General features: G+C 42.6%; 96 protein-coding genes, 3 tRNA genes, 1 rRNA gene and 1 pseudogene (1 of these 101 running past the window's edge). 61 read left to right on the top strand and 40 right to left on the bottom strand.

Annotated features, from left to right (window positions below; genetic code table 11):
- Positions 1-153 precede the first annotated feature (153 nt).
- A 5S ribosomal RNA gene (gene rrf / locus ACQKCG_RS06080) occupies positions 154-267 on the top strand.
- Between the two features lie 573 nt (positions 268-840).
- Here the strand turns inward: rrf and ACQKCG_RS06085 are convergent.
- The gene (locus tag ACQKCG_RS06085) at positions 841-1,101 is read right to left on the bottom strand and encodes a DUF1289 domain-containing protein (protein WP_101206003.1); all 261 of its coding nucleotides are present in this window, start codon (positions 1,099-1,101) and stop codon (positions 841-843) included.
- A gap of 187 nt (positions 1,102-1,288) precedes the next feature.
- Between ACQKCG_RS06085 and ACQKCG_RS06090 the strand changes: the two genes are divergently transcribed.
- The 3 genes from ACQKCG_RS06090 (at position 1,289) to ACQKCG_RS06100 (ending at position 4,815) form a co-directional block, all read left to right on the top strand.
- Positions 1,289-1,957, top strand: coding sequence for a YqiA/YcfP family alpha/beta fold hydrolase (locus tag ACQKCG_RS06090; RefSeq protein ID WP_134292537.1), 669 nt, complete (start codon positions 1,289-1,291; stop codon positions 1,955-1,957).
- A 110-nt stretch (positions 1,958-2,067) separates the two neighbouring features.
- Positions 2,068-3,954 carry a DNA topoisomerase IV subunit B gene (gene parE / locus ACQKCG_RS06095; protein WP_134292538.1) on the top strand — a complete coding sequence of 629 codons (1,887 nt, stop codon included), beginning with the start codon at positions 2,068-2,070 and terminating at the stop codon, positions 3,952-3,954.
- A gap of 165 nt (positions 3,955-4,119) precedes the next feature.
- A complete protein-coding gene (locus ACQKCG_RS06100; RefSeq protein WP_227543684.1) occupies positions 4,120-4,815 on the top strand; it encodes a lysophospholipid acyltransferase family protein in 696 nt (231 codons plus the stop codon).
- Positions 4,816-4,994: 179 nt separating this feature from the next.
- Here the strand turns inward: ACQKCG_RS06100 and ACQKCG_RS06105 are convergent, their stop codons facing one another.
- Positions 4,995-5,777 carry an SDR family NAD(P)-dependent oxidoreductase gene (locus tag ACQKCG_RS06105; RefSeq protein ID WP_134292540.1) on the bottom strand — a complete coding sequence of 261 codons (783 nt, stop codon included), beginning with the start codon at positions 5,775-5,777 and terminating at the stop codon, positions 4,995-4,997.
- Positions 5,778-6,075: 298 nt separating this feature from the next.
- On the opposite strand from ACQKCG_RS06105, the gene ACQKCG_RS06110 reads away from it, so the two are divergent.
- The gene (locus tag ACQKCG_RS06110) at positions 6,076-7,524 is read left to right on the top strand and encodes a hypothetical protein (protein WP_134292541.1); all 1,449 of its coding nucleotides are present in this window, start codon (positions 6,076-6,078) and stop codon (positions 7,522-7,524) included.
- A 127-nt stretch (positions 7,525-7,651) separates the two neighbouring features.
- Here the strand turns inward: ACQKCG_RS06110 and ACQKCG_RS06115 are convergent, their stop codons facing one another.
- A complete protein-coding gene (locus ACQKCG_RS06115) occupies positions 7,652-9,316 on the bottom strand; it encodes a mechanosensitive ion channel (RefSeq protein ID WP_134292542.1) in 1,665 nt (554 codons plus the stop codon).
- A gap of 456 nt (positions 9,317-9,772) precedes the next feature.
- Here ACQKCG_RS06115 and ACQKCG_RS06120 point away from each other — a divergent pair, with 456 nt between their 5' ends.
- The gene (locus ACQKCG_RS06120; protein WP_057762133.1) at positions 9,773-10,504 is read left to right on the top strand and encodes an FKBP-type peptidyl-prolyl cis-trans isomerase; all 732 of its coding nucleotides are present in this window, start codon (positions 9,773-9,775) and stop codon (positions 10,502-10,504) included.
- Positions 10,505-10,642: 138 nt separating this feature from the next.
- Here the strand turns inward: ACQKCG_RS06120 and argA are convergent, their stop codons facing one another.
- Positions 10,643-11,965, bottom strand: a complete 1,323-nt coding sequence (argA, locus tag ACQKCG_RS06125; RefSeq protein ID WP_114701915.1) for an amino-acid N-acetyltransferase — start codon at positions 11,963-11,965, stop codon at positions 10,643-10,645.
- Positions 11,966-12,363: 398 nt separating this feature from the next.
- Between argA and ACQKCG_RS06130 the strand changes: the two genes are divergently transcribed.
- Complete coding sequence (locus ACQKCG_RS06130) at positions 12,364-12,951, top strand: hypothetical protein (RefSeq protein ID WP_101205996.1); 588 nt, start codon at positions 12,364-12,366, stop codon at positions 12,949-12,951.
- Between the two features lie 174 nt (positions 12,952-13,125).
- Here the strand turns inward: ACQKCG_RS06130 and ACQKCG_RS06135 are convergent, their stop codons facing one another.
- Positions 13,126-14,013 carry a patatin-like phospholipase family protein gene (locus ACQKCG_RS06135; RefSeq protein ID WP_227543685.1) on the bottom strand — a complete coding sequence of 296 codons (888 nt, stop codon included), beginning with the start codon at positions 14,011-14,013 and terminating at the stop codon, positions 13,126-13,128.
- A gap of 396 nt (positions 14,014-14,409) precedes the next feature.
- Between ACQKCG_RS06135 and recG the strand changes: the two genes are divergently transcribed.
- From recG to ACQKCG_RS06170, 7 genes and pseudogenes are all read left to right on the top strand, one after another.
- The gene (gene recG / locus ACQKCG_RS06140; protein ID WP_101205994.1) at positions 14,410-16,773 is read left to right on the top strand and encodes an ATP-dependent DNA helicase RecG; all 2,364 of its coding nucleotides are present in this window, start codon (positions 14,410-14,412) and stop codon (positions 16,771-16,773) included.
- 531 nt (positions 16,774-17,304) lie between these two features.
- On the top strand, positions 17,305-18,612 hold the full coding sequence (locus ACQKCG_RS06145; RefSeq protein ID WP_427585274.1) for an efflux RND transporter periplasmic adaptor subunit: 1,308 nt from the start codon (positions 17,305-17,307) through the stop codon (positions 18,610-18,612).
- The gene (locus tag ACQKCG_RS06150) at positions 18,609-21,698 is read left to right on the top strand and encodes an efflux RND transporter permease subunit (RefSeq protein WP_427585276.1); all 3,090 of its coding nucleotides are present in this window, start codon (positions 18,609-18,611) and stop codon (positions 21,696-21,698) included. Before ACQKCG_RS06145 ends, ACQKCG_RS06150 begins: the two co-directional genes overlap by 4 nt.
- A 97-nt stretch (positions 21,699-21,795) precedes the next feature.
- Positions 21,796-22,506: an AraC family transcriptional regulator gene (locus ACQKCG_RS06155; protein WP_101205991.1), complete on the top strand. Its 711-nt coding sequence runs from the start codon at positions 21,796-21,798 to the stop codon at positions 22,504-22,506.
- A gap of 89 nt (positions 22,507-22,595) precedes the next feature.
- A complete protein-coding gene (locus ACQKCG_RS06160; RefSeq protein ID WP_101205990.1) occupies positions 22,596-23,531 on the top strand; it encodes a DMT family transporter in 936 nt (311 codons plus the stop codon).
- A gap of 559 nt (positions 23,532-24,090) precedes the next feature.
- Positions 24,091-24,312 (top strand): annotated as a pseudogene (locus ACQKCG_RS06165) (alcohol dehydrogenase catalytic domain-containing protein); the annotation flags it as partial.
- A gap of 39 nt (positions 24,313-24,351) precedes the next feature.
- Positions 24,352-24,918, top strand: coding sequence for an NAD(P)-dependent alcohol dehydrogenase (locus ACQKCG_RS06170; protein ID WP_404944632.1), 567 nt, complete (start codon positions 24,352-24,354; stop codon positions 24,916-24,918).
- 301 nt (positions 24,919-25,219) lie between these two features.
- Here ACQKCG_RS06170 and glmS read toward each other — a convergent pair whose 3' ends face one another.
- From glmS to hisF, 7 genes are all read right to left on the bottom strand, one after another.
- Positions 25,220-27,064: a glutamine--fructose-6-phosphate transaminase (isomerizing) gene (gene glmS, locus ACQKCG_RS06175; protein ID WP_101205989.1), complete on the bottom strand. Its 1,845-nt coding sequence runs from the start codon at positions 27,062-27,064 to the stop codon at positions 25,220-25,222.
- Positions 27,065-27,246: 182 nt separating this feature from the next.
- Positions 27,247-28,623 (bottom strand): bifunctional UDP-N-acetylglucosamine diphosphorylase/glucosamine-1-phosphate N-acetyltransferase GlmU, encoded by a 1,377-nt coding sequence (glmU, locus tag ACQKCG_RS06180; protein WP_101205988.1) that lies wholly within the window; start codon positions 28,621-28,623, stop codon positions 27,247-27,249.
- A gap of 206 nt (positions 28,624-28,829) precedes the next feature.
- The gene (locus ACQKCG_RS06185) at positions 28,830-29,411 is read right to left on the bottom strand and encodes a phosphatidylglycerophosphatase A family protein (RefSeq protein ID WP_101205987.1); all 582 of its coding nucleotides are present in this window, start codon (positions 29,409-29,411) and stop codon (positions 28,830-28,832) included.
- 3 nt (positions 29,412-29,414) lie between these two features.
- Positions 29,415-30,446: a thiamine-phosphate kinase gene (gene thiL, locus ACQKCG_RS06190; RefSeq protein ID WP_101205986.1), complete on the bottom strand. Its 1,032-nt coding sequence runs from the start codon at positions 30,444-30,446 to the stop codon at positions 29,415-29,417.
- 14 nt (positions 30,447-30,460) lie between these two features.
- A complete protein-coding gene (gene nusB / locus ACQKCG_RS06195; RefSeq protein WP_227522961.1) occupies positions 30,461-31,303 on the bottom strand; it encodes a transcription antitermination factor NusB in 843 nt (280 codons plus the stop codon).
- Between the two features lie 216 nt (positions 31,304-31,519).
- Positions 31,520-32,038, bottom strand: a complete 519-nt coding sequence (gene ribH, locus ACQKCG_RS06200; RefSeq protein WP_057762077.1) for a 6,7-dimethyl-8-ribityllumazine synthase — start codon at positions 32,036-32,038, stop codon at positions 31,520-31,522.
- Between the two features lie 185 nt (positions 32,039-32,223).
- Positions 32,224-33,006, bottom strand: coding sequence for an imidazole glycerol phosphate synthase subunit HisF (gene hisF / locus ACQKCG_RS06205; RefSeq protein WP_101205985.1), 783 nt, complete (start codon positions 33,004-33,006; stop codon positions 32,224-32,226).
- Between the two features lie 185 nt (positions 33,007-33,191).
- Between hisF and ACQKCG_RS06210 the strand changes: the two genes are divergently transcribed.
- The 3 genes from ACQKCG_RS06210 (at position 33,192) to ACQKCG_RS06220 (ending at position 35,678) form a co-directional block, all read left to right on the top strand.
- Complete coding sequence (locus ACQKCG_RS06210) at positions 33,192-34,355, top strand: homoserine kinase (RefSeq protein WP_101205984.1); 1,164 nt, start codon at positions 33,192-33,194, stop codon at positions 34,353-34,355.
- 72 nt (positions 34,356-34,427) lie between these two features.
- Positions 34,428-34,757 (top strand): hypothetical protein, encoded by a 330-nt coding sequence (locus ACQKCG_RS06215; RefSeq protein ID WP_227522960.1) that lies wholly within the window; start codon positions 34,428-34,430, stop codon positions 34,755-34,757.
- The gene (locus ACQKCG_RS06220; RefSeq protein WP_101205983.1) at positions 34,758-35,678 is read left to right on the top strand and encodes a class II glutamine amidotransferase; all 921 of its coding nucleotides are present in this window, start codon (positions 34,758-34,760) and stop codon (positions 35,676-35,678) included.
- A gap of 24 nt (positions 35,679-35,702) precedes the next feature.
- Here the strand turns inward: ACQKCG_RS06220 and ACQKCG_RS06225 are convergent, their stop codons facing one another.
- On the bottom strand, positions 35,703-36,290 hold the full coding sequence (locus tag ACQKCG_RS06225; protein ID WP_101205982.1) for a YchJ family protein: 588 nt from the start codon (positions 36,288-36,290) through the stop codon (positions 35,703-35,705).
- A 59-nt stretch (positions 36,291-36,349) separates the two neighbouring features.
- A complete protein-coding gene (locus tag ACQKCG_RS06230) occupies positions 36,350-37,066 on the bottom strand; it encodes a metal-dependent hydrolase (protein WP_101205981.1) in 717 nt (238 codons plus the stop codon).
- A 126-nt stretch (positions 37,067-37,192) separates the two neighbouring features.
- Here ACQKCG_RS06230 and ACQKCG_RS06235 point away from each other — a divergent pair, with 126 nt between their 5' ends.
- A complete protein-coding gene (locus ACQKCG_RS06235; RefSeq protein WP_101205980.1) occupies positions 37,193-38,272 on the top strand; it encodes a DUF3025 domain-containing protein in 1,080 nt (359 codons plus the stop codon).
- A 296-nt stretch (positions 38,273-38,568) separates the two neighbouring features.
- Entirely contained in the window at positions 38,569-41,406 is a 2,838-nt protein-coding gene (locus ACQKCG_RS06240) for an aconitate hydratase (RefSeq protein ID WP_101205979.1), read from the top strand.
- Positions 41,407-41,504: 98 nt separating this feature from the next.
- On the opposite strand, the gene ACQKCG_RS06245 is transcribed toward ACQKCG_RS06240, so the two are convergent.
- The 6 genes from ACQKCG_RS06245 to gltX form a co-directional block, all read right to left on the bottom strand.
- Complete coding sequence (locus tag ACQKCG_RS06245; protein WP_101205978.1) at positions 41,505-42,158, bottom strand: LysE family translocator; 654 nt, start codon at positions 42,156-42,158, stop codon at positions 41,505-41,507.
- 292 nt (positions 42,159-42,450) lie between these two features.
- Positions 42,451-42,526: transfer RNA gene (locus ACQKCG_RS06250), tRNA-Glu, on the bottom strand.
- A 148-nt stretch (positions 42,527-42,674) separates the two neighbouring features.
- Positions 42,675-42,750, bottom strand: a tRNA-Ala gene (locus tag ACQKCG_RS06255).
- Between the two features lie 122 nt (positions 42,751-42,872).
- Positions 42,873-43,238, bottom strand: coding sequence for a hypothetical protein (locus tag ACQKCG_RS06260; RefSeq protein WP_101205977.1), 366 nt, complete (start codon positions 43,236-43,238; stop codon positions 42,873-42,875).
- Positions 43,239-43,354: 116 nt separating this feature from the next.
- A complete protein-coding gene (locus tag ACQKCG_RS06265) occupies positions 43,355-43,873 on the bottom strand; it encodes a hypothetical protein (RefSeq protein ID WP_101205976.1) in 519 nt (172 codons plus the stop codon).
- Positions 43,874-44,084: 211 nt separating this feature from the next.
- Entirely contained in the window at positions 44,085-45,608 is a 1,524-nt protein-coding gene (gltX, locus tag ACQKCG_RS06270; protein WP_101205975.1) for a glutamate--tRNA ligase, read from the bottom strand.
- A gap of 367 nt (positions 45,609-45,975) precedes the next feature.
- Between gltX and rsmH the strand changes: the two genes are divergently transcribed.
- The 8 genes from rsmH to ACQKCG_RS06310 all read left to right on the top strand — a co-directional run bounded on the left by rsmH (position 45,976) and on the right by ACQKCG_RS06310 (position 56,281).
- A complete protein-coding gene (gene rsmH, locus ACQKCG_RS06275; protein WP_259358639.1) occupies positions 45,976-47,010 on the top strand; it encodes a 16S rRNA (cytosine(1402)-N(4))-methyltransferase RsmH in 1,035 nt (344 codons plus the stop codon).
- Between the two features lie 437 nt (positions 47,011-47,447).
- Positions 47,448-47,930, top strand: a complete 483-nt coding sequence (ftsL, locus tag ACQKCG_RS06280) for a cell division protein FtsL (RefSeq protein ID WP_101205973.1) — start codon at positions 47,448-47,450, stop codon at positions 47,928-47,930.
- A complete protein-coding gene (locus ACQKCG_RS06285; RefSeq protein ID WP_057762051.1) occupies positions 47,927-50,017 on the top strand; it encodes a peptidoglycan D,D-transpeptidase FtsI family protein in 2,091 nt (696 codons plus the stop codon). Before ftsL ends, ACQKCG_RS06285 begins: the two co-directional genes overlap by 4 nt.
- A 66-nt stretch (positions 50,018-50,083) precedes the next feature.
- Positions 50,084-51,799 carry a UDP-N-acetylmuramoyl-L-alanyl-D-glutamate--2,6-diaminopimelate ligase gene (locus ACQKCG_RS06290; protein ID WP_101205972.1) on the top strand — a complete coding sequence of 572 codons (1,716 nt, stop codon included), beginning with the start codon at positions 50,084-50,086 and terminating at the stop codon, positions 51,797-51,799.
- 82 nt (positions 51,800-51,881) lie between these two features.
- Complete coding sequence (locus ACQKCG_RS06295; protein ID WP_101205971.1) at positions 51,882-53,327, top strand: UDP-N-acetylmuramoyl-tripeptide--D-alanyl-D-alanine ligase; 1,446 nt, start codon at positions 51,882-51,884, stop codon at positions 53,325-53,327.
- A gap of 3 nt (positions 53,328-53,330) precedes the next feature.
- Positions 53,331-54,449, top strand: coding sequence for a phospho-N-acetylmuramoyl-pentapeptide-transferase (mraY, locus tag ACQKCG_RS06300; RefSeq protein WP_101205970.1), 1,119 nt, complete (start codon positions 53,331-53,333; stop codon positions 54,447-54,449).
- Between the two features lie 139 nt (positions 54,450-54,588).
- Positions 54,589-55,536 carry a putative RNA methyltransferase gene (locus tag ACQKCG_RS06305; RefSeq protein ID WP_101205969.1) on the top strand — a complete coding sequence of 316 codons (948 nt, stop codon included), beginning with the start codon at positions 54,589-54,591 and terminating at the stop codon, positions 55,534-55,536.
- Positions 55,537-55,969: 433 nt separating this feature from the next.
- Complete coding sequence (locus tag ACQKCG_RS06310; protein ID WP_101205968.1) at positions 55,970-56,281, top strand: hypothetical protein; 312 nt, start codon at positions 55,970-55,972, stop codon at positions 56,279-56,281.
- Between the two features lie 94 nt (positions 56,282-56,375).
- On the opposite strand, the gene ACQKCG_RS06315 is transcribed toward ACQKCG_RS06310, so the two are convergent.
- Positions 56,376-57,095, bottom strand: coding sequence for a hypothetical protein (locus ACQKCG_RS06315; RefSeq protein ID WP_101205967.1), 720 nt, complete (start codon positions 57,093-57,095; stop codon positions 56,376-56,378).
- A 918-nt stretch (positions 57,096-58,013) separates the two neighbouring features.
- On the opposite strand from ACQKCG_RS06315, the gene ACQKCG_RS06320 reads away from it, so the two are divergent.
- The 11 genes from ACQKCG_RS06320 (at position 58,014) to ACQKCG_RS06370 (ending at position 73,121) form a co-directional block, all read left to right on the top strand.
- Positions 58,014-59,363 carry an MBL fold metallo-hydrolase gene (locus ACQKCG_RS06320; RefSeq protein ID WP_427585279.1) on the top strand — a complete coding sequence of 450 codons (1,350 nt, stop codon included), beginning with the start codon at positions 58,014-58,016 and terminating at the stop codon, positions 59,361-59,363.
- A gap of 291 nt (positions 59,364-59,654) precedes the next feature.
- Entirely contained in the window at positions 59,655-61,190 is a 1,536-nt protein-coding gene (locus ACQKCG_RS06325; protein ID WP_427585280.1) for a type I restriction-modification system subunit M, read from the top strand.
- On the top strand, positions 61,180-62,412 hold the full coding sequence (locus ACQKCG_RS06330) for a restriction endonuclease subunit S (protein WP_427585282.1): 1,233 nt from the start codon (positions 61,180-61,182) through the stop codon (positions 62,410-62,412). The genes ACQKCG_RS06325 and ACQKCG_RS06330 overlap by 11 nt, the downstream gene beginning before the upstream one ends.
- A 103-nt stretch (positions 62,413-62,515) precedes the next feature.
- Positions 62,516-63,724: a nucleoid-associated protein gene (locus ACQKCG_RS06335; RefSeq protein ID WP_201582792.1), complete on the top strand. Its 1,209-nt coding sequence runs from the start codon at positions 62,516-62,518 to the stop codon at positions 63,722-63,724.
- On the top strand, positions 63,717-65,036 hold the full coding sequence (locus tag ACQKCG_RS06340; RefSeq protein WP_427585283.1) for a hypothetical protein: 1,320 nt from the start codon (positions 63,717-63,719) through the stop codon (positions 65,034-65,036). The genes ACQKCG_RS06335 and ACQKCG_RS06340 overlap by 8 nt, the downstream gene beginning before the upstream one ends.
- Positions 65,037-65,249: 213 nt before the next feature.
- Complete coding sequence (locus ACQKCG_RS06345; protein ID WP_427585284.1) at positions 65,250-65,387, top strand: hypothetical protein; 138 nt, start codon at positions 65,250-65,252, stop codon at positions 65,385-65,387.
- Entirely contained in the window at positions 65,380-66,498 is a 1,119-nt protein-coding gene (locus ACQKCG_RS06350; protein WP_427585285.1) for an MBL fold metallo-hydrolase, read from the top strand. Before ACQKCG_RS06345 ends, ACQKCG_RS06350 begins: the two co-directional genes overlap by 8 nt.
- Positions 66,499-66,520: 22 nt before the next feature.
- Complete coding sequence (locus ACQKCG_RS06355; RefSeq protein ID WP_427585286.1) at positions 66,521-69,865, top strand: type I restriction endonuclease subunit R; 3,345 nt, start codon at positions 66,521-66,523, stop codon at positions 69,863-69,865.
- 6 nt (positions 69,866-69,871) lie between these two features.
- Positions 69,872-70,696, top strand: a complete 825-nt coding sequence (locus ACQKCG_RS06360) for a M48 family metallopeptidase (RefSeq protein WP_427585287.1) — start codon at positions 69,872-69,874, stop codon at positions 70,694-70,696.
- 335 nt (positions 70,697-71,031) lie between these two features.
- Positions 71,032-71,706, top strand: a complete 675-nt coding sequence (locus ACQKCG_RS06365; protein WP_075106475.1) for a flavin reductase family protein — start codon at positions 71,032-71,034, stop codon at positions 71,704-71,706.
- A gap of 95 nt (positions 71,707-71,801) precedes the next feature.
- Positions 71,802-73,121 (top strand): YjiH family protein, encoded by a 1,320-nt coding sequence (locus ACQKCG_RS06370; protein WP_427585297.1) that lies wholly within the window; start codon positions 71,802-71,804, stop codon positions 73,119-73,121.
- Positions 73,122-73,186: 65 nt separating this feature from the next.
- On the opposite strand, the gene ACQKCG_RS06375 is transcribed toward ACQKCG_RS06370, so the two are convergent.
- From ACQKCG_RS06375 to ACQKCG_RS06400, 6 genes are all read right to left on the bottom strand, one after another.
- The gene (locus ACQKCG_RS06375; protein ID WP_075106473.1) at positions 73,187-73,447 is read right to left on the bottom strand and encodes a helix-turn-helix transcriptional regulator; all 261 of its coding nucleotides are present in this window, start codon (positions 73,445-73,447) and stop codon (positions 73,187-73,189) included.
- A gap of 165 nt (positions 73,448-73,612) precedes the next feature.
- Positions 73,613-74,524: a hydrolase or metal-binding protein gene (locus ACQKCG_RS06380; protein ID WP_427585299.1), complete on the bottom strand. Its 912-nt coding sequence runs from the start codon at positions 74,522-74,524 to the stop codon at positions 73,613-73,615.
- Positions 74,525-74,656: 132 nt separating this feature from the next.
- Positions 74,657-75,811 (bottom strand): YqaJ viral recombinase family protein, encoded by a 1,155-nt coding sequence (locus tag ACQKCG_RS06385; RefSeq protein ID WP_427585288.1) that lies wholly within the window; start codon positions 75,809-75,811, stop codon positions 74,657-74,659.
- A gap of 117 nt (positions 75,812-75,928) precedes the next feature.
- On the bottom strand, positions 75,929-76,924 hold the full coding sequence (locus ACQKCG_RS06390) for a DUF932 domain-containing protein (RefSeq protein WP_427585289.1): 996 nt from the start codon (positions 76,922-76,924) through the stop codon (positions 75,929-75,931).
- Positions 76,925-76,992: 68 nt separating this feature from the next.
- Positions 76,993-77,280 carry a hypothetical protein gene (locus ACQKCG_RS06395; protein ID WP_427585291.1) on the bottom strand — a complete coding sequence of 96 codons (288 nt, stop codon included), beginning with the start codon at positions 77,278-77,280 and terminating at the stop codon, positions 76,993-76,995.
- Between the two features lie 166 nt (positions 77,281-77,446).
- Positions 77,447-78,358, bottom strand: coding sequence for a YagK/YfjJ domain-containing protein (locus ACQKCG_RS06400; RefSeq protein WP_427585292.1), 912 nt, complete (start codon positions 78,356-78,358; stop codon positions 77,447-77,449).
- Between the two features lie 456 nt (positions 78,359-78,814).
- On the opposite strand from ACQKCG_RS06400, the gene ACQKCG_RS06405 reads away from it, so the two are divergent.
- The gene (locus ACQKCG_RS06405) at positions 78,815-79,741 is read left to right on the top strand and encodes a hypothetical protein (RefSeq protein WP_427585293.1); all 927 of its coding nucleotides are present in this window, start codon (positions 78,815-78,817) and stop codon (positions 79,739-79,741) included.
- Here ACQKCG_RS06405 and ACQKCG_RS06410 read toward each other — a convergent pair.
- Together ACQKCG_RS06410 and ACQKCG_RS06415 are read right to left on the bottom strand one after the other, a co-directional pair.
- Positions 79,738-81,099 carry a tyrosine-type recombinase/integrase gene (locus ACQKCG_RS06410; RefSeq protein ID WP_427585294.1) on the bottom strand — a complete coding sequence of 454 codons (1,362 nt, stop codon included), beginning with the start codon at positions 81,097-81,099 and terminating at the stop codon, positions 79,738-79,740. The genes ACQKCG_RS06405 and ACQKCG_RS06410 overlap by 4 nt on opposite strands.
- Before the next feature lie 283 nt (positions 81,100-81,382).
- Positions 81,383-81,473 (bottom strand) — tRNA-Ser (locus tag ACQKCG_RS06415).
- 177 nt (positions 81,474-81,650) lie between these two features.
- On the opposite strand from ACQKCG_RS06415, the gene ACQKCG_RS06420 reads away from it, so the two are divergent.
- The 3 genes from ACQKCG_RS06420 (at position 81,651) to ACQKCG_RS06430 (ending at position 83,475) form a co-directional block, all read left to right on the top strand.
- Positions 81,651-82,496: a DNA/RNA non-specific endonuclease gene (locus ACQKCG_RS06420; protein ID WP_198551546.1), complete on the top strand. Its 846-nt coding sequence runs from the start codon at positions 81,651-81,653 to the stop codon at positions 82,494-82,496.
- A gap of 70 nt (positions 82,497-82,566) precedes the next feature.
- Positions 82,567-82,830 (top strand): hypothetical protein, encoded by a 264-nt coding sequence (locus ACQKCG_RS06425; RefSeq protein WP_101205966.1) that lies wholly within the window; start codon positions 82,567-82,569, stop codon positions 82,828-82,830.
- A gap of 261 nt (positions 82,831-83,091) precedes the next feature.
- On the top strand, positions 83,092-83,475 hold the full coding sequence (locus tag ACQKCG_RS06430) for a DUF2147 domain-containing protein (protein WP_101205965.1): 384 nt from the start codon (positions 83,092-83,094) through the stop codon (positions 83,473-83,475).
- Positions 83,476-83,669: 194 nt separating this feature from the next.
- On the opposite strand, the gene ACQKCG_RS06435 is transcribed toward ACQKCG_RS06430, so the two are convergent.
- The 4 genes from ACQKCG_RS06435 to ACQKCG_RS06450 all read right to left on the bottom strand — a co-directional run bounded on the left by ACQKCG_RS06435 (position 83,670) and on the right by ACQKCG_RS06450 (position 88,386).
- A complete protein-coding gene (locus ACQKCG_RS06435) occupies positions 83,670-84,932 on the bottom strand; it encodes an ammonium transporter (RefSeq protein ID WP_102078333.1) in 1,263 nt (420 codons plus the stop codon).
- A gap of 107 nt (positions 84,933-85,039) precedes the next feature.
- Entirely contained in the window at positions 85,040-85,378 is a 339-nt protein-coding gene (locus ACQKCG_RS06440; RefSeq protein ID WP_010197981.1) for a P-II family nitrogen regulator, read from the bottom strand.
- A gap of 479 nt (positions 85,379-85,857) precedes the next feature.
- The gene (locus tag ACQKCG_RS06445; protein ID WP_102078332.1) at positions 85,858-86,712 is read right to left on the bottom strand and encodes a universal stress protein; all 855 of its coding nucleotides are present in this window, start codon (positions 86,710-86,712) and stop codon (positions 85,858-85,860) included.
- 174 nt (positions 86,713-86,886) lie between these two features.
- Positions 86,887-88,386 carry a SulP family inorganic anion transporter gene (locus ACQKCG_RS06450; RefSeq protein ID WP_102078331.1) on the bottom strand — a complete coding sequence of 500 codons (1,500 nt, stop codon included), beginning with the start codon at positions 88,384-88,386 and terminating at the stop codon, positions 86,887-86,889.
- 708 nt (positions 88,387-89,094) lie between these two features.
- On the opposite strand from ACQKCG_RS06450, the gene murD reads away from it, so the two are divergent.
- Together murD and ACQKCG_RS06460 are read left to right on the top strand one after the other, a co-directional pair.
- Complete coding sequence (gene murD / locus ACQKCG_RS06455; protein WP_134292544.1) at positions 89,095-90,519, top strand: UDP-N-acetylmuramoyl-L-alanine--D-glutamate ligase; 1,425 nt, start codon at positions 89,095-89,097, stop codon at positions 90,517-90,519.
- 280 nt (positions 90,520-90,799) lie between these two features.
- Complete coding sequence (locus ACQKCG_RS06460; RefSeq protein WP_201556092.1) at positions 90,800-91,996, top strand: FtsW/RodA/SpoVE family cell cycle protein; 1,197 nt, start codon at positions 90,800-90,802, stop codon at positions 91,994-91,996.
- A gap of 132 nt (positions 91,997-92,128) precedes the next feature.
- Here the strand turns inward: ACQKCG_RS06460 and gluQRS are convergent, their stop codons facing one another.
- From gluQRS to ACQKCG_RS06490, 6 genes are all read right to left on the bottom strand, one after another.
- Positions 92,129-93,124 (bottom strand): tRNA glutamyl-Q(34) synthetase GluQRS, encoded by a 996-nt coding sequence (gluQRS, locus tag ACQKCG_RS06465; protein ID WP_134292545.1) that lies wholly within the window; start codon positions 93,122-93,124, stop codon positions 92,129-92,131.
- 242 nt (positions 93,125-93,366) lie between these two features.
- Positions 93,367-93,804: an RNA polymerase-binding protein DksA gene (gene dksA, locus ACQKCG_RS06470; protein WP_057762021.1), complete on the bottom strand. Its 438-nt coding sequence runs from the start codon at positions 93,802-93,804 to the stop codon at positions 93,367-93,369.
- Positions 93,805-94,296: 492 nt separating this feature from the next.
- Complete coding sequence (locus ACQKCG_RS06475; protein WP_134292546.1) at positions 94,297-95,151, bottom strand: metallophosphoesterase; 855 nt, start codon at positions 95,149-95,151, stop codon at positions 94,297-94,299.
- 316 nt (positions 95,152-95,467) lie between these two features.
- Positions 95,468-96,271 carry a metal ABC transporter permease gene (locus ACQKCG_RS06480; RefSeq protein WP_134292547.1) on the bottom strand — a complete coding sequence of 268 codons (804 nt, stop codon included), beginning with the start codon at positions 96,269-96,271 and terminating at the stop codon, positions 95,468-95,470.
- Between the two features lie 104 nt (positions 96,272-96,375).
- Entirely contained in the window at positions 96,376-97,173 is a 798-nt protein-coding gene (locus ACQKCG_RS06485; RefSeq protein WP_101205960.1) for a metal ABC transporter ATP-binding protein, read from the bottom strand.
- A gap of 72 nt (positions 97,174-97,245) precedes the next feature.
- Positions 97,246-97,824, bottom strand: a complete 579-nt coding sequence (locus tag ACQKCG_RS06490; RefSeq protein ID WP_101206006.1) for a Fur family transcriptional regulator — start codon at positions 97,822-97,824, stop codon at positions 97,246-97,248.
- 210 nt (positions 97,825-98,034) lie between these two features.
- Between ACQKCG_RS06490 and ACQKCG_RS06495 the strand changes: the two genes are divergently transcribed.
- The 13 genes from ACQKCG_RS06495 to ACQKCG_RS06555 all read left to right on the top strand — a co-directional run bounded on the left by ACQKCG_RS06495 (position 98,035) and on the right by ACQKCG_RS06555 (position 111,109).
- Positions 98,035-98,928, top strand: a complete 894-nt coding sequence (locus ACQKCG_RS06495) for a metal ABC transporter substrate-binding protein (RefSeq protein ID WP_227522959.1) — start codon at positions 98,035-98,037, stop codon at positions 98,926-98,928.
- Positions 98,929-99,205: 277 nt separating this feature from the next.
- Positions 99,206-99,604 (top strand): ATP synthase subunit I, encoded by a 399-nt coding sequence (locus ACQKCG_RS06500; protein WP_101205958.1) that lies wholly within the window; start codon positions 99,206-99,208, stop codon positions 99,602-99,604.
- A 676-nt stretch (positions 99,605-100,280) separates the two neighbouring features.
- Entirely contained in the window at positions 100,281-101,147 is an 867-nt protein-coding gene (gene atpB / locus ACQKCG_RS06505) for a F0F1 ATP synthase subunit A (RefSeq protein WP_101205957.1), read from the top strand.
- A 33-nt stretch (positions 101,148-101,180) separates the two neighbouring features.
- A complete protein-coding gene (gene atpE, locus ACQKCG_RS06510; RefSeq protein WP_010197960.1) occupies positions 101,181-101,429 on the top strand; it encodes a F0F1 ATP synthase subunit C in 249 nt (82 codons plus the stop codon).
- A gap of 117 nt (positions 101,430-101,546) precedes the next feature.
- Complete coding sequence (locus tag ACQKCG_RS06515; protein ID WP_101205956.1) at positions 101,547-102,017, top strand: F0F1 ATP synthase subunit B; 471 nt, start codon at positions 101,547-101,549, stop codon at positions 102,015-102,017.
- A gap of 13 nt (positions 102,018-102,030) precedes the next feature.
- Positions 102,031-102,654, top strand: a complete 624-nt coding sequence (locus tag ACQKCG_RS06520; RefSeq protein ID WP_057762004.1) for a F0F1 ATP synthase subunit delta — start codon at positions 102,031-102,033, stop codon at positions 102,652-102,654.
- A gap of 93 nt (positions 102,655-102,747) precedes the next feature.
- Positions 102,748-104,292 carry a F0F1 ATP synthase subunit alpha gene (gene atpA, locus ACQKCG_RS06525; RefSeq protein ID WP_057762002.1) on the top strand — a complete coding sequence of 515 codons (1,545 nt, stop codon included), beginning with the start codon at positions 102,748-102,750 and terminating at the stop codon, positions 104,290-104,292.
- Positions 104,293-104,508: 216 nt separating this feature from the next.
- Positions 104,509-105,390, top strand: a complete 882-nt coding sequence (gene atpG / locus ACQKCG_RS06530) for a F0F1 ATP synthase subunit gamma (protein WP_101205955.1) — start codon at positions 104,509-104,511, stop codon at positions 105,388-105,390.
- A 38-nt stretch (positions 105,391-105,428) separates the two neighbouring features.
- On the top strand, positions 105,429-106,862 hold the full coding sequence (gene atpD, locus ACQKCG_RS06535) for a F0F1 ATP synthase subunit beta (protein ID WP_101205954.1): 1,434 nt from the start codon (positions 105,429-105,431) through the stop codon (positions 106,860-106,862).
- A gap of 114 nt (positions 106,863-106,976) precedes the next feature.
- On the top strand, positions 106,977-107,393 hold the full coding sequence (locus ACQKCG_RS06540; protein ID WP_057761996.1) for a F0F1 ATP synthase subunit epsilon: 417 nt from the start codon (positions 106,977-106,979) through the stop codon (positions 107,391-107,393).
- 600 nt (positions 107,394-107,993) lie between these two features.
- Positions 107,994-108,710: a response regulator gene (locus ACQKCG_RS06545; protein ID WP_057761994.1), complete on the top strand. Its 717-nt coding sequence runs from the start codon at positions 107,994-107,996 to the stop codon at positions 108,708-108,710.
- 330 nt (positions 108,711-109,040) lie between these two features.
- Entirely contained in the window at positions 109,041-110,738 is a 1,698-nt protein-coding gene (locus ACQKCG_RS06550) for an ATP-binding protein (protein ID WP_101205953.1), read from the top strand.
- Positions 110,739-110,929: 191 nt separating this feature from the next.
- Positions 110,930-111,109, top strand: a complete 180-nt coding sequence (locus tag ACQKCG_RS06555; RefSeq protein ID WP_101205952.1) for a hypothetical protein — start codon at positions 110,930-110,932, stop codon at positions 111,107-111,109.
- A 35-nt stretch (positions 111,110-111,144) separates the two neighbouring features.
- Here the strand turns inward: ACQKCG_RS06555 and ACQKCG_RS06560 are convergent, their stop codons facing one another.
- Positions 111,145-112,623 carry an ATP-binding protein gene (locus ACQKCG_RS06560; RefSeq protein WP_101205951.1) on the bottom strand — a complete coding sequence of 493 codons (1,479 nt, stop codon included), beginning with the start codon at positions 112,621-112,623 and terminating at the stop codon, positions 111,145-111,147.
- Positions 112,624-113,049: 426 nt separating this feature from the next.
- On the opposite strand from ACQKCG_RS06560, the gene rpsP reads away from it, so the two are divergent.
- The 4 genes from rpsP to rplS form a co-directional block, all read left to right on the top strand.
- Entirely contained in the window at positions 113,050-113,319 is a 270-nt protein-coding gene (rpsP, locus tag ACQKCG_RS06565; protein ID WP_021812802.1) for a 30S ribosomal protein S16, read from the top strand.
- Between the two features lie 165 nt (positions 113,320-113,484).
- Positions 113,485-114,018, top strand: coding sequence for a ribosome maturation factor RimM (rimM, locus tag ACQKCG_RS06570; RefSeq protein WP_101205950.1), 534 nt, complete (start codon positions 113,485-113,487; stop codon positions 114,016-114,018).
- Positions 114,019-114,095: 77 nt separating this feature from the next.
- Complete coding sequence (gene trmD / locus ACQKCG_RS06575; protein ID WP_101205949.1) at positions 114,096-114,860, top strand: tRNA (guanosine(37)-N1)-methyltransferase TrmD; 765 nt, start codon at positions 114,096-114,098, stop codon at positions 114,858-114,860.
- 205 nt (positions 114,861-115,065) lie between these two features.
- Positions 115,066-115,343: the 5' portion of a 50S ribosomal protein L19 gene (rplS, locus tag ACQKCG_RS06580; RefSeq protein WP_101205948.1), read on the top strand. Its footprint extends 142 nt past the window's final position; 278 of the gene's 420 nt are visible here — the first part of the coding sequence; it begins with the start codon at positions 115,066-115,068; the stop codon falls past the right edge of the window.

Raw genomic sequence — 115,343 nt, forward strand, 5'->3', positions numbered from 1 at the left:
TTAATCTATCTTGTATAGCTCAGGCTATAGAATAAAGAAAGAACATTTCGATATCACCTTTAACCTTGATTCAGTTAGGTTACAAGTTGATCGACAACAAGCTCAAACTTGAAGTCAACAATAAAAACAACAGACTCATATCTAACCCCCTTTGCTGACGACAATAGCGCGATGGCCCCACCTGATCCCTTCCCGAACTCAGAAGTGAAACATCGTAGCGCCAATGGTAGTGTGGTTCGCCCATGTGAGAGTAGGTCATCGTCAGCTCTCTATACCTAGATAAAGCCCCCTTTGCTAACCCAAAGGGGGCTTTTCTTTGTGTGCGGTTTGGTGACGGATCTACTGATTTCAGTCTAATTTATTCTAGCAAGCGTATTGCAGTATTGATTATAGAAAAACTTGAAGGTATGCTATTTTTTATTGAAAGCGCTTCTAACTTGTAAAAAACACTGTATTAAAGACAAAGCCGTCATTAGACTAATAAGGAAGTATGCGTGTCAATTTGGTTACTAGTTCTAATATCATTTTTGTATATTACTATTGGCGGGGCTTTCGCCTTCGGGTTTCTTTTCTATATATGTGCAGAAAATAGCCCAAGCTTAACCAAAGTTGAGAATAATGTTCTCTTTACCTTGTTGATTGGATATGCAGCTTCACTTGTAATCAGTGTTGGGATGGCCGTTTATTTTTACGTATTTACTGCTAGTGATTTATATTATTGGTGTTTTGCCATACCTTGGGGACTACTGATTCTACTATTAGGTTATTGGGCATATATTCTAGCGAAATTTAATGCATTCTGAGGATACTATTGGTATGTCTGGCCTGATTCATTACTTTTCAAAATAATTCACCTATCTCAGGTATCTCTTCAAAATCGAATCCTAACTGTTCATCTTTACGCTGTCTCATTTGTTCTATACGCAGCTTACGTCCTGCGATAAGCCTTAGCACCTCGCGTTGCTGCTCTGTCGTCATGTCATGCCATCGCTGGCGCTCAGTTCGACTACGCAGGCAACCAAAGCAATAACCCTTCTTATTGCTTTGACAAAGACCAATACATGGATTGGCAATCTCGAACAGCTCAAACTGTTGATTCATGACTCCTCCATAATGACTACCGTCATTCCTTTGACCTGCATAAAATCACTGTACAACATTATTATGTCGCAAATACTGACTAATAGTGTGCCATTTTATTGTTATTATTTTCGTCTAGCGGGTGCTATGCTTAGCTTTGATAGCCTTTATAAGATAATCATAACAAAATTAATAAGTGAGATGATACGTGAACTTGATTTATATCCATGGATTGGACAGTGATGCCAACTCGACCAAAGGGATGTTGTTAGAAAAATATTGCCAGCTTCATCATCCTGATATTAATGTGCTGCGTCCTGATTTAAATAAGACCCCTGCACAAGTGTGTGAGCAGTTACTGTCTTTAGTCAAAGCGCTAAATAATAGTGCAGATAGAAAATCAGCAAATAATCAGACTGAATTATCAAATACGGTATTAATCGGCAGCTCGCTAGGTGGGTATTTTTCTACTTTGATAAGCAATCAGATAGGTTGCCCAGTTTTATTGCTTAATCCTAGTATCCAGCCCCATATCACTTTACAGCGTTTCTCTAATCAACCAGTATCAAATCAAGATAACTTAGATGAGTCACTTACTAGCAAAGTCCTGCATACGACAGTGGGCGGCTGGAGTATTACGCCTGCAGATTTACAGTGGTTTGCAGATCATCAGCTTTTATCAGTAAATTATCCTGATAAAGTTGCTGTACTGCTAAAAGAAGGCGACGAGCTGTTAAATTCTGAATTGTCTAAAGCTTTTTATCAAGGTAAGGGCGCATCGGTAACGGTGCAAAAGGGTGGCGATCATCGGTTTAGTGACTTTGATGAGCAGTTGCCCATGATGATGAACATCTTACAGAGTTTAGTACAGCCTTAAATAGACGACATTATATGACGTAAGCGATGGAGTATTAACGTTAACGTCGCTATTTTTCGTTATAATGGTTTAATAGAATTAAACGCAAGCGAACAGTTAAGGATGCATTTGTGAGTCAATATAATGCGCAATCGTTAGAAGTTTTAGAAGGTCTTGAGCCAGTCCGTCGTCGTCCGGGTATGTATACCGATACCACGCGCCCGAACCATTTGGCGCAAGAGGTTATTGATAACTCAGTAGATGAAGCGTTGGCTGGTTATGCTAAAACCATCAAGGTGCAATTGCATAGTGATGGATCGTTGTCTGTCGAAGATGACGGGCGCGGTATGCCAACTGATATCCATCCTGAGTTTGGTCAATCTGGTATTGAGCTGATTTTGACCCGCTTGCATGCAGGTGGAAAGTTTTCGACCTCTAATTATGAAGTGTCAGGTGGTCTACATGGCGTGGGTATCTCTGTCGTCAATGCGCTATCAACTCGCATTGAGGTTACGGTATGGCGTGACAGTACGCAGTTTGATATGGCATTTGAAAATGGTGCACCAGTTACGCCATTGACTGAAGCAGTCAGCTCAAATAAGCGTAAACGTGGCACTAGAGTGCACTTTTGGGCGGATGGTAGTTTCTTTGATACGCCCAAATTTAATGTAAAACAGCTCAAGCATAATTTAAAAGCAAAGGCTGTTTTGGCCGCTGGACTGACGATTGAGTTCACTGATGATATCAATGACGAAAAGGTCGTTTGGCAGTTTACGGATGGGGTAGTCGAGTATCTAAGCGAACAATTAGATGGTTTGGAAACATTGCCTGAAGCACCGTTTTATTATAATTATGATGCGAAAGCAGGTGAACGAGCGGCTATTACCTTTGCCTTGTCTTGGTTGCCTGATGGTGGTACGCCGATTCAAGAAAGCTATGTGAACTTGATTCCGACAGCTCAGGGCGGTACGCACGTCAATGGACTACGCACGGGCATTTTAGAAGCACTTCGTGAGTTTTGTGATATTCATAATTTGCTGCCGCGCAGTGTGAAGTTGACCGCAGAAGATGTCTGGGACGGAGTGAACTATATCCTGTCTCTGAAGTTCTCTGAGCCACAGTTTTCTGGACAGACCAAAGAACGTTTATCTAGCCGTGAAGCTGCAGGCGCTGTACAGACATTGGCAAAAGATGCCTTTAGCCTATGGTTAAACCAGCATGCGGACATGGGTACGCAAATCGCTGAATTGGCGATCAATAAAGCAGGTCGTCGTCTGAAATCTGCCAAAAAAGTTGCTCGTAAGAAAATTACTCAGGGACCCGCATTGCCTGGTAAATTGGCAGACTGCCGTGGTGATTTACGTGATGGCGCTGAGCTGTTCTTAGTAGAGGGTGACTCTGCGGGTGGTAGTGCTAAGCAAGCAAGAGATCGTCATTATCAGGCGATATTACCTCTGCGTGGCAAAATCTTAAATACATGGGAAGTATCATCAGATACGGTGCTATCAAGCCAAGAGATTCATGATATTGCCATAGCTATCGGTGTCGATCCTGCCTCTGATGATTTGTCCGAGCTACGTTACGACAAGATATGTATCTTAGCTGATGCTGACTCTGATGGACTGCATATCGCGACATTGATCTGCGCGCTGTTTGTAAAACATTTCCCTGCACTAGTGGATGCAGGTCATTTATTTGTGGCCATGCCGCCATTGTACCGAGTAGATGTGGGTAAAGAAGTTCACTACGCGTTAGACGAGCCGGAGCTTGCACATATTTTAGCCAATGTGCCGGGTAATAAAAAAGCTCAGATTACACGTTTTAAAGGACTTGGTGAAATGAGTGCTGAGCAACTACGTGAGACGACGATGAGCCGTGATACACGCCGCTTAGTACAGTTAGATATGGATGACATGGTACTGACCAATAGCGTGATGGATATGCTACTGGCTAAGAAGCGTGCCTCTGATCGCAAGTCGTGGCTTGAGAGCAAAGGTGATTTGGCCGATATTTCTTAAGAGGCAGCAGTGAATTTAAAGAAATATGTGTGCAAAATATCGAAATAGATCATTACTTATATTTATGGCTGAACGATCTATCACATAATAAAAGCACGCTAAATTTAGCCTAGCCACAAAGGCTTAATGGTATTATGTCAGTACCTTTCATTACATTGTGCTGTCATGATACCGAAGATTTTTAACCGTTCTAAGTCTGTTGCTTCTAAACCTGCGCGCTCCAAAGTGCTCCCAAAACTTAGCAAAAAGCATTTGGGAGACAAGGTTCCAAAGCGTGGCAACAAGTTTGCGCCTGTTATTGCATCCGCACTGTTAAAGGCGTCAGGTTGGCGTACGGTAGGCGAGATTCCAAATATCTCACAAGCTGTAGTGCTTGCGCTGCCACATACTTCTAATGTGGATGGTATTTATGCGATTCCAAGTCTTTTTGCATTAGACATTAAAATCAGCATTATGGGCAAGCACACGCTATTTAAAGTGCCTGTGTTTGCACAGTTATTAAATTGGATAGGGGTTATTCCTATCGATCGTGGCAACAAAGGCTCTGTGCTGCAAGCCAGTATTGATAAGTTCAAAACTGGTGAACCATTATTTTTAGGATTATCACCAGAGGGAACACGGCAATATACTGAGTCGTGGAAGACAGGCTTTTATTATTTAGCGGTGGGTGCTGGTGTACCGATTTTGCCAGTAGCGATGGACTACAATACTAAAGAAATACGGTTTATGTCGCTGGTTTATCCTACAGGTGATATCGAAGCAGATTTACCAAAAATATATTCTCAGTATAAAGGGGTGCTACCAAGACACCTTGAGCGTTTGTCGAAGCCACTACAAGACATAAATAATACAGCTGAATAAGCTAGATAGTATAAATATTAGTTCAATTAGTTAAGTTGAAATCATTGGTTGTATGACAGGTACGAAAACTCAAAGCTGTCTACAACTAAGTTCTAATGATTGTTATTGGAAAAGCCCCTGATATGATGGTATCAGGGGCTTTTTTTGAATAATATTTAGATACCTATCAGCTTAACAATTTAGAACTGTGGCTGTCCGTTAGAGGCACTAACACCGCCATCGACAGGTAGGTTTACACCAGTAATCATAGAGGCGTCATCGCTCGCTAGGAAGGTAATGGCGGCGGCGATATCCTCTGGAGCTGCCAAACGTCCAAGCGGGCAGCGAGCTAAGAATTTATCTGTCTTAGACTCATTATCTTGAATAGCCGTGGTCATATCGGTCTTGGTGACGCTTGGGTTTACTGCGTTCACACGAACACCATCTGAACCATGATCTAACGCCAACGTACGGGTTAGATTGGTTACACCCGCTTTAGCAGCATTATAGGCAGCCATATTCCAGTCACCACCCACACCCGAGAGCGATGAAATATTGACGATATTACCCTTTGATGTAATCAGGTGAGGCATAGCAGCTTGCGAGACGTAAAAAGTCCCATTTAGATTCACATCGATAGCAGAGCGCCAATCATCAGCAGATAGTTCTGTGATTTTACCTTGAGTGGCTTTACCTGCATTGTTTATCAAGATATCAATCTTGCCGAATTTGTCGATAGCGCGCTCAACCATTTCTTGTACTTGGCTTTGAACACTGATATCGCATGTAATAATGAGATAATTATCGGTGTGAATCCAAGTACGATCTTGCGGCAACTCTTTTGCAGTTTCTTCTAGTGTTTCCGCTGTACGTCCTACTAAAACCACGCTAGCGCCTTCTTCGGCAAAACGAATGGCAGTTGCACGGCCGATACCAGAACCTGCACCCGTTACAACGACGGTCTTTTCTTTAAAACGCTTCATAATGTTTAATCCTTATTATTATATAATAGTCATTAAAAATTCGATGATTAAAATTTCAATGACTACGGTTTCGATAAATACAACTAAGTACAGTTTGTCATCCATAAACTTGCACGCAAGCAATACTGCTTTGTTATCATCATAACAAGTGATCGCTTTGAAAGCGACTGTCTCTGATAGTGCTTATGTAGCATAATTTTGCATCATTCAGATATTTGTAATACGTGACAATCATGTTGTTATTATTACGAGCTGACATGTGCGATATTCACCATAAAATAATAGAAGGTTGGAACTTGTGTCCCATTCGATTACTACTATGCCCGACTGGGGCTACCTGACGACCGAGCTAGTCAGTTATTTACAAGCAGACGCTATGGCAGTGACTTTAGCAGGCATGCATACGATTGAGCATGAATACAATGCTCAGTATATCGCTCGTCACTATCAATATCAGTTGCCACTTGGCAAGCTACAGTTGTTGGAGCTGACACTGTATTTACCCTATGATACAGAGTCAGTTGATATTGAGGCTGTACGTATGACTGCGGTAAAGTCAGCACTTACGTGGTACAAGTCATTATCGTCTCAAAATGAAGAAAATGCCTTAGCTGGTTATGAAGCTATGATTTTTGACATTCAGCTTGTTGGAGGAAGTAGCAATTTTAATCAAGATGATAACGGTGACAGTGCGAACCATTCAAACAGTGCTCTACAACGGCTTAAACATAATTTTGGGGTTCGTTACTTTTTAGAAGACTTAGTTGTCGACATGAGCGAAAGCATGCAGCAGCTGCAAGTCTTTAGCTGGGATGACTGGTACTCGATAGCAGCAGTACGCACCCCATGTGAATTATGGCGTTTCTTAGCTTATCATTTAGAACAGCTGCAGCAGTCGGCCGTAAATCATATTCCAAGTTTCGAGTCAGAAGACGCTTTGGTTGAGCGTTTTTTGCAAAGTCCAGACCTGTTTGCTCCTGCTATTGTAGTAGACAATGCGCTCATCAAAAACAAAGTACAAGACGAACCTAACTCAGCACTGGTCGCCATCACACTTGCCTACAAAAACCAAAGTTCAACTGCTCAAATGTACCATCAGCATATGATACAAGCAGCCACGATATGGTCTCAGCTAAGTATGCAGATGATAGATACGTATGGTAAAAAGCACGCAGCTAATAATGACGACCAAACAGGAATACCGCTCGCTCACTGGCAACAACAACTCCTAGATGAGTCTTTGTTTTCACGTCACGAGCTTATCCGTACGCTATATAGACACCCTAAACAAAGCGCAGCGCTGCAAAAAGATGGCTATGTGGTACATCAACATTCTTATGAAAGTTTGGGACGACATTATGTACTGGTGTTTTATGGTCACGAGTCTAAAGGGCCTAATAGTAAAGCCGCTGTCCAACCAAAGCTAGCAAAGATCGCACAGGACGTTGCCACACGTTTGCCAATTATTGAGCTTCATCATGTAGTCGTGCTTGGTATCGACTTTATCACTGAGAATAATGAGAATTTTTTCGATATTGATTTGTGGATTCAGCCAGTTGATGCGATGACTCAAAGGGAGCGCCAACTTACTAAGCAAATGCAGAAACTAAAACAACAAGAATTAGATAAGAAAAATACACCACTTGCTAATAGCATGGAAGGTGGTAAACCTGCGAAGGCGCAAAAAGAGAAGCTACCTCAAGTACAGATGAGCTTAACGATTCCAGCGCGCAAAGATAAGCAGTAGATAGACGTAGTTAGCTTTCTACCCGTTTATTAATAAGAAGAACCACAGATTTATTAATTACTTACTGACATAAAAAAGACAGCCTCGGCTGTCTTTTTCGTATCTAAACTAAACAATCAAAAAATACTTATTTATTGATATCGTCATTGAGACCGCTACCAGGAAGTACGTCATCGCTGTTGTAAATGTCATTAGTATCAACACGTGGTGTATCAACTACATCGGTACGTAAATCAGTGGTAGGGGTGCTAGCAGCAGATGGTGTGTTTTCATGAACTGAATCAGCAACTTTTTCTTGAGTTGATGAACTTGGCTGTAGCGCAGATTTTGCTTTCGCTTCAGTACGCTCATGATCCATCTTATCCTGCATTTTACGTAGGAAGCGAGCTGCAGCTTCTTGACCACCAAGACCAAATGATAGAGCAAAGGCAACGGCTACTGCACCTAGTGTTAGACCAAATGCTAGGTTAACGATTGAATCAGCAATACCCATCGCTTTTAGACCCATTGCTAATACTAGGCCCATGATCAATACACGTACGATGTTTGCTAGGAATTGTGAACCTTGCTCAGAACGTTCAACCACACCTGCAATGATATTGGCAAGCCAGAATCCGATGAATAGGATAATTGCGCCTAAGATGATGTTTGCACCGAATGCGATAAACATCGTAATAATAGCTGAGATAGGCTCGAAACCTAACAAGTCAGCAGCTGCAATGGCAGCAAATAGCATAGCGAAGAAGATAATCGCATAACCAACTAGGTCAGAGATTTTCTTGTCGCCCATGGTTTCTTGTAGACCAACTTTCGCAGGTAATTGATTGATTTGAGTGTTCTCAATCAGACCTTTGATGATGTTGGCAACCATGCGTACAACATAGAAAGTTACTACTAGGATAGCCACTGCCATAAAGATATTTGGCAAGGCTTCCATGATTTTGTTCAGCATATTGGTCGCAGGGCGAGCAATCACTTCGATTTTTAATGCGTTTAGAGCAGCAATAATGGTTGGAATAATAACCACAAGAAATGCTAGCGAACCCGCAATATTAGGTAAGCTATTTTGCTCACTTAAACCTGCTTTTGACGCCAATTCTTGTACATTAAAAGTAGAAACAAGATTGGTGACGATGCCGCGTACGACTTTGGCAATGATATAACCAACGACGAAGACTACACCAGCAATCAAGATATTAGGGATAAAGCTAAAGATCTTGTCGACCATATTAGTTAATGGTGCAAACAAACCATCAAGCTCTAATTGACCAAGTACCATGGTCAATACAACCAATAAGATGAACCAGTAAACCATATCAGCAATCGTACTGCTCATTGGTTTTACACCAGCTTGTGCACTTAAACGCTCATCCATAGAGGTTTTCGCGAGTGCAGCGTTGATCGCTGTGCGTGCGACAGTAGCCACGACCCAACCGATCACACCAAGTGCGATAGCGCCGATAAGATTAGGGATAAATGCCAATACTTGATTAACCATATTTGCGAATGGTGCTGAGATAGAGTTTAAGTTTAATTGGCTAAGTGCGCCTGAGATAGCAATGATGAAAATAAACCAGAAAACAATTTTGGAAATGATACCTTCAAGGTCGTAGGTTTTACCAGTTGAAGAGTTCATACGCTGATTGAGATTAACTTTAGAGAGTACGCCGCGTACCAGTGCTGCGATACCAAGGGCTACTAGCCAACCAATAACGAATATCAAAATAGCACCAATGATGGAACCGATAGGTCCACCGAGATAGCCGTTAAAAGATGTGTACATTGGGTTCATCTTATCCTCCTTGAAGCATCTTATATAACTCGCCAAAAACAATGTTCATACAGCGATTAGTGAGCAAGACATACAGATGGTTGTCATAAATAGTATTTTTAGAATCAGTTATATAGAGATATTATCGTTTTTGAGCATAAATCATTATCAGCAGTATCTCTTATTTATATTACAGTGACTTCGCTATCTATATCTGCTTATTTTTGATAAAAATTAACGCTCGGTTACTTATCTCCTTAGTTGATTCAGCTTAGCTGATGTATTGATGGATTTAAAGACAGAAAGCTTTACCTGTTACTATATTTGTGTGATAACTTGTTATTATGATAGAAGATATTAACATAGACTATACATTGACCCGATAATTTCGTGCAAAGCGTAGTTCCCAAAACTAAGATTTGTTATTATAGAGGAATGTGACATCTCGCCACTATTCTTACAATTAGAGAGTACTTTATGAAAAAAATCACTACTTTAGGCGTTAGTGCACTTGCTAGCGCTATGTTGTTAGTAACAGGCTGTAGCACCAACAATGGCAATCAAGAAACAGCCGCTCAAAGCGTTTCCATTACTGAACAAAGCTCAGCTAGTGAAAAAGTAGGTTATAGCTTAGGTTTCATGATGGCAGAAGGCAATAAAGACGCTGTCAAAGATCTAGACCTAAATACTTTTGAAAAAGGCTTCCGTGATGGCTACGAAGGCAATGAATCAGCATTGACCCAAGAGCAAATGCAACAAGTATTGATGGACTATCAAAAAGAGCAAGAAGAGCAATTCGTTAAAGACATGGAAACCAAAGCGACAGAAAATAAAGCCGCTGGTACTGCATTCTTAGCAGAAAACGCCAAAAAAGAAGGCGTTAAGCAAACAGAGTCTGGTTTACAGTATAAAGTTATCAAAGCAGGTACTGGTAAATCACCAAAAGCAACTGACGTGGTTGAAGTAAATTACGAAGGTAAATTGCTTGATGGTACGGTATTTGACAGCTCTTATGAGCGTGGTGAGCCAATCGAGTTTCCACTAAACCAAGTAATCGCTGGCTGGACTGAAGGTCTACAGTTGATGAAAGAAGGCGGCAAGTACGAGTTCTATATCCCATCAGACATCGCTTATGGCGAAGCGGGTAACGCTGGTATCGAGCCAAACAGCACGCTTATCTTTACTGTTGAGCTATTAAAAGTAAAATAAGTATCTAAAGCAAAATTATTAGTTTAGGTACTTAGCCTACAAAAAAGCCTTCATATAATTATGAAGGCTTTTTTACGACTAATATTTTACCTCAGATTGATATCGAGCTTACAAAGCCGATATCAAGTTGGTGATAAATCATAGATTTTTTTGAAAGACTTTAGAGTTACGGCCATTATGGTATTTCTCTAAACGTGCTTCAGGTAAAGCGCTGGCTTCAACCTCAGCAAAGCCTTGCTCGACGAACCAATGGGCAGTACGAGTGGTCAAAACAAATAACTTGTACAAGCCATGGCTACGCGCTTGCTGTTCTAGAAACGCTAACAAATCTGCACCGCGGCTACCACTACGGTACTCAGGGCGCACGGCAACACAGGCAACTTCCGCTGACTCTGAATCTAGCGTATGCAATGCTGCACAGCCCAAAATCATACCATCACGCTCAATCACACTATAGTTATCAATCTCTTGTTCTAAGCGCTCGCGTGAACGACTGACCAAGATGCCTTGCTCTTCTAGAGGTGACAGCAGCTCAATCAGACCAACCACGTCATCGATATTGGCACGGCGAATTTCTTCATAAGGGTCGTGGCTAATCAACGTACCAGAACCATCACGCGTGAATAGCTCTTCTAGTAGCGCGCCGTTTTTGGCATACGAGATAATATGCGTGCGATGCACACCTTGACGACAGGCCAAACTTGCACAGTTCAAGAAATAATTGATTTCGCAATTTAAATCACGGTCACGTAAGAAGCGATCAACTTCGTTTGGAATCATTTCACGTAATAAACGATCATCGTCGTTGATACCCGCTTCTTCACCTAAGAATATAAGCTTGTCAGCACCCAGTGCTACGGCAGCGCTTAGGGCAACATCTTCCGCCAATAAGTTAAATACTTCGCCAGTCGCAGAGTAGCCCATCGAGCCTAGTACAACGATATGGTCGTGAAGCAGGTTATTTTTGATGGCTTCCACATCGATAGAACGCACTTCACCCGTCATTTGGTAATCAATACCTTCACGGATACCGTATGGACGCGCTGTCACAAAATTACCCGATATCGCATCGATACGTGAACCATACATCGGAGAGTTGGCCAGTCCCATTGATAGCTGAGCTTCAATCTGTAAACGAATAGCGCCAACGGCTTGTAAGATAGATGGCATCGCTACACGTGGCGTAATACGGATGTCTTGATGTAGCGGCGATTCAATGTTAGCGTCTTTTAAGTTCTTTTCGATTTGCGGTCGTGCCCCGTGTACCAGTACCAGCTTGATACCCAAGCTATGCAACAAGGCAAAATCATGAATAAGTGTGCTGAAGTTCGCATGGTTGACCGCTTCACCACCAAACATGATCACGAAAGTTTTGCCGCGATGGGTATTAATGTAGGGTGCAGAGTTACGGAACCAATGGACGTATTCAGGGTTGATCTGGGGCATGGAGCTAGTAGTCATAATGGGAGCAGTAGTCGTTAGAATAAGAAAAGGGGCGCAGCAAAAAAATGCCTAACGCTAAAGATTTACCATAGCAAAAAACGCGGTTATGAGCTATCTTTTATTTCAGCTGTATTCAAGCATTCTGATTGCCAATCGCTGATATACACAACCTCAACACTGGGTTAATGTACGTACAAATGCTTTTTGTTATGCTAAGCGCTATTGCTTTACAGATGCTGAGCGAAGATAATCAGGTTAGATAAATGAGTTCGTGTGTTTCATAGATTGCATGAACTATTTCACAGCGATATCTTATATACATCGCAATGCTTTTTATCTGTTGAACAAATTATAAAAATAACTTAAGTTGCACCATCTGTGTTTTACCGATATATCAACCAGGGATAATGAAAATCATGAAAAAAAGTAACCAGTTTGCTAGCCCGTTCAGTGCTTGGAGCGGCCACCGCTTATTTCACGTTGTTGCCGGTACGCTCATCGGTGCGATGGTCGTTACACAAGCCTCAGCAATGCTGCCAACACCAGAGCAAGCGGTTGATAGCTCAATGGCTATTCAGACAAATGCTAACAAGAGCAACAACTCAAGTGCTCAAGCCGTCAACAGCAGAATTACAGCGTCATTGGTTAGTGTTGATGCCAATGGTCAAGAAGTGCTTGTCCCTGTAGATACCAATACTCGTTTGCAGTCAGGTAATGTATTGGAGTATCAAGGGTACTTTACCAATACCAATGCAGATCGCGTCCGTAAAATGACTGTTACGATGAGCATTCCAGAGCAGGTAGAACTACTAAAAACGGTTGCTCCTGAATTCCCATATGGCAGTGTAGATGGCAATAACTTTGCTCGTATGCCATTACGTACCAAAGTAGATAATCAACTACAAGATGTCGCGCTTAAATACTATAAAGCGGTACGTTGGGACCTAGAAGGCGTAGGCCTAAATGATACCGTCGCTGTAAAATATCGCGCACGCGTTAAATAGTCCTGAGTTTTTGGATTAGAATTTAGCCAGCATTGATGTAGTTAGCACTGAAAACTATCCATTTAGTGCTGAAAGCTATCAATAAAAAAGCACCACAGTTTATAGCTGCGGTGCTTTTTTATGGTGTGTTAGGACGTTTGATAATTTTGCTGATAAGTAAGTAAAAGTACTCAATTACAGCGTGGTATATTGGCTACTAGATTTCTCTTGGATAAGTTGTTTGATAGCATTGATTTGTGGCGTTGTAGCTTGAGCGCCTGCTTGTATTAGACTGCGTCGCTGCCTAGTATCTATTGAACTGTTACGACCGATATTAGGAGTAATAACAATATCCGCTCGATTCCGCTCACTCTGACTTGATGCGGAGCGCTTAGCAGTCAGGTTGGTAGCTAGAATATTGGTTTCGAGAAATCCCCAAAAGTCACTCAATGAGTTCATAGTCGGTATTTGATTATTAGTATTATCACTGCCTTGAGCTCCCGTCACGTCTACAGCAATGACAATATCCGCACCCAAGTCATAGGCGCTATCTACTGGTACTAAGCTGACCACACCGCCATCGATATATTTTTTACCGACCTTTTCAGGAATGCGCGGGGCAATAAAAATATTGGGTACGCTACAGGATGCTTGTACGGCAAGCCCTGCATCGCCAGTGGTAAAGACTGTTTTCTTCAGAGTGTGTTTCTCTGCTGCGATTGCCGCAAAAGCAATAGGAAAGTCTTCTATGGTTCGCGCATTCACTTTGCTATTGATAAAGTTTTTTAACTTAATACCTTCGATGAAGCCTTGATTGGACAAAGTAAAGTCTGTGAGCTGGCTATCAGTAGTGGTTAGTGCCAATTGCTCAAGCTGTGCAGGCGTGTAACCACTGGCGTATAAGCTGCCAATCAAGCTACCCACACTCGTACCGACCACCAATGTTGGTTTGATACCGTTTTCTTCTAGCGCTTTAATGACGCCCACATGAGCAAACCCTTTTGCACCGCCGCCACCTAGCACCAGTGCAACAGTAGGGGGCTTAATAATAGGATCTGGTGTTGCAGGAATAGTCGATGGCAACGTGCTACATGCACTAATATACAAACCGAGAATTGATATTAAGCTGATGCGCAGCGTGCTCTTTAGATGACGATCAGATTGTGACGAAACTGAGGAGGCAAAATAGAAACAAGCATAGAAAAACACCTTATGAAATTGCCAGAATTCAAAAAATAAGACATCAGTTATTGGTATGATGAGAAGAAGCGGTTTATCTATAGTAGATGGACTGTATAGATGCTATTTTACTAAATAGCCTAGCATAAGCAATTGTATTGTCAGCTATAATGAAATGAGTCGAATTTGTTATACGTACTATCGTTATGGCTATTCTGTGGTACAAGTCATCATGTACAGCCTATTAAAAATGCTCGATTTAGCATACAAAAATTAAAAATAATATTGTTAGGATCTTTAATGCCAATATCGGAGAGTCATGCCTCATCTAACTCATTAGATCACTTTAGATCTGATATGCCGCTGTCAGCACTAGATATGCCAGTGTCTGCGCTAGCAGGTGTAGGGGTAAAAGTCGCAGAGCAGTTGGCGCAATTGAATATCAAGCGGATATTCGATTTGCTATTACATTTGCCCCGTGATTATGAAGATCGTAGTCGACTGGTATCAATCGCCGATATAGAGCATGGACAGTCAGCGCTAATTACTGGTCATATCGTCCATGTCGATACCAAGCGCAGTGGGATGACTGTGACGGTGGACGATGATACGGGTACGATATCATTGCGGTTTTTCAAGGTCTATCGTGGTCTGGTACAGACCATGAATTTGGGAACGCGCTTACAGCTATTTGGTGAGGTCAAAGTCAGCCGCTACGGTAAGCAGATACATCACCCTGAATATCAAGTTATCACTGACAATACCGTCATGACCGATATGGGATTGCAGCCTATTTATCCTACTGTCAAAGGTTTACATCAAAACAAGCTGCGCACTTTAATTAAACTGGCATTGCAAACGGTTCGGAGCCAAGGTCTGCCTATGACATTGTTTACGGCTGAAGATTTTGCAGTTGTATCCGATTTGCCATTAGTGCCTTTTGAGCCATCTAAATCAACAGTATCAGAGGCCGAATATACCGAAGATATTTTCTCGACATTAGCACGCAGCGTGCCTGACAATGTGACTAGCAATGCGATTGGCAATAGCGTATATAAACCCAACCCTTCTACCTATCAGGCAGATAATGATATACATAACGTCGCTGCCAGTATTGCTCAGCACAATGTCTATAACTTAACGATATTTGAAGCATTGGTACTGCTGCATACGCCGCCTACTTATACCAGCGCGTCTCAGCAATACAAACTATGCACCCAACTCAGTGCCCGTACGCATGCTGCCTGCCAGCGCTTGATTATTGAAGAGTTGACTGCGCATCAGCTCAGTCTGCTATATCGTCGCCAGCAGCTACATCAGCATAAAGCGCCCAAATGCACTATCAACAGTCCTCTTGCTGATAAGCTGTTTTCTGCATTGCCTTTTGATTTAACGGGTGCGCAAAAAAGAGTGATGAAAGACATCACTGCGGATATGGCGACCTCAATTCCGATGCTACGACTGGTACAGGGTGATGTGGGTGCTGGCAAGACGTTGGTGGCAGCAGGGGCGGCAGGCTATGCGCTCGATAGTGGCTGGCAGGTCGCGGTAATGGCACCGACTGAGATTTTGGCAGAGCAGCATCTACTGAATTTTAAGCAATGGTTTGAGCCATTAGGTATTGGTGTCGGTTGGCTTGCCGGTAAGCAAACGGCCAAACAGCGCCGTGAAGCTTTGGAAGCGGTTGCAGAAAATACCGTGCAAGTGGTGGTCGGTACTCATGCACTGTTTCAGGAGCAAGTTCAGTTCGCTAAATTAGGCTTAGTCATCATTGATGAGCAGCATCGATTCGGTGTTGAGCAACGCATGGCATTGACCAATAAAGGCGTGGCTAATAGCACACCGCACCAGTTAATCATGACCGCAACACCGATTCCAAGAACCTTAGCGATGAGCGTTTATGGCGATATGGATACCTCAATCATTGATGAATTGCCACCGGGGCGTACGCCAATTACGACGGTAACCATCGATCGCAATCGACGCGACGAGGTTATAGAACGTATTGCGATCAATTGCGAAGCGGGCAGGCAAGCGTATTGGGTATGCTCACTGGTAGAAGCGTCTAGTGTCTTGGATGCGCAGGCAGCCGAAGCCACTTATGAGGACTTAAATGAACGTCTAGATATTCGTATTGGACTAGTGCATGGCAAAATGAAGTCTGCTGATAAGCAAGCCATTATGCAGGAGTTCAAAGCAGGTAATTTGGACTTGCTGATTGCGACGACTGTCATCGAGGTAGGGGTCGATGTGCCCAATGCGTCATTGATGGTTATCGAAAATGCGGAGCGTTTGGGATTATCCCAATTGCATCAGCTACGCGGGCGAGTCGGACGTGGCTCGACCAAAAGCTTCTGTGTACTGTTATATCAAAAGCCGCTATCGGAGACAGGTACTGAGCGACTAAATGTCCTACGTGATAGTACCGATGGTTTTGTTATTGCTCAAAAAGACTTAGAGCTACGTGGGCCAGGAGAGCTGTTAGGCAAACGTCAAACGGGTAACGTTGGCTACTATTTGGCTGATTTGATCCGTGATGAGCAATTATTTGCCATTGCTCAGCGGTTAGCGAAGCATTTGATAGCAGACCCTGCGCGAAAAGCAGATGTCAGTCAATTGATTCATCGCTGGATGCCTGAGGCAAGTCGCTATACCAGTGTCTAGTGCCCAGTGTCTAGTGTCTAGTAATCAATGCTTAGTGCTTAGTATCGGTATCGGCAAGTAGGTTCAGTATGTCATTGAACCTAGCTCTGGATATAATCAAACAGCATGGCCACAACGTTAACATTCTTTATAGACGATACTCCATCCATAGTCAGTCGTTGAATACATCAGATATTCAGCGGCTGGCTGCACGCGATCTTATTTCTTTAAACCGGTCGATATGCCTTGAACATTGCACATGTATTCGGTCTAAGTTTCAATTAAGTTTATGAACGCTAGACACTATATATAAAAATAAGATGATGACTAAATATATGCTATTCTCGATAATTTGATGAACTATTATAATAATAAACAGTGCTTTAGAGAACATCGTAATACTCTCTGTAAGTAACGCTCATAGCTATATATCAGGCTGTCCAAACATTGCTTCGATTGCGTGCCACTTTTTATTATTGCTGTGAATGATTGATATTTTTAGTCATTCCATATCGAGTATTTCAATATTGACTGTACCTACAGAGAGTTATCATGAGCGATTTTGAAGAAACCCATTCTAAGCCGGCAGCTGAAGCTGAGTTGCCGCCATATCGTCAAACTGACACTGTATCTCAAAGGCCATCTGCAAAACCACCAATATGGCTGTGGCCCGTATTGGCAGCCGTGCTAGTGATTGGAGTACTGCTTGGCAAGTATTGGGGCAATGATAGTAGTGCAGCTACAGATGAGTCAGCAGCTTCTAATTCTGTCGCAAACGATCAGGCAACCGGTAGCGATGCCAGTATTGAGCAATCAGTACTCTCAGTAGAAACAGTCAGTCCAAGCCAAGATGATATCGGCAGCACGCTCAGTGCCGATGGAACCATCAATGCTAAAGATACTGCGAATGTCAGTGCAAAAGTCAATGGTGTGGCTATCGAGCGTATCTTGGTCGAAGAAGGCGACCGCGTCAGAGCGGGTCAAGTTTTAGCCGTGTTCGATACGGATGCTATGGAGCAGCAAGTACTACAGGCGCAAGCAGATGTCGCAGAAGCGGAAGCCACCCTTGCCAATGCCAGCGCTGATGCTGCACGTGTGCTGCCATTGATCGATATCGATGCCATCAGCAAACAAGAAGCCGACCGCTACCGTACCTCGGAAGTCCGTGCCAGAGCTTCTTTGCAAGCATCCAAAGCCCGTTTGAGCAATCAGCGTTTAACATTAGAGAACGCAAAAGTCGTCGCTCCTGTCAGCGGTATTATCAGTGAAAAAATGGTAGAAGTTGGGCAGGTGGCAGGTGGCAGGTTGGCAGGTGGAGATCCATTATTTACGATTATCAAAGGCGGCGTTTTGGAATGGCGAGCAGATATAGATCCTAAGCTTGTCGGGGATATAAATGTCGGTACGCCTGTACAAGTCAGTCTGCCGGGTGGTGATACAGTGATGGGGCAAGTAAACCGCATCGCACCCACCGCAGACAACAACCGTCAAATTACGATTTATGCCAGCCTAGCTGCCAACTCAAAGATACGTGCAGGCATGTATCAAACAGGCGAGTTTCTATTGGGAAGTACCAGTACGCAAACGATTCCTAATAGCGCAGTAGTCAGTAATGATGGTTATGATTATGTGATGCTCGTTACCGAATCGACTACTCGAGATGATCGGTCGATGGGACGTATCAAGCAGCAGCGAGTCACGTTAGGTGAGCGATTGGGCGAGAGCGTAGCAGTGCTAGAGCCTTTGCCAAATGACAGTCGTATCGTAAAACAGGGCGGTAGCTTCTTAAATGATGGTGACTTAGTGCGTGTTGTTAATGGTGTAACTCAAACCAGTAAGCCAGTGCAGGCACAGCCATGAGCTTAAACGTCTCCGCTTATTCTATAAAGAACCCGCTCGTCGCTATCTTGCTATTTGTGCTGCTGACGTTGGGCGGTATTTACGGTTTCATGAAAATGAAAGTCCAGCAGTTTCCCGACATAGACTTGCCAGCGGTGGTAGTCACGGTCACGCTACCGGGTGCTGCGCCTTCACAGCTCGAAAACGATATCGCCAAAAAGATTGAAAACAAACTGACCAGTATCGAAGGCGTGAGTCATATTCGCACCACGCTACAGACGGGCGCGGCGACCATTGCCACTGAATTTACCTTAGAAAAAGACATTCAAGAAGCGGTAGACGATGTGCGGTCAGCAGTCGGCGAAGTACGTGGTGATCTACCAGCTGCAGCCAACGATCCTATCATTACCAAAGTATCTACCGCAGGGTTTCCAGTGGTTACGTACTCTGTCGCTGCTGAAAATATGAGCGTGGAGGATCTATCGTGGTTTGTCGATGATACCGTTACCAAACGACTATCTGATATACCAGGCGTCAGTACCGTGAGCCGTGTTGGCGGGTTGCAGCGTGAAATCACGGTTGCTGCCGACCCAATTGCGTTAAGTGGTCTAAAGTTTTCTATTTCGCAATTATCGCAGCAAATAGCTGGTATCCAGCAAGACAGCTCTGGCGGGGAGGCAGAAGTTGGTAATACGACTCAGACCATCCGTGTTCTCGGTGCTGTTGAGCGAGCAAATGAGCTAAACGACTTGCAAGTGGCTGTCCCTACAGGGGGTACACAGGCTTTAGGTCGGATGGCAGAAATCACTGACGGCGCAGCAGATCCAAGCTCGATTGCCAAGCTAGACGGTCAAACCGTAGTGGCATTTAACATCACTCGCTCGCGCGGTGCCAGTGAGGTCGATGTGATGGAGCTGGTTGATGAAGAGCTTGCCAAGCTGACTGCTGATGTCGGTAACATCAGTATTGAAAAAGTCTATGATCGAGCCACACCCATTGCAGAAGATTATGAAGCTTCGTTAAGAATGCTCATCGAGGGTGGTCTGTTGGCTGTAGTGGTAGTCTTCCTGTTTTTGCGCAATATTCGCGCGACTATCGTTGCTGCGGTTGCTTTGCCATTATCAGTGATTCCAACCTTTTTAGGTATGTATCTGTTTGGCTTTAGTCTTAATATCATCTCACTACTGGCATTATCATTGGTCATTGGAGTGCTGGTTGATGATGCAATCGTTGAAGTCGAAAACATCATACGCCATTTACGCATGGGTAAGACGCCTTATGAAGCAGCGATGGAAGCCGCTGATGAAATCGGTCTCGCCGTTGTCGCTACTACGTTTACTTTAATTGCGGTGTTTTTACCAACGGCCTTTATGGGCGGTATCGTTGGACAGTTTTTCCGTCAGTTTGGTTGGACGGCTGCCTTATCAATTTTTGCCTCGCTGATGGTAGCGCGCCTGATTACCCCTATGATGGCAGCTTATATCTTGCGACCTGAGAAAAAGCACGTCGAAAAACAAAGCGCGATGATGAAATACTATCTTAAGATTGTGTCTTGGACTCTACATCATCGCTGGATAACCATGGGTGCAACACTTGTTTTATTTGTGGCATCGCTAGCTCTGGTTAAGCTGCTACCGACGTCATTTATCCCTGATAATGATATCGATCAAACTCGAGTGGCTATTGAGCTGACACCTGACGTGTCGTTGGCAGATACTGAGCGCGTGGCAGCGCTAGCGAGTGCTCGCATTTTGGCCATGCCTGAGGTGACCAATATCTTTACCTCAGTGGGAGAGGCGCAGGCGTCGATGGGTGCGTCGGATGGTGGCGGCGGTAAGGCTGAAAACATCGCGGGCTTGGATATCGTACTTGCTCCGCGTGCAGAACGAGGCACTAAGCAAGAGATAGAGCGCAAAATTAGCAAACTGATGACAGAAGTGCCAGGAGCACGGTTTACAGTCGGTCTATCGAGTGGGGGTGAGAGCGGTTATAACTTTTCATTGACCAGTACCAATCCGCAATTGCTTGAACAAACTGCACAAAAAATCATGTCTGAGATTCGAGGGCTACCAAGTGCAGGCGCTGTGACTAGTGATCGCAGTCTGCCACGCCAAGAGCTAACGGTAACGCCAGATAGATTGGCAATGGCTGATAAAGGGGTGACCACGCAAGATATCGCTACGACTCTACGTGTGGCGACCGTAGGCGACTATGAACAGCAATTGTCCAAGCTTAATCTTGATACACGCCAAGTACCAATCGTCGTACGTCTACCTGATGTGGCTAAGCAAAATGTTAGTCAGCTAGAAGGTTTGTACGTGCCGAGTACTATGCCTGCAGGTCAAGGCGTGCGCGTCGGTGAGGTTGCTACGCTAGACTTTGGCACTGGGCCTGCGCAGATTAGCAGACTGGATCGAGAGCGTGCTATTAGTATCACGGTACAACCTGCGAGTGGCGAGCTTGGCGATTTGGTACAGGCGGTAAAAGCAGTACCGACCATGCAGCAACTGCCGCCTTCGATTACCATTATCGACCAAGGTCAAGCCGAAAACATGGCAGACCTCTTTAGTGGCTTTATCATTGCGATGTCCGTCGGTGTGGTTTGTATTTTAGGCGTGCTGATTCTACTTTTTGGTCGTTTGTTGCAGCCTTTTACCATTCTGATGGCGTTACCTCTGTCGATTGGTGGGGCGTTTGTCGGCTTGGTTATTACAAATAGCAGCTTATCGATGCCTTCGATGATTGGTTTTATTATGCTCATGGGTATTGCGACCAAAAACTCAATCCTGCTGGTCGATTACGCGTTGATTGCCCAACGCCGAGGGCTGGCGCGTTTTGAGGCTATCGTAGATGCATGCCGCAAGCGTGCACGGCCTATTATCATGACAACTATTGCGATGGGTGCAGGTATGTTGCCCCTAGTATTTGGTTGGGGTGATGCAGATCCTACTTTTAGGCGACCGATGGCAGCAGCGGTACTGGGTGGTCTGGTGACCTCTACGCTATTGAGCTTGGTTGTTATTCCTGTCGTCTATACCTTGATGGATGATCTATCAGGATGGTTTGCTAAGTGGTTGGCTCCACATGGCAAACCTAGTGACTCCTAATAGTTACTTCTCATAGTCACTTCTCATAGAGAGCCAAATAGCTAACCAAATAGTGAGCCAAGACACGACACAATAGTAGCAATGTGGAAAATGCTGAATGATTAACACGCTCTCGATTAGGTCATACACTCGTCAGACTAGAGGACATTCTCATGACTTTCATCAGATTGTTTTGCCTTTGCGAGGGGCAATCAATATCGAAGTTGGGAGCTATACTGGAAAAGTTATCCCAAGCGAATGTGTTGTCGTTAAGGCAAATGAAAAGCACTACTTTAGCGCTGAAGAGAATGCAAAGTTTATCGTTGTGGATACAGATCTGTTGCCAGAAAATGTGCTTCATGCATCACAAATTGTTTTTTCTATAAGTTCTCCATTGTTGGCTTTTTTGGAGTTTTCAGAAAGTCAGTTAAGGTATCAAATCAATCCTGAAGTAGAGAGATTAATGTTTGATACCTTTTATAAGCTTCTAGAACAACAAAATCTATTTGTGCAATATGACGCTCGAATTAGAGAAGTCGTCGCATATATTCATCACAATTTTGCTAAAAACCTTTCTGTCGAAGTGTTGGCGGATATCTCTTGTCTCAGTGCCACACAGTTCAAAAAGAACTTCAAATCGCAAACAAGCCAAACCGTTACTGAGTACATCACAAAGATCAGAATGCAAAAGGCGCAAGCTTTGTTACTACATACGGATTCACCTATCGCTATCATAGCCGAACTGGTTGGTTATACGGATGTTAGTGCTTTTAGCCGCCGCTTTTCTAAATATTTTGGCATTGCCCCTTCCAAATTAAAACACGTCTAACCAGACATGCAAACCGTCTAATCTGCACAAATAGTAGTCTATAACCCTCTATAATAATGTTATTCATTATAACGTTAGAGGTAGCTACTATGCTGCAGAATAAATCTAGTCTAAGTGCTATTTTATGTGTGATAGCTGCCAGTGTTCTTTGGGGAACGACAGGTACAGCCTCTGCTTTTATACCTGACGTTAGTCCATTAGCCGTTGGTGCGTTTTCGATGGGGATAGGCGGTGTATTGCTAGTATTGAATGCTAAGAATAATTTATTAAGCGATAGACAGAAACTACTTTCTAAACCCAGTCTCTTATTCATCGGTAGTCTATGCGTTGCTATCTATCCTTTGGCTTTTTATTCCTCCATGAGATTGGCAGGTGTCGCTATTGGTACAGTGATCTCAATTGCTAGCGCACCATTTTTCACTGTTATCATGGAGCGTCTAATTAGCAATAAAAGAGTCACTAGTCGATGGATGGTAAGTTTTATATTTGGTGTGGTTGGCGTTATTTTTCTTACTTTAGGGAAAACCCAATATTTGGATATAAGCGCACAAGCAAATAATCGAATACTAGGCGTGTTGTTAGGGTTAGTTGCAGGATTGACCTATGCCACATACTCATGGACAGCACGTCAAATGATAGAGAACGGGGTAAACTCGAAATCAGCGATGGCCAGTATGTTTGGTCTGTCGGCGATCTTATTGTTGCCATCATTATTATTAACAGGGGGAAACCTGTTTTTGGATGCAAAACATATAAGCGTTGCCCTATATCTGGCAATTGCGCCGATGTTCTTTGGTTATTTACTTTTTGGTCAAGCGTTGAGAGTGATTGAGGCGAGCAAAGCGACGCTTATCACGTTACTAGAACCTATCGTGGCCACTATATTGGCTATCATTATAATCGGTGAAATATTCTCTCCTATCGGCTGGCTAGGCATGTCACTCATGATAGTCTGTCTTTTATTGCAGGTAATGAAGACGCCAAAACTGACAGGTTATCGAGGAAGGCGTGCACTATATAAGTAATCAAACAATTAGCAAAACAATGTTGCTGATAACAAGCAGTGTTTTTGATGAGTGATTGCCTACTAAGTATGACTCTTTGTATGACGTTAGTCTAAAACTGGTAAGTTGAATGGATTAGTTGGGTCAGTCTTTGCTATAGTCTGTCCAATCAAATTTATTGAAGAAATTGTTTACCTCTTATAGCACTATTTTAATTTTACTAATAGATTGATAGCTGCTAGAGCGATAAACCAATCACTATAAATTAATCTCTAAAAAAACTAGAAAATAAGGAATAACTATGATTAATGCATATGCAGCAAAAGAGAAAGGTGGCAAATTTGAGCCTTATGAATATGATCCAGGTGCTCTAGGCGATCACGAAGTAGAAATCGAAGTATAGTCAAGTCTATATAAATCCGCTACAGCGTCATCCTCGCTAAGCATACTAATGTATAACTTGCACTCGGTTTCCTTGTATCGAAATTATATTGAACTGACAATACATAGCTGCGGTATCTGCCATAGTGATTTATCAATGTGGCAAAATGAATGGGGTATGACTTAATATCCGTTTGTCGGTGGGCATGAGGTTGCAGGTAAAGTCCTCAATAAAGGCAAGCACGTCAAGCATTTAGAGTTGGGCGACAAAGTGGGACTTAGTTGGCATAAAGGGTACTGTAACATTTGTGATCTATGCATCGATGGAGACCACAACCTATGCCCTGAGCAAGAAGGTACAATTATCGGTAACCACGGCGGCTTTGCAGATAAAGTACGCGCAAAAGATACTAGCGTCATCAAGATACCTGAAGGGCTTGATTTTAACGCGGTAGGACCACTGCTATGTGGCGGTATCACAGTGTTTAACCCACTTATGCAGTACGACATCAAACCAACTTCTAGAGTGGCTGTAATTGGTATTGGTGGCTTGGGTCATTTGGCATTGCAGTTTGCCAATGCGTGGGGCTGTGAAGTGACGGCATTTACCAGTGAATCAAAAATGGAAGAAGCAAAAGAGATGGGCGCTCACCATTCACTAAACTCAAGAGATGATAGCGAAATTGAAAAAGCCGCAGGTTCTTTTGATTTAATCATCTCAACAGTGAACGTTGATATGAACTGGGATGTCGTGATCAAAACGCTAAGACCAAAAGGTAAGCTGCATTTTGTTGGACTGCTAGAAGCACCACTAGAGATATCGGCTGCACCAATGATTATGGCTCAAAACAGTCTATCAGGCTCGCCAGTTGGCTCACCAGCGACGCTACGTAAAATGCTAGATTTTGCTGCGCGCCATAATATTCAGCCCGTCACTGAAACATACAAAATGTCTGAGATTAATGAAGCGTTTGAGCGATTAGAGAGTGGCAATGCTCGCTATAGAGTGGTGCTAGAGAGAGACTAAACGTCGTTACAGGCAACTAAAACAAGCCACCAAATAAGCACAATAATAGTGATACTCTAATTAATAGATAGAGTGTCACTATTTTTTTGTATCGAAATTCTGCTTTTCACCAGTTTTTAAAATATGAGGATTATTTGGAGCTGGATATAAGTATCTTTATTTAATTTTTGCTCAGGCAATTATTACTACTTTTTTAAACTGCTAGTAGGTTGTTTTAAAACTATAAAAAAACCCTGCTACTGAGTTTACAATAGCAAGGGTAAATATTTGTCTTTTCAGAGCTGTCGTAGAGTAATTCTTCTTATTCTACCGTGACTGATTTTGCCAAATTGCGCGGTTGATCGACGTCTGTGCCACGCATTACTGCTACATGGTATGACAACAGCTGCACAGGCACGCTGTAGACGATAGGGGCGAGCGTCTCGCAAACATCAGGTACATATACTAAGTGCAGTCTATCTTCTGCGACCATTTGACTGGCTTCGCTAGCGAAAACAAATAGCTCGCCATGACGCGCATGCACTTCTTGCATGTTGGCTTTTAATTTATCAAACATACTGTCTTTGGGCGCTAGTACGACGATGGGCATGTCTTTATCGACCAATGCTAATGGACCGTGTTTAAGCTCGCCTGCCGCATAACCTTCTGCATGAATGTAGGAAATTTCTTTTAGCTTTAACGCACCTTCTAGCGCAATCGGGAACTGTAGACCGCGACCTAAGAATAGACAGCTTTTCTTATCTTCAAAGCTTTCACTCATGGTTTTGATAGGAGCATCAAGGTTTAAGCTGGCGTAGAGTTGTCCTGGTAATTGATGTAACTCACTTAATAACGTATTTAACTGCTCGTCAGTCATGCGTTTCTGCGTGACACCAACTTTTAATATCAACAATATCAAAGCCACAAGCTGAGTGGTAAATGCTTTGGTAGAGGCGACGCCAATCTCAGGTCCTGCTAACGTCGGCAAGAAAATATCTGTTTCACGTACCAGCGATGACGTCGGTACATTACATAATGCCAAGCTGACTAAGCCTGCTGGTGTTTGCTTCTGGATATCACGTAACGCTGATAAGGTGTCTGCTGTTTCACCAGATTGAGAAATACAGATGACCAAAGTATTATCGACGACGACAGGATTGCGATAGCGGAATTCGCTGGCAACCTCGACCGAGCAAGGTATACGAATAAGGCTCTCAAACCAGTATTTTGCGACCATACCAGCGTGATAACTGGTACCACAAGCAATCACTTGCACATGACGAATACCTGACAATAGTGTCTCATGACGCTGTAAAAAATCGTCGCGTAGTTTAGTCGTTTCACCATTGTCCAAAGCCATCTCGATCGTACGAGCGACGGCATCTGGCTGCTCGTAAATTTCTTTGAGCATATAATGCTTGAACTCGCCTTTATCGGCATTATGCTGGGTTGCATCAATCTCATGTATCTGACGTTGGACTTCAACACCATCTGCATAAACTTGAATGCTATTGCGAGTTAATTTGGCGATATCGCCTTCTTCTAGATACATAAAGCGGTTAGTCACTGGCAGCAAAGCCAACTGATCTGATGCGATAAAATTCTCACCGATACCAACACCAATCACTAAAGGTGAGCCTAGACGTACAGTAATGAGCTCATCAGGGCAATCTACGTGGACGATACCCAATGCAAAAGCACCGTGCAGTAGCGGGATAATGGTGCGTACTGCTTCTAACAAGTCAGGTGTCTTTTTGTAGATATCATGGATCAGATGCGCCACAACTTCAGTATCTGTCTGTGAAGTAAACACATAGCCCTTGGCTATTAGCTCTTCTTTCAGCTCAGCGTAGTTTTCGACGATGCCGTTATGTACGACCGCAATTTTGCCTGACACGTGTGGATGCGCATTACGCTGTGCTGGCTCGCCATGGGTTGCCCAGCGTGTATGAGCAATACCGATATGACCATCAAAAAACTCTGGGTTGATAGCAACGGCATTAACCAGTGCCTGTACTTTACCCACTTGGCGCTCACGGTGTAGTTCACCATCACGAATAACCGTCAGGCCAGCTGAGTCATAGCCGCGATACTCTAAACGCTTTAGGCCTTCAAGTAAGATATTAGCGATATTTCGCTCAGCAACGGCGCCTACAATTCCACACATGGCTATTCCTTAGATTCAAATTTTAGTAGTTCAATATATAATGGTGCAAGATCAAATAATTTGGTTGGTCATTAATGATGAATCATCAACAGATAAATATGATGAAGCAGCACCACAAAGATTGCCGTACTGCTTAGGTTTATTCAAAAATGACTGAGGTTGGCTAAACCACCAATGAGCAATTATTTTTTAGTTGGTCTTTGAAAGTCGTTTTTTTGTACTTGACGCGCACGACCAAACGCTAAGGCACTACAATCAACGTCTTTGGTAATCACAGAACCAGCGGCAACGGTAGCTGTATCGCCAATCGTCACTGGAGCGACTAAGCTAGCATTGGAGCCGATAAACGCATTGTCTTCAATGATGGTTTGCGATTTATTAGCACCGTCATAATTACAAGTAATGACACCAGCGCCGATATTAACGCCTGTACCGACAGTCGCATCGCCGACATAGCTTAAGTGATTTACTTTACTGCCTTTGCCGATAGTCGATTTCTTAATTTCGACAAAGTTACCAACTTTGCTATTATCAGATAGTACGGTATCAGGACGCAAGTGCGCAAAAGGCCCGATATCAACACCAGCACCGATATCAGCGCGATCGATCACGCAATACGGTTTGATGTAGCAGGCATTACCAATCTTGGCATTTTTGATGACACAGCCCGCTTCGATATAGACGTTGTCACCCAAGGTACAGTCACCTTCAAACACCACATTAACGTCAATAAATACATCTTGACCAGCGCTTAACGTACCACGGATATCGACACGAGTAGGGTCGGCAAACTGTACGCCAGCTTCTTGTAAGTCAGCAACTAGCTTACGTTGCCAAGTGCGTTCTAGACTAGCAAGCTGTTGACGATTATTAACTCCTTCAATCTCAAACGTATGCTCAGGCTCAATCGCTGCGATAGTAATACCATCGGCAACTGCCATTTTGACGATATCCGTCAGATAATATTCTTGCTGTGCATTATCGTTAGAGAGCTCAGGCAAATATTTGTGCAGTAATGCATTATCGACGCAGTAGATACCGCTGTTAATTTCTTTAATACTTTGCTCTTCAGCATCGGCATCTTTTTGTTCAACGATGGCTTCAATATTACCTGCTTGGTCGCGTTTAATACGACCCAATCCAAATGGATTATCGACAGTCAACGTCAGCATCGACATACCATTAGTATTGGCAGTTTTTAATGCCGTTAGCGTCTCACAGCTGACCAATGGCACATCACCGTAAAGAATGAGACTTTGTCCTGACTTGGGTAAATCAGACAGTGTCACCTTGACCGCATGGCCAGTTCCCAATTGCTCAGTTTGAGCAACCCAAGTAATTGATGCTTGTGTATATTGATTGGTAATTTCTGACTTTACTTGATCGCCACCAAAGCCATGAACAATGATGGTTTCATCAACAGTGAGCTGATGGCACGTATCTAGTACATGGCCTAATAAAGACTTCCCAGCCAATGTCTGCAATACCTTTGGCTTTGCCGATTGCATACGTGTGCCTTTACCGGCAGCTAAAATAATTACAGAAAGAGGAGATGTCATAATAGGCTCGCAAATGTAACAAAATATAATATTGGATTATAGCGCAAATGTTCAGTTAGAAAAACACTGTGATGTGCAGGCTTTGTAATGCAACCTGCTAACAATAGATCAATTGTCGATGCAGGAGAGTAGCGTTCAAATTGATAACGTTGCTAGGATAAGCGATTATAGAATAGCCAATTCAGTATCGTAGTAGTATGGGTAGCTTATAACAGCACACCAAACATAACCGCTACCCATACTACTGCTGCCATGATACCGGCGATGATGTCATCAAGCATAATGCCTAACCCACCAGCAACCCTTTTATCAGCCCATCCAATCGGTGGCGGCTTAACGATATCAAAAAATCGAAATAAGATAAAAGCGAAAACAATGGCGAAAATAGAAAGCTCTTGAGACACATTTTGCCAGAAGTTATCGTCAGCAATCCCCATATAAGACAAGGGTAGTAGGGTAATCCAAATACCTGCCCACTCATCCCAAACGATATGCGGATCATCATGACCTTGCATCAACTCAGCAGTACGTCCGCAAATCCAAACGCCCAAAATACAAGATAGAATTGTCAAAATGAGAAAAGGTACAAAGCCCAAACTCAACAATGGTATGGCAATGATTAACCCACCAACAGTACCCCAAGTGCCAGGTGCACGGCGCGGCAGACCACTACCTAAACCTAGCCCAAGCCAATAAACCACACGGTCAAGCACGCTAGCACCGACTGGTAAGGGTGGGCAGTCATTTGCTTTACGGATGTCAGGCTTAGATAAGTCGTGATCAGTCATGGATTAGCCTGTAAAGTGTTGGTAACCAGTAAGATTAGGCCACGTTAAAAACGGTGCGGGCTGAGTTGGCGTCACTGGCTGATTTTTATAAAACAGTTCAAGACGTGAGTTATCAGGAGACTTGGTATCTATCGCTATCGGATCTGCTAGTGCAATTACCTCGCCGATACAAGTGACAGGTGTGTTGCCAGTAGGCGGTTTGATATGTGCAGGTAAGGTAAACGCTAATTCGTAGTCATCGCCGCCCGTTAGTTGACATAACAAACGCTCAGATAACTCTACCGTGGCTAGTAACTCGCTACTCGGTAGCTTGTCTAAATGGATGCGCATGCCTACAGAGCTTTGCTGACAGATATGCCCAAGATCTTGATAAAGACCGTCAGAGATATCTATCATCGCTGTGGCACCGATCTTTGCCAATGCTGCACCTAGTGCAATACGCGGCGTTGGCATATGTAGACGATGTGCCAACTCGATACCTTGTGCGCTGTCAGGATGTTGCAAGGCGAAAGCAGCATCACCAAGTGTGCCTGAAACATAAACTTTGTCACCAACTTGCGCACCTGATCGATAAATGGCTGGTGTATCTGCAGCGAGCAACCCTTGCGCGCTGATGCTAAGCACTAAACGCTCACTGCGCGTCGTATCACCACCTATCAGCGTCACGCCAAACAGCTGGCAAGCATGAAACAGCCCTTTGGCAAATTCAGTAAGCCATTCGTGTTTTGCCAAACGTTCAGGTAATGCCAGCGCTAGCATAATGCTATGCGGCGTCGCACCCATAGCAGCGATGTCTGAGACATTAACGGCCACGGCTTTATAGCCAATCGCAAATGCTAATTCGTCGACTCTTTGCCAGTCAGCATGAAAGTGACGACCTTGAACCAGTGTATCAATACAGCTAACCAAGCGTGATCCTGCTGGCAATGCCATCACAGCCGCGTCGTCACCGATACCTTTTTCGATACCAGTTAATGGCGCATGCGTGGCCTGCATCTGTGAGAATATACGCTCAATCAGCTCAAACTCGTTCATGGCTAGTCTTAGTCTTAATCTTTAGTATCGTTAGCGTTTTTCTTACTCGCCTTAAAGTCACTGATATTTGCACTGGCTTTACTGGCACTACTGCGTTTAACGTTGGCTTTGTTAGCACTGATACGCGGCTTGTTTGATGCAGTCGGCTCATCGACGATAGCGCTTTCTGTTTCAGCAGCAGTTTCGATATTATCGGCTGAACTTACTTCAGGCTGTTTAGCCGCCGCTTTTTGTGACGTACGTAGATTGGCATTGGTATCTGCTTGTACCTCTAAAGCGCGCAGCTCACCAGCCATTTTATCCAGTACCGCATTGATCAATTTATGAGCATCAGTCGCCCCAAAGTGATTGTTTAGCTTCATCGCTTCATCAAGCACGACTTTATAAGGAATCTCTACACGGTTTTGCAGCTCATACGCGCCAATCAACAAAATAGCGTGCTCAACCGTATCTAGCTTATCAACCTCACGATCGAGATGCTGACTGATAATCGCATCGAGTGCTTCAATTTGCTCTGGGATGTCGCGCATCATTTCATGATAATAACCGATATGGACGGTATGCATAGCATTGGTTGCACGCGTACGGGCAGCAATATCATGTGGAGCATTGGCTTTCCAGCCAAGCTTGCCATCTACATCAAAGCGGCGGTCGGTGACGAGCCACTCATATAGACCTTGCATAGCAAAGCGGCGCGCCTTACGGATAGCGGTGTGACTGGTCTTATAAGAAGACTCACTCATATCGAAGGTTTGATCACCTGCACTACTGCTCGCTATACGGGTAGCTTCAGCTTGTCCATCATTGGCTTGTGCGGTTTTCGCAGCGCTGATAGCGCGCTTGAGTTGGTCAGTCATAGGGGGTCTGTACCTAAATTTTTGAGATGATACCCAGTCAAAATATAAATTAACAAAGTAGCTTTTTAGCTTTGTTTATTCAAAATTTTAAAGGGTATAGAAATACGGCGAAAATTCAAAAAATAGCCAGTGTGTTGATAGCTGGCGTCATGTTACAAGGTGCTGCTATTGCTCAATAGCAGCACCAGTTAGACTAATAAATTTGAGCTTTAAGGCTTAAGCTTCATCGATATCATCAATATCAAGCTGTGACAAAACAGCGATCATTTCTAGCACAACCATCGCAGCTTCAGAGCCTTTATTACCTGCTTTTGTACCAGAGCGCTCAATAGCTTGCTCGATGCTATCAGTGGTGATGATACCGTTAGCAACAGGGATATTATAATCCATTGCCACAGCGCTCAAACCTTTGGCCGACTCGCTAGCTACAATATCAAAGTGCGGCGTGCTGCCACGGATGATTGCACCCAATGCCACAATTGCGTCAAAACGATCTGATTCCGCAGCGCGCTGGGCCACAAGAGGTAGCTCAAATGCGCCAGGCACGCGAATAACGGTAATATTGCTACCCAATACACCATGACGGAGTAGGGCATCAATTGCACCATCAACTAATGACTCAACGACAAAACCGTTAAAACGACCAACAACGATACCAATGCGAGCATCAGCGTTTTGATGTAGGTTACCATCGATATGAGTCACGTCGTTGCGCTGCTGTTGTAAATTCGACATAAAAAATCCTTTGCTTAATAAGCGTTCAATTGAAATATAGGCGTCAATAAATAGCTAAATAGTCTGATGCGTTCAATCGATTCGGTCACCTATTGTTTTGGCGTTGCCCTAGTTAATTGAACGAAAATAAATGGTTAGCGCTATGATAGCATTTTTTTGGGTTTTATTTGTATATTACGAGCGTGCTAAAGACGCATCTGTATTCCTTGCGCTGCCATATACTCTTTGGCCTCCAATACCGTGTACTCACCGAAGTGAAAAATACTGGCGGCAAGTACGGCATCGACACCGCCTTCTAGTACGCCTTCTGCTAAATGTTGTAGGTTACCGACGCCGCCTGAGGCGATAACTGGTACATTAACGCGGCTCGTAATTTGCTGCATCAGCGCCAAATCATAGCCTTTTTTGGTGCCATCACCGTCCATCGAGGTGACTAGTAATTCACCAGCGCCCAGCTCTGCCATTTTGCTCGCCCAAGCAACGGCATCGATACCCGTTGGCTTACGGCCACCATGAGTGAAAATCTCCCAACGTGGTACGACAATACCATCGACGTTGATATCAGCGACGCGTTTGGCATCGATGGCAACGACGATACACTGGTTGCCAAATTTCTGCGCGGCTTCACCAACGAACTCCGGCGTAAATACGGCTGCTGAGTTAATCGCCACTTTATCCGCGCCAGCATTGAGCAAATTGCGGATATCAGCAATTTTTCGAACACCGCCCCCAACAGTTAGCGGAACGAATACCGTTTCTGCCATGCGTTCAACAGTATGATAAGTGGTGTCGCGCTCATCATTGGTCGCAGTAATATCCAAAAAAGTAATCTCATCAGCGCCCTGTTCGTTGTAGCGTTTGGCTACTTCGACAGGATCGCCTGCGTCTTTTATATCGACAAACTGCACGCCTTTGACCACGCGGCCATTGTCTACGTCCAAGCAAGGAATGATACGCTTTGCTAACATAGGGTCTTTCACCTTATAATCAATTCATAGGCGCTAGTCTAGCAAAATCACTGCTATTTCAGGCAGGTTTTCGCAAGATTATTACGCTTTTCACCATAGTTTTATCATGCGCGGTACAATTGCTGTCATTACCGCATAAATTTATCCTATTTAACTTCTTATCCAATTGCTATAAGTGAGATGTCATGTCCGTCTATACCCAGTTAACCGATGATCAGTTTGCCACCTTTTGCCAAAGCTTTGGCGTGTCGTTTGCCCGCGCGATTCCGATCACTCAAGGTATTAAAAACTCAAACTGGTTTATTCAAACGACTGACGATGTAGACGGCACGTACTCTTACGTATTCACTTTATTTGAAGAGCGTCCACCTGCTGATATCGAAAAAATGGCCGTTATTCTTAATCAATTAAATGGCAAATTACCAGTTGCCGCGCCGCTAGCCGTTGTTGAATCAAATGGTTCGCAAACGGATAACGATGATAAGCGTTATGTCATCCATTATGAAGACAAAGCGATTACGCTAGTGCCGTGTCTAACAGGTTCACATCCAGATCAAACCACGCAAGCAATGTGTCATGATATTGGCGCGGCATTAGCGATGCTGCATGAAACGCTACAAGCACTACAACCAAGTGAGCAATATGGCGTGCCTTTGTACCCATGGGCAGATGTGCGCGACCGTGAAATGCAGTTTATGCCAGGTGACGAAGCTAAGCTGATGAGCGATATCTGGCGCTCTTATTCGGAATTACCACTGGCAACCTTGCCAAAAGGTTTATGCCATTTAGACATGTTCGCTGACAATACCTTATGGAATCTACAAAAAGGCGAAGCGCGGCTGACGGGCCTGTTGGATTTTACCGAAGTCAGCGTTGAGCATTATGTGATGGATATTGCGATCACTATCAATGATTTTTGTACCACGTGGGGTGTTGCAGAACAAGGCGAATCCGTTAACTTTGATCGTAGTAAAATGGCAGCGTTCTTACAAGGTTATGAATCGATTCGCCCGCTAAATAACGACGAAAACCGTGCACTACCTGTTATGCTGGCAAAGGCAGCAGTGATTTTCTGGTTATTACGCCTAAACGTGATTCACTACAATCGTACCGAAGGCCGTACGGGTGATAACATCATGGTCAAAAACCCTGACTTGATGAAACGCTTGGCTGCTTATCATTGGGCGCATGTTGAAAAGTCGCAAAATACCGTATTTGTACTATTAAGCAAACCAGATAATCAAATAGTCGGCGTATTTAGCAGTATCACGCAAGCTGAGCAAGCGCAGGAAACATTAAATAGTAGTGAGTTTGCAATCAAAGAATATACGCTAGATCAATTGTCTTAAGCATTGCCTATTCATTTATTCTAGTACCAATGCTAGTACTAATTTTAGTACCGAAACCTTAGAGGCGACCCCATGACCGATCAAGTTGATAACTGGCACAAACTGGCGCGCTACGATACCAATATGCAGGGTGAGCTGCACGCCAACCTACTACGTAATAACGGCATCACCGTGTCCTTGCAACCGCTCAGCGCTATCCCAGGTATGAACTCGGGTATCGTTCTCTGGGTAGAGGATACGGATTTGGTAGAAGCTCAGTGTATCTTAGCGACCATTCCAACCGATGGTGCAGCCTTACTAGATGAGATGAGTGATGCTGACTTTGATGCGCTATCTGCTGCTCAAAGCAATCCTATTCAAGGTAACTCGATAATAGACGACAATAAAGGCGGTGAACTGTAAATGTGTCAACTCTTAGGAATGAACTGTAATACCCCAACAGATATTGGCTTTAGCTTTGCAGGATTTCGCAAGCGCGGCGGGATGACAGACAGTCATGAAGATGGCTTTGGTATTGCGTTTTTTGAGCGCAGCGAATGCAGCAATAATGACAAAGCTAACGATGAGACGGCAAATGACTCAACGGGTCTGCGTTTGTTTCATGACAATCGTCCAAGCCATCTATCGCCAGTCGCCGATTTAGTCAATAACTACCCAATCAAAGCCATGAATGTCATCGCGCATATTCGTAAAGCGACGCAAGGGCAGAACTGCTTGGCAAATACCCATCCATTCGTCCGTGAAGTTTGGGGCGAGCAGTGGGTGTTTGCGCACAATGGGCAGATGAATAGCGAATTTATCAAACGCTGTCAGCGCCTACAAGACAACGGCAATGCCTCACACTGTCAGCCAGTTGGTTCAACTGATTCTGAAATGGCATTTTGCTATTTGGTCAATCGTCTAAAGAGTAGCTTTAAGTCACGCCCTGATGACAAGACACTGTTTAATTTCTTGACCACCCAGTGTCGCTATCTCTCTGCCAATGGGTTATTTAATTGCTTAATATCCAATGGTAGGTGGCAACTGGCTTATGCAGGTAGCTTACTGTTTTATCTTACGCGCAAAGCACCATTTGGTGAAGCCAAACTCGCTGATGATGATATGGCGATTAATTTTGGTGATGTGACCACAGACACAGATAAAGTCACTATTTTAGTCACCGTTCCATTGACTGAAAATGAGAAATGGCAACAATTGGCAGTCAATGAATGTTTAATTTTTCAAGATGGTGATGTCATTTATAAAGACAGTCCAAGCCAGCGTAAATTTTTGACCGTTGATGAAGGTATTGCAATTGCACGAGCCGTTGGAGCGAGTGTTTAGGGAACGATAAATAACTAAATTTTTTTAAATATAACTTCCACAACACCGTTTAAACTTTTCACCCGACCCACAAATGCACGGTTGCTTTTGGCTGACAGTCATCGCAACCGTTGGATCTAAAAAGTACCAGCGCGTATCAACGTTGGCTTTGTGTTTAGCTTTTACAAAAGTAGACAGTTCATGATGCGCCTGTATTTTTCCTGCTAAATCACCTGCATTATCTTTAGCATTAAAATAAGCCTTAAATTCAACCTGTGCATGCCTCTTACCCAGCTTTGGCTTGTGTTCTACAATCTCTAATCCTGCCCAATCTGTCTCTTTAGCCCAACTCTTAATCGCCTGAACGTCAAGCAAGCCTTGCTGCGCAGGTACTGTGGTCTTGACGATATAGTCTGGTTTCACGAGTACAAACGCACTATAGCGCGTACGCATGAGCCGTTCGGCTGTCTCCGCTTTTATACCATCTGCTTCGTCAACCTCATCATTATAAAAAGCACCATTATAAAAAGCATCATGATAAGGCTGGCAGCAGTTTTGATAGGATAGCGGAGCGTTTGCCGTCTCTGCTGTTAGATTGATTTGGCAAGGGCAAGTATCTGGGTAAGATTGCATGTTTTACTCTAATTTTTGTTTGGGCTTATTCGTTTAGGCTCAATGGTCTTTTGATAACTTTATTGCAGCATGCTTTTTATTAATTCTGGCAATATACCGACTTTGAGCTGCGCCCATGCGGAAGGATCACTTAGTCGTGACCAAAACATCTCAAAAGGCGGGGCGGCATACACCAGTAGCGCAAGGATAGTGTATAGAAGCAAATACCACCATTTGTCTTTTGGCTGATAAAACTTCATCGCCGTGCCCGATGAGCGCTTCATTTTCATATTGGACAAATTGACGCTATACAGCTCGTCCAATGACAAATGTACCATCGCGCCACCAAATAAAAACAGCCCATAAAACCAGCTGGTCGTCAGTGGTAGGTGCAAGCCATAATAACTTAGGCACGTCAGACCCAATCCCAGTATCGCCATATACGGCACAGAGTGGATGACACCGCGATGCACCGTCATAGTAGTAAAAATATGAAAAACCACATAACGCATAAAACCGTAGCCCGCTAGCCACAATACTATCAATGCCAGTAAGCTCAAATCACTACGCCAATGCATGACCAGCCCAAAGGCAAATATAAACGAGGTGATATTAAAACCGAGCTTAATCGGTGTTGAATTATCAGAATCCAAGTCTGGCAGCAACCCACCGATAGTACCAAGCGCCACGCACACCAGAAATCCTGAATCATCAATCAATCCAGCTTTATAAACCGTCAAACTCAGTGTGCCGCTGACCATAAATGCGACATTTAAGTGGGTATTAAAATTTGCCATAAAACTCATTCATCCATAGCGCTCAAAAAGTCCTTTCGAGCGGCGTATCTAGCAGTAAAAAAGCGCACCATGATACCATAGACCGTCCATACGTCTAATAGAGATAGCCTGTAAGAGAGAGCTTCTATGCCTGCCAGTGATTTACCCGCCACACTTAACTCTGATATTCATACTAAGCAGCTGCCTGTAGTAGAAGGTCAGCTTGATCACAGCTTTGCTGCTATTGATTGGCAAGCGCCTTGGTTGTCGCACATCACTCAATTGGGTTATATCAGCAATACGATTGAACGCCTTAGTCGCTCAGAACCGCAGAGGAATAGCTTGGATAGTTTAGGTACTTTGGGTGATCTAGAAAGTTTGGATAATTCAAAAAGCCCAAATAAGCATGATATAAATGCTTCTGACATCAATACGCCTGACACGATTGCCAAGGTCTTAAAAACAGCAATGACGCAGCAGGCTGATCACTTAGAGCAGCCGTTACCGCATACCAAACCTACTCATGACCACAAATCTCAAACGCTACAGTTCGTTTCTCAAAATGTATTGCCTGAAGGGGAAGCCTATGAACAATTTATCGGCACAACTGGCAATATCCCGACGCGAGATAACTTACATGATTTGTTTAATGGCAGTATTTGGCTGACCTTTCCGAAGACTAAAGCTATGCTCAATTACTACCATATGCTAGAAATCGCTAAACAAGGCATTAGTGAGCGTCGAGGGCGTGTGCGCGACACTATTACTGTCTTTGATGAGAATGGCGCAGTGCTGGTCACGGCAGACCCAAATATTGGTGAAGCATTAGTGGATTTTGACTGGCAGGCAAGTTTGGTGAAACCGCGCGCTAAATGGGACAACCCAGCACAACCGAATACAAGTGCTCAGGCAGCAGTCTATATCTTTGGGCATGCACTGCTTGAGCAGTTGGTACACCCACGCAAACCTCTATGCGCTCACAGCATTGTCATTCACGTTGCACAAGAATTCTTTACCTTATTGTTAGCTGAACGTATGCGCTATTTGGATGACAAGGTTGCCGAATACATGGATACATTATTATCCAATGATGAAGTCAAACCGCGCCAGCTTGCGCCGTTACCTATTTTGGGAGTGCCGCATTTTTGGGCAGAAAATGCCGATACTGACTTTTATGAAGACAGCTACGTGTTCCGCAGTGGGCGACGTAAAAAAGACAAAAAATAAATAGAAAGGGATTGCTTAAAAATAGCTCGCTAAACCGTTGTTACGTTTACGATTGTGCCACGATTCGACAACGTCCAGACGTTAACAAAGCCTTGTATGTTTGTTATGGTAAAAGGGAGTTTCTGTTAATCACTACAGATATGATTATCTCTTTTGTTAACACAGACTTATATCAGACAGTTTTGCGAAACTGCGATATTGATTCAAGACAGATCAATCATTTATTGAGCCACCAGTCATACATAAACTTATAATAATTTATGTCCAGGATTTATAACAACGATAAGGAAGCTATCATGAGTGATATTTTTGATGTAAAAGACACCCTTTCGGTTGCTGGCAAGGAACATGCCTACTACAGCCTGCCAAAGCTGACCGAAACTTATGAGCATATCAAGACACTACCATTTTGTATGAAAGTGGTATTAGAAAATCTATTGCGTAACGAAGATGGCGGCCAGTCGGTTGGCAAAAACCATATCGAAGCGGTTGCCAACTGGGATGCAGGCGCTGAAGCGTCAAAAGAAATCGCCTTTATGCCAGCGCGTGTGGTATTGCAAGATTTCACTGGTGTACCTTCGGTAGTTGATTTGGCTGCGATGCGTGATGCAGTGGTCGAGCTTGGCGGTAAGGCTGAGCAGATCAATCCGTTTATTCCTAGTGAGCTGGTCGTCGATCACTCTGTACAGGTCGATGCTTATGGCCGCGAAGATGCGCTAGATTTGAACGAAAAAATTGAATTTAAGCGTAACAATGAGCGCTATGAGTTTTTGCATTGGGGCAAGCAAGCCTTTGAAAACTTCGTCGTGGTACCACCAGCGACAGGTATCGTGCATCAGGTTAACCTTGAGTATTTAGCCCGTGTTGTGATGGCAGCAGACGTTGATGGCGAGCTGACAGCTTATCCAGATACAGTATTTGGTACAGATAGCCATACCACGATGATTAATGGTATTGGCGTACTTGGTTGGGGTGTGGGCGGTATCGAAGCTGAAGCTGCGATGTTGGGTCAACCGTCATCGATGCTGATTCCACAGGTAGTCGGTTTTGAGTTAAAAGGTAAGCTAACCGAAGGCGTCACGGCGACCGATTTGGTATTACGTGTGGTTGAGATGTTGCGCGCACATGGCGTAGTGGGCAAGTTCGTCGAGTTTTATGGCGAAGGCTTACACAGTATGCCGCTAGCGGATCGCGCCACCATTGCCAATATGTCACCAGAGTATGGTGCGACTTGTGGTATTTTCCCAATTGACCAAATGGCGATTGATTACCTGCGTCTATCAGGCCGTGATGAAGAGCAGATTGAGTTGGTTGAAAAGTATGCTAAGGCGCAAGGCTTATGGCACGATGCCGATACACCTGCGGCGACTTATTCAAGCAAATTAGAGTTGGATCTGTCTTCAGTACAGCCAGCACTTGCTGGTCCGAACTTGCCACAGCAGCGTATCAATTTGTCTGATATGCATGAGAAGTTCGGCGAAACGCTAGAAAAAATGACCAAAGATCGCAAGTCAGAAGTAGAAGGCAAAGTACGCTTTGATCAAGAAGGCGGCGAGCAAGAGCAAGCTGAACACTTGGCGGCTGAACCGAATATCGAAGTTGATACCAGTGATGACAATGCAGGTTATGCGCCAGCTAACAATGTCTTCTCAAATGTCAGCATCGATGACAAACAACACAAACTACGAGACGGGTCGGTAGTTATTGCTGCTATTACTTCTTGTACCAATACTTCAAACCCAGCAGTAATGATTGGTGCAGGTCTAGTGGCCAAAAAAGCGGCTGCCAAAGGTCTTAAAGCCAAGCCTTGGGTTAAGACATCGCTCGCACCCGGTTCTAAAGTAGTCACCGACTATTTAGAAAAAACCCATCTGATGGATGAGCTAGAAAAAACAGGCTTCTATCTAGTCGGTTATGGCTGTACGACATGTATCGGTAACTCAGGGCCATTGTCAGAAGAGATCGAAAAAGGCATTGAAGAAAACGACTTAGTCGCGGCGGCAGTACTGTCTGGTAACCGTAACTTTGAAGGTCGGATTCACTCGCATGTCAAAGCCAGTTATTTAGCATCACCACCGTTAGTCGTTGCCTACGCGTTAGCAGGTACAGTCGATATCGATCTGACCACTCATCCGCTAGGACAGGATCAAGATGGCAATGATGTATTTCTAAAAGATATCTGGCCGACCTCGGAAGAAATTAACGAGTTAATTGCCAACAATATCGATGCTGATATGTTCCGAAAAAACTATGGCGAAGTATTTGACGGTAGTGCAGCATGGAACGCAATTAGTTCAGCGGATAGCCAATTGTATCCATGGGATGAAGGGTCAACGTACATCAAAAATCCACCGTTCTTTGATGGTATGACCATGGAGCCAGAAGGTATCCCTGATATCGAAGGCGCGCGTATCCTAGGTCTATTTGGTGACTCGATTACTACCGATCATATCTCACCAGCAGGTAATATCGATCCAGACTCACCAGCAGGTAAGTACTTGCAAGAGCGTGGTGTGATGGAGGCGGACTTCAACAGCTATGGCTCACGTCGTGGTAACGATGCAGTTATGACCCGTGGTACTTTTGCCAACATCCGTATCAAAAACACGATGATGGGCGGTAAAGAAGGTGGCTATACTTATTACTTCAAAGATGACAGCGCTACGTTACAAGATGGCGAAGAAATGCCTATCTATAACGCAGCGATGAAGTATAAAGAAGATAAGCGTCCGTTAGTGGTATTGGGCGGGGCAGAGTATGGTTCTGGTTCGAGCCGTGATTGGGCAGCTAAAGGTACCATCCTGCTAGGCGTAAAAGCAGTTTTAACCAGCTCGTTTGAACGTATTCACCGTTCAAACCTAGTCGGTATGGGTGTGCTGCCATTGACGTTTAAAGATGGTCAAAATGCAGAAACCTACAAACTAGATGGTTCTGAAGTGCTGAGCATCACGGGTCTAGATAATGGTGAGAGTAAAACAGCCACGGTTACGGCTACACGTGCTGATGGTTCGGCAGAAACCTTTGAGGTAAATGTTGGTCTACAAACGCCAAAAGAGCGCGAATATGTGCGTCATGGCGGCGTATTGCACTATGTACTACGTCAATTGGCTGCTGAGAGCAAAGAAGCTGGCTAGTAATTAGTTAAGCTTTATATGACAAAAAGCCCAATCTCCTTCAAAGTAGGGGATTGGGCTTTTTTATGAAAGACGTTTTTTCTTCTTGTTACTTTACTCTACGCTTTTTCATTCAACAGCTTAATTCCTAGCCCCATAAATACGACACCACTTATTTTATTCATCATGGATTCAATTTTTGGATTCTCTCTTAGTTTTTTGCTGAACTTTGACGCCAGCAGCGCCAAACACAAGCACCATATAAAACCTGTGGTGGCAAAAGTCAGTCCCAACATCAAAAATGACAGCATGCCATAAGCATAACTAGCGTCGATAAACTGCGGGAAGAACGCCAAGAAAAATAAAGCGACTTTTGGATTAAAAGTATTGGTCAACACACCTTGCTTATATATTTGCCAACCATCTACAGCCTTTCGGCTAGTCACGTTCTGATCTTTGGACAAATTGTTTGCTATCGAGCTCGAGTTTTTGCTCAGTAGCATTTTTAGACCCAAATAGCACAAGTAAGCCGCACCGATATATTTGACGATCATAAAAGCGGTAGGGGAGTTGGCAAGTAAGACGGACAATCCTAGCGCTGCCAATAACGTATGTACCAAAATACCCGAAGTAATGCCAAGAACAGAATAAAACCCTGCTGTTTGCCCCTGTGAAATACTACGGGTGATGATGTACATGCTATCCGTACCTGGCGTTAGGTTTAACAAAATAGCCGCCAAGATAAACCCCAGATAATTCTCGATACCAAACATCGCAATCACTTCCCTTTAATCACGCTAAGCCCCATCATTTATAGTAGGTAGCTGCACTTTATAAATACGCTTGTCAGGTCGATGTTAACGAGTATTAGATAGGTTGGCAATAGCGCTATCAACAGTAAGCTAGCAGCTATTAATAATAAGCTAACGACAACAGAATAGAGGATGTTGAGAAATGACAGACATAAAAAAGCCCAGTCACCATATGATGACTGGGCTTTTTTATTGTTCGCTTATTAGTCTAACCTGATGCTAAGCAAAAGTGCTAATAAGTGACGCCGAATAGTGGCGTCCCCAGGGGGATTCGAACCCCCGTTACCGCCGTGAAAGGGCGGTGTCCTAGGCCTCTAGACGATGGGGACGCATAGAGTGTTATAACCAGTGGTTACAACGGTACTTCACAATATCAGATAGCTTAGTGAATAAGCATTGCCTAGGTGCTGATATCGTCCTACTAGCGAGTATTTATTATTACGTTTCAGTAATACTGAGCGTTGCTATAAATAAGTATGGTGGAGCTAAACGGAGTCGAACCGTTGACCCCTTGCATGCCATGCAAGTGCTCTACCAACTGAGCTATAGCCCCTCGCTAAGAGTGTGCGTATTTTATGTAAGAGCGACAGTCTTGTCAACACCTATTTCAAAAATAATTCATAAATATGCAAAAAAAAGTGATTTAGCCTATTTTAAAGGCTCAGCAAGCCCAAATTAGCGTGGATTTTGCTTAAGTGCGATCTCTTTGATGGCTTTATCGGTATAAAACTCTTCTTCGCTGCCATCAGAAAAAATAATCGCACAGCATTCAGTTGGCATATATTGGCCGCCTTTTTCTCGGATCGTTCTTATGCCTTTGACGCCAATGATGTCATATTCGCCCAATTTATCTAGATTATGCTTGGTGTAACCGCAGTAAGTGCTGTATATCCATTTTAAATCTTCGAAGTCTTGGCCCTTGGTCAGGGTCAAAGTTGCATCAAACAGCTCCTTTACGATGGCATCATAATATTTCTGTGCTTCTTTTAGCGTGTTAAAGACATAATCTTTGCTTTCTATCGTGACGGTTTTGGCGGCCATGTTTAGTTCCAGTTTATAAGAAGGTTTAGCGAGTTATAAAATATACAGTCCATCTATTTTATAGGTTCTTATCTAGAACTTGTGAGTTTTATAAACAGACTATCCGAAATAGATTATTAGATAGCATTACCACCGGCACTATTCCATGCTTTAGTAAATCCTATTACAGGGAAGTATGTTTTTTCATTATTAAACTGAATCTCAATAGGTGAGGTAGCTATTTTGAATAGATTGACAACATAATTATGACCACGTTCTGTTTGAGGAGTTAGACTAAAATAGTAACTGCTAGAATCTCTAAATTTTTGGCACCAACGTGACATTTTAACTGCTTGTCCATTGAATATCATTGTTGTGCTGTCAGGTATAGTAGTTGTGTATTTGCAGCTATTAATATCTGCAGCATGATAATCGCTAAAATAAAGCCTTTGACCTCCTGACTTCGAATGACTTATTTCAGCTTCAAAAAATTTAGCTTCAGCTCCATAGTTACTAGTGTACTTAATCCATGCTGATCCATTACCTAGCTGTGCCCATGACATAAAGTCTTCGATTTCTGTGGCATAACTTTGTGTTGAAATCATACTGCCTAGAAATAATGATATTAACAGCTTTGTAATTTTCAAATCTTTCATCTCCAAATGAATTAAAATATGTAAGGCTTAGGTAAGAGTCTACAACATTTTAGTTTTATTGAGAAACTCAAATTTTTGATAAGAAAAAGCGTGAATTTTGCTATTGCAAAACCCACGCTAATTAATCTTAACTTACAGAATAAACTTCTTTCAAGAACGTTTCGATGAGTAGGAGTTTAGGTGATTTTTAATAATAAAAGCTCCAGCAGTACTATTCAGCAGCAGCCAAAAAATCTGGCAGTTCTGACGCTTGTTTCTCAAGTTTTTTCAATTTCTTTTTACCGAGGCCGCCTAATACATCAACTGCATGACGCAAGCGAGTCAATGTCATGTCAGCGCCGATAATTGCCATAGAGTTCATGACTGGCGTCGATGAGGTGCTACCAGCGATAGCGATAAAGAACGGCGCCATAAAATCACGCATCTTGATATCAAGGTGAGCAGCAAGGCCTTTTAGCGTGGCATAGATGTTTTCTTCTGACCACGTTGGTAAGACTTCTAACTGCCAAAGGGCTAATTGCAGCATCTCGATAATTTGCTCAGGCGTGAGTGATTTATGAGTGAAGCTCTCAGCATTGATGTCAGGTAGGTTTTGGAAGTAGAAACCACCCCAATTAACCGCATCAGACAATAGCTCGATACGTGGCTGAATTGCGGCTGCGATAGCGGTTAGTTTGTCACTGTTACTGGCCCATTCAAGGATTTTATTCTTTAATTCTTCAGGGCTAAGCGCACGTAGCCATTCTGCATTGAGCCAGTTTAATTTTTCGATATCGAAGATAGGGCCGCCAAGCGACACGCGCTGAATATCAAAGCTGGCAATCATTTCTTCTAGCGTAAACTGCTCAGCATCATTGGGCATTGAGTAACCCATACGACCGAGATAGTTTAGCAGCGCTTCAGGTAGCACGCCTGCATCACGATAGTAGGTGATAGAAGTTGGGTTTTTGCGTTTAGACAGCTTTGACTTATCAGGGTTACGCAGTAGCGGCATGTGGCAAAGCGTTGGCATTTCCCAACCAAAATAATCATATAGCAGTTGATGCTTAGGCGCAGAGTTCAGCCACTCTTCACCGCGCATCACATGAGTGATTTCCATCAAATGGTCATCGACGACGTTGGCGAGATGATACGTTGGCATGCCGTCTGTTTTTAGCAGTACTTGCATATCGACTTGAGTCCAAGGGAACTCAACCGTACCGCGCAGCATGTCTTGTACCTGACAAGTGCCTTCGGTCGGTACACGCATACGAATCACGTGCGGCTTGCCCTCGCTTACCAATTGCTCGGTTTTTTCTGGAGCAAGATGAGCACAGCGACCATCATAACGAGGGGTCTCGCCATTGGCCATTTGCTCAGCACGCATAGCGTCTAACTCTTCACTGGTACAAAAACAGCGGAACGCATGGTCTTTTTCTATGAGTATCTCGGCGTGTCTTCTGTAGATATCGCTACGCTCGCTCTGACGATAAGGGGCATGTGGGCCGCCAATATCTGGGCCCTCGCTCCAATCTAAACCAACCCAACGTAGGGCATCCAAAATCATTTGTTCTGATTGCTCAGTTGAGCGAGTCTGATCAGTGTCTTCGATACGTAAGATGAATTCGCCGCCGTGAGCTTTGGCAAAGGCCAAGTTAAACAGGGCAATATAGGCAGTACCTACGTGTGGGAAGCCAGTTGGTGATGGGGCGATACGCGTACGTACAGGGCGCGTGCTGTCAGTAGAGGTTTGCATGGTAAAAGTCTCAAAGTTTGCTATCGATATAAGCTATTAGTATAAATAGCGATGAAAGATATGAAGTCGATGTTAAGAAATAGCGTAAAATATAGCGCTAGTATAACAGAGACATGTGATATTTTTAATGAAAAGCCCTTCTAGTGCTTGACTACAGGTGTATCCTTGCGATAATAATGCTAAGCAAGTCATAACTTGTTTATTTTCATCTAATTACTGGCCAGTATGGTCGTCATCTATTGAGTTGTTTGTGTCCTTATCAAAGTCTAAGCCAAAATCGAAAGCCAGTCCCTCTGCCGCCGCTGATCTCTCTGAGTCAACGTCTAATCCTTCTGCTGTAAAGGATGCGTCTACGCAAGATATCGATCTGGATGTTACTCACGCCCGTCATGAGGGCGATATCACGTCTGATGAATTAAGTTTTGTCCATGATGCGGTGCTGCTGCAAGAGACTGTCGCAGCAGTACTCGGCGTAAAATCCTTGCCCAAGCAAAAAGAAGGCGACCAAGATAGCTTAAATATAAGTGGCATCTACGTTGATGCAACCTTTGGTCGTGGCGGCCATAGCCGACTGCTATTAAGTCAACTCGCCGATGACGCAACACTGATTGTCTTTGACAAAGATCCGACGGCCATTAGCGTGGCGCAAGAGCTGGCAAGCAAAGACAGCCGCGTGCGTGTGGTTCATGACAGCTTTGCGACGTTGACCGACAGTCTGGCTGCTATGGGCATCACTGAAGTTGATGGATTGATGGCGGATTTGGGCATTTCATCACCGCAGATTGATGATGGTAGTCGCGGCTTTAGCTTTATGCGCGATGGGGCAGTAGACATGCGTATGGACACCAGTCGAGGCCAGTCAGTTGCCGAATGGCTTGAAACAGTCGATGATGAAACGTTGGCCAATGTGCTTTATGAGTTTGGCGAAGAGCGTCATAGTCGCCGTATTGCCCGCGCTATCAAACAAATGGAGAGCTACGAGTCTACACTTGAGCTGGCAGAAGTCATCAAGGTAGCGCATCCCAACTGGCAGCGCGGCAAACATCCAGCGACTCAAAGCTTTCAGGCCATGCGTATTTTCATTAACAATGAGCTGGGCGATGTTGACGACTTTTTAGCGCAAAGTATTGCTATCTTAAAATCAGGTGGGCAGCTTGCGGTCATTAGCTTTCACTCATTAGAAGATCGCCGTATCAAGCAGTTTTTGCAGCGACATAGCAAAGGGCAATATCCAGAAGACGAAAACCTGCCAATGCCGCCGAATCGTCCACGCTATTTTAGCAAACCAAAACGTGTCGGCCCAAGCAAAGCTGAGACCAGTCAGAATCCACGCGCGCGTAGTGCATGGCTGCGTATGGCAACGCGTACTGACACAGCTTATGAGCAGACAACAGGGTTATAGAAGAACATCATGACGCCGCAAGTCATAGTCGAATATGATTGGTAATTTGTCTAAGATTGCTAATGTTTGTCTAAATGATGCGCAAATGTCCTAATGGCTACGCCACTGTTAAAAATCTGTAAATATTGTCTGTTAGGCTCAGCAGTTGGTTTTTATCTGCTTATGCTTAATAGTTGCATGGTTTTATATGTAGTACAGCCATGCAACATGTTTGGTTGTGGTATGACCTATTGATAGCCATGAGTTGTAATGACTTATGGCTCCTGAATAAATTGGCTATTGAATATATTTTTTACGTTCGTTTTTTAAGTGTAGTTTTTACACTTATAAGTGTCTTTGGTTTTATATTTATCGATGGTATGACCGAATAATGACACGTTCATCTTTCGCAATCCGTTATCTACTCTACCGTTTACGTTCACTTTTTTGAGATCGTCATGGCAATATCTGACAAACCTGCGAATCGCCGCACTGCTACACCTTATAATACCGATGTCGGCGAGCTGTTCGTGCGCCGGTTTAATGTGGTGAGCATTTATGTGGTCGTGCTACTGCTATTGGCAGCCACGATTGTATGGAGTGGTATCAAAACTGCCGAAGAAGTTCAGCAATATCATCAGGACTACAAAACCTTGCAAGACATGAAAAAACAAGAACGTAAGCTACAAGTAGAGCATCAGCGTCTATTGATTGAGCAACAAACCTTTAGCGCCACGCCGCAGATTGCCAGTCGAGCGGTTGCTGAATTGGGTATGTATTCGCCAACATTAAAGGATAAGCTGATTATCCAGCCTGGTGTCGCTACTGCATTGGTGCCAGTGGTTACGGAAGACTCAGAGGAAGATTTGAATGACGTTATTGGGCCACGTGCCTCTACCGACATCTCTCCTGAAGAACCAGCGACGGAGGCAGGACAATGAGTGAGAAAAAGCCTAAATCCACCGCAAAGAACACTAGCAAAAAACCAGCCAGCGGTAAGGTAACCAAACCTCTACGCCGAGCCAGTGCTGCTAAATCTGGTCAAACGAGTAGCAAGCCCGATAAAGCTGCAAGTAATCGTAAGGCCAAATTGTTTGGTCGCATCAAAAAAAGCGATACCCAAGGCGCTTATACCAGTGTAAAAAATCGCAAAAGTAAAATGGTTTTTTCGAGCAAAGCGTCAGGTGCTTCTGCTCTCGGTGGTTTCGAACAAGACAAGAACCGTTTTCGTATGGTCTGGGGTCTAGCGCTGGTCATATTAGCGCTACTCATTAGCCGCGCTTATTATATTCAGGTTGCTAATGCACAGTTTTATCAAGACAAAGGCAATGAGCTTATTACCAGTGAACGCACCCAAAAATCTTATCGCGGTATGATTACCGACCGTAATAATCTACCGCTTGCAGTCAGTGCGCCGCTCGCGACAGTTTCGTTTAGTCCACATGATTATTCTCGTGAATATTACGAGCTAAAGCGCATTATCATTACCAATCCTAGCAGTCCACAATTACAAGCGCGTATGCAAAAGCGTCTAGATAATATGGACCTGACAAAGCTAGCCGCTGCTGCCAATATCTCGGTCGATGAGTTGAAAAAAGTCACTGCTATTGATGACAGTATTGATGTGACCGATGAGAAAGCGGTAAAAGCTGCTTTACCATCTGGTGCAGGATCGCACTATTTGCCACTGCTTAATAAGGTCACACCTGAGATTGCCCAAAGCGTCAGCTCACTTGATTTCCCAGGCGTCTACGAAAAGAATTTCTTTCAGCGTTATTATCCACAGCCACAGTCCAATGCACAGCTACTGGGCTTTATGGGTCAAAACGCCAAAGATCCTGAAGGCGGTTACGAAGGCCGTGCTGGTATTGAGCGTCAGTATGAAAAAGATCTGGCGGGTGATGATGGGAAAGTTTTGGTTCTAAAAGATGCTAAACAAAACAGCCTAAAAGAAATCAAACAAATCGAGCCAGAAGTACCTGGCAAAGATGTGGCATTAACGATTGATTCGCGTTTACAGTATTTGCTGTATAAAGAGCTAGAAAAGGCTGGGCGTTTGCAAAAAGCACGCTGGTCAACGGGTATGATCGTTGATGTGCAGACTGGTGAAGTGTTGGCATTATCAACATGGCCGTCGTTTAACTCAAACAACCTTAATGAGATGACGGGTGAAAACCAGCGTAACCGCGCATTGTTAGATGTGTTTGAGCCAGGTTCGGTAATGAAACCGTTTACCGTGGCGGCAGCGCTAGACTCGGGCAAATATACGCCAACGACTTTGATTGATACCAATCCTGGTTCGATTCGCGTACGTGGCTATACCATTCGAGATCATAATAATTTGGGCATGATTAACATGGCCACGCTATTACAGAAATCTAGTAACGTTGCCTCGACCAAGATTGCGCTATCACTGCCAGCCGATGCTATTAGTAATATGCAACGACAGTTTGGCTTTGGCTCAAAAACACCTTTGCAGTTCCCAGGTGAGGGTAGTGGTCTGATCGTCACGCCAAAAGAGAAAGAAACCTCGCGCCGCGCGACGGTTAGTTATGGTTATGGTCTGCAAGTGACATTGGCACAGGTTGCACAGGCGTATTCAGCCCTGGCAGCAGGTGGGGTCATGCATCCATTAACTTTAATTAAAGATGACAAGTCGCAGCCAAGCAAACGTATTATGGCGCATGAGCAGGCAATGTCTATCGTGCAGATGCTCGAGAGTGTGACTGAGCCTGGTGGTACGGCGAAAGCCGCTGCCATTGATGGATATCGCGTGGCAGGTAAGACGGGTACGTCACGCCGCATCAATCCAGACGGTGGTTACTATACGGATCAGTATCGTAATGTCTTTGCTGGTATGGCGCCTGCATCCAATCCAAAGCTGGTAGGCGTAATGCTTATCGAAGACCCGCGCGGTCAGATTTATGCTGGTCTAACGGTCGCACCTGTCTTCCATAATGTAATGAAAGAAGCATTGCGATTGTATAATGTGCCTTTGGATAAGCCACTAAAAACGGAAGCGCAGTAAGCGTTCAATTATTTTAAATGTCCAGCTCTACTGAGCTGACACGTTTTAACTGTTTAGGATTTATCTATGACTATATCATCGCTAGATAGCGCTACTGTGACTTTACAACAGCTTATAGATGCCAATAAAAGCCAGCAGCAAAAACTGGCTGAGCAGCTTACAGCAATGATAGCAGCATCGATTCAGGAAGAATCCAATCAGGTAGGTTCAGATCAATCCCAGTCTATTGCCCATATTCCGTTTCAACAGTTTCGCTTGGACAATCGCCAATTGGAAGCGAATGACGTATTTATCCTTTTAAAAAGTCAAACAGCCAACCCTCAAAAAAGTCGCGATTATCTACTACAAGCCGCTGAGCAAGCCGCGCTTATTCTCTCAGAAATTGACCCTATTGTTTTGCTGAGCGAAGCAAACAACCTCTCAAATACCAATAGTGAACCTAAGACAGATAGTATTGCTAATGCACAGCAGCAACTAGCAGCATTGCCATGCCCTGTCTTATACGTTCCTAATATTCGTGACTTTTTAGGTAGCTTAATTCAAGCGCGCCTCCAATATCAGCAGCCAGTGACTCTACCGACTGTGGTTGCGGTAACTGGTACGAATGGTAAAACAACCATCAGTCAATTAGTAGCACAGCTTACTCAATTGATGGGTCAGAGTAGCGCAGTGATGGGTACGGCAGGTAATGGTAGATTTGGTGCGCTGGTGCAAGCCAGCCATACCACGGGCGATGCGTTAGCTGTCCAGCAGTTCCTATATCAAATGGGAACAGAGCAAGCAGAAATATTGGCATTAGAGGCCAGCTCTCACGGGTTGGACCAGCAACGTCTACAAGGTATGCCAGTCACTGTAGCGATTTACACCAATTTGAGTCGTGACCATTTAGACTATCATGCCGATATGGCAGAATATGCCGCTGCCAAAGCAAAGCTGTTTGATAAAGCTCATTTCCCAGATTTGACCCATGCCATTATCAATATCGATGATGAGCACGCTCAGGTTATGTTAGAGATGGCAAACGCCAGCGGTTTAACGGTATGGACATACAGTTTGGATTCATCAAAAGCTGCTACTTTTGCTGCCGCTGATATCATACCAAGTCTGCAAGGCGTCCAAATCAATCTGCGTACTGATTTTGGCGATGACAAAGCTGACAACATAGAGATTATCAGTTCATTATTAGGTCGCTTCAATGTAGCCAATTTGCTCGCAGCGATAGCAGCCGTCGTAGCACTTGATGTTGACTTGGCTATAAATATTGAGCGTATTGCGCCTGCTGTTGCACAGTTGCAAGGTGCAGTTGGGCGTATGCAGCGTGTACCGTCAAATGATGGCTGCTTTATCGTTGATTATGCGCATACTCCAGACGCTCTAAGCCAAGTGCTGGCAAGCTTAAAAACCCATTGTAAAGGTCAGCTTTGGGCAGTATTTGGTTGCGGCGGAGATCGTGATGCAGGCAAGCGACCGTTGATGGCACAAGCAGGTCTGGCAGGTGCTGATCAAATTGTTCTGACTGCGGATAATCCACGTACCGAAGACCCAAATGTAATTTTGCAAGATATGCAGGCTGGTATGACCGCTGAGCAATATCAACGAACCCATATCGAGCCTGCCCGCCAAACCGCTATTGAATATGCAGTTAATCACTCAGGTGTAGATGATATCGTTGTCATCGCAGGCAAAGGTCATGAAACCTATCAAGAGATTAACAACGTTCGTTATGATTTCGATGACAGTGTTGTTTTGCAGCAGGCATTGAATCAAGCGGGACGTGTGTAATTGATTGGCTCGCGTTACATGCATTAGTAAAAATTGATCATTAAATATAAAAATTAAGTAGTCATCATATAAGGTAATCATTATGACAGCCGACACCGATAATACTGCCCAATCGCAAGGACTCTATGTCTGGCAAATGGACAATCTGCTCGCAGCGACCACGTCGCTCGATGGGCAGTGGCAACTACCACAAGGCCATGCAGAACAGACGGCCTTGTCCAGTAAACGTATAGCCACCGATACCCGCACGATAAAGCCAGGTGATATATTTTTGGCGCTAAGCGGCGATAATTTTGATGGTCACGATTATATCGAGACAGCAATATCAAAAGGCGCAGTTGCCGCTGTCGTCTCGCGTCCTATTTCGTTTTCCGGCCCAAATGCTATTCCGCAATTGGTGGTCAGCGATACCCGTTTGGCGCTAGGTCAATTGGCAGCGTATCGTCGTCAGCAGCATACAGATTTAACCGTGATTGCTATTACGGGTTCTAGCGGCAAGACCACTTGCAAAGAAATGCTAGGCAGTATTTTTGGTAGATTGGCACCGACCTTAATCACTCGTGGTAACCTCAATAACGATTTGGGTGTACCAATGATGCTGCTTGAGCTATCAGATCATCATCGCTATGCTATTTTAGAGTTGGGTGCAAACCATATTGGCGAGATTGCTTATACGACTGAAATCGTTCAGCCTGACGTGGCCTGTATCTTAAACATCGGTACAGCGCATTTGGGTGAATTTGGTAGCCGTGAAGGTATCTGCCAAACCAAAGCAGAGATTTACCATACGTTGACGGACGCGCAGTTTGCGATTGTTCCTGATAAGGATGATTTTACCAATCAGCTACGCCGTATCGCTGAAAAGCACACCTCACATGTGATTGGCTTTGGTAATACGGATGTCAGCGCAAGCCATCTAGACGTAGAGCCTGAGCGTAGCGAATTTAAGCTACATATCGGTAACCAAGTCCATGATATCAACTTGCCATTGGCAGGTGAGCACAATGTCAATAATGCCTTGGCTGCTGCTGCCTGTGCGCATGCGCTAAATATTGAAGTAAGTGACATTGTGATTGGACTCGAAAACGCACGTCCTGCTAAAGGTCGTCTAAATAGCCAGATACTTGGTATGCATCGTCTCATTGATGATACTTATAATGCCAATCCTCATTCGGTACGTGCCGCCGCCAAAGTATTGGCCGCGCAAACCGGTACGCAAGTTATGGTACTGGGCGATATCGGTGAGTTAGGCGAGGCGGCCATCAGTGAGCATCAAAGCTTGGGCCGTACTATTGCGACCACAGGTATCAACGTGCTGCTTTGTGTTGGCGAATATGCCCCTTATACCGTTGCGGGTGCGCAAGAGGTCTCTGATATCAGTGCGCATGCTTTCACCGACAAAGACAGTTTATTACAGTATTTACAGCCATATTTGCAAGCGCAACAAGCTAAGCCTTGTACTGTGTTGTTCAAAGGCTCTCGTTCCATGGGAATGGAAACACTTATTCATGCGCTAGTAGAGGAGTAGGCGGTGTTAGTTTGGTTGTTCGGCTGGCTTGGCCAGTATTATACGCCGTTTTCTGCGGTTTCTTCGTTGACGTTGCGAGCATTGCTTGCCGTTGTTACGGCCCTTGTATTTAGTATGATGTTTGGTGGCCGTGTCATTCGGCACCTACGTTCGCTCAAATACGGTCAGGCCATTCGTAACGACGGGCCTCAGTCGCATTTGGCCAAGACGGGTACGCCAACCATGGGCGGGGTGTTGATCCTAAGTGCGATTGGGATATCGACGCTACTGTGGGCACGATTAAACAATCCTTATGTTTGGATTTTGCTCGTGGTTATGGTTATCTTTGGCGCCGTAGGTTGGGCTGATGATTGGCTAAAAATTAAGTACAAAGACCCAAAAGGCCTAATCGCTCGCAAAAAGTATTTTTGGCTGTCTATGGGCGCACTGTTTGTCGGTGTGTCTTTGTATTATATCGCCACACTACAACCGGATATCAACACCACGCGCGAGATGCAAGATTTGCTATTGCCAGTATTCAAAGACTGGATGATTCCGTTTTCAGCGGTGCCATTTGGTATTGGCTTCATCATCTTTACCTACTTTGTGATTAATGGCGCTTCTAACGCAGTCAATCTAACCGACGGTTTGGATGGTTTGGCGATTTTACCAGTCGTTCTCGTCGCTGCAGGTTTGGGCGCGATGGCTTATGTATCAGGCGATGTACGCTTTGCTGATTACTTGCATGTACCTTATATTCCTTATAACTCCGAAGTCATCATCGTCTGTGGCTCAATGGTCGGAGCAGGCCTTGGTTTCTTATGGTTCAACGCGCATCCAGCACAAGTATTTATGGGTGATGTTGGCGCGCTAGCACTAGGTGCAATGCTAGGTACTATCGCCGTGATGACCCGCCAAGAGATTGCCTTTGCGATTATGGGCGGTTTGTTTGTCGCCGAAGCGCTATCGGTGATGCTGCAAGTTGGCTCGTACAAACTGCGCAAAAAACGCGTCTTCCGTATGGCACCGCTGCATCATCATTTCGAAGAAATTGGCTGGAAAGAAACGCAAGTGGTAGCGAGATTTTGGATTATTGCCATTATCCTTGTCATCCTTGGGCTAATGACGCTAAAACTGCGTTAAGCTATAACCGCCAAATATCTATATGGATATCAATTTGCAAAAATCCAAAAAGCCGTTTCAATCATGATTGAGACGGCTTTTTGTCGCTCAAGGCCCATGAATTTTGTTAAAATGCGAAGCATATTGCTATCACTTTGAGATGCCCGTGTCGTTATTTATTTGTCCACTTTGTCAGTCACCACTACAGCCTGCCGCAGATACTTGGCGCTGTGATGGCAGTTTGCACCCTAAGCAAACTCCACATCCCTTTGATGTGGCGCGTCAAGGCTATGTCAACCTGCTGCCAGTACAACAGAAAAAGTCCAAAGCACCTGGGGATAGCCAAGAATCTATCGATGCGCGTAAACGGTTTTTGAATCATGGGCACTACGCACCGCTCCAAAACCTAATTAGTCAAAAAATGACAGAGTTGCTGTCTAACGATGAGCTAATAGATAAGCAAGATAACAAGTCAGTCAATTGGCTCGATATTGGCTGCGGAGAAGGCTACTACACGCAGGCAATGGCACAAATGGGATCGGATGTTATAGACACGCTGATAGCCGCTGACATCAGTAAGCCTGCAGTGGTTGAGCTGGCTAAGGTTAGTAAACTATCAGGTCGTCTATGGTATCAGCCGTGCCAAGAAGATACTGCCAAGACGACAGCGGTCTACCCATTAGTGACCAGTGCTGCAAATTTACCATTACGCCCGCACAGTATGACGGGCATTAGCAGTATTTTTAGCCCTATTTTGCCCGAGGCGTTTGATAATGTATTGATGGATAGTGGCTATTTAATTATTGCCAAACCTGATATCGGGCATTTGGCAACGATGCGTGATGCGCTATTTGATGATGTACGTGAGCATGATTCTGATAAATTTTTACAAGAATTGGCACCGTATTTTACGTTGGTTGAGACCTGCCGTGTCAGTACGGATCTGACATTATCCGCAGAGAATTTGGCTGATTTGATGACGATGACACCTTACGCTTATCGTGCCCGCAGCGAAAAAAGGCAGGCACTATTGGCCACCGTAGAAAAAGAAGTATTTAGCACAGAGGCAAAGTTTGTGGTTTATATTTTGCAGAAAACGTCTGTTTAGCACATTTAGAGCATAGCAGTATGGGGTATTGCTATGCTCGTGTTAAACATTAGCCAGCAACTCCTAATGAGTTAGGTTTTTCGAATAGCAGAAATATTGATATCAGGAAATTTAGCTAACCGTTTCCGTATTTGCATTCGTTATCAACTAGCTAGTCGTTCGCGTTTTTATAAATATCCTGTTTACGATGCTTACCGATAAAGCGTAAATACACTGTCACTTAACCAAACATTACGCCAATGCCTAACATACCTTTGATCGCTCATGCCCTCGTAACAATCGCAACCTTTCTTCAAGTTTCATAAATCTACTTAATACTAGAATCATTTATCATTCTCTTTGTCGATAGAGTAAAGCTTTATCACGATAGTTCATTTAACACTAAATGCATTATCTATAACTACTCTAAATATGAATTCAAAGGAATAAAATGATGAAAAAGATACTAGTTAGTTCGATTTTAGCCGCTACTGCTTGTTTGTCAATGGTTGGTCAGGCTAATGCCGCGCCCAGTTATGACCAACATAATAAAGTCCAAGTACAGCAACAAAAACACAGCAGCAGTAAAGCGAGTAATAACTATAAGCATGCCAAAGCTAAGGCAGCAAAGTCACATCACAAAGCGAACGTAGTGGCTGCTAAGCACAAAGTAACAGCCAAAAATGTTCATGCTAAAAATAGCCACGACAAAAATAACCACGACAAAAACAGCCACGATAGAAACAACCATGACCGTCGCTCGTAGAAATACGATCCTAGCATCCAAAAATAGCGCCTTAATTAGGCGCTATTTTTTTGTTTTTATATGACACTATTGATCGTTACTAGTTGGGCAAATACTACTGACTGATAAACGTCATTAACTTAGTTGCACCATTTTTACTAGGCTGAGTGAGTGTGACTTTACTACTCAAAACATCGCCTTTGGCATTGATTTTATAGCATTCTGACGACGTACCTGCAGCATCAGAAGTCAAAAGCAGATTACCTGAGGTTTTTATACAGAGCCACGCCGTGTTATTTGTATCTTGTGTGAGTGACCAGTCCTGCTTATAAGTGGCGGTTTTCTGACGCATACTACTGTCAGCATATACGTTTTCAGTGATGAGCTGATTTGAGTCGCCTACAGTAGCCATTTTAGGGATACTAGTCGTTTGTTTAGCGATTGAATACTCACCCGTACTATCCGTAAAACCATGGAACACCAATGGGTCTAGCGTAAAATAATTGATAGCGACTGACTGATCCGTAATCTGCTGATTCACTGTGTTGATTGTGCTGACTTCTGCGCCTTGTACCATTCTATTATTAAAGCGCATGCTGCCTTTAGGGGTTGTTTGAATATCTGCGGCTACGCTTTGTCCGCCGACAGTAGCGATCAGTTTTTCACTACGTTGTTTGGTATAGATATTGAGTAGGGCAGTCTCAACTGGGTATTGAGTGACTACGTTATCAGAGCTATTATTTTGATTGGTATTACCTGTTGCCATGCCGCCCATGCCAGTAGCGCAAGCACTCAATCCGAGTCCTGCTACGATACACATTCCTAGTGTTTTCATCGTTGTATCCTTTAGTTTATTTAAATAAATACTACCGATATCTACTATAATCCAATTTTTGGACAATGGCATCTGCCGAGTATCAGAGACCCTATTGTGATTACATTTTTGTACGGTATAGCAATGATGGTAAATATAGATACAAAGCTAGATTGAATGCCACAGGAAAACTCAAAGCCTTTTCGTATAAGGGTCTAGGAATAAAATTAAGCTGATAATAAAACGAATCGTAATAGAGTATCGACTCATTTTATGAGTCACTCTCAGTCCATGGTACGATTTTTTAGCTTGGTCAATAAACGTATTATTCGATTATATATATTTATTAGATTCATACAGCACACGGAGTTAAGGCTAAACTGAAATATTTCAGACAGCAGTAGAGGATGAGTATAGACTGAAAGTCTTACTGTTAAACTGTTAAAATATATAAAGAATATTTAGGAAAGGGTAGAACAAGATAGAAAAGCTGAGGTTTTACTTAAGCAGAATAAGATTGGCGGTGAAGGAGGAAGTCAAACTTTATATATAAGCAATTGATTTTATTAATATTTATATTCTATACAATCGTTATAGACCAGCTATTAGACCAACACCTTTCAAGTATTGGATGTAAGAAATGTAACGGAATTTTCTTTCCTTTTATTTGTAACAAGATGTTTCTAGTTTGAAAATTTAATTTCAAGTGCATATTACCATTAAAAAACTGTTCCTAGCAAAAGGTATCGAAGTCTCAAAGATAAAGCATGTTGCTTTTGATAAAAGCAACCAAGTTAATATATGTTATTGTATATTGATAACCGTTAAAATAGTATGGTACTTTTAACAAGTTCACATAGCTCTTTGATATTTAGCTAATTAATGATAGCTCACTATTGAAAGCAGCCGTCTGGTTTAAATTATAATAATAAGGATACAATGATGCTTTTGGAAAAGATTAAAACACCTGGGCTTTCACACCTATCTTATTTAGTGGGTTCTGGTGGTCAGGCTGCGGTGATAGACCCGCGTCGTGACTGTGCGATATATGTAGAAAAGGCACGCGCAGCAGGACTTCGGATCACTCATATTTTTGAGACTCATCGTAATGAAGACTTGGTCTCTGGTGCACCAATTTTGTCAGAAATGACAGGAGCCACTGTATTACATGGCCCCAATCCAGAGCGACCAATTGTCTATGCTAAGACGGCGCGTAATGGTGATTGCTTTACTATTGGTCAACTTGAAATTCGCGTACTAGAAACGCCCGGCCATACTGATGATCACCTTGCCTATGCTCTTTTTGATACCGCCTACCCAGAAAAAGCGGTTGGTGTTTTTACTGGCGACGCGCTATTTGTGGGAGATGTTGGGCGTACTGACTTCTATCCTGATCGCCGTAAAGAAGTGGCAGGTCTGCTTTATGACTCACTACAAGATATTCTAGCGCTCGGCGATCAAGCCATTATTTATCCTGCTCACGGTGCTGGGTCAGTCTGTGGCTCAGGGATGGCAGAGCGTGAATTCTCTACCGTCGGCCACGAAAGGTTGAACAATCCGCGTTTACAAATCACAGACCGTGATGACTTTATTGATTTTAAAGTGAGCGAAAACCATTACCAACCCCCTTACTTTAGGTTAATGGAGCGACTGAATATGGAAGGTGGTGAAGCCCCACCAGTCGTTATGCGCCCTCGTAATCTTTCGCTTGATCAACTCAATAGCTGCGGTGCCGATCATCTTATCGATATTCGTGAACCAATGGCTTATGCCTCAGGTCACCTGCATGGGTCTATGAGTCTACCCGTAAACATGCTTCCTGCGTTTGCTGGGTGGTTTATTGAAGAAGGACAAAGTTTGGCATTGATTGCGTCTGATGAAGAGCAGCTTGCTACTGCGATGGCGCATCTGGTACGAATTGCTCTCGACAATGTAGTGGGTGGCTATGTGGGTGTCGTTCCTGCTGCTAAAGGGGAGCAAATGCAACAAACCCCTATGGTTGATACACATGAAGTAGAAGATCGTCTTAATAATGCTCAAAATTGGACACTGCTCGATGTACGCGATATCGATGAGAGGAATGCCAATGCAATTGAAGGGTCACAGCACATCTATGTCGGACATCTTAACGAGCGTTGGCATGAGCTTGACTCAAGTCGCCACTATACGTTGATGTGCGCCAGCGGTGCACGAGCGACGATAGCGGCAGGATGGCTTGCCAGTCGTGGTTTTGAGCATATTGATATCTACCTAGGTTCAATGGGTGCGTGGCAAGCCGCTCATGATTAAAATAGCAAACGGTATTCGAGATATATGAGAACAATGAACTATTTTGCCAATGCACTCTATCTATATTATCGTTGAAAATCATTATTCAGAGTAGTAAAAAATAGCGCCTATTTTGGGCGCTATTTTTTTATTTAGAGCCGACTTAGTATATTCTTAGACCAACTAACGGCAATACATTACACCTTATTCGAAACAGTAATGTGCGCTATACTTCCAAGCGAAACGAGTTAATCGAACCATCATTGTTTACTATAAAAACTCGTAACCTTCCAAAGTATCTAGGACTAATAAATGCCTGCCAGTACCACTAATAATATTAGCAAAATCAATCAAGACGATATCAATAAAGCCGTATGGAACGCCTGTGATACTTTCCGAGGAGTCATCAGCGCCGATACCTATAAAGACTTTATCTTAACCATGCTGTTCCTAAAGTATCTGTCTGACGTTTACCGTGATGAGTACATCAAGCTGGTTGAGCAGTTTGGCGACAACCCAGAGCTGATCCATGCCATGATGTCCAAGCAGCGCTTTGTCTTGCCTGAAGGCGCAAGCTTTTGGGACTTGTATGAGCAGCGTCATCAGCCGGGCAACGGTCAACGTATTGACGAGGCGCTACACGCTATCGAAGAAGCCAACGGTACTAAGCTCAAAAACGTCTTCCAAGATATCAGTTTTAACACTGATAAACTGGGTCAAGAAAAGCAAAAGAACGAGCTACTACGCCACTTATTAGAAGACTTTGGCAAAGACATCCTGAATCTAAGTGCCGAGCGTGTCGGTAGCCTCGATGTGATTGGCAATGCGTACGAGTACTTAATCAAGCACTTTGCGGCAAGTAGTGGCGCGACGGCTGGTGAGTTCTATACGCCGCCCGAAGTATCGAATTTGCTAGCGATTATCCTTGAGCCTGTTGAGGGTGATGAAATCTGTGATCCAGCTTGTGGTTCAGGCTCGCTACTCATTAAGTGCGGGGCGATGGTACGCAAAAACTCAAACTCTAAGAAGTATGCGCTATACGGTCAAGAAGCCATTGGCTCGACATGGGCACTGGCAAAAATGAATATGTTCCTACACGGTGAGGACAACCACCGTATTGAGTGGGGCGATACCATCCGCAATCCGCTGCTATTAGGTAGCGACGGCAAGAACTTATTACAGTTCGATGTGGTGACCGCCAACCCGCCGTTTTCACTAGATAAATGGGGTCATGACGATGCCAGTAGCGATCCCTATGGTCGCTTCCATCGAGGTGTACCGCCTAAGACTAAGGGCGACTATGCCTTTATCAGTCATATGATCGAAACGCTAAAGCCTGCGACTGGCCGTATGGGTGTGGTCGTACCGCATGGCGTGCTATTCCGTGCGTCAAGCGAAGGCAAAATCCGTCAGCAACTCGTCGAAGAAAACCTGCTCGATACGGTGATTGGCTTACCGGAAAAACTGTTCTTTGGGACGGGTATTCCAGCGGCTATTCTGCTATTTAAAAAGAATAAAACCGATGACACGGTACTGTTTATCGATGCCAGTAATGAGTTTAAATCAGGTAAAAACCAAAACCAGCTCACTGATAGCAATATTGCTAAAGTCATCGAAACCTATAAAGCGCGGGAGAGCGTTGATAAATACGCGTATCTAGCGAGCTTTGATGAAATTAAAGAAAACGACTTTAACCTTAACATTCCACGTTATGTCGATACCTTTGAGGAAGAGGCGGAGATTGATCTGGTCGCGGTGCGTACTGAGCGTCTTGAGTTAAAGGCTGAACTCGATGCGCTAGAAGCAGAAATGGCAGGGTTTTTAAAGGAGTTGGGTTATGATGCCTAATGGTTGGGAGTCAGGCGTTATAGAGGACATAGCACAAGTTTCTTCGGGTGGTACTCCTAGCAGAAAAAAAGATTCTTACTGGGTTAATGGCACTATTCCTTGGGTAACTACTGCTGAAGTCAAGTTCAATGTGATTACTGATACTGAGCAAAAAATTACTGAAGAAGGTCTTCAAAAATCATCAGCAAAATTATATCCGAAAGATACTATTTTAATGGCTATGTATGGTCAAGGAAAAACTCGTGGTCAAGTAGCCAAGCTTGGGATTGAAGCTTCTACAAATCAAGCATGTGCTGCGTTACAGTTGAATGCAGGATTTAACGTAGATTATTATTATCAATATTTGACTAGCCAATATGAAAATATCAGAGAGCTAGCCAATAGTGGTGGTCAGCAAAATCTAAGCGGCGGAATTGTTAAAGAAATTCAAGTTCCGATTCCACCACTCCCAGAACAACAAAAAATCGCCAAAATCCTATCGACTTGGGATAAAGCGATTAGCACGACTGAGCGTTTGATTGAGAATAGTATCCAGCAGAAAAAAGCGTTGATGCAGCAATTGCTGACGGGTAAAAAGCGTTTGCTTGACGAGTCAGGTCAGCGGTTTGAGGGTGAGTGGGAGGAAATTGAATTAGGAGATATCTGTAGCCGAGTCATGGAAAAAAATAATGGTCAAAGTACAAACGTTGTGACCATATCAGCTCAACAAGGATTAATAAGACAAGAAGAATTTTTTAAAAAGAGCGTTGCTTCAGAAATATTGGACAACTATTACGTTCTTAGAAAAGGGCAGTTTGCCTATAATAAAAGCTACTCAAATGGGTATCCGATGGGAGCTATTAAGCGTTTGAACAGATATGAAGACGGAGTAGTTACCACGCTTTATATTTGTTTTGAAATTAAAGATCATTCGAAAACTGATACTGATTTTCTTGAGCAGTACTTTGATTCTGGTTTGCTAAATAGAGGTTTGACAAAGGTTGCAGCTGAGGGTGGTCGTGCTCACGGACTGCTTAATGTAAAGCCATCCGACTTTATGGCACTCAAGTTTAAGTTTCCTACTTATCCAGAACAACAAAAAATCGCCACTGTGTTAACTAATGCCAATAAAGAAATTGAGTTACTTGAGCAGCAGCTGGCTGATTTGCAGCAAGAGAAAAAGGCGTTGATGCAGGTTTTGTTGACGGGTAAGAAGCGGGTGGTGGTTGATGGGACGTTTTAAATCTGAGTAGTAAGAGAATAAGAGGTAAACACTAGTGAAATTATGTATAGTAATGTGAATTGTTTAAATAATATAAACTTTGGTAAGAGAAGATATTCATAATATGACGACAATCAGTATACATGCAGCAGTTATTCACGATTTACAAAAAAAGAGACATACTCAAGGTGATGAGTCTGTAGTTTTGGTAGAGCGACAAAGTCTACACGAAAGCAATGCTTTATTAGATAAATTTGCTGAAAAAGTAGATTATGATTCAAGAAACGCAAGTCGAGTAACATCAACTTGTGGTAGCTTCACTAGAGAAAATACTTTATCAAAAGTAATAGCTACTCACTATATGAGTAATAGTAGTCAGAATATTGAAGCTGATGATTTTCTAGAACTATCGAAAGAGATAGTTAGGGCACTCAAAAAGCAAATGCAAGATGAGATGATGGCAACAGGAGGTTATATACCAGTACTTTGGTATAGAAGGGACAATAAAGATTATTTAGTAATTGGTCTTGTTAATCCATCTTCTGGTTTTACTTTAGACCCTACTGGAGCAATTATACCAAATACAAACATTGATAATGCTTCATTAAGATTTTCTGTAAGCATAGAGCTTGCTGTTTTTAACCAACATTTAAATGAAGATAGTGTTGTACAAGATGGCAATTCAGACGAGGATAATGATACAACGAATCAGATATCTAATTATGTAAGATGGACAAGAAAAAAAGGTTTTGTGGCTCAATATTTTCAAAGTTTTGTTCCAACTGCAATTCCTTTGAATGATGGTGCAACTACAAAAGAAGTAATTAAGTACATTGGTAAGTATTTAGACCATATTATTCCAGAGACATATGAAGGTAGAAAAAAACTAAGATATAGTACTGAACAGCAAATATACGGTCTAATGAGTCAGAAATGTCGCTCTGAAGAAACTGTGAATGTTGAAGAAGACATTCTTCCCATATTCGACGCACTAAGAGTTTCAAATCCAGAGTTATTTCCACAAGACCAAGATATTATAACCTTTGGCGATTATTGTGAAAACGAGGGCTATACTGACTACAACTCTATTTTTAATCCTAAACAATCTACAGTGGATAAAAAGTTAAAAGTAGATATTCAAGTAGGCGAAAGTATAAGTATAAAAGGTACGAAAAGAGATATTGATAAGGCGACATCCCTTGTCGTAGAGAGTCAACAGGTTAACGACAAACACTATAAGTTAATGATAAAATTGACTGAAGAAGAGTATGAAGATATCAAGCGTAATAACATTGGCATTAAGATCGAGAATAAAGTGATACAGGATGAATAATGTTGTTAATAGCCTCAAAGAAGTTTTAAAAATATCTACTGTAATATCCTATACTGAAACAGGTTTTATAGGTGAATTTATAGCAGATGAAGATAATAAAATACACTCTATAATAAAATATACTGAACATTACACCAATAGTAATAATTCTATATCTATTGATTTTGACGATGATGACCTTTATGCCCCTATGTATAAAGATTTTAAAATTGGTAACAGTTATTCGTTCGTCTTGAGCGTAAATATAATTTCCGTAAGAAGTAATTTTTTCTCAACCTTAGACTACTTGCTGAATTATGTTCTTTCATCTTTCGAAAAAATAGATTGGAATAGTAAAATTATAATTCCATTCGAAAATGATTTAGCGTCTGATATGAGTATGTATCGCCAATATTTTGTTTATCTCAATGAAATTATGGTGTTGTATGCTAAATACGCATACTTAGATGGTCATAGGCAAGTCGTATTATTTACAGATAAACCACTAGTTATCTCTCCTAACTCAGGAGAAAGCTTTAAAGAAACGTATAAGAAGATCTTTGATAACATTAATATTGAAGTGCTAGGAAGATCAATATATGAGCTAAAAGAATTTTTAAATGAGGAGCCAATTGATAAACATAAGACAGAAAAACAGTCTATATTTATTATGGAAACAGCTAACATACTGGAAAATTATGAAAAATCAGAAAGGTTTTATGAGCTTGTAAAAAGTATAGAGAAGATATCCTCCTGTACTTTGGGTAGCTTTCAAGCCTATTTAAATAATTTTAGTTATCAGAAGCTTGAGCTAGAACTAAAAAAAGATTTAGACTATTTTGTAAAATCTGTAAACGATTCTTTAGGAACATTACAAACTCAGGCATTAGGTCTACCAGTAGCAGCAGCCCTGATACAGTTAAACAAGGTTAATTTAAATATTTCGTATCTAGCGTTGATGATATTTAGCGGTTTTGTCATGTTTAATACTTTCCAACAGAATGAACAGCTAGCCTACATACGAGTGTCTATAGAGAGGTTCTTCAACAAAGGCGATGTAAGCTCTATTGTCACTAAAGATAAACTACTTTCAAGAATGCAACATATATTAGATTCTCGCTTTAACTTTATTTCAGTATATGTAAGAGCAGTCTTAAGTATAGCAACTCTAATTTTTGTATATGGTTTTGAGCGTTTTTTGTCAGTTACGGTTTTGAATTATAAGCTTCCCATACTATTTATTACGTGCCTTTGTTTAATAGTTTTTTATATTTATTTAATAAGAGATGAATATAAAAGATTGGTGAGGAAATTCAAAAACAGAACTAAATAATTAGTGGTGTAGGACATAGTCTTGACATCTCGACGTTAAAATGAGCAAATATTGACATAATGGTAAACATTAACTAATCCACACCCAACATAACCGCCATGCTACGCATTTTGAGTGACGCGCAACCTTGGCGGTTTTTCTTTGCCTTTTTTTATGACGTTATCAGTTACAATTGATAAAATCAGACAAACGCTATCTTTAAAGTGGGTAGATATGACCAACCACAGTACCAATTTCCAAGAAGAATTTAGCTCAAAGATACCTGCCTTAACTTTGCTAAATACGCTAAGCTATCAGTTTATCCCAAAGCAACTATTGATAGATAAGAATCAGGTGGTGATTAATGGCTAATCTTAAGGTCATCCGTACATTTCATCCTATAGGACAAGGCGGATTTTATTCGGAACGTCACAATAATTTTAATATAGTTTATGACTGCGGTGCACACCCAATTTCTAACTATGCAAAGAAACTTGCAGGAAATGTATTTTCAAAAGATGAGTATATAGATGTACTTTTTATCTCTCATTTCGACTACGATCATATATCTGCAATTCCAATGCTAAAGAAGTCAGTAAAAAATATCAAATCAGTTGTAATTCCATTGTTAACGAAAGAGCACAAAAACTTGTTAATAAATATCAACCGTGTTCTTTCACATAGTTTTATAACACTAATTAAAAATCCTGAAGCTTACTTTGGTCCAAATACGACTATAGTTTATGTTCACTCAGACGACGATGAAATTGATGATAATAGGTTAGTTGATTTAAGAGATATTACTAGTAGTAAAAAAAGAAAGAAACATATTTCTAGTGGTGTCGAACTAACATTAAGAGATACGCCAAATTGGGTTTATATTCCACATAATTATAAGCATAAAGACCGTCACCTTGATCTTATTAGTAGACTTAGTAACCTTGGAAGCAAATATGATATTAATAAACTAGAAAATGATCCTGATTATACAATTCAGCAGTTGAGCGATAAAAATTCTCGAAATGAGCTTAAGGCTATTTACAAAAAATTAGATGGTAATATTAATGAAAACTCAATGTTGCTTTATTCCGGTCCAAGAGATGAATTTAGTGCTAAAGACATGTGGATGTACGAAAGTACTGCTCATGAATATTACTGTACGCTTAACTATAAAAATCAAGTAGGTTGTATTTATACGGGTGATAGTGATTTCAACGGTTTTCAGTTAAAAGATATCTACTCACTTCAAAACCGATGTGTTGGGATAGTTCAAGTACCTCATCATGGCTCTAGCAAAAGCTTCGATATAAACGCATTAGACGGTTTTAGTTCACTGACCTGCCCTGTATCGTACGGCACAAAGAACTCACATCAGCACCCAGAAATAAGTGTTATTAACGCACTATCTTTAAGACAATTTGCACCTATTTTAATAAGTGAAAAACCAAGTTCACAAGTGATTCAGAGAATATATTATAAATAATATAAGTATCAGGGGTATTTGATTGTCTAAAATTAATAGCATCAACTTCGCTGAAGAATTCAGCTCAAAAATACCGGCCTTAACACTGCTTACTACGCTAGGCTATGAGTTTATTCCGCCGAGCCAATGCATCGCCATGCGTAGCAGTAAGTTGCTAGCGAATCAGGCGAATGCTAATAAAGCCACTAACCTAGTGGTGTTATTGCCTATCATGCGTGCGTTTTTAGCCAAGCAAGCTTTTACGTTTGAAGGTAAGTCATATCATTTATCAGACAATGCTATTGATAAAATCATGCACGAGCTAAACCCAGCCATGAACTTAGGCTTGCAGCTTGCCAATGAAAAGCTATATAACGCCATGCTGTATGGCGTGACGGTGACTGAGTTTATCGACGGTAAAAGAACCTCGCAGACCATTGCTCTGATAGATTGGAATAATATCAGTAATAACAGCTTTCACGTTACCGAAGAGCTGGTGGTACTTAATAGCGAGGGTACGAACAGTCGTAGACCTGATATTGTTTGCTTTGTGAATGGTCTGCCATTAGCAGTGATCGAAGCCAAACGCCCTGACTCTAGTAGAGAATGGCAATCGACCAACGCCCAGGCAGTCTCCCAGCATATTCGCAATCAAAAGCAAAAAGAAATCCCGCATTTATTTGCCTATAGCCAGTTATTGCTAGCGGTGAACGGTAATGACGGTCTGTATGCCACCTGCGGTACGCCTGAGAAGTTTTGGGCAAAATGGGTCGAAGAAGAAATCTCTGAGCCTGAGTTTGCTCGTTTGAAAAACCAAGCGCTCAGTACTGATCAGATTGAGAGTTTATTTGCTCATCGTCCTGCCAAAGTTAAAAATGAATATAAATCATTGATTGCTGGTGGTGATCTAGCCGTCACCGACCAAGACCGCTTAATCATCAGTCTTTTAAAGCCACAGCGCCTGCTTGAGATGACACGCCTGTTTACCTTGTTTGACAAAAAGGCTGGCAAAATTGTTGCCCGTTATCAGCAAGTCTTTGGCATCAAAGCTTTGATTGAGCGTATTAGTAGTTTCGATGAAAAGGGCAGTCGTGAGGGCGGTGTCATTTGGCATACCACAGGCAGTGGTAAATCTTTCACCATGGTGTTTTTCTCCAAAGCACTTATTTGGTTAGAGGATCTTGCCAAGTGCCGTGTCATCATAGTCACCGACCGTGTCGATCTGGAAACTCAGCTTAGTAAAACCTTTGCTTCTGGTGGCGTATTATCCGATCGAGATAAATCCGATGCCATGGCAACCTCTGGTCGCCGTCTAGCGCAGCAGATTGGTCACGGTAATGAGCGCGTTATTTTCTCTATCATTAATAAGTTTGGCTCAGCCGTTAAGTATGATGAATGCTATAACGACAGCCCAAATATCATCGTCATGGTCGATGAAGGTCACCGTAGCCAAAACGGTGAGAACAATATTCGTATGGCACAAGCCCTACCAAACGCCGCCTTTATTGCTTTTACGGGTACGCCACTGCTTAAAGACGATAAGACCGAAAACAAATTCGGTAGCATCATTCACTCTTACACCATGCAGCAAGCAGTCAAAGACAAAACCGTTACGCCACTGTTATACGAAGAGCGTATCCCTGAGCTCAATACCAATGATCAAGCCATAGATAGCTGGTTTGACCGTATTACCCAAAAGCTCACCGACGATCAAAAAACTGACCTCAAACGTAAGTTCTCACAAAAAGGTCAAATCTATCAGGTTGAGGGTCGTATTGAGCTGATTGCTCATGACATCTCCGATCACTTCCAAAACTTTAAACAGCAGCATTTAAAAGGTCAGTTGGCTTGTGACTCTAAAGCCTCTGCTATCCGTTACAAGCTTGCGTTAGATAAGATAGGCAAAGTGTCATCCGTGGTTGCCATATCGCCGCCTGATACCCGTGAAGGGCATGACACCGTCGATGGCGAATCAAAAGACATCGTCCAGAATTGGTGGCAAGATAATGTCGCCAATCAGTATGGCGGTGACGAAAAAGCCTATACCAAAGCCATCATAGAAGCCTTTAGTCAAGATGATGGTCCTGACATTATGATCGTCGTTGATAAGCTATTAACGGGCTTTGATGAACCAAAGAATACCGTACTGTATATCGATAAGCCATTAAAGCAGCACAACCTGATTCAGGCGATTGCACGGGTAAACCGCTTACATGAGAAAAAGCGTTTTGGTTATCTGATTGATTATCGTGGCATCCTAAAAGAGCTGGATATCACCATTGAGAAATACCAAGACTTAGCGGAACGTACGCAAGGTGGCTTTGATATCGAAGACCTTAAAGGTCTATATAACGCGATGGATACTGAGTATAAGCAGCTACCCAGACTGCATAGCGAACTGTGGGCAATATTCTCATCGGTGAAAAATAAACAAGATGGGCAAGCGCTAAGGCAGGTGCTTGCACCAAAGATGCAGGAAATCGATGGCAGGGTAGTCGATACCAAGCTCAAAGAGCGTGACGACTTTTATTCAGCTTTGACCAGATTTTCTAACGCCATGAAGATTGCGTTGCAGTCAGCGTCTTTCTTTGAAGATAAGTCGTTTGATAGTAAACGTGATCGTTATAAAGCCGATCTAAAAGCCTTTATCAACCTACGTAAGCAAGTGCGCGAGGATGCTGATGAAACCATCGATTACGATGAGTATGAAGCGGATATTCGAAGCTTACTTGATAAGCACATCGCAGGGCTTGAGGTTCGTGAGGCAAAAGGTGCTTACTTGGTTGGCAACTTAGGTAAGGATGTTAAGCCTGAAGAATTAAGCGATGATGAAGCCCGTAACCAAACGGATAAAATCACTGGTCGGGTGACCAAGATGATTGAGCAGGATTTGGCTGATGATCCTTATGCCCAAGAGTATTTTTCTAAATTGCTTAAGCAAGCGATTGCGGATGCCAAAGCAATGTTCGATGCGCCAGTGAAGCAGTACATGATGTTTGCTGACTTTGAGCAAGCCGTCAAAGACCGTGATGTCGCTGATGTACCAAATGATTTTGTCGATGATAGTGGTAAATTAAACAAACATGCTCAGGCATATTTTGGTTTGTTTAAGCACTTATTTGAGGCTGATTTCTTAGCGGATAAAGAGCTAGATAACGACAAGCTAGTCGCTTATGCCTTTGATATTGATAATATCGTTAAGACAGCCGTGGCTGAGTATTCTATCAATCCAGCAGAGATCGAAAATGCTATTAGTGTCAAATTGCTACCGATGTTATTTATGGATTTGGGTATCGACAAAGCGCAAAAGCTCATTGAGGAAGTACTAAAGATTACCCGACTTGGGCTGTCAAGAGAAACAAGCGGCCCACGTGCAGCAAGAGGGTAGTAGGCAATGACTGAGAATGGCATTTTTTATTATGGTCAAGATAAGATCTACTACGAAATCGTGCGTAAAGAAGTAACGTATAAAGCAACAACAGGTAAGTCTAAAGCTGACACTCTGACCACTGAAAAAAGTAAACCTCGCAAAATCGTGATTAAAGTACATCCTGATCAGCGTGTGGTCGTTACCACGCCTATTGATGCTACCGATAAGATCATAAATGACGCAATGATGAAGCGTGCGCGCTGGATATGGCAAAACATACAGGACTTTGCCAAGCAAAAAGACCATGTATTGCCTAAGCGTTATGTCAGCGGTGAGACTCAGTTTTATCTGGGTCGTCGTTATGTCTTAAAAGTGATAACGAATGCAGAAACTAACGATGTAACAAACAGCACTGTGAAGCTAAGTCGCGGTAAATTAAACGTAGAATTGTCTCAAAGTGATTCTACATTAAATCTTGAAGCACGAGCTGTTCTTGTGAAAAGCCTAATTGATGAATGGTATAAGAATAAATTTAGGTCGATCTCTAGAGAGAGGCTTGAAGCCTTGATATATAAGGTTTCATGGGTTAAAAATAGTCCTTCAGTAAAATTAATGACCATGAAAAAACAATGGGGCAGCTGCTCGGCTCAAGGCAACTTAATCCTCAATCCACACTTGGTGAAAGCCCCTAAAGAATGTATCGACTACGTGATACTGCATGAGCTGTGTCATATCAAAGAGCACAACCACAGTGAGCGGTTTTGGCGACTGCTGTCGCAAGTTATGCCGCATTGGAAAGCGGTCAAAACTGAGCTGGATAGCATGGCTGAGCTTTATTTGAATGAGTGAGGGTTGGATATTCGGTGCTAATAAGCCTTGCACTCTTGTAAAAGCAGGTTTTTTAAGCAGTTATTAATCTTATCCTTTTCAAGGAAAAATAGGTGAACAGTTATCTTGAACAAACGCTAGATATATCAAAACTAAAATTAGAATCTTGAATAGCCTCATTGAAAAATGGGGCTATTTTTTTAAGTAATTTTTGTTTCTCAAAATTCAAAAAATAAGTAATTTTCACTTGCTCTCTTAAAAAAAATAAGCTATTTTATTAAATAAGGATGAATTGTATATACAAATAATACATTCTTTAGCTCTGGTTTCTAGTAACGCATTTACAAGGATATTTTATGCATTATTCTCCTAAGAACGATGGTATCCGTAGTCATGGCTTACCATTCGACCCGTTCAAGAGTAGCGCCGTGCCTCGACCAATTGGTTGGATTTCGACTATATCGAAAGACGGTAAAGTTAACCTTGCCCCTTATAGTCAGTATCAAAACTTAACTTGGGATCCACCGATGGTTATGTTTGTTGCTAATCAATCTGTTTTAGATGACGGTCAAAGCCGTAAAGATACTGTGCGTAATCTTGAAGAAACTGGATGGTTTGTGTGGAACATGGCCACATATGATTTGCGTGAAGCCGTTAATAAATCTGCTAAAGCATTACCGTACGGTGAAGATGAGTTTGAATTTGCCGGTGTCACAAAATCTGATTGTATCGAAGCACCTGCACCTAGAGTTGCCGAGTCACCAATTAACTTTGAGATTGAGTATGTTCAATCCATTCGTATTCCAACAGGAAATCCAGTTTCAACATTTGACATTATCATTGGCCGTGTTGCGCATGTTCACATCAAAGATGAGTTCATTATGGATAATGGCAAAATAGATATTGCTGCCATCAAACCTTTAGCACGTCTCGGATACTATGATTACACTGTCGTAGAAAAAATATTCGAGATGAAAGCTCCTGTTGCTTCTGACAAAGAGTTAGCAGGTTTAGAAGGACGAACAGACTAGAGTGTATGTGTTGACGAAATTAGACACTAGTTACTATTAAGTTACAGAGCTAGTGTTTGATTTATTTATTTCAACTTATCTAGGAGAGATATGTGATGGAAGGCAATCGATCTAAATTGGTATCTTCACTATCAGTGTTTCGATTTTTCTTGTATTCGTTACTAGGCATTTTTATATTCTTTGTACCTATTAAGATTGGTGAGGTTTCTTCGATACCTTTGGATCATATGGCTACTTGGTTAAGTAGTAACTTTCCAACAGGGATAACTTTTTTCATCCTATTACTCATTGTTGCTGGTAGTGTTTATCCATTTATTAATAAATCATGGAATAAAAGTACCTTTCATATCGTGTTTACCATGCTAAAGATACTAGGTACTTTCTTTGCACTTTTGGTTTATTTTGAACAGGGACCAGAGTGGTTCCTTAACCCTCACATTGCCCCTTATGTATTTAATTATTTGGTAATCCCTGTAGGAGTAATGGTTCCTTTAGGTGGTGCATTTTTAGGGCTGCTTACAGGCTACGGATTGCTTGAGTTTATGGGCGTTATTGCTAAACCTATTATGAAGCCTATTTGGAATACACCAGGTCGCTCTGCAGTTAATGCTTTAGCATCTTTTGTAGCCAGTTTTGCTGTTGGTTTGTTAATTACAAATCGTGAATATCGTGAAAAGAAATTCACCAAACGTCAAGCTGCTATTGTAGCAACCGGTTTTTCCACTGTGACTGTAGCTTTTATGATTGTCGTTGCTAAAACGCTTGATTTAATGGAAAGCTGGAACCTGTATTTTTGGACGACGCTTTTTGTTACTTTCTTAGTCACCGCTATAACAGTACGTATCTACCCTTTGCGTAACATGCCTGAAGAGTATATTGACGGTACCCCTATTCATTCAGAAAATGAGCATGAATATAGTGGGTCTAGAGTAAGCCATGCCTTTAAGGAAGGTATGCAAGCAGCTGGCAAAGCTGATAATATATTTAAAAATATATTGGTAAATACAAAAGATGGATTGTTGATGACGATGAGCATTCTGCCAACCATTTTATCTATTGGCATTGTCGCTCTTATATTAGCAGAATATACATTGTTGTTTGATATCCTAGCGTATGTTTTCTATCCATTTACTTATCTATTGCAGCTACCTGATCCAATGCTAGCCGCAAAAGCAGCTGCTCTTGGTATTACTGAAATGTTTTTGCCCCCATTGTTGGTCGTTGAAGCAGACATAATTACCAAATTTGTGATTGCAGTTGTTTGCGTATCGTCTATTATTTTCTTTTCTGCTAGTGTGCCAAGTATCTTATCTACAGATATACCTATTAAAGTTAGAGACCTCGTTATTATATGGTTTGAAAGGACATTACTGAGCTTAATAATAGTTACTCCAATTGCTTTTATATTGTTCTAAAAATTTCATACTCTCAATTATTTAATAAATAAGCCACTTCGAGTGGCTTATTTTCATATCACTGCTTAATAAGTTCTCGCAGCTATTTTGAATTCTAACCATTCTGCAATCTCACTCTCAACCCATGCTACACGTCCCCTTGATAATTTCACTTGAACAGGGAATGTTGGATCGTAACGATCAGATTTTTTATTGACCATCTCATAAATCGTAGTACTACTAAGCGCTGTATAATGCATTACTTGCTTGAGCGGTATCATGCGAGGTATCTGTAAAGCGCTAGCTGTTGATACGTTTTGTTGTGTGTTCGCATTTAACTGTTCCATGAATATCTCCTTTGTAAGTTAATGAGAATCTTTCTTCTCATACAGTTACGGAGTCCCATATTTTTTTACGGCATCCCATGTAGTCCAATGATTGGCCAGATATGCAACATAAAAAGGAGCTGAATAATCAACTCCTTTCTTATGCCGTCTATCCTTACCACTGTTTTAACTTATAGCTGTCACACTCTCCCTTAGACTTCTTTCAATATTACCGACATTGTAGGGAGCAACACTATTTTTCGACTCTCCTTGAGGACTGCTATTGGCCTCATCTGTCTCTACTGGATAAAACTCTTCAGCCACATCCATCAGACCATCGCTATCAATCTCAAAGCAGGAATTTACGTAACCTTGTTTGGCTGCTTCCTCTAATGCTGCTTGATCAAAGCCGTGTTCGCTAAGCTCTTGATCAATTGCCTGTGCATCTTGTACCGCTTGCTTTAGTGTCACGTCATCACGTAACGTCAAATCCACGAAGTAGATTGGCGTACGATAGCTTTGGGTTGTGCTTTTACCTCGGAGTGTGAGTTGCAATGGCAAACACGACAGCTTATTGCCGGATACTGCTGCAAAGTAGCTAAGACGTGCGGCTAAAGTGCGAATACTATTAAAGCCAGTCGTCCGAAAGATAAATGTACCGAGCTCATCGTCTTCAGACAGATTCACGTACAGTCTGCCATACGGCTTACAAGCACCGCCTTGCGCTAAGGGGCAGCGATCAGGTGATGGGCAAGGAAGCTGCTCGACACCATTATTGGTTCTGCGCTGACATTTCTCACCGTCACCCACGCATAGTGGACGACCTGTTTGTCTATCGAACAGCGTGTATTCTGCGCGTAAATTCAACTCAGGATCATTAAACAGCATGCGTACTGGTATTTGTCTGAGCTTACCGTCATTCTTTTCGCGTAGCTTTGCATCGAGTGGATGGTTGACCCAACCATCCTTGTTTTGAACTTGACTGGTGATAGTGAATTGATCGTCTTTGGCAGGTAGACGTTTGCCATCTTTTTCAATGACACGGCCGATGCTGATGCGACCTAGAACTGGTGGAGTAATGGTTAGACCTTTAATCATGATGAAATTCCTTGTGTTTAATAGATTTTGTTTGGCCATAAAAAAGCCCACCTGTGATAGGTGGGCCTTATGTGCTTGCTTGATTCGCTTTAACTGGTTGATTGCTGCGTTGATGATTAAGTGACTGATGGCTTAGTCATTAAGAATGACAAAGCGTCTACTACCTTGCTTGGTTTTACTAAACTGTATGAGCAATTCAGGATGCGCTTTGATAACCGCTTTGCTATCAAGACCGACACTGTCTTTCGAGCGCTTCCATGAAATAGCCCCTTTATCAAACACGGCAACCTCATTGTCTTTGATAAGCGTTTGCAGCTGATGCTTCACTTGATCATGACGCTGCTCGATATCTTCTATGGATGCGCGGTAGCTTAAGAGTTGTTCAAACAACTTGTTAGCCCCGTCATCGCCTCTTAGATCAACCTTGCTTAATGGCTTAGGCTTTGGATAAAGCAGTTTTAGTGCTCGTGCTGCGGATTCAGAATGATCCGGAGTGGGCGGTGTATCGTTTTCTACATATTGCCAGAATAGACGCTCGTGCTCAGTGATCGATTCAATCAAACGCTCGTCACGCTCAACCTTATAAATCTTGGCCTCGTGACCACAAAGTAGCACGCAGATATGGGCAGCTTGTTTACCTGTGACCGCTAGTTGATGCTGAACTTGGCAGGTGACGTACAACGGTACGCCATCACGCCACAGCTTAGCCCCGTGTTCACCAGCAGTTTTGCACTCTAAAATCTGCACCTCATCATTGCCTGTAATGGCATAGTCCAAATTGGCCAGCATAAAGGCTTTATTAGGATCAGGATGCTGCAAGACGGCATTGACACGCCTAACCTTATTACCTGTATGCTCTTGGTAGTATTTCGCCACCATTGGCTCTAAGGTATGGCCCCAGTAGAGTGGTGAATAGCATTCAATGCCGTTATTACCACTGGCATCAATGTTTGAGCTCATGCGTCCTGTTTTGATCATCCATAATTCCAGCATGGACAGATACGGATGGATACCGCAGGCAGCGGCAGCGTCACTACTACCAATACCTTGTCTGCGTACCTCAAGCCAGTCTTCACGGCTTAGTTTTTTGGTATTGACCAAACGCTTAGCGATGGTTGATGTCTTTGCTTGAACAGGTTTGCTAATAACTTCATTTCGCTTTAGCGTAACTTCTGCTGAATTGTCCTTGATTTTAGACTTAGCGGTTCGAGATGCCTTACCTGTCATGGTTGAACGTTTGGGTTTTAACTGAGTCGTGGTGGTATGGTTTACTGCGATCAGGTTCATGGTGAACTCCTTTAGTAGATTTATTCTTGGTGATCTGTATCTGTAAATGTGCCTTGCTTAATTGACGGCATAAAAAAACCACGCGCAAAGGCGTGGTTAATTCGTTAGACAGAGTAGCTAGGCAATCAAGCGTAGCGCTTCATCGAGGCTTTTGTCCTTGAGCTTAGCACCAGCCCCAAACCAGGCGGAATCCAATCGATGATCTTGCGACATGGCGCGGCGTTCATGATCAACAAATTCTGTCATCGCATTTAATAACCCATAAGCCGTGTCTTTAGCTGATGCCAAATCTGCACCGCGACCTTGACCGTTAAACATGTTCATCACCTGATTCATGGCTTTCGCATTAGGGACCGCATCTTTTTCCTTCTTTGCCGTATTAAACAGGATCAAGCCATCGTCTTTGACATCGTTAAACACACGGTTTAAGTAGTTAGCCGCTTCTGCTTGCGTGACGCGCCTATTGGTTAACTGCTTCATCTCATAGTTAAACGCATCCCACTGGCTGACGGAGATGCCCAATTGCTGCTTGACCTTTTCGGCATCAAAGGTCGTGCTATGCGGTACTTTCACCACACCGCCACTACCGTTCGCAAGGCTGATCGCTAAGGTGTTATTACACACCACGCGAATATTGGTGAACTGTGCTGTGGTGGCAAGCGTACCATCACAAGCGGTTGCTAGTAGCAAATAGCCATGACTGACATCACCGCCACGTAGTGTCGCGGATTGTCCCGTACGTGCGAGTGCCCAGAACTTACGTCCACCTTTTAACACCCCTGCGGTTTCCAGCTCAAAGTCAGCTTGTTCAGTCAGGTCACGATAAAACTCCAATATCTCATTGGGTTGTACTTCTTGATAGCGCTGACTAACTACCGATAGTGGCTCTAAGGTGTCACTGCGATACAACACCTTGTTATTGTCATAAGGCATGATTAGGTTTTGGCCTTTATCGTTGGTTGCCATGTAGCTCACATCCGATGATTCAATACGCCAATTCATCCCAGCCTCACGTGCCCAGACCTCAATAGGCTGCTTGGGGGAAAGCTCGTTGCCAAGACCATGCCAAGGGGTTTCGCCAACGTATGCCATGCTTTCGATTAAATGTGCCATGTTGATGCTCCTTTTAAGATTGATTGTTTAAACGCTTTGATAATTGATTGAGTAAATAAATGAGGACGTCAGATACTAAAGGTATGCTGACAGGTACTGCATAGATAGCGCGGCAGGATAGTCGCTCTGAGTAGTGGCGGCTGCATCAGCCGTTGCTGTGCCAGATTGATCACGGTGGCAAGTGCGCCACCTGCAACCATCCCGATCATGGGGTTGATCTTGTAGTACTTGCAGACGCTAGTACCAAGACTGACTAAGAGCTTAGGTGAGCACAGATGCTCCGACATGCTTTGCATATTGGTATCCGTATTCTCTATAACGTGTGCTGAATGACAGTTGGGGCAGATAGGTTTCATAGGATCTCCTTGATAGTGGCGCATAAAAAAGGCCTGCTATAAGCAGACCTTGATTAGACGTTTAGGGGTAGATGGATAAGGTAGCGATGGCTCCTTATCTCATCTCATGGCGATACTGTATATCTGAAATTATTTTGATATTTAAGCAAGCCAAAGCGTTTATTCTCTATTTTTCCTTAAATTCACCATGTCCAAATGTTTGCATCTTAGGCAACCACACTTTGAGCTTTTGATCGTATTTATCAGACTTTGTTAAGTACCTTGCTACAGTAAAAGCGTTCTCTACCTCCTGAGGACTATCACGATGTATTCTACCAACACCTAGCTTTCCATCTTTTTCAAAACTATATTTGGTCTTAGTGTCGTGAGAACTATGATAAGTACCGATGCCCTCTGTGACTTCTTGCCACTTCTCACCTATCGTTTTAGCGATATGCCAGTCAGAATATCTTTTTGAATTATCATAAGTTAAGACTAAATGGCAGTGGAAACCGCCATATTTATAGCCCTGCTCTAATGCCCATGCATAACCAGTTAGGTGTTTAAAACAAGCGTTTTTCTTGCTGATAAGTTTTCTGAGATTTTTCATGTGATTATAAAAATCGTGAATAGTCAGATTATATCGTTGGTTTTTCAAATACTTTAGCTCAATGAAAATAACTAACACTCTTGATTTATTCTCAATCAGATTTTTAAAGTAACACTCCAAAACTTTTTGATTTTGAGATTCTTGGTAACGCCAATCATAAAGCTCTCTCATAATACTATCTTTATACTCTAATAACTTTGTAATGATTTTTTGACTTCTCTCATAGTCCCAAATAACATCACAAGGATACGAAGCACCAATTAAAGTAATGGTACTGTTCATAAATGCGTTAATAGCTTGTGAGTAATTTACAGAGTCTTGTGAGTAAGTCAAAGCATCTTGAGAGTAATGCATAAACATAAATGGTCGATATAACTCGTTCAATTGATCTTGAAAGCGTTTACCTCTAAGATTTTTAAATAATACGTTTTTGACCAGTTTATCAACATCATTGGTAAGTTTGGATTGATTATAAGTTAAATGTGACATGATTTTCCTTATGAGTTTATTGATTCATAGGGTTACGCACATTCGTAATTTTATAATGCAGATAGCTAAGAGAGTAACTCTTAGCTTAGTAGTACTTACAAGTATATTGATAGTATATTGATAGTATATTGATAAGTATATTGATACTCTAATACCAACTTATTGCATCTCAGTAAAATCCACATATCTCTAGCATAAACACATAGTTTGCTTAAAAATCACTTCATATTTTTCTCAATAAACTAAGAGTATGATGGGGGATAGTTACCTGAGAACTCAGATTGTAGCAATAACTAGACTAATCTAGGGGTTGGAGTATTGAAATAGAAGACTTGAGGTTAATATTCGATATGAAAATATCACTAAAATATTGCTTAAATAACACTTTAAATCTACAATATTATTACTATTTACTAATGAAAATATCACGCGTGATAAAATAAAAATGGTGGAATAATGTCGAATATTAACGTAGGTCATGCATCAAATGTAATACATGAAAATAAGAAATACTTTGATGAAAACATCAGATGTTTGTCAGAAAGAGAGGTGGCTTGGTTACAACTTTATCTTGCCGATAAGATAGGTAAAGTTTCTTTTCTGAGTACTAGATCAAATAACTTACACGAAGAACTAATAACCCAGTTAGCAAAATTAGAAAATTTTAAAGAAGTTACATATGAAGCTTGTATGAAAATGTCACATGTCTTATTGCCTAATAAGCATTTTCAGTTGATCGAGGAGAACTTGAGAGCTCAGGTATTTACTTTAAAAATCCTTATTAATGAATATGACTATGATATAGAAATTGTAGACACTAAAGATATTATTAAAAGTATTTATTATTATTTTGACAGGCAGGAGAATAGGTCTACAGTGGAAAATAAAATATTTTTAATAAAAAATATAATTTCAATCTATAAAGAAGTTATTTCAAATGAAAATTATACTAAATGGTTAAGTAACCATGGACAAGAAATACTATTTTGGGTATTTAATTATTTAAATCGTAGAAATATAATGGCAAACGTGAACAACAATATAGATTCAGATGAGGAATTAAAAGCCACAATATTGGCTTCTTTAGATCTTATTGATTACCCTAGCTATACTAAAATAAAAAATACTAATTATTCTTATAGTACTAGTGCAAATAAAGAAATTATAATCGATAAAATGAAACGAGGTTGGAGCCAACAGAAGTATCGCAATGCAGGTAAGACAAAAAAGCCATATCACCTACCATTGACGAAAAAAACCAAAAGTAGGTTAGAGAAGATGGCGCAGGTACAAGGGCTGTCAGAGACAGCCATGCTTGATATACTAATTAATCGGTTTTACGAAATGGAGTATGTAGATGTCAATGGTAAGGATTTATACTAATGCTTATCGACATAGCTTTGTAACTCATCTATAGTAATTCCTTGGCTCAACAATGCCTTAATGAGGTCGTGCTTATCAGTGTGTTGTAATGGTTCAGGCTGCTTACTTTCTAACGACTTTTCGATCTGCTGCCGCGCTGTCTGGAAGTCTACGACTTCGCCTTTGTCTCTAAGCAGATCTAAAAAGTCTGCCCAGACCTGCATAATCTTACGGCGCTCTTCTAAGTGCTGTGCGTGGTTATACACTGCGCGAATGCTACTTTTCTTATCATGCGCCATCTGCTTTTCGATCGCATCGCCCATGTAGCCGAGCTCGTTCAAATTGGTTGAAGCGATGTGGCGAAAGCCGTGTCCTGTCTGTTTACCAGCATATCCTAGTATATCTAGCGCGTTATTGATGAATTCTTCGCTGTACGGCTGATGCATGCCCGTGTGATAGAAAACATATTCATATTCCCCTGTGATGGCTTTCATTTCTTCTAGCACTGCGAGCATTTGGTCTGATAGTGGTACGACATGCTTACGCGCAATTTTGAGATTGTCGATATCAACACGCCATAAACGGTTAGCAAAATCAATGTGTGACCATTTCATCATACGCAGCTCAATGGTGCGACAAAATGAATAGGCTAAGAATTTCATACCTAATCTAGTTTGGTCGTGACCATGATAACCCTCGATAGCTTGTAGTAGGCCAGGCAGCTCACTGATATCGACATGCTTCATGTGCTGACTTTTGGCTTTAGGATAGAGTTCCTTTAGATCATCGATTGGGTTTTGCTCAATGATACGTTCGCGTTTGGCACGCTTTAAAACATTAGCAACCAAATCAATAGTGCGTCTGGTAACCTCACGTGGTGGTTCACCATTCTTGTTCACACGCTTTTCGATCTCGTCTGCCATTGATCGGCAGTCTTCAAAGCTTACATCTTTTAAAGCGATGCCTTCAAAATGTGATAACACATCTTTATGCATACGGTTATAGTCTTGCTGATAAGTACGCGGCTTGACGTTACGTTGTCGTTCAGCAAGCCAGTCTAGCGCATAGTCATTAAATTTTTGCGCATGAATATTGGCAAGCTTATCTTGCCGTTTTTTATTTTTTGGATCAATACCGTTAGCCAATAATGCTTTGATCTCGGTATTGGCTTGTCTGGCCTGAGATAGCGACATGAGTGGGTAGGTACCAAGAGTCATACTTTTTTGTTTACCATTAAAGCGATAAACGCTTATCCATGATTTTGTACCCGTGCTACGCACAAAAAGCTGTAATCCATACTTGTCAGTATACTTGTCAGGCCGCAAAGGTACGCACTTCTCACTTGGTTTAAGCTTACGAATTTTGGTATCACTTAACATGTTGGTCTATTCCTCATACCTACGAGCTATACATTCAAAGCGTTAAGACAATTATGTTGGTCTAAGGCGTATAAATCTAGATCGAATGTTGGTCTAATTACGGTCTATATGAATAATAGACCAACGAATAGACCAACACAAGCGACGTGATAGGTGGGTCACGTTGGGTGGGGTTGGGAAAATAGCAGACATAAAAAAAACGCTAGACGCGTTATTTATAAAGGGTTTAATTGGTATATGAGTGGAATTGGGTCAAGGTGGGAAAACTAAGATTTTATAAGATTGGCGGTGAAGGAGGGATTCGAACCCTCGATACGCTATGAACGTATACACACTTTCCAGGCGTGCGGTTTCAGCCACTCACCCACTTCACCGTTTTTTGAACGCCTAAGTATAGCGGATACCATTTAGAATGTCACGACTTGCGCGCTATCTTTCTTTATTGGCAAGCGCCTGCTAGGATAGCAAGTATGTAACGGCAAGTATAAATGGTTGAAAGTTGAATGATAAGTTTTAGCAGGATCAAGTACGGATGTAAGAATAGTGCACTGATGGCAGTATTGCTTGTCGCGACGGGTATTACCCAAGCACACGCTGATGATTTGACCCAGTGTAGCCAGTCTTTTTATGGGGGTGTTTATCCTGAATTTACCAATACCAAGCTAAAAAAAGACACACAAGCGCTATGCATGGATGGCTTTGCGGTCATGTACTCGGGGGTATCGCGTACACCGCTTTGGTCAGCAGAGCATCTCGATCGCACACGTCTACAACAAGCTAAGCAGATCGATCGTGAAGATAGCTTTCACGAAGAGAGTAAACTGCCAAAGTCAGCACGAGCCTCATTATCCGATTATTCAGGCTCTGGCTATGATCGAGGTCATTTGGCACCCAATGCCAATATGGCCAATCGCAGCCAGCAGTATGATAGCTTTAGTTTAGCCAATATTGCTCCGCAGTCACCACGTAACAATCGCTACATTTGGCGTAATATTGAATCTGCCACTCGGTATTTAACGCAGCAATACGGTGAGGTGTATACCATCACGGGTGTGGCATTTACTGATAAAAAAACCAAGCAGCTCGCTAACCGTGTCCTTGTGCCTAGCCATTTCTTCAAAGCGGTATATATCCCAGCAACCAATCAAGCAGGCGTGTATTACGCCCCAAATGATGAGTCAGAACGCATCGACGTAATTAGTATCGATGAGCTGACCACTGAGATTGGCATTGATGTATTACCTATGCTAGATAGTCAGTCCAAATCTCAAGCGTTTGATTTACCATTGAAGGCAGGTGAGAGCTCAGATACCCCCGAGGTGCCAGTAGAAGAGCCTGAGTGGATACTGTTTGTCTGGGCTATTTTAGAATGGTTGATTGCACAATTACAGGCTTAAGCTGAAAGTAAGACCCTAAAACCGCCTCATTCTGAAAAAATACAATGTTACTGATAATAAGGATAATCAAATGATTGAGCCATTCGCCAACGACCATCAAAGCATGCAGATTGGTGATCTTGTCATTGAAAATCAAAAAGACAAGATTATTATATATGGTGATATTGATCTCACTTTTGATGAGTTAGGATATAAGCAAGCCCAACAGTTGCATGAGCTATCGGGAAAAATCGTACAAGCATTTGAAGATAAAAATCTATATAGCAAGAATGATGCTAAGTCAAAGGAAAATGATGACCAATTAGATAAAGATATCGACAATCCTTTTCTGTAACTCTTTGATATGGTTTTATTTTTATAGAAATAAGAAACTGTAAAAAAATTACTAGGCAAAACCTAAAAATTGCTTATAATGAGTTAAGACATCGCTTGTGTCGCTTGAATCTTTAACCAAAAGCTTATAAGTTGTAATGGTAACTATCATTTAAAAAGGTCGAAATCATAAAGCTCGTAATGAAAGATTCTAGCAAAGGATAAGCATAGGACAACAGAAACATAACGTTTCGAGTAATCATTGTATGAAGGGAGTCAATCTATGAAATTATTTACAAAGACCACTTTAGCAGTTGCTGGTATTGGTATTGCTAGCATGGCATTCGCCGCTGACCCATTAGCCAACACTACTTGGCAGACATATGATGAAGGCAAGCCAAAAGGTACGGTAAAGATCACTGAGTCAAATGGTGTGTTGACCGGTACTCTTATTGCTACTAACTCAGCTAAAGGCAAAAAGCACGTTGGTACGACCATTATTAAAGGTCTAAAAGCTGACGGTGGTGGTAAATATAGTGGTGGTACGATTACTGACCCTGAAAAAGGCAAAGACTATCGTATGACTGCAAGCTTAAGCGGCAACACATTGAAGCTAAAAGGCTATATCGGACCATTCTCTCGTAGCCAAGAGTGGAAAAAGAAATAAACTAAAAAATTAGTTTTAGTGTAATACATAAAAATCCCGCGTTACCGAAAGGTCTCGCGGGATTTTTTACGTTTTAGATTTAAGCTTATGGCTTCAACAGGGGAGAACTTTAAACACTAAAATTATAAACGCCGATACTACAGTGGGTAGTATCAGCGCATTTAACATCAATCTTTAGCTTACTTGAAAGGAGCTTATCTTATAAATTCTGGGTAAGCTTCCATACCACATTCTGCAATATCAGCACCTTCGTATTCGTCTTCTTCAGAGATACGTAGACCGATAACTAGCTTGATGATAGACCAAACCACTAGGCTGGCAATGAATACCCAAGCAAAGATGGTTGCAGCACCCACAATCTGACCGATAAAGGTAGATGCTGGGTTAGTAATAGGTACAATTAGCAGACCAAATAGACCGACCACACCATGAACTGAGATTGCACCAACTGGATCATCAATTTTGATTTTGTCTAAGGCTAAAATAGATAGCACTACAATAATACCGGCGATAACACCAAAAATAGTGGCTTGTAATGCAGAAGGGGTTGAAGGCTCAGCAGTAATGGCAACTAGACCTGCTAGTACACCGTTTAGAAGCATAGTTAGATCCGCTTTACCAAAGATGATGCGGGCTAAGATCAAGGCACCGACAGCACCGCCAGCAGCAGCAGCATTAGTGTTCAAGAATACCATTGCAACAGCATTTGCACTAGCGATGTCGCCTAATTTGAGCACTGAACCACCGTTGAAACCGAACCAACCCATCCATAAGATTAGTGTACCGAGTGCCGCCAATGGTAGGTTGGCACCAGGAATAGCGCGTATCTCGCCATTAGGGCCATATTTACCTTTACGTGAGCCTAATAGTAGTACACCTGCTAGAGCTGCTGCTGCACCTGCCATATGTACGATACCAGAGCCTGCAAAGTCAGAGAAGCCCATGTCGCCTAGGTTGAATAGGCCAAAGACATCGTTGCCGCCCCATGTCCAGCTACCTTCTAGTGGGTAGATAACACCAGTCATGACCACAGCGAATAATAAGAATGACCACAGTTTCATGCGCTCAGCAACCGCACCTGATACGATTGACATACAGGTCGCTACAAAGACTACTTGGAAGAAAAAATCTGATGCGGCAGAGTAGACAGAGTCGCCACCGAAGCCGTTTTCAGCAGAGGCTGCTAGGGCGTCTTCTACTAACGTATCACCGCCTGCAATTCCGCTTAAGAATAGATCGCCACCATACATAATCGCATAGCCACATACCATATACATGATACTAGCCGTTGCAAATAGGGCAATGTTTTTGGTTAAGATTTCGACTGTGTTTTTTGATCGGACCAGTCCGGCCTCTAACATAGTGAAGCCTGCTGCCATCCACATGACCAACGCACCACATATCAAAAAGTAAAACGTATCAAGCGCATATTGGAGCTCAAAGATTTGACTTTCCATTTAAATTCCCCCTTGAATTTATAATATAGATATCGGCATTACCGATAGATAAAAATGCTGTAAGAGTCTGTACCTATAAGTTTATGCCCGTAGGTAGGTCTTCAAATTTAGATAGCGTCAGGTCCTGTTTCACCCGTACGGATGCGGATAACTTGCTCAAGTGCAGTGACGAAAATCTTGCCATCACCAATTTTACCAGTGCTAGCGATACGAGTGATTGCCTCGATAGCAGGCTCAACCATCTCGTCGATCACAGCGACTTCGACTTTTACTTTAGGTAAAAAGTCCACCACGTATTCTGCGCCGCGATAGAGCTCTGTATGACCTTTTTGACGACCGAAACCTTTGACTTCAGTGACAGTGACACCTTTAACACCGATGTCGGAAAGCGCTTCACGCACGTCGTCGAGCTTAAACGGTTTTAAGATCGCAGTGATTAGCTTCATAAAAAATTCCTTATTTGTGTGATGCCGCAGATTGATAGAAGTACTATGATGCATCATCATATCTCTGCCTTGCTTACTGTAAGTTATTCAAGAACTATGCCAACCTACTCAAGGGGGGAGGTAGAATTGGCGTTGTTCATTAAAAAGTAATGACAGTAGTAACATAGAGTATGGGCTACGATGCAACGATTAGAGCCATCGCTACAAGCATAATAAAGGTGAATCAATCTTTAGCGTTTGGTTAACGAAAACTTTATTATAACCAACTTTTTGAGTGCTTGGGGAGGCTATCCCTTTATTTCATGTGACGATTTGCTAACTTGAGTTTGGTCGTTAGCTTGGCCTTTTCATGCAAGCATATCAAAGATGAATGGCGGGAAGGTAGAGAGAAAATAGAGATAAGCGGCAGAGCCTAACATAGTAGTCAGGCCCCTGAGCCTAGGTAGATAAAGGACTAAGGCGTATTTATATATACGTCGTTATGCTTTAGGAAATAGTAGATAAGGGGTTTTTGTGCTGACCAATAGCTTTTTAGTGTCGCTACCTTGTAGTAATTCGCGTAGACGAGATTGGCCAAAAGCCCCAGTCATAAGTAAACCGATATCATGTTGGTTTTGATAGTAGTTCAAAGCCGCAGCTACATCACGGCAGTCAAGCAATGTCTTTTTGGATTTGATACCCGCCTGTTTGAGCTTGGCGTAGGCTTCACGCAACGCATCACAGTTATCAGAAGTTTCCTTACCAACCATCACAATATGAACCGTTAGTGCACGCACCAGTGGCGTTTTACACAGCCAATTTAGTAGTTTATGGCACGTTGGACTGTTATCAAACGCAAATAAAGCAGTAGTAGGGGGCAAAAATGGTGCATGTGTCACCAAAATGGGGCAATGACTGACTCGAATGAGTTGGCTCAGCGTTGATTTGCAGGTGACGTGATGGCCTATAACGATCAATTGTGCTTGGTCATCGACGTAATCAATGCTCTGATTGAGGTTCTCATGACGATGTAGTGTATATGTCTTTAACTTATGACGTTGCTGCTCACAATACGAGGTCGCTTGAGATAATAGCAGTCGGCCCTGCGCTTTTAGCTCACAGTTACTTAGATGCTCTTTGGATGTGAACTGTTCGAGCAAAGCGTTTTCATCATCAATATTGAGGCAACCAGAATAATTAATAGCGGCTTTTTGCTGCAAGCTTGGCATCGAGTGCAATAAGCCAACAGACGCGCGCAGGCGAATAGAAGCCCACATACTGGCCTCTAGTACCGCTTGAACATGATCAGGACAGTCCAAGCAAGCAATCACACTATCTGGTTTTAAATTACTCATAAAACGACCACATCATTTTAATAATAAAAATCGGCTATCTCAGTTTAGGGTTGGCGTATGCAAAATACATCCAACCCTTTTACCAATATAACTGTCTATTAATATCCGATACATTATCCATAGACTAATAATACAGTCACATGGCAACCGCGTAGATTTACTTAGCAGTGTCGCTTAGTCTAACAAGCCAATGTCTCGGCGGTCATGAACAGAGAAGCGATCAATTAGTGTTCGACTCGCATTGTTGAGTCCTACCACTTTGACATCAATGCCTTCACGTTGCAAGCGCATCACTAGTTTGTCCAAGGTATCAACAGCGCTAACATCCCAAAAATGTGCTTGGCTTACATCAATCTGAATACTATCTACAGCTTCTTTGGTATCGAAGCTATGCAAGAACTGGGTGGTAGAAGCAAAGAATACCTGCCCTTGAACATAATAGTAGCGGGTATTGCTGCTGTCATCATATTCACTAAAGATGGTTAGGAACTGACCAATTTTATTGGCAAATGCTAAAGCAGATAGCAGGACACCTACGCCCACACCGTAAGCCAGATTGTGAGTAAAGACGGTAGTCAATACAGTCGCTAGCATGACGATATTAAACGACATTGGGTGTGTCTTAAATTCGCGAATAGATTGCCAGTTAAACGTACCAATCGATACCATAATCATGACTGCAACCAAGGCTGCCATTGGAATTTGACTGACCCACTCGCTCAAAAACACGACCATAATCAGAAGGACTACACCGGCCATCAAAGTAGACAAACGCGTACGACCACCCGATTTGACGTTGATCATTGATTGGCCAATCATCGCACAGCCTGCCATACCACCAAAGAAACCTGATACGACGTTAGCCATACCTTGACCACGACACTCTTTGTTTTTATCACTTGGTGTATCGGTCAATTCATCGACGATCGTTGCTGTCATCATAGACTCTAAAAGACCAACGATGGCAAGCGCGATAGAGTATGGCGCAATAATCAGCAAGGTATTTAGGTTCAATGGAATGTCAGGCAACAAGAATACTGGTAATGCATCTGGCAAATCACCCATGCTACCAACGTTACGAATATCAAGATTCATATACATTGCAACAGCGGTCAAACCTACAATACAAATAAGCGGTGAAGGAACGATGCGACCGATTTTAGGAATAAGTGGAAACAGATAAATAATCGCCAAACCAGCTGCCGTCATGATATAAACGGTCATGCCGACACGCTCAGTCATTGGGTTCAGTTCTGGTAATTGCGCGGCAAAAATCAATATTGCTAAAGCATTGACGAAACCGATAACCACTGAGCGAGAAACAAAGCGCATTAGATTACCAAGCTTTAGTATGCCCATCACGACCTGAATGGCACCGCAAAGCAAAGTTGCGGCAAGCAAATACTGCAGACCGTGGTCAGCAACCAAATCAACCATGACCAATGCCATAGCGCCAGTCGCCGCCGAAATCATACCTGGACGACCACCGACAAAACTGATCACTACCGCGATACAAAATGAGGCATATAAGCCAACCTTTGGATCAACACCAGCGATAATAGAAAAGGCAATGGCTTCTGGAATAAGGGCTAGGGCTACAACCAAACCCGATAAAACGTCACCGCGAACATTGGAAAACCACTCGTCACGCAAGTTATCAATAAAAGATGTCATAAGTAAACTACATAGGGTTAGAGGCAAAAAAAGTAATCATTACTCATTTATAAAATGATCGCGTTGCTAATAATAGCTATTCATTTTTCTTTTACTTCAACATGCACTAGGTCATGTTGCTGTGTTGGATTGTGAGAAACTAATAACCGAGGTATATAACTAATAACTAAGATATCTAACTAATAACCGAGGTATCTACTGATTTTTTTGGTATCAAAAATACGCTCATCAATAATCAATACGATGATAAGGGCAGTAAATTACCTAAAAATATTTTTTAAAAGATTGCTTAAAATAGGCAACTAGATAGATGTACCTACAATAATATATAGAGTCAGCAATCACTTGCTGTAGTAGAAGGTGATATATCACTCGTCAAATTATCAAAATTGTCTGATACACCCTTATCACAACAAGAATCGTTGATGAAGAGACGTGACAATCGCGCGATAAATGTGACAACATGCTAAACTAAAATGCTTGAGCAATGTGCTCAGCAAAATACTGATAAATATTAATCAAGCTGACTATTATAGCATTAGCCACTTAATATAAAAACAGGCGAATAATAGCATAAACTCATAAAAAATCAGTACCGAAATCTGAACGATGGCGTTAAGATGCTGCACATCTTAGCGGTGTCGATTAGAGTCGCTATACAGCAGATTTATTTGATACAACTTTTCTCGTTTAATAGAAGGAATAGATATGACCACTAATACAGCAACAGAAGCCTTACTTCATAAGGGTAGTGGTCTACAAGTCGTGGTCGGTTTGGGGCAGTCTGGATTGTCAGTCGCGCATTATCTGGCCAAGCAAGGCTATCAAGTCGCAGTCACTGATGCTCAAGTTACCCCTAAATTGGCCGATCAGTTGCCAGCCGAGATTGAGATTCGCCAGTTTGGTGAGATAGATGCCGATTTATTGCAGCAAGCGGCACGTATTATTATTAGCCCAGGTATTTCTCTTGAGACTGCCGCTGTGGCTGCTGCTCGCCAAGCCAATATCCCTGTAGTTAGTGATATTCAACTGTTCTGTGAAGCTTGTACCGTACCAATCGTAGCGATTACAGGTTCTAACGCTAAAAGTACGGTCACTACGTTAGTTGGCCAAATGGCGGTAGATGCTGGCGTTAACGTGGGTGTTGGTGGCAATATCGGTGTACCAGCTTTAACATTGCTAGATAATTCTGATATGGAACTTGCGGTACTTGAGCTGTCTAGCTTCCAATTAGAAACCGTTACCAACTTGGGCGCAAAGGTAGCAACTGTGCTCAATATGTCGCCTGATCATTTAGATCGTCATGGAGATATGCTTGGCTACCATCAAGCCAAACATCGTATCTTCCAAGGTGCCAAGTCGGTGATGATTAACCGTGAAGATGCGCTCACTCGTCCATTGGTCGCAGACAACCTACCGAGAATTAGTACGGGTATTCATGCCCCTGATAAAGGTCAGTATGGTCTGATTACCGACACAGAGGGCCAAACTTATCTTGCTCGTGGTACAGAACGATTACTGTCGGCAGACAAACTGTTGATTAAAGGTCGTCATAATCTACTGAATGCGCAAGCGGCTCTGGCACTTGGCGAGCTTGCAGGATTGCCGCTAGAGAGTATGCTGACCACTTTACAGCAGTTCACAGGTCTTGAACATCGCTGCCAATATGTGGCCAATGCTGCTGGTATTGATTATTTCAATGATTCTAAAGGCACCAATATTGGTTCGACCATGGCCGCTATCGAAGGCTTGGGCGCAGTCTATGCGCCAAAAGACGGTAAGCTACTATTGATCCTAGGCGGGCAAGGCAAAGGGCAACAGTTTGGTGAATTAACGCCTTTTATCAATCAATACGTGAGCCAAGTCTTGTTCATTGGTGAGGATGGTCAGCAGATTGAACAACATCTCAGAGCTGCGAAATTGAGTGATGATGTCGCACTACATCAGTGTCAGACACTAGAGAACGCATTTGCGACTATTCAACAAGTCACTACCAGTAGTTTATCGCAAGTACAAGCTGTATTGCTGTCACCCGCTTGTGCTAGCTTTGACCAATATAGTGGTTATGCGGCTCGCGGTGAACACTTTAGCCAACTGGTCAATCAATTAGACACCGCACAATCAGAAGCTTGATAGGTAGTCGAATATATTAAGCAGCTATATAGGTTGGCATAGCAGATGTCTATTCTCTAGCAACAGCCAGTATTTTCTGGATAAATGATTGTTTTGCTTATAGATTGCTGCTACTGTCAAGCATATAATCCTGATTACTGAAATAGGTGCTGGCTAAGGCGTTTGCCAATGGTTAAAGGTTTCCTATCACCATCTATTTAGTACGATTTACTTTATAATTTTTTAAACGGTGGCGTTTCATAGACGCCGTGTTTTTTCGTTTGTTAGTGTATATAAAATTATGGCGCTCTCTTCTTTTTTTCGTTACTCGCCCCAAACCAAGCAAACCTCTGGCTCAGACGGTGTTCTGTCTATGCCGTCAGCGCGCGCAATTTTATTATCAAGCGTCGGCTGTATGATGGTGCTTAGTCTGCTGATGGTTGCTTCTGCTTCTATTCCTTTTGCGCTTAGCCGCGGTATGACAGAGCTGTATTTTTTCAAAAACCAGCTGTTGTATATGACAATTGGTTTAATCGTTGCGATTATTCCTTATTATGGCGTGTCTTTGCGCACCCTATATAAGACCGAGACCCAGTTTGCTTTGTTAGGCATCACAGGGCTATTACTTGTTGCCACGCTGTTTAGCACACCAATCAATGGTTCCAAACGTTGGCTTACGGTAGGTGGTTTTAACTTTCAGGTAGCTGAGTTAGCCAAACTGGTCATGATTGTGTTTGTATCTGACTTTGTGGTACGCCGGTCTTTTGAAGTTCGTAATGGCCTAGACGGTTTCTTACGAATTATGTTGGTAGTCGCGCTGATAACGATACTTCTATTGTCACAGCCAGATTTCGGTTCTTTTGTCGTCATTATTGGTACGCTGTTCGCGATTTTTTATATTGCTGGGGCGCCTTACAAGCATTTCTTAGCATTGGCTGCTGCTGCTGTTGGTGGAGCTGTCTTGATGGTGACTACGGCAGAGTACCGATTGGTGCGTGTGATGTCGTTTATGGATCCATTTGACGATGTGCAGGATACCGATTATCAGTTGGCGCGTAGTTTAATCGCCTTTGGCCGTGGCCAATTCACGGGTGTCGGCTATGGCGAAAGTGTACAGAAACTGTCGCATTTGCCTGAGGCGCATACGGATTTCCTATTAGCCATTACGGGTGAAGAGTTAGGGTTCGTCGGTGTCAGCATGGTACTGATACTTGAAGCGCTGATCATCGGTAGTGCGATGCGGATCAGTTACAACGCGCTGAAACGTCGTCAAATGCGCATGAGCTATACTGCTTTCGGTATTGGTGTGGTATTTATTGCCCAGACGATTATTAACGCTGCGATGAATATGGGTGCTATTCCAACCAAAGGTCTCACTATGCCGTTCTTTAGTTATGGTGGTTCGTCTATGTTGATTAGCTTGGTTATGGTCGCGCTATTATTGAAGATATATAAAGAAAGCCCTGAAATCGAGAAAAGCCAATGCCGTTATTACTAATAGGCTTTGCCTATAATTGGCTGAGTGTCATGTAGCTTTAAGATTTCGGTAAATCATGCCCAGTACGATTGGCATCAAAGCGTCACTCATAGTGGCGCTTTTTATTGTCTATTTATAGCTTTTGAACTCTTATTAATAGGACAAGTTTAACTGTTGCTTGCCTTGTAGTGGGGTATTGTCCCATTGCGTAATGGCTTGTTTAAGCATGTTTTCTGGGGTATCGATATCGACCTTTGCTTGCTGTAGTAGTGATAGGGCTTCAGCAATAAGTTGACTCGGGTCTGATGTGTCAATTGGTTGAGCAAGGTTTTGCTTAGAGAGCTTTTTGCCATCAGCATTATTAATCAATGGCAGATGATACCATTGGTCAATAGTGGGTAGGCGCGCGGCTTGCATGATACCGATTTGCGCCGTCGTCATAGGTAGAATATCAAGGCCACGCATGATATGAGTAACCTGCTGTAGACCATCATCGAGGCTGGCTGCCAGTATATAGTTAATCATGCCATCCTGACGACGAGCGACCATATCACCTAACGTCTGCTGCGGATTATCCCATTGTAGTCCCTGAATACCGTCATTGAAGCCAATCCGATAGTCTGGTAGCTGAATACGTAGCTTATGCTGCTGTCTATCAAGGTCAGCTGCCACACAGCGACGCGGATAGCGTTGTCTATTTGGCTGTACTTGGCCAATTGATGAAACTTGTTCGTCTAAGGATGTCTGGTCGGTCAGCGCAGCTAAGCTGGCAAGACTATGGTTTCTACTTATCTCTTCTTGCGCCCAGTACTGTTCTAAGTCTTTACGAGAGCATTGGCAGCCATAGGTCAACGGCTCCAGATATGATGACAGATAATCGTTATAGATATCAATGCGCTCAGACTGATAAATAACATCACCATCCCAATGCAATCCAAGTGCCTCAAGATCCATCAAAATTTGCTCAGTGAACTGTCTATCACAGCGTTCAGTATCGGTATCTTCCATACGCAACAGCCATTTACCACCGATTGATTTGATATGGCAAAAGCTGGCAAGCGCAGTCGTTAGAGAACCAAGATGTAACTCACCCGTTGGTGAAGGCGCAAAGCGGCCAATAGGCTGTGATGGTAGCGTTTGAGTCGGCATGGTGGTAGGCGTTGTTTTCAAAATAAATGGCTGTCTATAAGAGGTAATAAAGATAGAATAATAAATATGAGTATCAAAAGATATTCATTAAATGAGATTGTTTTGTTAGTCATGTCATTATTCAGGCGATTATATTTGTCAGAGCAAAGTCAGTAACGCAGCAAAATAGTGACAGTCTAAAATACAAAAAGCGACCTATTACAAGGTCGCTTCTGCTGACATTTATATCTGTAATATCTGATCTAAGCGCCTTGGTTTTGACGTTCTTTAATTTCAGATAAGGTTTTGCAGTCGATACATTGAGTTGCGGTTGGACGTGCTTCAAGGCGACGTAATCCAATCTCTACACCACAAGTCTCACAAAATCCATAGTCATCATTTTCGATTTCTAACATAGATTTGTCGATTTTGCGGATAAGTTTGCGCTCACGGTCGCGAGTACGTAATGCCAATGCAAACTCTTCTTCTTGAGTGGCACGGTCATTGATGTCTGGCATGGCGCTTGACTCATCTTGGATGTAGTTTTTGGTACGATCCGCTTCGCCAATCAGTTGGTTTTTCCAATCCAATAAAATAGCCTTAAAGTGCTCCAACTGCGCATCAGACATATACTCTTCGTCTTTGGCCGGCACATAAGGAGTAAATTTAACTTCACTCGGATTCGTGGTCAGGGTGCTCATATGGGTATCCTACTTTTTCAAATTAATTCAATAAAACGACGTATCAAAAGACAAGACGTTATTAATGCTACAAACGCTACAATTTGTCCTTTTATCAAACGTTTCACCACTTGGTAATACAAGTAACACAGCTGATCAAATAATATCGTAGACTTTATATACTGACAGTTATATACCGATTGTTAGATAGGTTGTTATATAAACTTCGGTTTGAATAATACTGTCTAAAGCATGCCGTAGGTCAGTGATTGTGAAAACTGAGCTTGTGGTTAATGGGCCATCCTAGCTATCGTGCAGTGGCTTCATATTAGATATTGGGCCACCCTTGCTTTATTTCATAAGTTGTATCATTGTTTGTAATAATAATGAAGTGATTTTTTATATTGAATGCATATTTTATTTGTTCATCACTGCATTTTTGATTAGGAATTATTGACGAAAGCTATAAGTACAAAGGGCTAATGGTTATACTATTCCCAATAATTCTGGGCATCAAGTATCCAGTCTTTCAACCCAGCTTGCAACTGTTCCATTGTTGGCTAATTGCAACCAGCGATATCCTGGTAATGCATGCTCATCATAAGAAAAATCATCTTCATAGGGTTTGAACTGATAGCAGGTAGATGGCGTGCTATACACCGTGACGCCTTGGCGCAGTCGAACTTGCTCTTGGTGAGTATGCCCACTGATCACCACTTGTAGCTGTTCAAATGGTGCCATATGCTCCCAAAAGCTCTCAGTGTTTTCTGCCATATGGGTATCAATCCAGTCAGAGTCAACTGGAACAATATGATGGTGTAGGGCGATTAATGCAGGCTTATTACAGGTACTGAGTCTCTCACATAACCAATTAATATCAGTAGGCGTAATCTCGCCTGCGACCTTACCAGAAATGGAGGAGTCTAATAACAACAGCTGCCAGTATTCAGTCTCAATGACATGACGACTTAACAAACGTGAGTCAGCAGGCTGAGCGACAAGCTCTCGTTGAAAAAACGGCAAGTCTTTACCATTCTCGTCCGTCACATCATGATTACCAGCAATACAGGCAAAAGGAATCTGAGTCGCCTGTAATACAGTAAAGATATGATCGTAAATTGAAGACTTTACTCGATTGACCAAGTCACCAGTCACAATAATCAAATCACAGCGAATATCTTCACTAAGTGCCTGTTGGAGAACTGCTTCAAAACTACGCTGACAAGCCATATCATCACTATAGGTATTACTCTCATCAACAAGGACAGGATCAACAAGGACAGGCGTCGATAAATGCAAATCAGTAATTTGTAAAATATTTATCGTTTTATCAGAGGTGCTTAACTTATTGGCAGGATAGTTTGGCATTGGTTCAGTCCCTTATCGAGTCACAACAATAAGTATTGTTAGCGCGAGTATGGATAAATGAGCTACTATTTTTCACTGGGTATTTATAATTATCATCAATCTACTATAAAAGAGCACAGCGTTTGCTTTGAACTTACTTTGACTCTAATCAACGATATTTATACTATCAACTAGCAATAGCAAATTTAAAGTCTAGAGCCACCTTATAGTATTATCGAACTAAAGTATTCATTATATTAATAAAATAAAGTCCAACAAAAAGATAGCGAAAAACAGTCGTAATTTATTCATTATAACGTATTTACAGCGACGCTAACTAAAGTTTTATCTTTATTAACTTCGAAAAAATGAGTGCAGTAAAAAATAAAGCAGCTAATATCAAGACGATAGAAAGACCTGTTTGAATATCTAGCCAAATACTGCCCCACACACCAAGTGTCACACCCAGTTGAGCGCTTATCAACGCTATAATCACCATTTGTTTTGGCGATGCTGACCATAGACGTGCGGTCAGTGCAGGTAGCACTAATAATCCGCTAATTAATAGACTGCCAACCGCCTGTAATGCAATCGCACAAAACCCTGCCAGTACACCCATAAAAAACAGCCGTTGCCGTGTTGGGTTGATACCTTGAATACGTGCCAATGCTTCATGCGTTGCAAGCTTGATTTGCGCAGGCCAAATATAGATAAGCAGTCCCAAGCCAGCTAATACGCTACCAGCAAGCAAAGGCAAATCTGCCCAATCAAGATCTAATAAGTTGCCGAACAAAAACCCGAGCACATTGGCCTGTTGGTCAGTCAATTGGGTCAAAGCCAGCAATCCTAGGCACAAGAGCGACACTGACACGACTGCCAATACAGCATCCACTGGCAGACGCTCATCATCAATCAAGACCAATCCCAGTACGACCATGACACTGACTAATGCAATGCCGATACCCATTGGTAATTGCCACCACACCGCTAAAGCCACACCTAACAACGTGCCATGGGCTAAGGCATCGGCGAAAAACGCCATACGCCGCCATAATACTAAGCAACCTAACGGCGCTGATAATAACGCTAATATACTGCCAGCGATCCAAGCAGGCGCAATGATGGCTAACCAAGCAGTCATAATGAATGTCCGTAAAAATTTTATAAATAGAGTAAAGCCGTATTATTTATACATTTGATAGTTTTGGCTTTGATGAGCTAGATTTCGAGCTTTGTCTATTAAAACTATAACTCGCTTGGTGCATGGTGTTCACAGGCATGGGGCTGATGCACGTATGGCTGCTCATAATGATGACCAAATAGCTTTTGAAACTCAGTACTAATGGCTAGCTCGCTTGGTTGTCCTTCACAGCAAATATGCTTATTTAAACAAATGACGCGGCGGCTGCCTTTCATAACCCAGTGTAAATCATGAGACACCACTAGCATGGCGCAACGTAAGAAATCAGGCAGCTCATCAATAAACTGATATAGCCAAACTTCAGTATCAGGATCGAGCCCCTGCATCGGCTCGTCTAAAATAAGCAAGTTGGGTTTGTCTAGTAGCGCTCTGGCCAATAGTACGCGCTGCGTCTCACCACCTGATAAATGCAACATCTGCCGTGACAGTAGATGGGTTAATGATAAGTTATCAAAGATAAACTGCCGCTGCTCAGGGGTTAAACGTTTCTTATCTGCTTGCGCCAACAAATCGCAAACGCGCAGTGGCAATATCGGTGGCACAGCAAATCGCTGCGGCACATAACCAAGCTGTAGCGGCTGATGTGCTGTCATAGAGCCATCAGTTGACTCAATCAGACCTAAGATGAGTTTGACTAGTGTCGACTTACCAGCACCATTGGGACCGATAAGACTGACCGTCTCATTAACAGCAATGTCGATATCTATGTGAGAGAGCAGACGTTGAGGCCCAATATGGTAACTGATATTGTTTAAGCTCAATAATTTGTCGGCATTACTCACAGTACTGCTCTTCGTAACGGCAGTATTTGACTGATTAGAAGGTAGGGTAGAGGTATTCATAATATGACAACGCATAGGTAAATAGACAATCGACGAATCATGCTTAAAACGTTTACAAAAACCATAGTAGCGCTACTGGCAAGCTTGGCAACGACCGCCAAGCTCAATGACACTACGCTCAACCACAAACCCTACATCTTGCTCGGCAAAGCTCATCATTTCCTGAACGGGCAGGCTGCTGCATTCTTGAACGCGTTGACACTGATCGCAGATTAAGAAGGCGGCTGTATGCTGGGCACGAGGATGACAGCAAGGAACATAAGCATTAATAGAGGTTAATTGATGAATCAACCCTTCACTTAGCAAAAATTCTAAACTGCGATAAACCGTTGGCGGCGCGACATTTTTCGGCGCACGTTTTTTAGTTGTCTTAGTGTCTATTGATAGTGTGGGTGAGCTCGTTGCTTTTTGAATATCGTTGCCATCAGGTATAGATAATCGCATTTGCTGCAACTGAGTGATTAGGTCATAAGCGCCAACGGGCTGATCCGCCTCTAAGACCAATTGGTATATCTGCTGACGCAAAGGCGTAAAGCGCGCGCCATTTAGACGGCAATGCTCTTTAGCTGCTGCTAAGCGTTCATGAACATCATGCGGAGTCAGATCTTGCGCATCATGCAAATGTTCGCAGATCGATGAAGTAATAGACATGGTACAAGCTCCTAAAAATAGCATGGTAATCGCATGACGTTTTTTATGATAGCGTTTTTTATTGTTATAGTATAACATACTAAAATAATAACTGAGTGAATTGTCTTATAGTAGTCTTGTATATCTACCCTTTTTACAGGAGTGGGGCAGGACACTATGACTTATACGTTCGTTATCCAACAATGCTATCTAACAATACAAGAGCTTACTATGAACGCTGTTTTTACTTACTCCGTACGTTCGCTTATCACATTACAGCGCTTGCTAATGACAGGATTGATAGTCCTAGGGTCTTTCACACTGAGTGCACAAGCTGCAACGGTCAGTGTTAGTAATTATCCGCTATTCTTGTTAAGTGAAGCAGTAACAGAAGGCGCGCCATCAGCCAATCGACTATTGCAAGCGGGGGAGGTAGGACATCATGGTAGTATTAGCCCTGGTGATATCAAGGCAATCAAAGAAAGTAAGTTTGTGGTATGGTTTGGTGAGCCGCTAGAAAACAATGTAGCAGCAAGTCTAAAAACAGCCCCAAATGCCATTGCTTTATTTGAGTTTGATGCATTCAATCGTCATCCATTACGTGATGTAAAGGGCGACGCTATCGCGGGTACACTAGATCCACATATTTGGTTAGACCCTGAAAATGCCAAAGCCATTACCCGTGCATTGGCTGTGATTCATAGCCATGCCAATCCGCAATATAAAGACCTATACCAAGCCAACGCGAAAAAATTTGCACAGCAACTAGACAAAGAAGTTACTGCATTTGAGCAAAGCTCTACTCAAAGTACCTCAAAAACACGACCTTATTGGGCTTATCATGATGCTTATCAATATATCGAAGACAGCTTACACTTAACGCTCGTCGGTAGCCTTAGCGTAGATCATCATCTATCACCCAAAGCAAGCCAACTACGTTGGTTAAACGAGCAACGCCCAGCTAAGCAAATGTGTTTAGTCAGTCCAAGTGAGCCAGCAAAAGGCTTACTTGCGAAGTTACAACCAGTGAAGAATACGGTACAGCCAGAAGATATGAGTAGTAGCGATGACTTTATCAGTGGTTGGCAGAATATGGCCAAACAGATATATCAATGTATCTCGTAATGTAGCCAAAAACAGTACTTTGCTAGGATTATTTGAGTTGGTTGTACAGCTTCGCTTCGAGCATTTATTACAGACTAAATAATATAATAATCTTAGCAAGATGCGTTAGGTGACTGATAAAAGTCATATTTTACTTGCTTAATAGTTACGCTCTACCTATAATAAGTAGCGTTTTATTTTGGCCGAAAGGTAATGCCTGTAGAGTAAGTCATTCACGGATAAAATTATCATAAGTATGATATATTGTCCCAATGCTGTAAGGGCTATAGGAATACCGATGACCAAGCCTGCCAAACGCACGCAAAAAGACAAGATTGGCATCTATATTAAACGACAAGCATGGATACTATTTATCCTTATTATTATTGCTTGGATAGTGGATACTATTTGGCTACATAGTGAGCTTACGATAGCAAAAAGCGCTGCAATTGGTGCGCTACTAAGTTTTATCACTCAAGCAGTATTTGCGTTTTTTATTTTTTGGTATACCGGATATCGCGCGCGCCAACGCATCGTTAGCCAGCTATATCGGGGTCAAATGTCAAAATGGTTATTGACCGTGTTTGGTTTTGCACTAATTTTTATTACCGTACAACCCCTATCTGCGCCAGCGCTGTTTATCGGTTTTATGGTAATGCAAATTAGTCACAGTTGGATGTTGTGGCATATACGCTAGCGCTAATAAATGATCGCTAAACAGATGGTTTATTAATAGTACTGGCAAGTCACCCTGCCGTCCAGCTTCTCTATGACTAGTTCGAAAAGTCGAAGCACAACGCTGTCTTAGGATAGCACCAGTGATTATAAAGACCGCACTATGAGTCTCAATGTTAGACGTAGTATGCAGTGAGAGGGTAGGGGTTACTCAACTATCTGTATTGCTGATAATTAGATTACTGATATCTGATTATGGTTAGTAGCTATATTAGCAAGTAAAACTGGTGGCTAACTTATTCATACAGTGGATAAAAAAATCACAATTGACTTTACACGAATACAACGCTGCATTAATATAGGCGGCTAAATATTTTGCTTATAAGCGCTACATTAAGTGCCGATCGTAAAAAACGGTCAGTGAGCAAGCACATATATAATAATTTTGCGTATAAAAATGCAAGGGCTATTACTGAGTTATCATAAGCCCTTTTTTGATAGCTAAAATTTATCTCACGCTATCAAATATTGCATATTAGTAATAGAACTATGGGTTGGATGTTGTTGGTTACATGAGTGATTTAGTACGGTTTATTTATTTGTTTAATAGCAAGATAGATATAAATACTACACCTCATCAGATGACAACCATATTTTTGGTAGTTGATTAAATCGTTGATTAATAAGAAGCTTACATTATGGCATCCGAGCAAACATCATCAGAATATATCTCTCACCACTTAACGAATTGGACGTATGGCTATCTGCCGGGCGAAGGTTGGAAAGTTGCTCATACTGCTGAAGAAGCAGGGGCAATGGGCTTTAACGCTATCCATCTTGATTCTATGCTATGGTCGATTGGTCTAGGTATCTTATTTTGCGCCGTCTTTTGGATGGTTGCCAAAAAAGTCACTTCAGGCGTGCCTGGAAAAACTCAGGCAGCAGTTGAGATGATCGTTGAGTTTGTTGATAACAACGTTCGTGATTCATACAGTGGTACATCAAAACTGATTGCGCCATTGGCGTTGACCATTTTTGTCTGGATCTTTTTGATGAACTTGATGGATTTGATACCTGTTGATTTCATTCCAGGTATTGCTGGTCAAATCGGTGCCGCTATGGGTCATGATCCACATCATGTTTTCTTTAAGATTGTTCCAACGACTGATCCTAACATCACGCTTGGCATGTCGTTCTCTGTCTTTGCACTGATTATCTTTTATAGCATTAAAGAAAAAGGTTTGGGCGGCTTTATCGGTGAGTTAACACTGCATCCGTTTGGCGCCAAAAACCCAATCGTACAAGCGATTTTGATTCCCATCAACTTCATCCTAGAAGCAGTTACTCTAATAGCCAAACCTGTATCACTTGGTTTGCGTCTATTCGGCAACATGTATGCTGGGGAATTGATTTTCATACTGATTGCTCTAATGCCGTTTTGGATTCAATGGGCGTTATCGGTACCGTGGGCTATCTTCCACATCTTAGTTATTACACTTCAAGCGTTCGTATTCATGATGCTGACGATAGTTTACATGTCGCTTGCATCATCAACTGAACATTAATTAGACATTCAATAGGTAAATGAGGATACATCAATGGATCCAGTATTAGGTGGTTACACAGTTATCGCAGTAGCACTACTTATCGGTCTTGGCGCACTTGGCACAGGTATTGGTTTTGCTATTCTAGGTGGAAAATTCTTAGAAGGCGTTGCGCGTCAACCAGAGCTTGGCTCACAATTGCAAACTCGTATGTTCATCGTAGCAGGTCTTCTTGATGCTATTCCGATGATCGGTGTTGGTATTGCTATGCTATTGTTGTTCGCTAACCCTCTAGCAGGTTAATCCGAAAGCTCAGTTGTAAATGTTTGGTATTCGGAGACTTTCTATCAAATATAGTCAAGATTTGACTACCAAACATGATCAATGAAACTGATTTTTCATTAACAAAGAGGTGATCACGTGAATATCAATTTTACCCTCGTCGGTCAAGCCATTGCTTTTGCAATATTTGTGATTTTTTGCATGAAATTCGTGTGGCCACCACTTATCGGTGCCATCAATGAGCGTCAGCGTAAAATTGCTGAAGGTCTGAATGCCGCAGAAAAAGCAAAAGCAGATTTGGCGACCGCGGAGCAAAATGTCCAGCAGGAACTTGATCTTGCAAAGACCAAGGCTGCCGCTCTAATCGAGCAAGCGAACAAGAGTGCCAATCAGCTCGTCGAAGATGCAAAATCGCAAGCCCAAGCGGAAGGCGAGCGCATTCGTCAACAAGCGCAAGCATCTATCGATCAAGAAATCAATCAAGCGCGTGAATCATTGCGTGCCCAAGTTGCTGAACTGGCTGTACTTGGTGCAGAGAAGATTTTGCAAGACAAAGTCGATGTGCAAAAACATGCCAGTATGTTAGACCAACTGGCGGCGAAGCTGTAATTGTGAGGATATAATGGCTGACTTATCAACCTTAGCACGACCGTACGCTAAAGCCGCGTTTGACTATGCCAACGAAAACGGCGCAGTCAACGAGTGGGAAAACTTCTTACTTGTTGCTAGCACTGTTGTCAATGACAAGTCGTTCAGTACTTGGCTAGACAATCCAGCTGTTTCTGCTGAGCATAAGTCAGCTGCTTTGGTCGATCTTTATGATACGCAAGTAGCTAGCGCTAATGATTCTGCTTTTAAGCAGTTATTAAGCGAAGCTCAAGGGACTAGCCTTGACAGTAACGTAAGCTATCCAAAAGTATCAGTAGCACTTAGTAACTTCGTTAAACAGTTATCAGAACAAGAGCGTCTGGCGCTGCTTCCTGAAGTTTATGAGCATTATCGCCGTCACAAGGCAATAAGCTTAAAGCAGCTTGACGCATATGTGACCTCTGCCTACCCATTGACTGATGAACAGCGTCAAACGCTACAAACGCGTCTTGCTGCCTCGCTAAATGCTAGTGTAGTGATTCACGAATCAGTTGATCCAAGTCTATTGGCAGGCGCTACAATCAAAGTCGGTGACAAAGTCATTGATGATTCGATGCGCGGCAAGTTACAACAGTTAAAAACACAGCTAACTGCCTAATGCCAATCATCAATACAGTCAAATATTGACTGTATGATTATAAGAGCAATTAAGTCAGTGGGCGGGTTATCATAAATTAAAGGAAACAAGGCAATGCAACAATTGAATCCAGCGGAAATCAGTAACCTGATTAAGCAGCGTATTCAAGACCTTGATGCGGGTGCAACTGCAAAGAATGAAGGCACGATTGTCAAAGTATCTGACGGTATCGTGCAGATTCATGGTCTTGAAGATGCCATGTACGGCGAAATGATTGAGTTTGAAGGCGAAATCTACGGAATGGCTCTAAACTTAGAGCGTGATTCTGTTGGCGCGGTAGTACTTGGTGATTACCTAAAGCTGCAAGAAGGTCAAAAAGCCTATTGTACTGGTCGTATTCTTGAAGTACCAGTAGGTCCTGAGCTGTTAGGCCGTGTTGTTGATGCTTTGGGTAATCCTATTGATGGCAAAGGTCCTATCGATGCCAAGATGACTGATAAAGTCGAAAAGATCGCTCCAGGCGTTATCGACCGTCAATCAGTAGATCAACCAGTAATGACTGGTTATAAAGCCGTTGATACCATGATTCCAATCGGTCGTGGTCAGCGTGAGCTTATCATTGGTGACCGTCAGACTGGTAAAACAGCGATGGCTATTGATGCGATCATCGCACAGAAAGCTTCAGGCATTAAATGTGTATACGTGGCTATCGGACAAAAACGTTCGACTATCGCTAACGTCGTACGTAAGCTTGAGCAAACTGGCGCACTAGAATACACCACTGTTGTGGTTGCTTCAGCATCAGAGCCTGCAGCACTTCAGTATATCGCACCGTACTCAGGTTGTACGATGGGCGAATACTTCCGTGACCGCGGCGAAGACGCACTGATTGTATTTGATGACTTATCAAAGCAAGCAGTCGCTTATCGTCAGATTTCACTACTATTACGTCGTCCGCCAGGTCGTGAAGCTTATCCTGGTGACGTATTCTATTTACATTCACGCCTACTTGAGCGTGCATCACGTGTAAATGCTGATTATGTAGAAAAATTCACTAACGGTGAAGTGAAAGGTAAAACTGGTTCTTTAACCGCTCTACCAATCATTGAAACACAAGCTGGTGACGTATCTGCATTCGTACCAACCAACGTGATTTCGATCACTGATGGTCAGATCTTCCTAGAGTCTAGCTTATTCGCCTCAGGTATTCGTCCAGCAGTAAACGCTGGTATCTCGGTATCTCGTGTTGGTGGTGCCGCTCAGACTAAGATCATCAAAAAGCTATCTGGTGGTATTCGTACCGCTCTAGCTCAATATCGTGAACTAGCAGCATTTGCTCAGTTCGCATCAGATCTTGATGACGCAACTCGCGAACAGCTTGATCATGGTGAGCGTGTGACTGAATTGATGAAGCAGAAGCAGTATCAGCCGATGTCAATCTCTGAGCAAGCAGCCGTTATCTATGCTTCAAACGAAGGCTTCTTAGCTGACGTACCTGTCGAAAAGATTGGTTCTTTCGAAGAAGCGTACCTACGTTATATGCATGATGAGCAAAGTGAATTGATGCGTGAGATTGATGACACTGCGAACTACAATGATGATATCGCAGGTCGTTTAAAGTCATCTCTAGAGACCTTTAAACAAAATCACAGTTATTAATTTAACGGGTTAAGCCGAATTGGTTATAACTGTAGCTTAGAGCTGATAAAGTGGCGCGTTGTCTGACCAGATATTTGCGCCACTGTTTTAACCATTATCGGTATTAGATCGCGTAATGCCACAAGATATAAAATGTTATTCTGTAGGACTGATGTTGTATATCAAACGATTGTCGCATGCGCCAATGCTTTTTAACCCTCTTATATTGGAATCATTATGGCAAGCTTAAAAGAGATACGTGCCAAAGTCACCAGTATTAAAAGCACCCAGAAAATTACTCGTGCTATGCAAATGGTAGCGGCAAGTAAAATGCGCCGTGCGCAAGAGCGCATGGACGTGGGTCGCCCGTATGCTGATAGTATGCGCCGGGTTATTTCACATTTGGTGCATGCCTCATCAGACTATAAACATCCGTATATGGTATCGCGTCCAGTCAATAAGGTTGGCTATATTGTCATTACCTCTGACCGTGGCCTAGCGGGTGGTTTGAATATTAACTTATTCAAAGCCCTAACTAAAAGTATCCAAGATTATCAAGATCAGTCTGTACAGGCTGAGTTTGCAGTCATCGGTGCCAAAGGTGTGAGTTTCTTCAAAAACTTTGGTGGTAAAGTTACGTCGGCTGTGACCGATTATGGCGATAAACCAACGTTTGAACAATTGAATGCACCGGTTCAAGCGATGCTTGAAGACTATAATAACGGCAATATTGACCGTATTTATGTAGTCTATAACCGATTCGTCAATGCAATGACTCAGAAACCAACGGTTAATCAGTTGGTTCCTCTACCAGAGCAGTCATTTGATGATGAAGACAGTGGTCTACAGACAGAACTTAGCTGGGATTATATCTACGAGCCTGACATCAAGACGTTAATTGATGAATTGCTTGGTCGCTATATTGAGTCGATTGTTTATCAAGCGGTAATGGAAAACATTGCCTCTGAGCAGTCTTCACGTATGGTTGCGATGAAAGCGGCAACAGATAATGCTGGTGACCTTATTAACGATTTACAGTTGGTTTATAACAAGCTGCGTCAAGCGGCGATTACCCGAGAAATCTCGGAAATCGTTGGCGGTGCTGCTGCTGTTTCATAATTGACTACACCTATATATAGAAGTTCAAGGAGAACGCAATGAGTAGCGGTCGTATTGTACAGATTATTGGCGCGGTTCTTGACGTTGAGTTCAACCGTAATGAAGTTCCTCAAATTTTTGATGCCTTGCAAGTAGATGGTACCGAAACCACCCTAGAAGTACAGCAACAGCTAGGTGACGGTATCGTACGTACTATTGCAATGGGTTCAACCGAAGGTTTAAAGCGTAACCTACCTGTTACTAATACTGGTGCACCGATTTCTGTGCCTGTTGGTACTGGTACGCTAGGTCGCATCATGGATGTTCTTGGTCGTCCTATCGATGAAGAAGGTCCTGTTGTTGCTGACGACAAATGGTCTATCCACCGTGAAGCACCAAGCTACGCGGATCAGTCAAACAGCACTGAACTACTAGAGACTGGTATTAAAGTTATCGATCTACTTTGCCCATTCGCTAAAGGTGGTAAAGTTGGTCTGTTCGGCGGTGCTGGTGTTGGTAAAACCGTTAACATGATGGAGCTGATCAACAACATCGCTCTAAAACATGAAGGTTTGTCAGTATTTGCTGGTGTTGGTGAGCGTACTCGTGAAGGTAACGATTTCTATCACGAAATGCAGGAAGCTGGCGTTGTAAACACTGAAGACTTTAGTAAGTCTAAAGTAGCAATGGTATATGGCCAGATGAATGAGCCACCGGGTAACCGTTTACGTGTTGCACTGTCTGGTTTGACCATGGCTGAGTACTTCCGTGATACCAAAGATCCTGTTACTGGCAAAGGTCGTGACGTACTATTGTTTGTTGATAACATCTACCGCTATACACTAGCGGGTACAGAAGTATCAGCACTACTTGGTCGTATGCCGTCAGCGGTTGGTTATCAGCCAACACTAGCTGAAGAGATGGGCTTACTACAAGAACGTATTACGTCAACTCAGTCAGGCTCTATTACTTCAGTTCAGGCGGTATACGTACCTGCGGATGATTTGACCGATCCATCACCTGCTACAACATTTGCTCACTTGGATGCAACAGTTGTACTAAGCCGTGATATCGCATCACAAGGTATCTATCCTGCGGTTGATCCACTCGATTCAACGTCGCGTCAGTTAGATCCACAAGTAATCGGCGAAGATCATTACAATGTTGCTCGTGGTGTTCAGGAAGTTCTACAGCGTTATAAAGAGCTTAAAGACATCATCGCTATCTTGGGTATGGATGAGTTATCAGAAGAAGATAAACTGGTTGTTTATCGTGCTCGTAAGATTCAGCGCTTCTTGTCTCAGCCATTCCACGTAGCTGAAGTCTTCACTGGTGCACCTGGTAAATACGTACCACTACGCGATACCATTGCTAGCTTTAAAGCAATCATCGCTGGTGAATACGATGACCTACCAGAGCAGGCGTTCTACATGGCTGGTAGCATCGATGAAGTAGTCGCTAAAGCTGAAAAAATGAAGTCTAAGTCAGCGTAAGTTGTATGAGCATAAGCTAACGAGTAGATATAATATAAACCTTATATCTACTCTTCAGTAACGCATCGCAGTTTTACTGTTTTTTGATCGCGCTTTGATGGTAAGGAATTAAGTATGGCAACGTTACAATGTCGCGTCGTAAGTGCTCGTGAAGAGTTGTATTCAGGCGAAATTAGCATGTTAATAGCTACTGGTACCGAAGGCGAGATTGGTGTATTGCCAGGTCACACACCGCTTATTACTTTGCTAAAGCCAGGTGCAATGCGAGTGCAAACACCAAACGGTGAAGAAGAAGTAATTTACGTCTCAGGTGGTGTACTAGAAGTACAGCCTAAGATGGTTACGGTATTGGCTGATACAGCTATGCGTGCACACAATCTTGACGAAAGCAAAATCGTCGAAGCACGTAAAAAAGCTGAGCAAATGTTAGTTAACCAGTCTGATACGCTACAAACCAATGCGGCTTTGGCCTCACTTGCAGAGTCTGTAGGACAATTACAGACTATTCGTAAGTACAAAAACCGCGCGTAATTTATTACTGATGGCTCTAGCTAATAATTTAGAGTTGTCGCTAGAAATAATGATAAAAAGACAGTCCATTATATGGGCTGTTTTTTTATGCCTATTCATTATGAAATTAACGGTTCTGCATTGAATACACATGGTTATCACTTGGATAATATTTGTGGCAGTTCACTCTATTCTCAGGAAAAATCTTTTATTATCAATGAATCATCGCCTATTGGAATTTTCTTAAAAAGACACTGGCGACAACGGTAATATATGGTTATATTAGACATAACGTATTATAAGTAATGAGCAGTAACTGTACGCAATAATATTGGCTCGATGGTTTGGATAATAAGCAAACGATAGATAATCCAAATTGCAATGTACTAACGAAGTAATTGACGTAATTTCTGGACGCAAACTAAAGTTTTGATAGGGGTAGTTTATAGGTTTTGTTACCGACTATCAGCTATAGTATAGGAAGCTGATAATTTAATAGTATACTGTGCTACCAAGTTTGTAACAGCTATACGAACATCAATTGTGCCACTATATGGTGCTATTAATTTTACCGCTCTTACTTTTACTGCTTTTAAATTAGATGTATTAGAGGATATAACAATGACAACGAATGAAGAAGACAATACCCCCCGAATCTTGATTGTTGAAGATGATGAGCGTCTGGCCATGTTGACTCAAGATTACTTGGTCAAGAATGGTTTAGAAGTGGCAATTGAAACTGATGGTAATCGTGCTATTCGCCGTATCGTCAATGAGCAGCCAGATATGGTTGTACTTGATGTTATGCTACCTGGTAGCGATGGTTTGACCGTATGCCGTGAAGTACGCCCGCATTATCAAAATCCAATTTTGATGTTGACTGCACGTACTGAAGACATGGATCAGGTATTGGGTCTTGAGATGGGTGCTGATGACTATGTTGCCAAGCCTGCTCAGCCACGTGTATTGCTTGCCCGTATTCGTGCGCTACTGCGCCGCTCAGAAAATGCACCATCAGAAGATGTGCCACAACGTCTGGAGTTTGGCGAGTTAGTAATTGATAACGGCGGTCGTTCAGTTAACCTAGGTGATGAGTTGGTTGATTTCACCAGTGCTGAATATGATCTACTATGGTTACTTGCTTCTAATGCAGGTCGCATCTTGTCACGTGAAGATATCTTTGAGCGTCTACGCGGTATTGAGTATGATGGTCAAGATCGTTCAATTGACGTACGTATCTCACGTATTCGTCCAAAAATCGGTGATGATCCAGAAAATCCAAAACGTATTAAGACCGTACGTAGTAAAGGCTATCTATTCGTAAAAGAAGGCAACTAATATTGTTGCTTCTATAGGTTGATTAATTATTAATCATTATTCGAAAAAACCAGCAACGATGCTGGTTTTTTTTGTGGCTAAATTTTAATTTTTAAACTTAAATGCAGTGTTATGTGGTTTAATTAAGCCATTATTATAGACGCTGACTAAATATGTGTCATACATATAAGTCTTTGGATGATTGCTGCATATGGATTAAAATACGGTAATTAAAAGTCAAAGTTAAAGTCTATCCCTATTCGATCATGTTCGATATCGTCAAACACATAGCACTACCTATATGTTTGATGATATTGGCAATCTCTATTTATTAAGTTGGTCACGGCACGTATGTCATTAGTCTCTTCTTTAAAACACAGTATTTTTGTTCGTATCTATGCTGGGCTACTTATAGTCTGCTTGTGTGTGGCACTCTTTGCGCAGTTATTGATGGATACCATCAATAAGGAACGTGTGCAGTCCTATCGTGAAAATATGGCAATGGGGGCGTTCCATTTGGTGAGTGAAGGAATCTCTCACCAAAATAGCGAGGAAGAGCGTGAATATTGGTTATCAGATGCGAGCAGTTTGTTTGGTACTACTTTTAAAGTCTTGCCTATTGACGAAGTAGACTTTAGTGCCAGTGAGCTACGCCGCTTTAAAAATGATAATACCGTTGTACGTTATTTTAACCAGCCTGTATATGCAGATGTTTATTATCGTTTGCCGGATAACAAGAGTGTTTTAACAGCGAGAATCTCTCAAGTTACCGAACAGCAAGTGCGGGCAATCGCGGTCTTTTTGTTAGACGATTTGTCTTATCACATGACACTGTCGGACAAACGCGCACGTTTGGCTGAATTGGAGAAGAAGTTTTCTTTTCCTTTAGCGTTTAAAGCAGTCAATACACTTGAGTTAGATTCAGATCAGATGGCTCGTCTGCGTCGTGACGAAGTTGTCATATCGCTGCAAGATACTAACAGTAGTACGAGTAACTCTGCGATTAGGGTAGTGGTACCCTCTGAAATCAATGATATGGCAATTTTGATTGGGCCTATACCTTTATTTAACTGGTTCCCGCTTAACTTAATTATTAGTATGATTCTTATCAGCATGTTCCTAATTAGCTTGGGTGTATATGCGCTCATCTTCCCGCTTGAGCGTAAGCTGCAACTGATTCAGGTAGGTGTGAATGAGGTCAGTCAAGGTAACCTTGATATTCAAGTACAGGTTATTGGTCAAGATGAAATAGCGCGTTTGTCAGCGACTTTTAATGCTATGACCTCGCATATTAAGCGTTTGATTGAATCACAGCGAGAGCTTACCCGAGCAGTCTCACATGAGCTTCGTACGCCAGTGGCTCGTATTCGATTTGCCGTAGATATGCTTGCTGATACAGATGACGAAGACTCACGTTTTATGCAGCGTGATTATATTGATGAAGATATTGAATCGCTTAATGGTTTGATTGATGAGATTTTGACCTATGCTAAGCTTGAGGAAGGGTCACCAAAGTTAGATTTAGAACCAGTAAACTTAAGAGAGCTGTTAGAGCAGATCGAGCGCGAAACCAATGCGCTAGGTAAACCTATCAAAATAGTAACCAGTCTGCCAAATGCAAAAGTAACAGCAGTGGCAGATAGACGCTACTTACACCGTGTGATTCAGAATCTTGCAGGTAATGCGTTACGCTATGCAGAAACGACTATTATCATTAGTGCAGGTGTCAAAAAAGGCAATGCCTTCGTCAGTGTTGAAGATGATGGACATGGTATTCCTGAAGCAGATCGCGAAAAAGTATTCATTCCATTCTCACGCTTAGATGATAGCCGTACACGCGCGTCAGGTGGCTATGGTCTAGGCTTGTCTATTGTATCGCGTATTGCCTTTTGGTTTAATGGTAGTATGAAAGTAGATGAGAGTCGTGAGTTAGGCGGTGCAAGGTTTGTGATGACATGGCCTATGAAACCATTGACGCAAATTCTTGCTGCTGATGAATTGACGCAAGAGAAAAGCGAGCGCGACTTCGATACTAAGTTGTCAGATTAGCCCAAGTTATAGGGCTAAGCTATAAGAGCAAGCTATCAGACTAAATCATCAGACTAGGCCATAATTATTAGTCATGATGCTAAAGACAATCAGCGTCATCTTAATGGTATAACAGGATACAGCTTTATAGCTGGGTGCGGCGCTTGTCGCTATTTTTAAGACAGTTGGACAATGTCATAGGAGGGCATAGGATGCCATATTTATTTGGTGGCTTGGTAGTATTGAATGCGATTACGCTAGGCTATTATTTATTCTTAAAACAGCCATCAACGACCCGAACACTACAAACAGCTCAGGCTGAAATTATCCAGCCACTAGCTTTTACTAACAGTGCTGAGTATATTCCGCCGGCTATTGGTAGCAAAGACTAGCGTTGACCTCTTTGCTTATTCAGATTAAAGTTTCATCAATATTTTGAATTTGGTACCGTATTGTCTACCTCAGATACCTCTTCTACTTCAGCCGCTAATGTCGTATCTCCAGCGACTTTAGAGAGTAGGGGAATGCGTACGCATACTTGTAGCCCACCTTCAGGGTGGTTAATGGCTTCAACAGTACCGTGATGTAATCGTGCAATACGATCAACAATTGCAAGACCTAGTCCGCTACCTTGAGTAGTCCGTGCCGTCTCTCCACGTTCAAACGGTTGCATAATCCGCTCTAATTGATCATCAGCGACGCCATCACCGCAATCTCGTACACAAATCACTAACTGTTCTTGAGCTTCTTTGTTCACTACATTTTCACTGACCACATCCGTATCTTCGTCTTCGACAGTTTCTATAAATGTCGGTACAACCGTTGCCGATAAATAAATAGGTGGCTTTCCATAACGATTGGCATTATTAACCAAGTTGATAATCAGGCGCTTGATGGACAATGGACGTACGGGAACGACCTTGTCGCATTCTGACTCATATACAAACTTCATTGGCGCAAACTGCACCATGATTTCGTTAAATATAGTGTCTAGGTTGGTCAAGCTGACTGGCTCATCAGAACCGTCTTTCATAAATGAGATGAACTGCTCCAAAATAGCATCCATATCCTCAATATCGTAAATCAGCCCTTCACGGAAGAAATCATCTGGTAGCATTTCTGCGGTTAAGCGCATACGTGTCAACGGCGTCCGCAAATCATGTGAGATGCCGGCAAGCATGATTGTTCGCTCTTTTTGCGCCTGATTCAAGGTCGTGAACAGTCGGTTAAATGCCATATTAACTTGACGTATTTCTGTGGGGCCTTTCTGAGTGGGCAGTGTGGTTGCATGACCGAGACGAATATAGTTAGTAGCTGCACGTTGTAGGTAGCGTAGCGGGCGATTCAACTGACGGGCTAATAGAATAATCGTGAGTAACGATAGGATAGGCAGTCCAATCAAAAATAGCACCAGTAATGTCGGGCTATACTGCGAATAGTAGACGACAGGCTCACGCACCCAAAAACTGTCATCACGGCTATCTTGTACCCATAGCTGCGGCGTTGGCTTAAATTTAAAATAGACCTCTACAGGACGACCAAGCTGCGCACCGATTTCACGTTGTAGTACGTCCGTAAAAAAGCTTACGAACGGCTTATCAGCGACTTCTGGAAAGTCACTCGGATTGTTTACCACAACGACATGAGAGTGCTGGTAAATCCATTGGCGTACTTCGGGACGACCTTGCCAGTCTTTATTAACACTATTGATCAGCTGCAACTCACTCGTCAAATAACGCGCATGGTTTTTTAACTCTGGTAGATATAGACTGCGCCAAAAGAACAAAATTGATAAGCTCACACTGATAAGCACGATAAAGGCAACCATTAAGGTCGTTAGCCAAGTGTTGGAATAAGAGCGTGGCAGCCAACCTTTACGACGCGGCTTTGGGTTCGGAGAGATCATATGTGTCCAACAGAGTAAAAGAAAAGTTAGTGTGATATAGCCTGTAGTTCTCTAAACATAGTCGTCTTAAGGCGAGTATGTGCGTTAATTTATGGCGGTATATCATAGAATAGCATAATCAATAAATAGTACTGATACAGTATGCAATCGACGAGCGAGCCAGATAGTTATTGGAATAGGTATAAAGTTAAACTTAAGGGTGAGACCATCTAATAACTGTAAAACCTTTAGAAATAACCATAGGAGTCTACAGAACTTAAAGAAAAACTTTAAAAATAAACTATTATTATCAGTTATATTTTACTTAGGTCGACATTTAAGCTATTGTTAATAAATAATTAAATATGCACAGTTTATGTTTTCAACAAATAAAGACTGTGATATAATTATGCCCTTTTTGGTATACCTGCGAAAGAGAGAATTCACATGGTTGTTATTCGTTTAGCACGGGGCGGTGCCAAGAAACGCCCATTTTATCAAGTAGTTGTTGCTGATCAACGCCGCGCGCGTGACGGTCGCTATATTGAAAACATCGGCTTTTTTAACCCACTCGCTAAAGAGTCTGAAGAAGCAGTACGCCTAAACATGGAAGCGTACAATGCGTGGATCGCAAAAGGTGCACAACCTTCAGATCGTGTTGCTTCATTAGCAAAAGCTTACAACAAGTCTGCAGCTCAAACTGAAGCAACTGCTTAAGTTTTGGTTGTTATTGAGACGTTCGTAGCAAAACTACGATATGACTCAGTAGACTTTAGAATACATAGCGTAACTGGTCTGACCAGGGTGCGCCATTAACTGTTTATCGCTTTTGACGCAATTGTTTTTGCAATTGCTGTTTTAATCATTGTTAGGTTAGCTGCTATGTCATCTGTTCCAAACGCTAGTGCCCTTATGAAAATTGGTCAGCTTAAGAAGCCTTACGGCATTAAAGGCTGGCTTTGGGTATTCAGTGATACGGATGACCGTACAGCGATATTCGACATGAAGCCGTGGTGGATGAAAACTGCCACTGGCATGAAACCTTTGACTGTGAAAGCTTGGCGTGAGCAAGGAACAGGAATTGTGGCTCAATTTGAGCAGATTCCTGATCGTAATGTTGCTGAGACTATGAACGGTGTTACCGTTTGGGTCGAACAAAACGTCCTGCCTGAAACAGCTGAAGACGAATATTATTGGTCGGATTTGGTCAGTCTGCGCGTGATGAACGAGCAGGATGAGTATCTAGGTAATATCACTGAAATGTTTGAAACCGGTGCCCATGACATCATGCGTGTAACGGCAAATTCAGACAGTTTGGACAATGAAGAACGCCTGATTCCATGGCATAAGCAAACTGTGATAGAAGTCAATATGACTGAAAAAACAGTGCTTGTGGCATGGCCAAGTGATTACTAATAGCGTTTCTGGCTTTTTAGTCAGATGTTGTTAGTACTTACACCGATTGTTTTAGCCTTAACGCAAGTAGACATCAGATGTATTTTGCCGTAATTAGTATTTTTCCTGAGATGTTTACCACGATTTGTGAATTTGGAATCACAGGCCGAGCAGTGACTCAAGAACAAGTTACGATTGAATGCATCAATCCACGTGATTATACCACCGATAACTATCGCCGTATTGATGAGCGCCCTTATGGGGGTGGTCCTGGGATGGTGATGATGGCTGAGCCATTATCGAAAGCCATTGAGGATGCACGATTGCGTGCCAGTCAACATGGTTGCCGTGTCGATAGTGAGCACTGTCCGGTGATCTATATGTCACCGCAAGGGCAAACGCTTAGTGAGAGTAGCGTAGTCAATATGACTGATTACGATGGCATGATTTTATTATGCGGTCGTTATGAAGGTATTGACGAGCGTTTACTATCACAATATGTTGATATGGAAGTATCGTTAGGTGATTACGTGTTGACTGGTGGCGAGTTGCCAGCAATGGTGCTGATGGATAGTGTGATACGTCGTCTGCCCGATATCATGGGTGATGACAAGTCAGCGGAGCAAGACTCTTTTGTCGATGGCTTGCTTGACTGTCCACACTATACTAAGCCGCATGAGTTTGCGGGTATGGCGGTTCCTGAGGTATTACTTTCAGGTCACCATGCCAATATCGCTAAGTGGCGTTTTAGTCAGCAAGTCAGTCGTACGCAAACGCGTCGTCCAGACTTATGGCAAGCGTTTACTCCAACGGTAGAGCAAGCAAAGTGGCTGAAAGCATTGGCCAAAGCAGATAAAAAGTAGATTTTTAAAATCTGACTTTATTGTTACTAGGTTTGATAAACAGTTAAGAAACAGAATTTTGAGCAATAATAAAACGAGTCATCACATAGTGGCCGTTGGTTATAACCCATTTACGTTGTGTCTCACTATAAAGAGATGCGATTAATTATTACAAACAGGTGATATGCGTTAAGCCTCTATTATCTAATGTGAGGAGATAACTCTCATGAGCAACAAGCATCCATTGGTTCAGGTCATCGAAAACGCTCAATTGCTTGAGCGCCCAAACTTTGCACCCGGCGATACCGTTGTGGTACAAGTAAAAGTACGTGAAGGTGAGCGTGAGCGTTTACAGGCTTTTGAAGGCGTTGTAATTGCTAAGCGTAACCGCGGTCTAAACTCAGCGTTTACCGTACGTAAAATCTCAAGCGGCGTTGGTGTTGAGCGTGCATTCCAATTGCATTCACCAATCATCGATAGCATTGAAGTGAAACGCCGCGGTGC

The organism is Psychrobacter sp. NPDC078929, from assembly GCF_050267985.1.
GTDB lineage: Bacteria > Pseudomonadota > Gammaproteobacteria > Pseudomonadales > Moraxellaceae > Psychrobacter.

Excerpts from the sequence above, each read along its gene's own strand:
- ACQKCG_RS06400 (WP_427585292.1), bottom strand. The coding sequence starts at position 78,358 with ATGTCACATTTAACTTATAATCAATCCAAACTTACCAATGATGTTGAT.
- ACQKCG_RS06560 (WP_101205951.1), bottom strand. The coding sequence starts at position 112,623 with ATGATCTCTCCGAACCCAAAGCCGCGTCGTAAAGGTTGGCTGCCACGC.
- ACQKCG_RS06405 (WP_427585293.1), top strand. The coding sequence starts at position 78,815 with ATGTCGAATATTAACGTAGGTCATGCATCAAATGTAATACATGAAAAT.
- ACQKCG_RS06435 (WP_102078333.1), bottom strand. The coding sequence starts at position 84,932 with ATGGAAAGTCAAATCTTTGAGCTCCAATATGCGCTTGATACGTTTTAC.
- ACQKCG_RS06375 (WP_075106473.1), bottom strand. The coding sequence starts at position 73,447 with ATGGAACAGTTAAATGCGAACACACAACAAAACGTATCAACAGCTAGC.
- ACQKCG_RS06230 (WP_101205981.1), bottom strand. The coding sequence starts at position 37,066 with ATGGCAAATTTTAATACCCACTTAAATGTCGCATTTATGGTCAGCGGC.
- ACQKCG_RS06295 (WP_101205971.1), top strand. The coding sequence starts at position 51,882 with ATGACAGCCGACACCGATAATACTGCCCAATCGCAAGGACTCTATGTC.
- gltX (WP_101205975.1), bottom strand. The coding sequence starts at position 45,608 with ATGCAAACCTCTACTGACAGCACGCGCCCTGTACGTACGCGTATCGCC.
- ACQKCG_RS06545 (WP_057761994.1), top strand. The coding sequence starts at position 107,994 with ATGACAACGAATGAAGAAGACAATACCCCCCGAATCTTGATTGTTGAA.
- ACQKCG_RS06285 (WP_057762051.1), top strand. The coding sequence starts at position 47,927 with ATGAGTGAGAAAAAGCCTAAATCCACCGCAAAGAACACTAGCAAAAAA.
- ACQKCG_RS06150 (WP_427585276.1), top strand. The coding sequence starts at position 18,609 with ATGAGCTTAAACGTCTCCGCTTATTCTATAAAGAACCCGCTCGTCGCT.
- ACQKCG_RS06345 (WP_427585284.1), top strand. The coding sequence starts at position 65,250 with ATGACCAACCACAGTACCAATTTCCAAGAAGAATTTAGCTCAAAGATA.
- ACQKCG_RS06430 (WP_101205965.1), top strand. The coding sequence starts at position 83,092 with ATGAAATTATTTACAAAGACCACTTTAGCAGTTGCTGGTATTGGTATT.
- ACQKCG_RS06155 (WP_101205991.1), top strand. The coding sequence starts at position 21,796 with ATGATTAACACGCTCTCGATTAGGTCATACACTCGTCAGACTAGAGGA.
- ACQKCG_RS06215 (WP_227522960.1), top strand. The coding sequence starts at position 34,428 with ATGACCGATCAAGTTGATAACTGGCACAAACTGGCGCGCTACGATACC.
- ACQKCG_RS06100 (WP_227543684.1), top strand. The coding sequence starts at position 4,120 with ATGATACCGAAGATTTTTAACCGTTCTAAGTCTGTTGCTTCTAAACCT.
- ACQKCG_RS06305 (WP_101205969.1), top strand. The coding sequence starts at position 54,589 with ATGCCCGTGTCGTTATTTATTTGTCCACTTTGTCAGTCACCACTACAG.
- dksA (WP_057762021.1), bottom strand. The coding sequence starts at position 93,804 with ATGAGCACCCTGACCACGAATCCGAGTGAAGTTAAATTTACTCCTTAT.
- ACQKCG_RS06120 (WP_057762133.1), top strand. The coding sequence starts at position 9,773 with ATGAAAAAAATCACTACTTTAGGCGTTAGTGCACTTGCTAGCGCTATG.
- nusB (WP_227522961.1), bottom strand. The coding sequence starts at position 31,303 with ATGACTGACCAACTCAAGCGCGCTATCAGCGCTGCGAAAACCGCACAA.
- ACQKCG_RS06265 (WP_101205976.1), bottom strand. The coding sequence starts at position 43,873 with ATGAAAGATTTGAAAATTACAAAGCTGTTAATATCATTATTTCTAGGC.
- ACQKCG_RS06340 (WP_427585283.1), top strand. The coding sequence starts at position 63,717 with ATGAATAATGTTGTTAATAGCCTCAAAGAAGTTTTAAAAATATCTACT.
- ACQKCG_RS06485 (WP_101205960.1), bottom strand. The coding sequence starts at position 97,173 with ATGAATACCTCTACCCTACCTTCTAATCAGTCAAATACTGCCGTTACG.
- ribH (WP_057762077.1), bottom strand. The coding sequence starts at position 32,038 with ATGTCGAATTTACAACAGCAGCGCAACGACGTGACTCATATCGATGGT.
- ACQKCG_RS06210 (WP_101205984.1), top strand. The coding sequence starts at position 33,192 with ATGTCCGTCTATACCCAGTTAACCGATGATCAGTTTGCCACCTTTTGC.
- rimM (WP_101205950.1), top strand. The coding sequence starts at position 113,485 with ATGTCATCTGTTCCAAACGCTAGTGCCCTTATGAAAATTGGTCAGCTT.
- trmD (WP_101205949.1), top strand. The coding sequence starts at position 114,096 with ATGTATTTTGCCGTAATTAGTATTTTTCCTGAGATGTTTACCACGATT.
- ACQKCG_RS06225 (WP_101205982.1), bottom strand. The coding sequence starts at position 36,290 with ATGCAATCTTACCCAGATACTTGCCCTTGCCAAATCAATCTAACAGCA.
- ACQKCG_RS06160 (WP_101205990.1), top strand. The coding sequence starts at position 22,596 with ATGCTGCAGAATAAATCTAGTCTAAGTGCTATTTTATGTGTGATAGCT.
- ACQKCG_RS06330 (WP_427585282.1), top strand. The coding sequence starts at position 61,180 with ATGATGCCTAATGGTTGGGAGTCAGGCGTTATAGAGGACATAGCACAA.
- ACQKCG_RS06240 (WP_101205979.1), top strand. The coding sequence starts at position 38,569 with ATGAGTGATATTTTTGATGTAAAAGACACCCTTTCGGTTGCTGGCAAG.
- ftsL (WP_101205973.1), top strand. The coding sequence starts at position 47,448 with ATGGCAATATCTGACAAACCTGCGAATCGCCGCACTGCTACACCTTAT.
- ACQKCG_RS06500 (WP_101205958.1), top strand. The coding sequence starts at position 99,206 with ATGACCAAGCCTGCCAAACGCACGCAAAAAGACAAGATTGGCATCTAT.
- ACQKCG_RS06380 (WP_427585299.1), bottom strand. The coding sequence starts at position 74,524 with ATGATTAAAGGTCTAACCATTACTCCACCAGTTCTAGGTCGCATCAGC.
- ACQKCG_RS06420 (WP_198551546.1), top strand. The coding sequence starts at position 81,651 with ATGGCAGTATTGCTTGTCGCGACGGGTATTACCCAAGCACACGCTGAT.
- ACQKCG_RS06185 (WP_101205987.1), bottom strand. The coding sequence starts at position 29,411 with ATGACTGATCACGACTTATCTAAGCCTGACATCCGTAAAGCAAATGAC.
- ACQKCG_RS06335 (WP_201582792.1), top strand. The coding sequence starts at position 62,516 with ATGACGACAATCAGTATACATGCAGCAGTTATTCACGATTTACAAAAA.
- ACQKCG_RS06440 (WP_010197981.1), bottom strand. The coding sequence starts at position 85,378 with ATGAAGCTAATCACTGCGATCTTAAAACCGTTTAAGCTCGACGACGTG.
- ACQKCG_RS06315 (WP_101205967.1), bottom strand. The coding sequence starts at position 57,095 with ATGAAAACACTAGGAATGTGTATCGTAGCAGGACTCGGATTGAGTGCT.
- atpG (WP_101205955.1), top strand. The coding sequence starts at position 104,509 with ATGGCAAGCTTAAAAGAGATACGTGCCAAAGTCACCAGTATTAAAAGC.
- ACQKCG_RS06130 (WP_101205996.1), top strand. The coding sequence starts at position 12,364 with ATGAAAAAAAGTAACCAGTTTGCTAGCCCGTTCAGTGCTTGGAGCGGC.
- atpA (WP_057762002.1), top strand. The coding sequence starts at position 102,748 with ATGCAACAATTGAATCCAGCGGAAATCAGTAACCTGATTAAGCAGCGT.
- ACQKCG_RS06220 (WP_101205983.1), top strand. The coding sequence starts at position 34,758 with ATGTGTCAACTCTTAGGAATGAACTGTAATACCCCAACAGATATTGGC.
- hisF (WP_101205985.1), bottom strand. The coding sequence starts at position 33,006 with ATGTTAGCAAAGCGTATCATTCCTTGCTTGGACGTAGACAATGGCCGC.
- ACQKCG_RS06115 (WP_134292542.1), bottom strand. The coding sequence starts at position 9,316 with ATGAACCCAATGTACACATCTTTTAACGGCTATCTCGGTGGACCTATC.
- ACQKCG_RS06480 (WP_134292547.1), bottom strand. The coding sequence starts at position 96,271 with ATGACTGCTTGGTTAGCCATCATTGCGCCTGCTTGGATCGCTGGCAGT.
- ACQKCG_RS06410 (WP_427585294.1), bottom strand. The coding sequence starts at position 81,099 with ATGTTAAGTGATACCAAAATTCGTAAGCTTAAACCAAGTGAGAAGTGC.
- ACQKCG_RS06085 (WP_101206003.1), bottom strand. The coding sequence starts at position 1,101 with ATGAATCAACAGTTTGAGCTGTTCGAGATTGCCAATCCATGTATTGGT.
- ACQKCG_RS06260 (WP_101205977.1), bottom strand. The coding sequence starts at position 43,238 with ATGGCCGCCAAAACCGTCACGATAGAAAGCAAAGATTATGTCTTTAAC.
- ACQKCG_RS06350 (WP_427585285.1), top strand. The coding sequence starts at position 65,380 with ATGGCTAATCTTAAGGTCATCCGTACATTTCATCCTATAGGACAAGGC.
- ACQKCG_RS06445 (WP_102078332.1), bottom strand. The coding sequence starts at position 86,712 with ATGAGTAATTTAAAACCAGATAGTGTGATTGCTTGCTTGGACTGTCCT.
- murD (WP_134292544.1), top strand. The coding sequence starts at position 89,095 with ATGACCACTAATACAGCAACAGAAGCCTTACTTCATAAGGGTAGTGGT.
- ACQKCG_RS06325 (WP_427585280.1), top strand. The coding sequence starts at position 59,655 with ATGCCTGCCAGTACCACTAATAATATTAGCAAAATCAATCAAGACGAT.
- ACQKCG_RS06105 (WP_134292540.1), bottom strand. The coding sequence starts at position 5,777 with ATGAAGCGTTTTAAAGAAAAGACCGTCGTTGTAACGGGTGCAGGTTCT.
- ACQKCG_RS06385 (WP_427585288.1), bottom strand. The coding sequence starts at position 75,811 with ATGAACCTGATCGCAGTAAACCATACCACCACGACTCAGTTAAAACCC.
- gluQRS (WP_134292545.1), bottom strand. The coding sequence starts at position 93,124 with ATGCCGACTCAAACGCTACCATCACAGCCTATTGGCCGCTTTGCGCCT.
- ACQKCG_RS06235 (WP_101205980.1), top strand. The coding sequence starts at position 37,193 with ATGCCTGCCAGTGATTTACCCGCCACACTTAACTCTGATATTCATACT.
- ACQKCG_RS06490 (WP_101206006.1), bottom strand. The coding sequence starts at position 97,824 with ATGTCTATTACTTCATCGATCTGCGAACATTTGCATGATGCGCAAGAT.
- ACQKCG_RS06390 (WP_427585289.1), bottom strand. The coding sequence starts at position 76,924 with ATGGCACATTTAATCGAAAGCATGGCATACGTTGGCGAAACCCCTTGG.
- ACQKCG_RS06475 (WP_134292546.1), bottom strand. The coding sequence starts at position 95,151 with ATGCCAAACTATCCTGCCAATAAGTTAAGCACCTCTGATAAAACGATA.
- ACQKCG_RS06425 (WP_101205966.1), top strand. The coding sequence starts at position 82,567 with ATGATTGAGCCATTCGCCAACGACCATCAAAGCATGCAGATTGGTGAT.
- ACQKCG_RS06365 (WP_075106475.1), top strand. The coding sequence starts at position 71,032 with ATGCATTATTCTCCTAAGAACGATGGTATCCGTAGTCATGGCTTACCA.
- atpE (WP_010197960.1), top strand. The coding sequence starts at position 101,181 with ATGGATCCAGTATTAGGTGGTTACACAGTTATCGCAGTAGCACTACTT.
- glmS (WP_101205989.1), bottom strand. The coding sequence starts at position 27,064 with ATGTGTGGAATTGTAGGCGCCGTTGCTGAGCGAAATATCGCTAATATC.
- ACQKCG_RS06495 (WP_227522959.1), top strand. The coding sequence starts at position 98,035 with ATGAACGCTGTTTTTACTTACTCCGTACGTTCGCTTATCACATTACAG.
- ACQKCG_RS06540 (WP_057761996.1), top strand. The coding sequence starts at position 106,977 with ATGGCAACGTTACAATGTCGCGTCGTAAGTGCTCGTGAAGAGTTGTAT.
- ACQKCG_RS06550 (WP_101205953.1), top strand. The coding sequence starts at position 109,041 with ATGTCATTAGTCTCTTCTTTAAAACACAGTATTTTTGTTCGTATCTAT.
- ACQKCG_RS06145 (WP_427585274.1), top strand. The coding sequence starts at position 17,305 with ATGAGCGATTTTGAAGAAACCCATTCTAAGCCGGCAGCTGAAGCTGAG.
- ACQKCG_RS06320 (WP_427585279.1), top strand. The coding sequence starts at position 58,014 with ATGATGCTTTTGGAAAAGATTAAAACACCTGGGCTTTCACACCTATCT.
- atpB (WP_101205957.1), top strand. The coding sequence starts at position 100,281 with ATGGCATCCGAGCAAACATCATCAGAATATATCTCTCACCACTTAACG.
- ACQKCG_RS06555 (WP_101205952.1), top strand. The coding sequence starts at position 110,930 with ATGCCATATTTATTTGGTGGCTTGGTAGTATTGAATGCGATTACGCTA.
- ACQKCG_RS06460 (WP_201556092.1), top strand. The coding sequence starts at position 90,800 with ATGGCGCTCTCTTCTTTTTTTCGTTACTCGCCCCAAACCAAGCAAACC.
- recG (WP_101205994.1), top strand. The coding sequence starts at position 14,410 with ATGCCAATATCGGAGAGTCATGCCTCATCTAACTCATTAGATCACTTT.
- rpsP (WP_021812802.1), top strand. The coding sequence starts at position 113,050 with ATGGTTGTTATTCGTTTAGCACGGGGCGGTGCCAAGAAACGCCCATTT.
- ACQKCG_RS06290 (WP_101205972.1), top strand. The coding sequence starts at position 50,084 with ATGACTATATCATCGCTAGATAGCGCTACTGTGACTTTACAACAGCTT.
- glmU (WP_101205988.1), bottom strand. The coding sequence starts at position 28,623 with ATGACATCTCCTCTTTCTGTAATTATTTTAGCTGCCGGTAAAGGCACA.
- ACQKCG_RS06395 (WP_427585291.1), bottom strand. The coding sequence starts at position 77,280 with ATGAAACCTATCTGCCCCAACTGTCATTCAGCACACGTTATAGAGAAT.
- ACQKCG_RS06360 (WP_427585287.1), top strand. The coding sequence starts at position 69,872 with ATGACTGAGAATGGCATTTTTTATTATGGTCAAGATAAGATCTACTAC.
- thiL (WP_101205986.1), bottom strand. The coding sequence starts at position 30,446 with ATGAACGAGTTTGAGCTGATTGAGCGTATATTCTCACAGATGCAGGCC.
- ACQKCG_RS06370 (WP_427585297.1), top strand. The coding sequence starts at position 71,802 with ATGGAAGGCAATCGATCTAAATTGGTATCTTCACTATCAGTGTTTCGA.
- argA (WP_114701915.1), bottom strand. The coding sequence starts at position 11,965 with ATGACTACTAGCTCCATGCCCCAGATCAACCCTGAATACGTCCATTGG.
- ACQKCG_RS06520 (WP_057762004.1), top strand. The coding sequence starts at position 102,031 with ATGGCTGACTTATCAACCTTAGCACGACCGTACGCTAAAGCCGCGTTT.
- atpD (WP_101205954.1), top strand. The coding sequence starts at position 105,429 with ATGAGTAGCGGTCGTATTGTACAGATTATTGGCGCGGTTCTTGACGTT.
- ACQKCG_RS06245 (WP_101205978.1), bottom strand. The coding sequence starts at position 42,158 with ATGTTTGGTATCGAGAATTATCTGGGGTTTATCTTGGCGGCTATTTTG.
- ACQKCG_RS06450 (WP_102078331.1), bottom strand. The coding sequence starts at position 88,386 with ATGACATCTTTTATTGATAACTTGCGTGACGAGTGGTTTTCCAATGTT.
- ACQKCG_RS06310 (WP_101205968.1), top strand. The coding sequence starts at position 55,970 with ATGAAAAAGATACTAGTTAGTTCGATTTTAGCCGCTACTGCTTGTTTG.